Here is a 105,102-nt window from a genome sequence, read left to right as displayed (position 1 = left end):
CGTGTCTACTTTCCGGGGGTCAGGCCCTGCTGTCCGGGCCGGATTCGGCATCACCCGTAAAAAGTGGGGAGCCGTTTGTAACAACAGCAGCCCGCCCGCCCTTCGTGGCTCCATCAGCCGGCGCAAGTTTGTGCGCGATGTGCATCAAAAACAGCATCTGTCCGTCACTGACAGCGGGTAGACCTTCAGCAAAACGGGGATCGCCCTGGTCTTGCAGTTTCTTAACGTCCTTTTGGAACGCCTTCCAGGATGTGCCGTAGGGAGGGTTCGCCATGATGTAGTCGAACGTGTCACCGGCGTATTGATCGTTAGTCAGTGAGTTACCGAACTTGAGCACCTCTGGGTCTTTAAAACCCTGCATGAGCAGGTCGGACTTGCCCATTGCGAAGGAAGCTTCCTTCAACTCCTGTCCGGCAATAACAACCTCAATGCCTGGGTTGATTGCACGAAGCGCGTCACGAGCAGCGATCAACATGCCGCATGTACCGGCAGTTGGGTCATAGACGGAACGGATAATGCCGTCTTCCTCTAACTCGGTGTCATCTGAGGTAAACAAGATGGAAGTCATCAGACGGATCGCATCGCGTGGGGTGTAGAACTCACCGGCATCTTTCGCTTTGCGGGCGAAGGAGCGGTACATCAGGTTCTCAAAGATGTCACCCATCGTCTGGTCCTGGAGCGCTTCATCAGACATGTCGATGGATGCGAAATGGTTAACCACATTCCACAGTTGATTATTGCGGTCGAGGAAATCGATGAGTTTGTCAAACTCGAACGCATCCCAAACCTCAAGAATGTTCGGGGAGAAGGTGTTGAGATATTGCTTCAATCCTGGCTTGAGAGCGTCATCTGACGTTGCCAAGCGCTCTAGTGACAGTTCAGATGTGTTCCAGAAGCGGAGTTTGAACAGGTTCTCGATCTTGAGGGCGACGATTGCGGGGTCTGTCCCCTTCGCGTTCTCACGGTGAACGAGGTCAAGTACGCCCTGTTTGGTGGATTCCAAGCGTCCTTCGAGTCGGCGGAGCACTGTGAACGGGATGATGTAATCACCGTAATTTTCCGCGGGGACGATAAGGCGTAGGTAGTCATCGGCAGTCTGCCAGATTGCAGCATTAAGGCTGTTGACCTTGGAGTTTTGTTTCGGCGTAATAGAATTGAGAATTTCTGAAGTACTAGACATAAAGCATTACCAATTCGTGTGAATTGTTCTATCTACTAATTCTTTGATTGTTTCACAGTTCGTTGTCCTCAGAACGCCATACCTGGTGTTTCCAGCATGCGGGTTAGGGCTTCAGGGCGAATTCGTTGCGAGTACTGATGCGGCGGCCGAGTGTGTCTCCTATGCGCACTAGTGTTAGAGAACGAAGCTTCACTTCGTCTTTGACACCCCAAGGAGAACCACCCATGACGCACCGCGCAGACGCAGGGCTTGAGCCGGCTCGGGAAACGTCGGCGTCGCAGACGTCGTTTGTGCCGCAGCCAGGAAACCAGGAGGCGCGCCGGGCGGACCTGCGCCGCTGGAAGGCGATTGCGCTGTCCTTCCTGATTGCTGCGGCGGTGATCTTTCTGGGGTGCTCGTGGTGGCAGGCGTCGGCAAGCGGGGCTCCCGTCTGGGTGGGCTACGTGCGCGCGGCAGCGGAGGCAGGAATGGTCGGTGGACTGGCGGACTGGTTCGCAGTGACCGCGCTGTTCCGCCGGCCCATGGGGCTGCCCATCCCGCACACCGCGCTCATCCCCAACAACAAGGACCGCGTGGGTGATGCGCTCAAGGACTTCGTTGAGGAGAACTTCCTCACCGCGGATGCACTCAGCGCCAAGGTGCGGGAGGCAGAGATACCGCTGTGGCTGGCGCGCCAGGGCGTGGAGCCTGGTCGGGCGGAGGAGGTCTCCGCGTGGATTGGTGAGCGCGCAGCCAGCGTGGTCGCGGACCTAGACCCGGCGGAGGCGGAGCAGTTCATCCGCACCCAGGTCATGGACCGTCTGGCAGAGCCGGAGTGGGGTCCGCCGCTGGGCCGTCTGCTGGAGGGCTATATCGCCGAAGGCAAGGCGCGGCCGCTGGAGGATGACCTGATTGACTGGGCACACGGCAAGATCCTCGGAATGGAATCCACCGTGGTCACCGCCATCGATGAGCGCATGCCCGGCTGGGCGCCGCGCTTTGCCCGCGAGATGGTGGGGGAGAAGGTCTACGCCGAGCTCGTGGAATTCGCCGATGAGGTCCGCCGCAACGGCAACCACGAAGCCCGCCTGGCCATTCGCCGCAACCTGTCGAAGCTGGCTTCGGACCTGCAGTGGGATGAGGACATGCGCGGGCGAATCGAGGGAATCAAGCAGGAGATGCTGGCCTCCGATCAGGCGCAGAAGGCCCCGGCGGCAATGTGGGCGACGGTCTCCTCCACGCTCATTGAACAGCTCACCGACCCGGAGTCCTTCTTGCGCCAGAAGATCACCGCCAAGGTGAAGGAATTGGCGCACCGTCTGCTAGAGGATTCGGAGTTCCTGACCCAGGCCAACGAGCTGGTGGATAAGGCCGCGCGCTACGCGGTGGAGAAGTTTGCACCGGAGATCATCGCGATTATTCCAGAGACCATTAAGCGCTGGGATGCCCAGGAGGCTTCCGAGAACATCGAGCTCATGGTGGGCAAGGACCTGCAGTTCATTCGCCTGAACGGCACGGTCGTGGGTGCACTGGCTGGGTTGGTTATCTACACTGTTAATCATCTGCTTTTTGGCGTCTAACAAGGAGTGACGACCATGTCCGTATTTGACTCAATCAAGAATGCCGGTTCCTCTGCTTTTGATGTGGCCAAGGATTTTGGTGGCCGTTTCAAGGAAGAGCGCCAGAACCAGGCCCAGAGTGCGCAGGCGGATCGCATTGCCCGCGCCGCCGATGCGGCGGGCATGGGTGATGGCACCGCGAAGGAAGAGTCCTTCTTCGACCGCGTGACCTCCACGGCGAAGAACCTGGGGGAGTCCGTGTCCTCCGCAGCGCGTGAGACCCGCAACTCGGAGTCTTTTGAGAAGGCCCGTGAGGATTTCAACACCGCCTTCACCGAGACCCGTGAGGGTGTGCAGGGCGCTATCAACAACGCCAAGGAGCAGCGCGCGGAGGGCAAGCATGCCCAGCAGCCGCAGAGCCCACGCAACCCTTATGCCCCGAAGCCGAATGATGATGTCATTGACGGCGAAGTAGTTGACGAGAACTAGTTAGTCTTTCTTGATGCACACTTTTTTAAACATTATTGCGTCGATACCGCACTACATCTTTATGGCGGTATCCCTCTTTGCCCTCATCGGTGCTGTCCTAGCGGCGATGACGCGGGAGGATGCTTTCCGCGCCGGTGACCGCCAGAACAAGTGGGTATGGGTGGGGCTGCTCTTTGGTTCCGCCCTGGTGATGAACCTGCCGCTGCCATTTGTTAGCTGGATTGGTGCCATCATCACCGGCGTGTACTGGTTCGATGTGCGCCCGCAGCTCAAGGCCATCATCAACGGCGATTATTCCTACTAATGCTGAATCTGCTTGAGGCCTCCGTGGAAGAGGTGCGAACCCAGTCGGCGGGGCAACAGCGAGTGTTGGTCTCCCCGCATCATGTGCTTGCCGCTGAGGGCGCCGAGCACGTCATTGCCGTTGCCGGTTATCCCACCGGGCGCCACCACTCGTTGGTGAAGGCGGCGGAGGCGCGGCTGGCAGTTCAGTCTGGTGCCGCGGAGGTGTGGGTCGCGGTGGATGCACTGCTAGGGGATGCCACCTCGCTCCTCTCAGAGCTCGTCACCCTCCGCGAGGCCTGCCCGCTGCCCGTGCGCTTGGGGCTCATTCTTCCTGAGCATTCGGCTCTGCCGTTGCCGGAGTATGTGCGTGCTGCCGAGCAGGCGGGCTATCAGTGCCTGGTGGATCCGGGGTCCGTCGTTTCAGACGACGAACCCTTGGATACGCAACTTGCCATAGAGAGCCTCTAACTCTCTGTTTTAGTTTTTCGGTTCTTAGTTGGCCGGTGCCTGTGCTGGTGCGGTGGCGGAATCGAGCTCGCTCATTGGAACGTCGTGGCCAATGAGGGTCAAGGTGAGCTCGCCAGCGCCGACGTCCACGGACTCAAAGGTCAGCTGCTGGCCTGCGAGCTGTTCCTCCATGCCTTCGGCCAAGGCATTCGAAATCGCGGAGGTAGCTTGCTCCGGCAGGTCGAAGCCGAAGAGCGATGCTTCCTTCGCATCGATGGCGAGCTTGCCATCGCGAGCCTCCGGCTTGAGCGAAAGCGTGGCCAGGCCGCCGGCAAACTCAACGTCGAGGTCATCCTCGGCATCGTTGGCGGTAATCGCGGTGACCACGAGGTTGCCCAAAGCGTCATAGCCAGACTGCTCAGCAATGGCCTTTTGGAAGCTGGCGAGCAGGAATTGATCCGGCACCGTCGTCGAGGCCCGCAGAGTGCCCGCGACTGGTTCCTGGGACAGCGTCATGTCTTCGACATGGATATCAGCGGCCGGCTGGCCGGTGATAGTGGTGCCCTCAATCTTCAGCGTGGACGGGGTCTTCATATCCATCTGCGGAATCTTGCCGTTGAGCAAGCCAAAGACCATGGGGCTGGCACCAAAGCTCACCTCCGGTTCCTCGGAGGTCTCCACGCCTTGTTCCTTGGCGGACTGGGTGAATTCGCTCTTCATTTGCGAGCCCAAGAACCAGCGTATGCCGAGCTCAGCTACCAAGATGATGAGCAGGAGCGTCACCAGTACGCCGATGAAAATTTTCCAGGCCGTTGAGGCGGGAGATTTAGAAGAAGCCATGACTACTAGTGTGGCGCACGGGTTTAAAGTTGGCCAACTACGAGGTCCCAATCCACTGTGAGCACGTTATCCCGCAGGCGGCGGTTCACCGGATGGATGGGCACTGATTGCCGGAGTTCTTCGCGCGCCATGCGCCAGCGCACTCGCGGGCCATAAGGAGACCAGCCGGCGGCACGGTCCCAGGCAGCGTCCGCTGCCTGCAAGAGCTCGTGGATCGGCTCGCCCGGCACGTTGCGGTGGATGAGGATCTTGGGCAGGCGCTCCGCGATATCGCTGGGGCGCGCAACGTCGAAGGGATCCCAGGCGAGGGTCAGCGTGCGCGGACCGGCGGCGCTGAGAAGCACCCAGGCCGCCCTGCGCCCCAGCTCGTCGCAGGTTCCCTCCACGAAGAAGCCGCCGGGTGCCAGGCGCGAGGTCACCGTCTCCCAGGCCTTCTCCACCTGGTCGACGTCGTACTGGCGCAGCACGTTGAAGGCCCGCACCAGCTGCGGGCGGTAGCCAGCGAGCTCAAAGCCGCCGAGCTCAAAGGTGACGCCATCGCGCGGCGGCAGCACGCGCTCGGGGGAAATCTCCAGACCCGTCACCCGAGTGTTCGGGTTAACGCTGCGCAGCCAGCCGGCCCACTCCACCGTGGTGGTGTGGGAAGCGCCGTAGCCGACGTCGAGAGCCAGCGGATCATCCGTGGAGCGCAGCAGCGAAGAGATCTCCGGGTGCGCCACCATCCAGCGATCGCAGCGGCGCAGGCGGTTGGGATTGGTGGTGCCGCGGGTAATAACGCCAAAAGGCCGACCAGCGCTTTCCTGAGCTTTCAGGTTATGCGCGTGATCGGCCATGGCAACAACTGTGGTGTAGGGAGTTGTTTAGAGGTTGTTGGAGATCCACTCTTCGGTGAGCTTGCCCTCGTTGGTGTAGAGCTCCTGCAGGGCCTCAGCGACCTTCGGCTCGATGGCAGCGCCCATCATCGGGATGTTGACGGAAACCTCGGTGACGTAATCCAGAACGGTGGTCTCATCCTGGGCCTTGTAGGTGATGTCACCCTTGAAGTCGACCGGGGTGCCCTTGACGTCAGCGGTGAAGGAGACGGAAATCTGATCGTCGACCAACTCGCCGATGGTCACGGTGCGCTTTTCCTTCAGGTCCTGGGAGACCATGGCGCGAACGGCCTCCGGAAGGAGGGAGGTCGGAAGAATTTCGTAGAGCACAGCGGTGTTGCCGGTGAACTCGTGCACGGTACCCGGTTCCGGGGACAGCTTGGCCACGATGAAGTCCCAGTACTCCTGAGTGGTCAGTGCCTTGTGCACCTTATCGATGGGCTGGTTGATGATAACGGTGTTTTCGCTACGGGTTGACATGAGTTACAGACTACCTTGGTAGACGTGCTAGATAAATTCCTGACCCTCGCTGACATTGACGGAGTCACTCTGGATTCCGAGACCACCTTCGCTGATCTCACGACGCTGCGCATCGGTGGCGCCCCGCTGGTGACGGTGCGCTGCGCCAGCGCTGAGGCCGCCATTGCTGCGTTGGCAGCGCTTGACGAGTCCTCGCAGGACTACCTCGTCGTCGGCGGCGGCTCCAACCTTGTGGTGGCGGAAGGCCAGCTGGATGTCGTGGTGGTCATCCTCGATTTTGAGGATATTGACGTCACCGTGGCCAACGGACTCGTGCGCGCTGATGCGGGCGCGGTGTGGGATGACGTGGTGGCCCTGACCGTGGACTGCGGCCTGGGCGGCATCGAGTGCCTTTCCGGGATCCCGGGCAATGCGGGTGCCGTGCCGGTACAGAACGTCGGCGCTTATGGCGCGGAGACCTCCGATGTCCTCACGCAGGTATATCTCTACGAGCGCGCCACCCGGACCGCACAGTGGGTACCGGCGGAAGAATTGGAGCTGGCCTACCGTTATTCCAACCTGAAGTTCACCGGGCGCGGCGTGGTGCTGGCTATTGAGCTCCAGCTGACCACCGACGGCCTGTCCAAGCCCTTGCGCTTTGGCCAGCTCACTCAGAACCCCGGTGAGCGCCGCCCCGTGGCCGACGTCCGCGAGGAAGTACTGAAGCTGCGCCGCGGCAAGGGCATGGTGCTTGACCCAGAAGACCACGACACCTGGTCTGCCGGCTCCTTCTTCACCAACCCCATCGTGGAGCCCGCGCTTGCAGATTCCATCCAGGAAGCAGTCCGCGCCGCCCGCGGCGACGAGGATGCGGACCGCATGCCCCGACATGCGGTGCCATCCACCGCATCTGGAGAAGAAAAGGAAAAGCTCTCCGCCGCGTGGCTCATCGAGCGAGCCGGCTTTGCCAAGGGCTACCCGGGTGAAGAATCGGGTGCGAAGGCAACGCTGTCCACCAAGCACACTCTGGCGCTGACCAACCGCGGTGAGGCCACTGCGGACGATATCGTTGCGCTGGCCCGCGACATCCGCGCCGGGGTTCAGAAGGCCTTCGGCGTGACTCTGGAGCCGGAGCCCATCTGGCTGGGCGTGAGCATTTAAGAAGAAGTGGAGTGGCTGAGCGGCTAGGCCATGACGTTAAGCCACTCATCCTTGGCCGCGAGGAAATCGCGTGCGGCCTCCTGTGCGCCCTCGAGTGAGTGGTGGGCGCCCCAGCCGCACTGCACCTCGTTGGCGGCGGGAACCTCGGTGGCGTTGAGGATGTCATTGAGCGCGCCCTCGACGGCACTGAGCAGCTCATCCTGCTCCATGCCGTTGGTGATGGCGTAGAAGCCGGTACGGCAGCCCATCGGGGCAAAACCAATGAGCTTGTCGGTGTAGTTACGCATGAAGTTGGCCATCATGTGCTCGACCGAGTGCAGGGCTTCGGTACCGAGGTGCTCTTTGTTGGGCTGGCAGAAGCGCAGGTCATACTTGATAATCTCGACCCCGCCGCCCAGGTCGGTGCGGTCGGCGACTCGGATATAGGGGGCGTCGACAAGCCGGTGATCGAGCTCGAAGGACTTTACGTTGATTTTGTTCTCGGTGTTCTTCTCAGTCATGCCTCCCCAGTGTAACCACGGCTTGGCCTGTGGCCTGAGTGTCCTTCCCCTGAATGCGGGCTGTGCCGCATACGCTGGTCAGATATGAGCGAAGAGGAGACCCGAGGCAACGCTATGCCGGCCGAGGAGCCGGAGACCATCGTGCCGTTTAAGGGCCCGACCGTCCTGGAGGTCCAGGGACACGATGATGAGCGCAACCCCCTCGCCAAAGGTAATCGCCTGCGCAAGGAGAGCTGGGGGCTGGTCATCCGCCGCACGTGGAATGACTTCTTCCACGATGCCTTCATGGACCGTGCCGCCGGGATGACCTACTTCACGCTCATGGCTTTTGCGCCCACGGTGCTGGCTGCCTATTCCATCGCCACGCTTATCTTCTCCTCCCGCCAAGCGGAAGTGGAGCAGCTGACTTCTGAGTTCATTGAGCAGTACGTCCCCGGTTCGCTTTCTGAGCAAGCCCATACGGTCGTCGGCACGATTATCGGCTCCAGCGCGCAGGGCACGTTGGCACTGATCATCTCGCTGGCTATTTCGCTGTTTTCAGCGTCGGCATATGTGCGGGCCTTCTCGCGGACAGCCAATACCGTGTACGGCCGGGTGGAGGGTCGTGGCATCATCCGCACGTGGGCGCTGATGTGGGGGCTGACAGCAGTCATTGTGGTCGGCGCGGTGATCGTGCTCTTTGCCAACTTGCTGCGTGATGCAGTTCTTAATGAGGGGCTGATTCCGCTTGCACGCACTGTAGGACTGGAGGATGCTGCCACGTACTTGGTGCGAATCTTCCTCCCGGTGTGGAACTGGCTGCGCTTCCCAGTCACTGTGGTTGTGGTGCTCACGCTCATCGCGGTGCTTTATCACTTCAGCCCCAACGTGCGGCCCGGGCGCTTTAGATGGATTACCTATGGCTCCGTGGTGGCGCTCGTAGGCACGGTCGCGTCGTGGGGCTTGGTAGGCCTCTACCTGAAGTACCTCGCTGCGGCCACTGCCTATGGTGCATTGAGTACCGTCATGGCGGTCTTCGTGGCCACGTGGTTGATGAACACGGTGCTCATCGTCGGCATCAAGATTGATGCCGAGGTGCTGCGCGCTAAGGAGCTGCAGCTGGGATTGCACTCCGAGCGTTTCATCCAAGCTCCGCCGCGTTCCGATAGCTCCTCTCAAGCCCAGGCCCGCGCCCAGGAGAGCTTGGAGCAGAGGGCGCGTGAGATTTCAGATAACGCGCGGCAGGCGCAGGATGAGCTTCCAGAGGAAGCAATGGAAGAACGCGCCTAGTTGACAAAACCTTGCCCTCGCGTTGCATGGATCGGCGCTAAGTTTGGCAGATAGGGCAGTTGTGAAGCTGGGCGGTTACTGCGCAGATTCTTCAGCTACCCGGCGGTGGCTAGAAGCTTTGTCTTGCCTGCTTTTATTGAGGAGTGCTGAGACTAGGAACCCAAACCCCATCACCGTTGTGGCCCTGGTTGACCACTCGTAATCAGCGAAGAGCCAACCGGCAAGGGAAATCACGCTGAGCACGCCGACCGCTGTCATGAGGAATTTTTCAATATCCATGCTTCGTCCTCTGGTTCGTGGAAGTCTCGCAATTAAGTAAACGGTGCCTTATGCGAAAAACTATCACGAGGCGAAGGGTGCAGGCAGAAAAGAAGCCGAGGAGGCCCGCTTCTGAGCGGACGTCCTCGGCTTGTTCTTAGGGCTTGTTGTTAGGGGATCTGCGCCTTAGGCGGAGGGGTAGGTGCCGTCCTCGGTGAGGCGCGCGGAGTCGTCGAGAAGCATGGCAATCTCGGCGGCCTTGGCGTCGCGTGCCGGGAGGCGGCGGCCCTCGATGACCTCGAAGAGCGGGGCGCGGCCCAGCATGCCGGCCTCGAAGTGGGCGCGGCCAGCGCGCAGGCGTTGCTCGGCGCGCTCACGCCATTGCGTGGCGGCGTCCGCCCCGCGCTGCTGGGACACTGCCTGTTCGAACACACCGGGGTGGGCGTAGACGATGAGCGCGCTGACGTGGCCGAAGCCGAGCGAGGTCAGTGCGGCGGCCTTCACGCTGTGGCCCGCCGCAGCGAGGTCCAGCGGGGAGCGCAGCCACACCAGGTTCGGCGCCTTCGGTGCGATGAGCGGGTCGACGCAGTCCAGGGACACGTTCGCCGGGATGCGGTGCGTGCGGAAGACGTCGATGATGCCGCCGGTTTGGAAGAGCGCGGCACCCGCCTTGGAGTGCCCGGTGAGCGTCTTCTGGGAGATGACGAACATCGGCTGATCCTCATCGCGGCCAATCGCCGGCCACAGCAGGGAGTGCAGCTCCGACTCGTTGGGGTCGTTGGCGTTGGTGGAGGTGTCGTGCTTGGACAGGACACTGACGTCGTTGGGTGTGAGGCCCAGACCGCGCAGCGAGCGCGCCAGGCGGGAGTTCTCCCGGCCGCGGCCAGCACCCAGCGCACCCAGGCCAGGGGCCGGGATGGAGGTGTGGGCGCCGTCGCCATAGGAGGCAGCGTGGGCGACCACCGCGAGTACCGGCAATCCTAAGTCGGCTGCTAGTGAGGCGCGAACTAGCAGGACCGTGCCGCCGCCCTCGCCTTCGAGGAAGCCGCCGCGGCGGCGGTCGTTGGCGCGGGAGATGAAGCGATCATCGATTCCCTTGGCGGTCATCTTCGCGGTCTCCGCGGTGGCGTTCATATCGCCGAAGCCCTGGAGGGATTCCACCTGGACATCGTCGATACCGCCGGCCACGACCACATCGGCCTTGCCCAGGGCAATCTTGTCCACGGCCTCCTCAATCGAGACCGCCGCGGTAGCGCAGGCACCGATGGGGTGAATCATGGAACCATAGCCGCCCACGAGGGACTGCATGGTGTGCGCCGCGATGACGTTCGGCAGGGCCTCCTGCAGGATGTCGGACGGGCGCTCCTCACCGAGGAAGCGCGTGACGAAGACCTTGTGCAGGGACTCCATGCCGCCGATACCGGTGCCCTGCGTGGTGGCCACCTGGCCCGGGTGGATGGAGCGCAGCAGCTCCGCCGGGGAGAAGCCGGCCTGGGTGAAGGCATCCACCGCGCTGACCAGGTTCCACACCGCCATGCGATCCAAGGAATCGAGCATGTGCTCCGGGATGCCCCACTTGGCGGCGTCGAAGTCATCCGGCATCTGGGCAGCGACGGTGCGGGTCAGCGTAGCCTTGCGCGGCACCTTGACGGTGGCACCCTGGCGGCGGGTGACCTGCCATTCGCCGTCCACCTCGACGATGCTGACGAACTCCGGATCTGCTTCTTGGATATCGCGGGCGGTGACCTCCGAATCGACGGTGAAGGTGACGTCGCGGTCCAGGAAGACGGTGGTCAGGTCGATGGAGCCGCGGTCGGTGAGGTGATACTTATCCGTCAGCGTGCGCACACCGGAGCGTGCGACGACCTCATCGCGGAAGCGCTCGAAGATGTCCTCCTCAGCGATCTCCTCATCGCTCTCCACGACGAACCAGCCCGGGTGCGGGTCCTCGCGCCATTCCACCAGCCCGGTCATCCACGCCAGCTCCAGCACACCGGCGGCGGTCAGTTCCGCGGAACCATCGCGCTGCAGACCAAACTCGGCCTCGAAGCGCGTGCGGCCAGAGCCCCACGAGGAGACCTCGCCGATGCCGGCGATGACCACCATGTCCTCCAGATCCGTGGTGACCTGGCCAACTTCTTCCTCCAGGCCCGGCTGAACCGCCTGCACCTGGTTGGGCAGCGCGGTGATGGTCGCGGGGGCGTCCTGTTCCTCGTGCGGAACGACGTCAGTCGGCTCCACATCGGCAGCAAGCTCGGTGAGGGAGAAGCCCTCCAAGCCGCCGGTGAGGTCCTTCTCCACCGGTGCGTGGGCTGCCTGCTCGCGCGAGTCGGCGCTGGCCAGGTCCATGAGCTCGGAAGAGATTTCCTCCGGGCTCCACACCTTGATGCCGGCCTTCTCGGCGGCGGGCACCAGCCCGTCGTTGCCGCCCATGAGGTGCGTGCCGGCGACCCAGCCGATCTTGGCCTGCGCCAGGGTGACCTCCTGCGGCCAGCCGGCCTCGACCTTCCACTTGTTGAGGATGGCATCGAGGGCGGCCTTGACCTCGCCGTAGGCGCCGTCGCCACCGAAGGTGCCGCGGTTGGGCGAGCCCGGCAGGACAACGTGGCAGCGCTTGTCCACGTCCTCCTGGCTCAGCCTTGCCAGCCCCGCGATGGTGCGCTCGACGGACCACAGCAGCAGGCGGGCCTGCGTCTCGGTGGTGCCGGAGGCATCCGCCAGCGAGCCGGACACGCTCGGCGCGGCGAAGGGGAAGGCCAGCGTCGGGGTCAGCGCTGGCTTGAGGATCTTGACCTCGTTGCCCACCGACTCGCGCTGCTCGGAGCCGATCCAGTCGATGAGCGCGTCAATATCGCGGAAGCTCGACAGGTTCGCCGGGACCAGCCACAGGGCGGAACCGGCAGCGCCGTGCTCGGCGTAGAGCGTGCGCGCGAATTCCTTGCGGGCCTGGCTGACGCGGGAGGCGGTCATGATGACGGTCGCGCCACCCTCCAGCAGGCGCTCCACCAGCGCGGTGGCGATGGAACCGGGGGCAGCGCCCGTGACCAGGGCGACCTCACCGGCGAACGCGCCGGGCGTGGTGTCCACGGCGGCCTTGGCGATGTCCTCGCGCTTCCACCAGCGGGCCTGACGCGCCAGGTCCTCGCCGGCACCGCGGAAGCTGTCCACCGTGTACTCGGCCTGGCCCAGTGCCAGGCGGGCGAGGCGCTCGCGGGCGATGGCCCAGGAGTCGTCGAAAAGCACGGCCTTGTTGGCATCGAAGGAAGGCGTGACGGACTTGAGCCAGCCGGAGCCGAGCTCTGCCTCGACGGCATCGATGACGGTGGTATCAGGGGCTTCGATGAGCTCCGGCTCGGAGTCCAGGCCGAGCTGGGAGAGAACCTGGCGGGCGGCCGTAGCCAGCACGCCGTTCTCACCGGTGACGGTCTCGGCGAAGGCATTGAGCGCAGCGGAGTCCACCATGGCACCGCCACCTGCACCACCGGCGGCCGCGCCCTTGGATACGGACGCACCGTGGGTAGCGGCGACGGCCTGGACAGCGGCGTCGATCAGCTCGTGCGCCGCGGACTTGGAGGTTGCACTCGCCGGTACGGTGCTCAGCGAGCCGCCGCGCACCGAGTCCTCCTCGCGGGAGCCGAGCAGGATCTCCGCCTCGACGTGGGCAACCCAGGACTCGGGAAGTCCCCAGGTACCGGTGACATAGTCCGCCACGGCGGTGGGCTTGAGGCCCGCAGCGCCGAAGAGCTGGCGCAGGCGCGCGCCGACGGCCTCACCCAGTACCGGGCCGAAAGCGGAGTAGCCCGGGGCGGCGGTGGCGACCTTCTCGCGCAGCGTGGCCACGTCGGCATCGGCGGCGCCATCGATGGCGGGCACGCCGATTTCCGCGGACATGTCCATGAGCAGCTGGTTGCGGCGCGAGGATACGCCGTTGGTCAGCTCCTCCACGGTGTCGGAGTCCGTGATCTGGTCCACGCGGATCTTGTTCTGGAAGGCGAAGAGCACCATGATGGCCTCTGCTGCGTCGAAGCGCAGCTCGGGGGCGTCGCTGGAGGCAGCTGCGGCGGTAGGTGCGGCAGCCGGCGCGGCGGCAGCCGGAGCCTCGGTAGCCTCGGTTGGTGCGTCATTGGCCTGCGGTGCCTCTTCGGCCTCGGATTCCGCAGCGGGTTCGGCGGCGGGGGCTTCGGAGACGTCGGCAAGCATGACCTGCTCCTGGTCGCGCTCCACGTTGAGCACGCGGATGGTGCCTTCCGGGATGCCGGCGACGGCCAGCGAGCGGGAAGCCAGGTTGGTCAGCGTCGGGGAAGAAGCCAAGCCGACCTCGATGATCTGCTCGACCTTTCCGAAGAGGAGCTCCTGGGTCTCAATCCAGCGCACCGGCGAAGCGAACTGCCAGGACAGCAGCTCGATGAGCAGCAGGCGGGCGAGCTCGTGCTCGGAGAGATCCTCCACCTTCAGCCCGTCCAGCTTGCCGGAGGGCGCCAGCGGGGCCACGGCATCGACGAAGTCTTGGGTGAGCTCGAAGGGGCGGGCTACCAGGTTCGGGATATAGCGGCCTACCAGGGCATCCAGGTCCAGCTCCTGAGGCAGCAGCTCATCGAGCTTCTCAGCGAAGGCCGGAACGCCCTCGCGCAGCACGCGGGAGTGGAAAGGAACATCGATGCCCGGGACCATGACGGCCGCGCGCGGGGCGATGGCATTGGCCTTGTCCACCAGGGCCTTGAGCCCCTTCTTGGTGCCCGCGACGGAGTACTGCTGGCCGCGGATGTTGTAGTTAACAATCTCCAGGAACTCGCCGGTGCTTTCTGAGACCTCAGCCACCCAGGCGTCGACGTTGTCGCCGTCGATGCCGGCCATGTTCGGGCGCAGCGCCGCCATGGCGTATTCGGAGTTGCCCTCCGCATCGCGCGGAACCAGGCTGCCCATGGCGGAGCCGCGGGAGTAGACGATGTCGATGACACCCTCGAGGTCAAAGATATTCGCCAACGAGGCCAGTGCCGTGTACTCGCCCAGGGAGTGGCCGGCGAAGTAGGAGGTCGGGGCCAAGGCGTCCTCAGCGCGCAGGCGCTCGGTCTGAGCATAGGCCACCACGGCCAGGGCCACCTGCGTGAACTGGGTCAGGTGCAGCACGCCCTGCGGGTGGCGGAAGGTGGTGCCGCGAACGGTGAGTTCCGTCGGGTTCTCATCGATGATCTTCTGGATACTAAAGCCCAGGTTCTCGCGGGTATGCGCATCGGCATGGCGCCACGCCTCGCGCGCTGCCGGGGAGGCCTGGCGGTCGCCCTTGCCCATACCTTCGGCCTGGATGCCCTGGCCGGGGTAGACATAAGCCGTGGTCGGCGCGGCAAGCAGGGCCTGGCCGCGGGAGACCACCTCGCCGTCGATGCGGCAGGTGACCTCGAGGGCCTGGTGGATGCCCTTGCGGCCGACGCGCTCGACGGTGACCTCGATGTCATCGCCCAGCTGCACCATGCCGTACATGGAGTAGGTCCAGCCCACCACGCGGCCGTGGCGTCCGGCCACCTGCTGTGCAGCGGCCGAGAGCCACATGCCGTGCACCAGCGGTGCCTGCAGGTTGACCAGCTGGGCCGCGTTATAGGAGGTGTGAATCGGGTTATAGTCGCCGGAGACCAGCGCGAAGGGAGTCATGTCCTGCGGGGCGGTGACGGTGGCGCGGTCGACGAAGGAGCGCGGGGTCGGCACCACCTTGGTGGCGGACTTGCCGCCGCCCCACTCCGGTGCCTGGCTCGGCGCGGCGGTGCCGGTGGCGCGGCCGCGGATGGCAAAGCGGTGCATCTGCGTGGCCACGACATCACCGGAAGCGTGGTCCTTGAGCTCGAGCTCCACCGTGACGATGCGCCCGGAGACGGATTCCTCGATGGCGGTGCAGGAGGAGGTGACGTCGATCTGGCGGCCGTCGGCAAGCTGCTCCAGCGGCACGCGCACGTCGATGACGTGGTCCAGGTGCACCGCGTTGAGCAGACCTTCGATGACGGGGTAGCCATCCTCGAGACGTCCGGAGCCGAGCGCGGCGTAGATGGCCGGCCAGCACGGGCCGACCAGAACGTCAGGGGTGCCGGCCTTCTCGGCTGCAGTATCGCCGCAGGTCACCGCGCTGTGTGCGGAGAGCAGCGAAGCAGGGAAGTGGAAGGAGTAGCCGGACTCGACGGTGGGCATCTTCGTGATTTCATCGCCCTGCTCCGCCGTGGAGCCGACACCAGCAAGGCCCTCCAGGAGGGTGAAGACGGAGTTCGGCAGGCGCTCCTCGGAGACCACCGGGGAGCCACCCGTGGCCACATCCTCCGGCAGGTCCACCGGGACGGTGACCTCGCGGACGTAGAAGGGGCGCTGCTCCTCCGGCAGATCATCCCAGTAGGAGTCCGCCGTGATGACGATCTCCCAGTTGCCCTCGGCATCCTGGCGCAGGTCGAAGGCGTTCTCATCCATCTCATAAGCCGGGTTGGCCATGAGGTGGCCGTGCCACAACAGGGTAGGAGAAGTACGCAGGAACGCGGCCTCATCGGCGGCGGAATTCAGGCGGGAGAAGGCCTTCTGTGGGGTCGAGCCCTGTTCCAGCAGCGCATCCGTGGTGGCCTGTTCGAAGCGGGCAAGCAGGTCCGCCACCGGCTCGTTCTTCTTGGTAATGCCGGCCACGGCCACGGGGCCGGGGATGATGCGCACCTGGTCGGCGGTATAGCGCTCATCCTGGGCCTGCCAGAGGGTGTCCTTGCCAAACCAGCTCTTGAGATCACCATCGATGGCGGGCACCCACGGCATGGGCTTGACGTGCTTGTAGTGCAGGGAAATCCACCAGGCAGCATCGCGCGCGGAGACCTCGGTGTTGCGCGCGGCGGGGTACTCAGCCAGCAGCTTAGCCACAGCCCGCGGTGCATCGTGGACGTCCTCAACGCTGGTGAAGAGAGTTTCAATCTGGCCATGATCAGCCGGGTTGAGGCGGGCCTCGACGCGGTGCAGGAGATCCAGGAAGCGGTCATCCCAGCTGGGATCCACGAACGGGTGGGCCAGCTCCACGAAGCGCTCCAGCCACTCCGCGTAGGTCATGGACTCCACATCGCCGAAGTAAGGCTTGCAGGTCTTGGCCAGCGCGTCGATGATCTCCTGGCGGTGGGCCGGGTATTCCTCGATGCTCAGGGAAGTAATCAGGCGAGAAGCCGCGGCGAAGGAATTATCGAGGTCGTGGATATCCGCCAGCAGGTGCGACTGCGAGGATGCTACGCCGTTCGCACCGGTGCCGCGACCTACCCAGCCGTCGTTCTGCTCTGGGCTGATACCGGTGGTGTTGACCAGCAGGTCCTTCACCGAATCGGTGGCCTTGGCTTCCTTGGTGGCCATGGCGACGGTGCCGAGGAAGACGGCGTCGACAGGCATGGCCGGCATAGCGTGCTTCTTCGCCCACTCACCGGTGAGGTAGGAGGTGGCGCGATCCGGGGAGGCGATGCCGCCGCCGACTGCCAGGTAGACGTTGGGGTGCTGGCGGATTTCGGCGTAGGTATCCAGCAGCATGTCATCCAGGTTGACCCAGGAGTGGTGGCCGCCGGCGTGGCCGTCCTCGACCTGCATGATGATGCGGTCCTCCGGGTAGGCCGTGGCGATGGCCAGCACATCCCGGATCTGCTTTGCGGTGCCGGGCTTGAAGGAGATGAAGGGGAAACCGTCGGCGTGGAGGCGGTCCAGCAGCTCGCCGGCCTCCTCTACCTCCGGGATACCGGCGGAGATGCACACGCCGTTGAAAGCCGCACCGGCCGCGCGGGCCTTGGGCACGATGCGCGCCTGGCCGAAGTGCAGGTTCCACAGGAAGCGGTCAAAGAACATGGTGTTGAACTGCGCCGTGCGGCCGGGGCGCAGGTGCTGCTCCATTGTGGCCAGGTGGGCGCGGAAGACCTCATCGGAGTACATGCCGCCGCCGGCCATCTCCGTCCAGTGCCCGGCGTTCGCCGCCGCGGCGACGATCTCACCATCAGCGGAGGTCGGCGTCATGCCGCCCAGCATGATGGGGGATAGACCCGTGAGATCGGAGAAGCGGGTCTGGGTATAGGTGCGGCCATTGGGAAGCTCGATGGTGCGCGGGGCGAAGTCGGCGTAGTTCAGGGCCTTGGGCAGTTCAGTGCCCGGCGTCGCCAGTGCATCGAGCTCCTGCGGGGTGGCGGCCGAGACCACTGTGACTCCCGTGCCTTCCACCACGCGGCGGGTGAGGTTGGTCAGCGCACGGTCGAGAACAATGAGGTGCTCCGAGTTGAGCGCGGCCAGCGTGGCCGGCCAATCATGTTCGTTGACCAGGATGGCTTCGGCCTGCGCGCGGGCCTCATCCACGTCGAGTTCGCATTTCTGAGCCAGCGCCACGGTGCGCTCGGCGGCCGGCGCTAGCACCGGGTTGTGGAAAGGAAGAGCCACGGGCAGCTCGTCAAAGCGCGGGCTGAGCTCATCGCCGCCGACGGTACGCTTCTCCAGCTCGGCGTTGAAGCTCTTGACGGCCTCCTCGATGGCGGTGCGGGTGGCAGCCAGGTCCTCCGGGCTGCCGGACAGCGCAAAGTGACGGCGGCCGTTGACCACAGCGATGGCGGCGGTGCCGTGCAGGTACTCGGTGACGAAGCTGCGCTCCAGGCCGCGAATGGACAGCATCTGGGAGCGCGGATCGGCGCCGTTGACAGCACTCGCGGCGGTGCCCATCAGGATGGCTAGGGCCAGGGCTTCTGCCGGCTTGTCGACGGCCATCGCCCCCAAACTTCCCTGCGAATGCCCAGCGCGCTCGTCGATGTCGACGCTGAGATCGCGCAGCTGCTCGATAGCGGCAATCTGGCCCAGGACGATGCCCGGGATGGATACCGCCGGCAGGGCGTCGAGGGACGTGGACTCGGTGGAACCAGCAATGAGCTGCTCGAGGCGCTCGAGCGCGCCGGGGCACGCGGAGGCGATGGTGCGTGCGGCGGGGCCGGTGAGGCTGCGTGCCTGGGCGAGGGTCTCGCGCAGGGTGTCAGCAGTGGCGGCAGACTGCGCGGCGGTGGTGATGAAACCCTGCCAATCGGAGCCTTGTCCGGCGAAAAGTACGGCCGGGCGGGGCATGGAATGCAGCATAGTAACAGGCATCTTTCCTCTTTTGAGCTGATGGGGAACGGTTTTATGAAGAGCTGCGGGCAGAATTAGTTAGCCCTACAGAACAATCATGATGTGCCACCGTAGTCGAAGCTTTCGCGCAAAGCGGCCTCCCGCGCGGAAAATGTGAGGTTTTTCTCACGTTTGGGCGCGGGTGCACTCTTTAGGGTCCAGCCGCGCGAAATTGCGCAACCTTTTGTATTCTTGGCCTCACTGCAACGGCTCGGGGAGGAGCAGGGGTGGCTCAGCATCGGCTCGCGCAGCAGGAAAAAGAAAAATAAGGGGGGACTATGTCTCAATCAGCAACTAAGAAAACAACCAAGACACCGGCTCGGATTAGCAAAAGCCGAGTTATCAAAACCATGACCAAGCTGGCCGGAAAGCTGGAGGAAGATTCCTCCACCGGCTTGCCCACCATCAAAATCGCCGGCGGATTCTTAAGCGTCGACGTCAACGAGGAGATGGGCGGCCTCTGCGTGCTCGGGTATTGGGGTGGCGCGGTGTGCTTCGACCCAGACCGGCAGCCTTTGCGCATGGAGGTCAACGATCTCAACGGCGGCGGGATCTCCGGCAACCTCGTGGCCGAGTCCTGTGGAAGCTCCGCTATGCATACCCACCTGCGGATCTTCGCACCGCCTTATCTGCCGTCGACGGCCACGAATGCTCAGCTCAAAAGCATTATTGCGGGCTATGCGGCAGAAATGTCGGCGGTCTTCGCGCGCCTGGATGAGCAGTTTCCGGAGCATCCCTCGAAGCCGCGCAAAGGGGCCGGGATCAAGCCGGTCTCTCCCCACTATTTCAGTGAAGCTTATGGTGTTTCAGTAGTGGGGATGTGGCGGGTCCACGAGCGAGCTACGCGCCTGGCGATGATCGGCACGCCCGTTCACGTGGTGGACCACCGGAATGGGGCCGTGAGCATCCTTATCAATGAACACGCGATCACTATTGAAACCGCTCGTGATGGCTCCGGGGACATTGAGCTCAGCCTCGTCACGCCCTCCGGCCGCTGTGCCTGCGACCTTGATGCGCTCGTGCGCTGGGCCGAGTTTATGAATGACAATCAGTATGTTTACTCCGCGCGCATCGAGGCGGTGAACCTCGATGGCGCCGATGAGCAGGACCTGGTCCTGGTGGCCACGGCCCGCATTCCCACGAAGTGGGGCTACACCGATGATCAGCTGGATTGGCAACTCAGCACATTGGTGAGCCAGCTTGTCGGTGCTGGTGAAGCGTTCTACCGAACCTTCAACCCCACGCGCGTGATGCGCTATATCGACCGCGCGGCTTAGGTGGAAGCTTCTTTGCCGAGCAGTTTCAGCAGGTCCTTCTGCACTTCGCGGCGGCGGACCTTGCCCAGCTGGTCAGAGGCTAGGTGCTCGAAGTGGTAGAAGGTGCGCGGCACCTTGTAGCGGGTCAGGCGCTCGCGGCAGTAATCCTTGAGGCCCTCCGGATCGAGCACCGCGCCATCCTCCAGGATGATGCAGGCCACGACATCCTCGGAACCGTCCGCGCGCGGGCGGCCGACGATGGCCACGTTGGTGACATCCGGGTGCTGGCGGATTACGTCTTCCACCTCGGCTGGGTACACATTGAAGCCGCCGGTAATGATCATCTCCTTGATGCGGGAGACGATCTTGATGAAGCCATCGGACTCCATGAGTGCCATGTCACCCGTGCGGTACCAGCCATTGTGGAAGGCATTCTCCGTGGCTTCTGGCATGTTGAAATAGCCCTTGAATACTTGCGGTCCGCGCACGAGGAGCTCGCCCGCGGTGCCATCCGGCTGGGTCTCGCTGAGGTTGTCTGGGTTGCCGATGCGCACCTCGGTATCCGGGAAGGGGATGCCGATATAACCGGGGCGGCGGTTCTTGTTGAGCGGGTTCGCGGCCACGATCGGCGAGGTTTCCGTGAGCCCGTAGCCTTCCACGAGCAGGCCGCCGGTGGCCGTTTCCCATTCCTCAACGATGTCTGCCGGTAGTGCTGCTGCACCTGAGAGGCTGTTCCCGATGCCGTGGAGATCGATGTTCTGTTCCTTGGCTGCCTCCATCACCTTGGAGTAAATCGTGGGCACGCCCGGCATCCAGGTGGGCAGGCGCTTCTTCATGATGTCGAGGAGCAGCGGAATCTTCGGTGCGGGGGTGAGGACCAGCTCGCCGCCAATGTGTACGCCGAGGGCGGCGATGAGGGTGAGTCCATAGACGTGGAAGAGGGGGAGGGCGGCGAGCATACGCTCGGGCTTCTTGCCCAATTCAGGAACCCATGCCTCCGCCATCTTCATGTTGCAATACAGATTGGAGTGGGTCAGCTCCGCGCCCTTGGGCCTGCCGGTGGTTCCGGAGGTGTAAAGGATTAGCGCGGTATCTTCGCGGCTGACCTTGGCATCTTCCAGCTTCTGGCCCTGCCCGCCGATGGCGCGCCCAGTGAGCACGTTCCACGGAACGGTGTTGGGGGCGGGAACTGAAAGCTCGGCCCGCTTGTCCTTGATGATGGGAAGCGGCAAGCGAAGCAGTAGCTGCTTGGGGCGCGGCATGGCCTCAATCATGTTGACCGTGACGATCGTTTCGAGCGGCGTGGAATCACGCAACTCCTCGAAGACCGGGCTCGCCTTATCCCAGACCACGGCAACGCGGGCGGCGTGATCCTGGAAGAGGGGCTCGAGCTCAGCCGCGGTGTAGAGCGGGTTATGCTCCACGACGGTCGCCCCCAACTTTAAGATGGCGTAGAAGACCGCCACGTGCTGGGGGCAGTTGGGCAGCGCCACGGCGACGCGATCGCCGGGACGGATGCCGAAGGCCTTGAGACCCGCCGCGGCGGCGCGCACGTGGGTATCGAGTTCGCGGTAGGTCATCTGGTGGCCGAAGAACCACGTTGCTGGCCTTTCGCCGTACTCCTCCACGGTTTCTCGGTAGGAGTCCAAGAGCGTTTCGGTGCCGTAATCCAGATTGGGTTTAGTCCACTCAGGGTAATACTGGAGCCAGGCTTTCGTCTCAAAGGCGGAGGGGGCCTGGGCAGGGGATCCGGTCATCTTCGCGAACTCCTTAGGTGGTCAAACTTGTTATGTGGGGAACAGTATAACCAATCTGTGACAGAAGTCTCGAAAATCTTAGCAAAGTTGCTTAAAGTAACGAAATCTTTTCGACATAAATCAATAACCCCGGCGATGTGCGTCTATCACGCAGGGATCGCTCCGGGGTTATGGAGTGCTATCTCTCTGCTTACTTCTCCGCGTTCAGGCGCTCGAGCAGATCCGCCTGTACTTCGCGGCGACGAATCTTGCCCAGCTGGTCGGTGGCCAGCTTCTCAAAGTGGTAGAAGGTGCGCGGCACCTTGTAGCGGGTCAGGCGCTCGCGGCAGTAGTCCTTGAGGCCCTCGGGGTCGAGCGCGGCGCCGTCGTTCAGCACGATGCAGGCCACGACGTCCTCGGAGCCGTCCGAACGCGGGCGGCCCACAACGGCGGCCTCCGCGACGTCTGGGTGGTCCAGCAATGTTTCCTCAACCTCGCCCGGGTAGACGTTGAAGCCGCCGGTGATGATGATTTCCTTGATGCGGCTGACCAGACGGATGAAACCGTCCTCTTCCATCACGCCCATATCACCCGTACGGAACCAGCCATTGTGGAAGGCCTTCTTAGTGGCTTCCTCATCGCCGAAGTAACCCTTGAAAACCTGTGGGCCGCGGGCGAGAACTTCGCCCTCCTGGCCATCGGGCATGGTTTCATCCAGGTTATCCGGGTTAGCGATGCGAATCTCCGTGTCCGGGAAAGGGAATCCCACGTAGCCGGGGCGGCGATCATCGTTCATGGGGTTGCCCACGATAATCGGCGAGCACTCCGTAAGGCCATAGCCCTCCACGAGCATGCCGCCGGTGTACTTCTCCCACTTCTCCACGGTATTGACTGGCAGGGTGGACGCGCCGGAGAAAGCCGCGCGCACGCCGTCGAGGGAGACGTCGTTTTCTTCCGCCTTCGCCACGATGCGCTCGTACAGAGTTGGCACGCCCGGCACCCAGGTCGGGGTGTGCTTCTTCATCAGGTCCATGATGAGCGGCATCTGCGGGCTCGGAAGCAGAACCAGCTCGCTGGCGATGAGCGGAGCCAAGAGGGCATTCATGGTCAGGCCGTAGGCGTGGAAGAAGGGGAGTGCGGCGAGCATGCGCTCAGGGGAATCGCCCAGGCCCGGTACCCAGTGCTTGCCCATCAAGATATTGGAGAAGAGGTTGCCGTGGGTCAGCTCCGCGCCCTTGGGGCTGCCGGTGGTGCCGGAGGTGTACAGGATGAGCGCGGTGGTGTCCTTGGTGACTTCCTCCGGGGTGATGACATCGGAACCATCGCCACCGATCGCGTTGCCCACGAGGGATTCCCACGGCACCGTATTCGGAGCTGGGGCGGTGAGCTGATCGCGCTTGGACTTCAACGGCGGAATAGGCAGGCGCAGGGCCAGGCGCTGCGGAGTCGGCATCGCGTTGATCATGTTGATGGAGACGACGGTCTCCAGGGAGGTCGTCGGGCGCAGCTTCTCCAACGTGGAGGCCGTCTTATCCCACGCGATGGCGATTCGCGCGCCGTGGTTCTTAAACAGACCCTCCAGCTCGTGAGCGGTGTAGAGCGGGTTGTGCAGCACCGCGATGGCGCCCAGCTTAAGTACGGCCCAGAAAGCAGAGATGAACTGCGGGCAGTTGGGGGCGACGATGGCAACGCGGTCTCCCGGGCGCACGCCGAAGGCGCGCAGACCGGCGGCTGCGCGGCGGACCTGCTTGTCCAGCTCGGCGTAGGTCTGCGTGCGACCGAAAAAGTAGGTTGCCGGCTTGTCGGGGTGGAGCGCGAGGTTGTTGTCGTAAACGTCGAGAAGCGTGGTGTCCCCGTACTCCAAGCTATGCGGGGTCCACTCCGGGTAGTACTGGAGCCACGCCTTGGACTCGTATGCCGACATCGATTCACCTTTCGGTCGCGTAGGTTGAGGTACGGGCCAGTATAACGCGGCTCGTTTCGGGATACACTGGACAATTATGCGCATCGCGATGATTTCCATGCACACCTCGCCCCTTGAACAGCCCGGTTCCGGGGATGCGGGCGGCATGAACGTCTATGTTCTCAACACTGCCCGTCAGCTCGCGCGCCTCGGCGTGGAGGTCGATATTTTCACCCGCGCCACGCGCCCCAGTCAGGGCGAGGTGGTGGACGTCGAGGAGCGCCTGCGCGTCATCAACATTGTGGCGGGACCCTATGAAGGTTTGAGCAAAGAGGAACTGCCCACGCAGCTGGCCGCGTTCACGGGCGGCATCTTCAACTTCGCGCGCTGTTTTGAGGTGGACTATGACGTCATCCACTCCCACTACTGGCTCTCCGGCCAGGTGGGCTGGCTGTTGCGTGATCTCTGGGATATCCCCCTCGTCCATACCGCGCACACCTTGGCTGCTGTGAAGAATGTGCACCGCACGCTCGATGACACCCCGGAAACCGAAGCCCGCCGCATCTGCGAACAACAACTGGTGGATAACGCCGACATCCTGGTGGTCAACACCGCCCAGGAAACCCGCGATCTGATCGAGCACTACGACGCCTCGCCGGAGAATATCGTCGTGGTCTCTCCGGGCGCGGATACCGAGCTGTATACCCCGGGAACCGACCGCATGACGGAGCGTGCGCGCCGCCAGCTGGGCATCCCGCTACACACCAAAGTCGTGGCCTTTGTGGGCCGCCTGCAAAAGTTCAAGGGTCCTGACGTGCTCATCCGCGCCGCGGCGGAGCTGATGGAGCGCGATCCGGACCGTAGCCTGCGCGTGGTCATCTGTGGCGGTGCCTCCGGGGCGAATTCCTCTCCGGATACCTATCACAATTTGGCCCGTGAGCTGGGGGTGGAGCGCGTCGTGCGTTTCCTCAGCCCGCGCCCGCCGCAGGAGCTCGTGGCCATCTATCAGGCCGCGGATATCGTCGCGGTGCCCAGCTACAACGAGTCTTTTGGGCTGGTGGCCATGGAAGCGCAGGCCTCCGGAACGCCCGTGGTGGCAGCGGCCGTCGGCGGCTTGCCCATCGCCGTCGCGGATGGTGACACGGGCTTGCTCGTCCACTCCCATTCGGCGCAGGATTGGGCTGACGCACTAGAGCAGTTGCTTGACGACGACCCCCGCCGCATCGCCATGGGCGAAGCCGCCGTCGATCACGCCCAGCAATTCAGTTGGGCGGCGGCCGCGGCCCAACTGGAGAATATTTATGCCGACGCGATGAGTATTGAGATTCCGGACTGTCACGCGCGCCGGGCAATCGGATACTAATCCCACACAAGTGGGCATAAACCCACACTTAGGGGTGATGTGCTCGGGTTCACAGGCGAGCCGCCGAAAAACGTGGCATGCTGGTGTTTATGAGTAACGGAAAGCTGATTCTACTTCGACACGGACAGTCCGAATGGAACGAGTCCAACCAGTTCACCGGTTGGGTTGACGTCAACCTCACCGCCAAGGGTGAGGGTGAGGCCAAGCGTGGCGGCGAGCTGCTCAAGGAACAGGGCATCTTGCCGAACGTTGTCTACACCTCCCTCCTGCGCCGCGCCATCCGCACCGCCAACATCGCGCTCAACGCCGCGGACCGCCACTGGATCCCCGTTGTGCGTGACTGGCGTCTGAACGAGCGCCACTACGGCGCCCTGCAGGGCCTCAACAAGGCTGAGACCAAGGACAAGTACGGCGAGGAGCAGTTCATGGCATGGCGCCGTTCCTACGGCACCCCGCCGCCGGAGCTGGAGGACGGTGCCGAGTACTCCCAGGCCGGTGACCCGCGCTACGCCAACCTGGATCAGGTTCCGCGCACCGAGTGCCTGAAGGACGTCGTCGAGCGCTTCGTTCCTTATTTCGAGGAGGAGATCCTCCCGCGCGCCAAGAAGGGTGAAACCGTTCTCATCGCCGCACACGGCAACTCCCTACGTGCGCTGGTCAAGCACCTAGATCAGATCTCCGATGAGGAGATTGCCGGCCTCAACATTCCGACTGGCATCCCGCTGGTCTACGAGATCACCGAGGATGGTTCCGTGGTGAACCCGGGCGGCACCTACCTGGATCCGGAAGCTGCCGCTGCCGGCGCTGCCGCCGTGGCCGCTCAGGGTGGAAAGAACTAACCACCGAGAAAGCTGCGTGCTGCGCACAATCCCCAGGGAGCATATACTCCTTGGGGATTCTTTGTAGGGGCGTGAATGATTGTGGAACTGGTTTTAGCTTTTCTAGCCGGCGTGGTGGCCTGTGGCCTGGCCATTCCGGTGCTGACTCGGTTCCGTGAACGCATGGAACGCCGCCGCGTCCGCGATGCGGACGCCAACCAGGTCACCAGCGTGAGCCAGGTCCTGCACCTCGCCGTGGCGGGATCGCCGGCCGGCATGACGGTGCTCTCGCGCGACAAAGAGGTCATCTTTTCCAACCCAGCGTCCCATGAAATGTCGATGGTGCACGACCGTGCCGTGAACCCCGATATTTGGAAGGTGGCGGAAGAAGTCTTCGACGATAAGGAGACCCGAACGCTGGACCTCGCCATTCCCAAGCGGCGCACCGGTAACCGCGTGATTCAGGTACGCGCGGTGGTTCAGCCGCTGACGCTTAACGACGATCGCTTCGTCATCGTCTATGGCACCGACGAGTCCGAATCGGTGCGCATGGAATCTGCCCGCCGTGACTTCGTGGCCAACGTGTCGCACGAGCTGAAGACCCCGGTGGGCGGCATCGCCCTGCTGGCCGAGGCCCTCCTCGAGGACACGGGGGATCCCGAGCACGTCGAATACTTCGGCAGCAGGGTGCAGAAGGAAGCCGCCCGCATGGCCGAGATGGTCAGCGAACTCATCTCCCTGTCCAAGCTGCAGGGCGCGGAGGCGCTGCCGGAGATGGAGCCGCTCGACCTCGATGATGTCATCGATGAGGCCATTACCCGCAACCAGCTCGCCGCCGATTCCCACCACAACCAGCTCACCCGCGGCGAATCCGCAGGGGTTCACGTGATGGGAGATAAATCCCTCCTGGTTACGGCGATCTCGAACTTGATCTCCAACGCCATCCACTATTCGCCGGATGAACTACCGGTGTCGGTGACGCAGAAGGTCGTTGGTGGGAAGGTCGTGCATATCCGAGTCACCGACCGCGGCATCGGCATCGCCCCCGAAGATCAGAAGCGGGTATTTGAACGCTTCTTCCGCGTCGACAAGGCGCGGTCCCGGCAGACCGGCGGGACTGGCCTCGGCTTGGCCATTGTGAAGCATGTCGTGGCTAATCACGGCGGCAATATCAAGCTGTGGTCGCGCCCCGGAACTGGCTCGACCTTCACTATTGAGCTCCCTATATACGCAGAAGAGAAGCCAGCAGATAATCTTATTAACCGGGATAATATAGAAGACGGAGCCGTCAGTTCCGCCGCCCCTGGTTTGCAGCGCGCCGTGGCGCGTGTAGCAGCTCGTCGAAAGGATAAAGCGCAATGACCACCATCCTCATCGTTGAAGATGAAGAGTCGCTGGCCGATCCCCTCGCCTTCCTCCTCCGAAAGGAGGGATTCGACGTTCTCCTCGCCCCCGACGGGCCCAGCGCGCTCGAACAGTTTGCGGCAAATAACGTAGATATCGTCCTGCTGGACCTCATGCTGCCGGGAATGTCTGGAACGGACGTGTGCAAGCAACTGCGCGCGACGTCCTCCGTGCCGGTGATTATGGTGACCGCGCGCGACTCAGAGATTGACAAGGTCGTGGGCCTGGAGTTGGGCGCGGATGACTATGTGACCAAGCCTTATTCCTCCCGCGAGCTCATCGCCCGCATTCGCGCGGTGCTGCGCCGTGGCCAGGATGTCTCTTCTGAGCACGCTGAGGAGGAGCCCGACGAGCAAATCCTGGAAGGCGGCCGCGTGCGCATGGACGTGGAGCGCCACACGGTTCTCGTGGCCGGCGAGCCGGTATCCATGCCGCTCAAGGAGTTTGATCTCCTCGAGTACCTGCTGCGCAATGCCGGGCGCGTGCTGACCCGCGGCCAACTCATTGACCGCATCTGGGGAGCGGATTATGTGGGTGATACCAAGACCCTCGACGTTCACGTCAAGCGCCTCCGCTCCAAGATTGAGGCCGAGCCTTCCCGCCCACAGCAACTCGTGACGGTGCGCGGCCTGGGCTATAAGTTCGAGGCTTAAGCTCGGGGGTCCGCTGGGTGCCGCGGGAGCTCGACTCCGGAACGTGCTCGGGCCTCGCAGTGCGTGGCCAGAATTTCGTAGCACTCCTCTCCGAGTAGCGCGATCAGCTCGGTTTTCTGCGATTTCCACAGCGGTTCTTCCGCGATGTGGCAGGAGGGATCTGCCGAGCAATACCAATCGAAGTCCTCGCCGCCGTTGCCCCACCCGCGGCGGTCATATTCGCCGATAGTGGTGCGCAGGATTTCCTCCCCATCGGGGCGCTCCTCATAGTCTTCGTGCCGGCGAATCGGCAGCTGCCAGCACACCTCGGGCTTGACCACGGTGAGTTCCTCACCCGCCTCGAGCGCCCATTGGTGGATAGCGCAGCCCGCGCCCGTGGGCCAACCGGCGCGGTTGGCGAAGATGCAGGCGCCGTCGACAAGCGGCGTCTTCAGTGCCGGTTCCGGCTCGCCATCCTCGCCGTCGAGCTCATCCCACTCCAGCCAGGGCTCCAACTCCTCAGGTTCTCCGTGTTTCAGGAACTCATCTACCCCCGCAGGGCGGTGCTGCCAGAAGCGGGCGGGCATGCGCGCGACGGCGTCGCGAAGCTGCTCCCGATCCGTCTCATCAGCCATGTAGGCACCGTGCACGCAGCAGCCGACGTCGGGCTGTTGCTTATCGATGCCGTGGCATCTCTCCGTCCCAAACTGGCAGGCATAGTGCGATTCGAGCCAAGTCAGGTCGATGGAAAAGATGTGGAGTGGATCGTTTGGATCCGTAAATTCAAACCACTCTCTGGGGAAGTCGGGGGCCTTTTCGCGGCCGGCCAAGATGGAAGCCGCCGCTGGGGAGGAGGCGGGAAATCCCAGGTAAACTTCATTTGATTTCGGGCGATTCACACCTACCCACGGTAGACCTACTACTCTAGAGGCGTGCGATTAGGTGTATTAGACGTCGGAAGTAATACCGTCCACCTCGTTGCGGTCGACGCCGCAACCGGTGGGCGGCCTTCGCCGATGAGCGATTGGAAGACCCCGCTGCGTCTGGTGGAACAGCTAGACAAGGACGGCAACATCCACGAGAAGGGCATGAAGAAGCTCATCTCCGCCGTGGGTGAGGCCGCCGAGCTGGGCCAGAAGCTGGGCTGTGACGAGTTCATCGCCTTTGCTACCTCCGCCGTGCGCTCGGCCACGAACTCGGCCAAGGTTCTCGATGAAGTTGAGAAGCAAACCGGCGTGCGCCTAGAGATCCTGTCGGGTGAGGAGGAAGCGCGCTTGACCTTCCTCGCCGCCCGCCGTTGGTATGGCTGGTCCGCTGGCCGCATCACCAACCTCGATATCGGTGGCGGTTCGCTGGAGCTGTCCACTGGTACCGACGAGCATCCGGAAATGGCTTTCTCCCTCGATTTGGGAGCTGGCCGTCTGACCCATAACTGGTTCGATACTGATCCTCCGCAGAAGTCCAAGGTGAATTTGCTGCGGGATTATATTGACGCGGAACTGGTCGGCGTGGCCGATAAGATGCGCACGCTGGGCCCTGCAGGATTGGCCGTGGGCACCTCGAAAACATTCCGCACGCTGGCCCGTTTGACCGGTGCTGCACCGTCTTCGGCGGGTCCCTACGTCAAACGCACCCTCACGGCGCCGGGTTTGCGTCAGCTGATTTCCTTCATCTCCCGTATGACTGCAGCTGACAGGGCGGACCTTGAGGGTGTAAGTTCTACCCGATCGCATCAAATCGTCGCCGGTGCTTTAGTGGCGGAGGCGAGCATGCGTGCCCTGGGAATCGAAAAGCTGGAGATCTGCCCCTGGGCTCTCCGAGAAGGTGTCATTTTGCGCCGTACCGATAAGGGACTGGAATAGGAAAGAAACGTGGCTGACAAGAAACAGTTGACAGTTGCGGAGCTGCTGGCCCGTAACGCGAAGGACCGACCCGGCGAGGAGAAGAGCCCCCGCCGCCGTCGCCGGAGCCTCGATGAAGGCGGCATCTCAGTTGCGGAGCTGACCGGCAATCTCGAAAAGGTGAAGGCAACCCCGGCTGAGGCAAAGCACTCGAACGTCTCCATCGATGAGACGGCCCCGGTGATTCCTGCGCCGAAGAAGGAGAGCAAGGAAGAGGCTCCAAAGAAGGCAGACAAGAAGGCCGACGACAAGGCTCAGGCTGCCGCCGTTCCTGCGGAGAAGCCCTCTGATGATGACACCCGCGTCATCCAAAAGGTCAAGGACGAGCCAAAGAAGAAGACCGAGGACAAGCCTGAGCAGAAGTCTGATGCAAAGGAAGCTGAAAAGCCTGAGGTAAAGACGGCCACCAAGCCTGAAGCAAAGACCGCCGCACCGGTCGATGAGAAGCCACAGGACGCTGCCGAGGACACCTTCACCACGGGTGAGCTCGAGGCAGTCGACCACGACGTTGAAGAATACGACGACTATGACGACGAGGAGGACGAGGACAAGCTCAACCCCTTCGCCGTCGTCCTGCTCGCCCTCGTGGGCATCGTGCTCGGCGCCATCGTGTTCAAGGGCTTCGAGATCCTCTGGGATCGCTTCGACCGCCTCGTTGTCCTGGTGCTTGGTGTGGTTGTCACCGGCGTCATCGTCGGCATCGTCCACGCACTGCGCACCAGCCGCGATGGTCTCTCCATGTTCCTTGCAGCCGTGGCCGGCCTAGTGCTGACCTTCGGCCCGCTCCTCGTGGTGATGTAAGAACCAGCTCCACAGGGCACCTTCTCATAAGGCATCTGTCAAAAGACAGATGCCTTTTGCATGCGCGGGGTCAGTGAGGCAGCAGCTCAGATCGCAGGCAGCGCTCTTGCTTGGTGGCCGCATCCTGGCCTTTCTGGCACCCTGGAAAGCATGACAAAAATTGCAGTACTTGGTGGAGGACAAATCGGTGAAGCCCTAGTTTCCGGGCTGGTGAATGCGGGCTATGACGCCGCGGACATCGTGGTGACCAACCGTCGTTCCGAGCGTAGCGAGGAGTTAAAGAGCACCTATGGCGTGTCGGTCACGAGCGATAATGCCGCGGCTATCGACGGCGCGGAATACATCTTCGCGTGTGTGAAGCCCTATGCCATCGAGGAGCTCCTTGAGGGTCTCGACATCCCCAAGACGGCCGTGGTTGTGTCCATGGCTGCTGGCCTGACCCTCGAGACGTTGGAGAAGGCCGCCGGTGAGGGCGTGCCAGTCGTCCGCGTTATGCCGAACACCCCCATGTTGGTGGGCAAGGGTATGTGCACCTGCGCGGGTGGTTCCCACGTCACCGAGGAGCAGCAGGCTGGCGTGGTCATGCTTCTGGAAGCCGTTGGCGAGGTTGCAGTCATTGAGGAGAAGCACATCGACGCTGCCACTGCACTGGCAGGCTCTGCCCCCGCGTATTACTTTCTTGTCACCGAAGCGCTGATCGACGCCGGCGTACAGCTCGGCCTCACCCGTGACGTCGCCGAGAAGCTAGCCACCCGCACTGCCCAAGGCGCGGGCACCATGCTGGCTGAATCTGGCAAGGATCCCGTGGCTTTGCGCGCAGGGGTAACCTCCCCGGGGGGAACCACTGCTGCCGCCCTTCGTGAACTCGAGGAGTCCGGCCTGCGGGGCGCGTTCTTCCGTGCCGCCGAAGCATGTACCCAGCGTGCGCAGGAACTTGCTTAAAATTTCCCGCCGTTCTGGTAGCCCTGTGGCATATGTTGTCACACGGGCTTGATGGGGAACAGCGGTGCGAAAGAGGAAAAAATTAGCTCTTGGGTCGCATTAGTCACACGTTTCACGCTAAGCTGGCAGGAGCGCGTGCGTGATAGTCCTGTGGGAGGGGAAGCCTACAGCGCGTCACGTGCTGAAGGGTTAAATAAACTATGACGAATGAAGATAAGGGAACTTTCCTGACCATCGCCGAAGTTGCGGAGATCATGCGTGTCTCCAAGATGACGGTGTACAGGTTGGTTCATGCAGGTGACATGCCGGCCGTGCGCGTGGGACGCTCCTTCCGCGTCCACGAATCTGCCGTCAAGGAATACCTTGAGGCCTCCGTATACGGAGCCTAGCGTTCACCTCTTTCTGGCAGCGCCCACCACTGTGGACCACTCGCGGTCCGCGGCGGTGGGCGCTGCCCTTAGTTTTGGTGCTGGGCAGGCCGCTAGGTAAGATAGTGAGCATTCGTTTCGGCACTGGTATGCCTGTGTCTCCCTGTTTCGCAGGGGCCGCCACGAGTGCACCGTGTGTGGTTTCATTCCAGGCGTTGCCGGCCGGTTTACGTACGTACTAATTCCGAAAGTGAGGAAACCTACTATGGGTTCTGTCATCAAGAAGCGCCGCAAGCGCATGTCCAAGAAGAAGCACCGCAAGATGCTGCGCCGTACCCGCGTTCAGCGTCGTAAGCTGGGCAAGTAAAGCTTCGCCTGCAACTCCCCGCATGGTCCTTTTAGGTTCGTGGCGGGGAGTTTCTGCTATCTATTCTCCTTTCCCTCCGTCGTTTCAGACGACCTTTCCGTCGTCTCACATGACGTCGTTTCAGACGACGACGCCGCTTAGAACGGAATGTCTTCCTGTGGAGCGCCCGGGGTGCGGGGTTCCTCAGCAGCGGCCTGCGATTCCTTAGCTGCCTGCTGGGTAGCTTCCTCCTGGGCGCGCTCGCGGGTGGCCGTAATTTTCTGGGCCACCGTCTGCGCCCAACGCTTCGTCTTCTTCGCCAGCGGGCCGGTCGGCTCTGTCATGGCCCATGTCCCGTCCTCGTAGAGCCACACGATGTCCCCGGTGTGCGGGTCCATGATGTAGTGTGCGCGCCCATCAGTCTTCATATTGTGATGGTGCTGGCACAAGCTGGCCAGATTGCGCGGGTGCGTGGCACCGCCGTCGGCATAGTTGATGCGGTGGTCCATCTGGCACAGGTAGGCCGGCCGGTTGCATCCCGGAGCGCGGCAGGTGCCATCCCGGCCTTCCACAAATTTGCGGATGAGTTCCGAAGCCACGTAGCTAGCCGATTCCGGCGGTTCCGAGGAGAGGTCGCGCGTGCGTGTGGCGGGTATGTCCTGCGAGGTCCATCCATACCCTTGGACAAAGGTGGGAGCATTGTCGATATCACTGGCCTGGTAGGTGTGCAGAATGATCGTCGCCGGCGGAGAGATACTGCCGGCGATGAGCTTCTTTAAGGCATCCGCCTGCGAGAGCCCGTTCTCCTTCGCTGCCTGTTTGATATAGCCATCCAGAATCATTCCCGTGGCACTATCAGTGTTGAGCTCAAGAATGCCGCGCTCACTAGTATCGGTAAAGGTATACGAGTCCTTCTTCGGAGAATCGCGGAAGGTGAATGCTTTATTGATGCTCTTGCAAATATCGCGAACCTTGCGCCCAATCTGCGCCGGAGTAGGAAAGACCTGATTCGGGGAGGTGGGGGGGAAGAAGGTGACCAGGGAATCGTCGATAAGCGCGAGCGTTTCCGGTGGCAGTTTACCCAGCTTCGTCAGGGTGCGGTCGATGGTGATGAGTGCCTTCATATCCAGTAGAAACTGACTGTCCTGCAGTTGCTTGACCTGCGGGAGCTCCGTGAGGCGGTGCACGGCCAGGCAGCATTCACTCACGGTGTAGTCACCGACGCCAAGCTTGGCGACGAGCCTCTGGCACGCAACATCAAAATCCTCATCGAGGTCTGGCATGGCAGCTACCCAAGAGCGGTAGTCGGCGCGGCGGGCGGCGCTGCGCTCCACGGCGAGGGCGCAGTCAGGGTTCATGTGGGAAAAGAAGGCGGTTTGAGTGGCGGTATTCACGGTGTCCCCCAAGGTTTATGGTGTCGTTTGTATGTTCTATGCACACTATAAAACATGCCTCGGACATCTATCTTGAACTGGGGGTATGGCAATATTTGGGCCGCTGTAATGGTGTGCATGTTTGCTCTCGTAGGCCGGGTGGAAAGTCTCATACTTTCCGGCCCCACAGGAGTCCGCCACGTACGTAAAATGGCGAACTATGTTGCCTAGACTCCTCACCCTTGACAGCCTGGTTATCTCACAGACCAAGTCCTTCATGCAGGATGAATTCCTGATCGCCGATGAACAAGGTGTGCCCGTCGGGACGATTCTGCAGTCGACGAGCCTGAAGGACATGTTCTTCAACTCTTCCCGCAGCCTCGAGGTTGCTTTTACCGATGAACAAGGTAATCCGCAGCAGCCGCTCATGGTGATTAAGGATCCGCCGAACTTTGTGCGGGATACCTATGAGGTGTATCTTCCGGGCGTCGAGAAGCCTATGGCAGTCGTGACCAAGAAATTCTCCCTCCTGAAGACGCGCCTGACCTTGGAGATGGAAGGCTTCCCAGAGATCGAGATTGAAGGCGATGTGTGGGATTGGAATATCACGATTACCAGCCAGGGGCAGCCCTTAGCGGAAGTGCGTAACGAGTGGTCGGGCGTGGGCCGGTTCCTCGCTGGGAAGAATACCTACCGCCTCAGCATTGCGCCGGGCCTCGACCCGCAACAGCATGCTGGGCTGATTGGTGCGGTCATGTGCATGGACATGCTGCGCACCAAGGCTCAAAATAGCAGCTAGCGGCGCACGAAGCGCCAGCTGCCATAGGAGAAGAGCGCGGTGGCGAGTGCCGGGAGGCCGTAGGTGCGCACGGCCTTGCGCACCGAGCGGTAGTCGCGGATGAGCCAGCCTTTTTCCTCTGCAATATCGCGCAGCTTGGAATCCGGGTTAATGGCCACGGGAGTTCCCACCATGGACAGCATCGGGACATCGTTGGCGCTGTCGGAGTAGGCGGTACAGCGCTCAAGATCGAGATTCTCCAAGGTGGCGAGCGCCGCCACTGCATGCTTTTTACCTGGCCCGTGGAGGATATCGCCCACGAGGTGGCCGGTGAAGCGGCCATCTTTGACCTCCGCCACGGTGCCGAGAGCGCCGGTGAAACCGAAACGCTGCGCCAGAATTTGCGCCAGCTGCACGGGGGTCGCCGTGACTAGCCACACCTGCTGGCCAGCATCGAGGTGCATCTGCGCCAGCTGCTTCGTGCCCGGGTAGGCCTTCCGGGCCATCGATTGGTCCACGATGCTCTCGCACAACACCACCATCTCCTCCACCGAGCGGCCCTTGACGAACTCGAGCGCTTGCACGCGCCCCGCGGCCACGTCGGCGGCATTCTCCGAACCGGAGACGCGGAATTTCAGCTGCTTCCATGCGATGGGAAGGATCTCAGAAAGTTTGAAATAGCGGCGGCGTGCCAGCCCCAGGGCAAAGGACACAAGCGAAGAGCCCTGGACCAAGGTGTTATCCACGTCGAAGAAAGCCGCAGCGCCGACGTCTTGGGGGATGTCCGGGTCTGGCTCGGTGATGGAGCGCGCGCCGGCGGATTCGAAGGAACCCCGAACAGAATCCACGCCAGAAGAGAAAGCTTCCAGGTCGATGCCGAAGAGGTGCTCTACCGCCGCGGCTGCCGACGCCTCACCGGCCGCCCTCTGGTGCTCTTCACCCAGCGGTGCGAAGGCCTGTTGCTCCAGGAAATTGCGCAAGTTTCCCCTGCTTGCGGTCCAATTGGCAAGGAACTCGCGGGGAGAATCGGGCATACCAGGAGGGAGCGGGAGAGGCACGCGTTCAGCTTTCATAGGGTGGGAAGACTAACGTGTCCATAGTAAACCGCGAACCGTTCTACGTCCTATCGAGGAGTTCTTAATGTCTCACGTCGTCGAGCTGATGGTGCGTACCACGTGCGGCTCCTGCGCGCGCGTTCTGGAGCAGATTACCCCGGTGGTCCGGCAGGCTGGGGCAGAGCTTAAAGTGCGCAACGTCGATGAGGATGCGGAGCTGGCCATGGAATATGGTGATCGCGTCCCCGTTGTAGTTATTGATGGTGAGGAGTTCTCCTGCTGGGAAGTGGACAACGAGGAGCTAGCGCAGGCGCTGATGGAGTAGCTTTCCCTGGAGACTTCCGCGAGTTTCGGAAACGAGCTGAAAACTAGTAGTCTTTTGGATGATCTATGTCATCCAAAGGGATGATGCAAAACTGGAGGGTTGTGCATGAGTGTGCTCGTCGTGGGCATGTCGCATCAGTCGGCGCCGGTAGCGCTGCTGGAAAAGCTGAGCATGGACGAGACCGTGCAGAATGACACCTGCCGTGCCATGGTATCGGCAGGCTCGTTGAGCGAGGCGATGATTATCTCCACCTGTAACCGCCTTGAGGTCTATACCGTCACTAACTCTTTCCACTCCGGCGTCCAGGATGTCGTGCACAACCTCGCTGAAGTCTCCGGGGTGGAGGAGGAGAAGCTGCGCTCCTATCTCTATGTGCGCTATGCCGACGCCGCCGCCGAGCACCTCATGATGGTGACCTCCGGCCTCGACTCGATGGTGGTGGGTGAGCAGCAAATCATCGGCCAGGTGCGCACCGCCTACCAGTTTGCTTCGGAGCAAGGAACCGTCGGCCCGCGCATCCACGCGCTGGCACAGTCCGCGCTGCGTACTGGCAAGCGGGTGCATTCCGAAACTGAGATCGATGAGGCGGGCTCCTCCATGGTCTCCTTTGCTTTTGATCAGGCGCTAAGCCGCATGGGCAGGGAAGATCTCGCGGGCAAGCGCGTGCTCATCTTGGGCGCAGGTGCAATGGCCTCGCTGGCGGCAACGCACGCGGGGCGCCTGGGTGCGCACCTGATTATCGCGAACCGCACCATCGCCCGCGCGGAGCGCGTGGCGCAGCACGCTCATGAGGCGGGCGTGTACGCAGACGTTATTGACTTCTCGGAGCGTGCCCAAGCTCTGCGCGATGTGGACGTGGCGATTTCCGCCACGGGAGCCCAGGGCTTCACTATTACGGCTGCCGACGTCGAGCGCTATCACGTGGCCGACCGCGAACTCATGCTCGTGGATCTGTCCCTGCCGCGCGATATTGATGATGCCGTGGCAGAGGCCGAGGGAGTCGACCTGATCAATATCGAGCGTCTCAACAACTCTCTGCAGGCGGCCGATACCGATCTGGCAGCGGGTACCAGCCCACACGCGCAGGCGCGGCGCATCGTCAGTGAAGAACTCGAATCCTATGCTTCCGAGCAGCGCGTCCGCGACGTCGTCCCAGCCGTATCGGCACTGCGCAAGCGGGCGGCAAACCTGGTCCAGTGCGAGGTAGCGCGGATGGGACAGAAGCACCCCGAGCTGGACGAGCGCCAGATGGGAGATATCAATCGCGCACTCAAGCGCGTTGCGGATAAGCTGCTGCACGAGCCCACGGTTCGCGCGAAGCAGCTCGCGGCCAACTCCGGCACGGTTAGCCATGAGACCGCGTTGCAAGAGCTTTTTGGGCTCCAGCTGGAGGGCAGCGGCGTGGCGGTAGACATGGCGGAGCTGCCGGATGCCGCGCAGATGGAAGCCGCGGAAAATACTAAGGAAGAAAAGGACGCATAGATGTTGAAGATCGGTACCCGAGGATCCCTCCTGGCCACTACTCAGTCCGGCCACGTACAGGAGTGGTTGCAGCAGGAAGGCTATGAGGCCGAGCTGCACATCGTTACCACGCAGGGTGACGTCAACATGGCTCCCGTGGAGCGCATCGGTGTGGGTGTGTTTACGCAGGCCCTGCGTGAGGCCGTCGACCGCGGCGAGTGTGAGATCGCAGTGCACTCCTTCAAGGACCTGCCCACGGCTGCCGACGAGCGTTTCGACCTCGTGGTGCCGCAGCGCCAGGACGTCCGTGAGGCGCTCATCGCCCGCGATGGCCTGACCCTCAAGGAGCTGCCGGAGGGCGCGCGCGTGGGCACCTCCGCGCCGCGCCGCATCAGCCAGCTGCGCGCTATGCGCCCGGACCTGGATATTCGTCCGCTGCGCGGCAATATCGATACCCGCATGGGCAAGGTCACCAGCGGCGAGCTCGACGCCGTCCTCCTGGCCTACGCAGGCCTCGTGCGCGCGGGCTATGCCGATCGCGCCACCGAGGTCTTCGATCCGGAGGTCTTCATGCCCGCGCCCGCGCAGGGCGCGTTGGCTATCGAGGCAGTGAAGGGAACTGAGGCAGCGAAGGCCATTGCCTTGCTTGCCGACGGCCCCGCCACCGCCGCCACCCGCGCCGAGCGCACCGTGCTCTCCCAGCTGGAGGCTGGTTGCACTGCGCCGGTCGCCGCTACCTCTCACTGGGAAGGGGAGCAGCTGGTCGTTCGCGGCGGTGTCTTTGCCCTCGACGGTTCCCGTCAGCTCATCGCTCAGGCCCAGGGTGCGGCAAGCGAGGCAGAAGAATTGGGACGTGCGGTCTCCAAGGAGCTCTTCGCTCAGGGAGCTGCGGACGTGCTGGCAGCGGAATAACCGCACGTAATTTTTGCTTTGGGGCCTTTTCCTTTAGTGTGTATCTAGCACACGATCATTGAGAGCAATGATTTAGGCCCCCTTAACTCGCGAGTGAGGGGCTTTCTTGTCTCCACTCCCGCGCCTGCCACGCTTCGGCGCCGGGGCACTCGGAACCCACAAACTAGAAAAGAACCTTATGAGCAATGCCGTGCCGGATACCCAGCCTGAGCTGGGTAAGTCTGATCTGGGCAAAGTCGTTTTCGTCGGCGCTGGCCCAGGCAACCCCGACCTGCTGACCGTTCGCGCCCGCGAGGTTCTGGAGACGACCGCCAACGTCGTCACCGACTCAGGGGTCTCGCAGGGCGTGCGCGACATGGTGGCGCAGCAGGTGCCGGTTCCGCAGGAGCTTCTCGACGCCGCCGAAGAAGAGTACGAGCGCATTTGCGCCGCCGCCAAGGAAGCGGGCGCGCGCCGCAAGCCGCCGCGCCCGGCACCGCCGACGGCAGCGGTCTTTGAGGAGGTCGAGGGGGACGTCGTCAAGCAACTGCGTAACGCGCTCGAGCGCGCCGAGGGGCATGACGTGATCCGTCTGGTGACCGGTAACCCGCTCAACCGTGAGTCCATCAAGGCGGAGATCACCGCCGTGGCCAATGCGGGCATGGAATTCCAGGTGGTCCCGGGTATGTCTCTGCCTTCGACGGTTCCCTCCTTCGCAGGCATTGCTCTCGGTGCGACCTATACTGAGGCCGACATCACGGAAGGCGCGGACTGGGATGCGCTGGCCACCGCGACGCAGCCGCTGGTTTTGCAGGCTACGGCAGATGACCTGCCGGTTATTTCCGCCGAGCTGGTGGAGCGCGGGATGCCCGCGGAGACGGAAGCATACGTCACCGTCCACGGCACCACGCGCCTGCAGCGCACCCACGAAACCACGCTGGGAACACTCGGCAAGCTCGATGCTGAGCTGCCGGGCGAGCTCGTGGTGACGCTGGGGCGCAGCTTTGATGATCGCTCGAAGTACTCCTGGTGGGAGAACCGTTCGCTCTATGGTTGGCGCGTGCTGGTGCCGCGCACGAAGGAGCAGGCCGCAGCGATGAGCGCCCGACTGGCTGGCCACGGCGCCATCCCGCAGTCGGTGCCCACTATCTCCGTGGAGCCGCCGCGCAACCCGGCGCAGATGGATCGCGCCATCAAGGGTATTGTCGAGGGCCGCTACAAGTGGGTCGTGTTCACCTCCGTCAATGCGGTGAGCGCGGTGTGGAAGAAGATCGCGGAACTCGGCCTCGATGCCCGCGACTTCGCCGGCGTGCACCTCGCTGCGGTGGGGCAGAAGACCGCCGATGCTATTCGCGCCAAAGGCATGGTCCCGGAGCTTTTGCCGCCGGCGACGAAGCAGAACGCCGAGGGCCTCGTGGAGGTCTTCCCCAACTACGTTGAGGATATCGACGCCGTGGGGCGTGTACTGCTGCCGCGCGCCGATATCGCCGGCGAGGCGCTGGTGACTGGCCTGCTGGACTTGGGCTGGGAAGTCGATGATGTCGTGGCCTACCGCACCGTCCGTGCGGCCCCGCCGGCCGCGGAGATCCGCGACATGATCAAGACTGGCGGCTTCGACGCCGTTGCCTTTACCTCGCCGTCGACGGTGCGCAACCTCGTCGGCATTGCGGGCAAGCCGCATGCCCGCACCATCATCGCCTGCATTGGCCCCTCCACCAAGGCGGCGGCTGAGGAGGTGGGCCTGCGCGTGGACGTGGTCCCGGAGGTCGCGGATGTGCCGATGCTTGTCGACGCCCTCGCTGACCACGTCGCAGCCCTGCGTGCTGCCGGCAACCTGCCAGCTCCGCGCAAGAAGCGCCGCTCGCGCAAGAAGACGGCGTAGACCGCTTCTGGGCGGGCAGGTAAGGGGCGACTAGAGTCGGGAAGGTAGTTCAATTTTCTCGTAGCTCAAAGGAGAGTTTTTACTCATGAGCATTGCTCGCCGCCCCCGCCGCCTACGTCAGAACCCGGCTTTTCGGGATTTGGTTGCGGAAACGTCGCTGCGCCCCTCCGACCTCATCCTCCCGATGTTCGTGGTCGACGGTCTGAACGAACCCCGTGACATCCCCTCCATGCCGGGCGTGCAGCAGCACAGCCTGGATTCCCTCAAGCGTGCCGCACACGAGGCCCTTGATGCGGGCGTGACCTGCGTTGACCTCTTCGGCGTGCCGCGTGAGGAAGACAAGGACGCGACCGGCTCCGTGGCCTGGGACCCACAGGGCGTCCTCAACGTGGCGATTGCGGAGCTGCGCCAGGAATTCGGCGATGACCTCATTGTCATGGCGGATACCTGCCTCGATGAGTTCACCTCCCACGGCCACTGCGGCGTGGTCGATGACCAGGGCCGCGTGCTCAACGATGAAACCGTGGCGCTTTACCAGGATATGGCCCGCTCCCAGGCCCGCGCTGGTGCGCACATGGTCAGCCCCTCCGGCATGATGGATGGACAGATTGCCGCCATCCGTGAGGCTCTCGATGAGGCCGGCCACGAGGATGTTGCGATCATGGCCTACTCGGCCAAGTATGCCTCGGCCTTCTTCGGCCCCTTCCGCGATGCCGTGGGTTCCTCCCTGGAGGGTGACCGCCGCACCTACCAGCAGGACCCGCGTAACTTCCGCGAGTCCATGCTGGAAGTGGACCTGGACATCGAGGAAGGCGCGGACATCGTCATGGTCAAGCCTGGCTTGCCGTACCTCGACGTGCTGGCCGGTGCCGTCGAGCGCTCCTCCGTGCCGGTGGCTGTTTACCAGGTCTCCGGCGAGTACGCGATGATTCAGGCCGCTTCCCAGAACGGGTGGATCGATGGCGAGGCCGTTATGCTGGAGTCCTTGACCGCGTTCAAGCGCGCGGGAGCGGATCAGATCCTGACCTACTTCGCCACGGACGCCGCCCGCTTGCTCAAGTAAAAGGAGAATCGTGACGTTCAGCCCGAACACGGCTTCGTCGGCGCCGAAGCCGACGGGGCAGAATAAGGAGCCGGATAAGGAGCAGACCAAGCGCACCGAAGCCGTCTCCCTCATGCTCAAAGTGTGGACCGTTGCCTTGGTGCTCGAGGTGGTGCACCTAGTCTTGAGCATCGTGCTGACCCTGCTGAATAGGGAGGAACTCTTTGCCCAGGCCCGCAAGACCGCGGAGTCTGCGGCGGAGAAATCCGGGCAGGACGTGAGCGATGCCCTCGTACAACTCGTGGGCTATGGCTCGGTGGCCTTCAGCTCGCTGATTTCACTCGCCATCGTGGTGCTGCTGGGCATCATGCTGGGCTTTATCCACAAGAACTCCAAGGCAGCCGGTACTGGCCGGCGCCTGTGGTTCGCCTTCTCCCTCTACTTTGCCCTCCGCGTACTCATCGTCTTCATCAGCAGCCCCGCCGGGGCGAGCGCGCCGGATTGGCTCTTCCTGCTCGACGGTGCCGTGCAGATCCTCGTCGGCGTGGCGGCCGTCATGGGCTTGATGTTCTCCACCAAGGAAGAGGTACTCGAGTACACCGGCGAGATGGAGCAGCTGCGCCAGATGCGGAAAGAGATGGAGGAGCAGCGCCGCCAGGAAAACCTGGAGGAGCGCGAGAAGAAGAGCAAGGACCGGGAGAAAGAAGACAACAAGGACGGCAAGCGATGAGCGAGCGCCCCGGCCCCGCGGACTATAACCGCCGCCCACGCCGCCCCAAGAAGCAGGGGGAGCAGGATTCTTCCACCTGGCCTTCCCAGCTGCGCATTGCCTATTGGGTCTGCGTAGTTGCCGCAGTTGTCATGCTCACCGCCGGGATGGTGGGGCTCTTTGGTTCCTATACATCGGTGACGAACACCCAACTCAGCCCGGAACAAGTGGACTATATCCGCTTCAACACACGTTTCGCGGCCATCTCCAACGTGGTGGGCGCCGTCGTCATTGCGGCGTGCTCCGCGCAGTTGGCAAGCGGCTCGATATGGGCGCGCCGCATCATCACCGCGGTGTCTGCCTACATCATGTTCGTCAGCATTGCGGCGCTGATCGCGGGCGTGGGCGGGTTGCTCTTGTTGCTCATTCCCATGGTGCTCATGGTGGCCATCTACTTCCTCTTTCACCCGGTTTCGACGGCTTTCATTAAGGCCCGCCGCGCCCACAACTCCTGATTGGCGCCTACTCCAACTTTTGATTCATAATGGACGGTATGTCTCGACTGTCTGATGCGCCGCTGATTGCTGCCGCTACTGGCCACACGCCCTCCCGCCCGCCCGTCTGGTTCATGCGCCAGGCAGGGCGCTCTTTGCCGGAGTACCGCAAGGTGCGCGAGGGAATTAGCATGCTGGATTCCTGTTTCATGCCGGAGCTCCTCGCGGAGATTACCCTGCAGCCGGTGCGCCGCCACGATGTTGATGGCGCCATCCTGTTCAGCGATATCGTTGTCCCGCTCAAGGCCGCGGGCGTCGGTGTGGAGATCGTCCCCGGCCGCGGTCCCGTCATGGATGCGCCCGTGCGCACCACGGAGGACGTGGCCAACCTGCCTATCCTCGACGTCGATGTGCCCGAGGTACGCCAAGGCATTGAGATTATTCTGAGCGAGCTCACCGACAAGCAGGCCCTCATCGGTTTCGTCGGCGCGCCCTTCACCTTGGCCAGCTACCTCATTGAGGGCGGACCGTCGAAGAACCACGAGCGCACCAAGGCCCTGATGCATTCCGATCCGGAAACCTGGCACAACCTCATGAAGCGCCTCACCCCGACGATTATCTCCTTCCTGGAACTCCAGCTGGATGCCGGCATCGACGCGATGCAGCTCTTCGATTCCTGGGCGGGCTACCTCAACGAGCGCGATTACCGCGAGTTCGTGCTGCCCTATTCGGAGCAAATCCTCAAGGTCGCTGAAGGCCGCGTGCCGCGCATCCACTTCGGTGTGGGGACCGGCGAGCTGCTCGGCGCGATGTCTGAAGCTGGCTCTGAGGTCATGGGCGTGGACTATCGCGTGAGCATGAATGCCGCCGCGGCCCGCGTCAACGCGGACATCCTGCAAGGCAACCTAGACCCGGCTCTGCTGTTTGCCGGCGAGGATGCGGTGCGCAAGGAAGTACGCGCCATCAAGGCAGAAGTAGATGCCGCCCGCGCGGCAGGCAACCTGCATGGACACATCTGGAATCTCGGCCACGGCGTGCTGCCGACCACGGAGGCGGAGGCTGTTACGCGCGCCGTCGCCATCATCCACGAGGAGGGCTAAATGAAGATCGCAATCATCGGTGCGGGCCTGGCAGGCCTCACCGCAGCGTGGGAATTCAAGCAGAACACTGAGGACACCCACGAGGTCTACGTTTTCGAGGCGGCCGATCGCATCGGCGGCAAGCTGCACACCGTGGCTTTCAACGGCGGCCCTACTGACATGGGCGCGGAGGCCTTCATCCGCCGCCGCCAAGACGCCGTGGATTTCTTCACGGAGCTCGGCCTGCAGGATTCCTTTGTGGAACCCAATTCGCAACTGCGCCCGCGCGTGTACACCGGCGGCGCGCTGCACTTCCTGCCGCAGGGCGGGGTCATGGGCATCCCGTCGGAGCCGCAGGACTTCTTCTCCGCGACGACCAACGAGCGCATCACCAACGAACAGCCCTTCGAGTGGGAAATCGGCGGGGACGTCTCCGTGGGCCAGCTCGTGCGCCAGCAATATGGTGATGACGTAGTGGACCACGTGGTCTCCGCGCTGCTCGGCGGTGTCTACTCCTGCTCGGCCGATGACCTGGGCCTGCGTGCCACGGTTCCGCACCTGGCAGCCACGCTGGACTCCCTGGCGAAGGACGGCCCCGTCACGCTGTCGGCCGCAATCAAGCAGATCGAGTCCGGCCGCAGCCCGGCCGAGGGCTCCGTCTTCGGCACCTTTAAGGGCGGCTATGCCGAGCTTTACGAAGCTCTGGCTGAGAAGTCCGGCGCGCAGATCCACCTGGACACCTTCGTCTCTGGCGTGACGCGCAAGGGTGATGCCTTCGAGGTCAAGGGCGCGCCGGGGGATATCGGTCCCTTCGACCGCGTGCTCTTTGCCACCCCGGCACCCACCACCGCGCGCCTGCTCAAGGCCGTGGCCCCGGAGGCCGCCCAGGAGTTATCTTCTGTCCAGCTGGCCTCCTCTGTGGTCGTCGGCTTCAACTTCGCCTCTGCCACGGATCCGGAGGGCAACTCCCTTCCGGAGGCCACCGGCATCCTCGTTGCTTCGGACGAGCCGGACGTGCGCGCCAAGGCCTTCACGCTCTCCTCCAACAAGTGGCCGCACCTGGCAGAGCGCGAGGGCTTCCTCGTGCGCGCCTCCTTCGGCCGCTTCGGCGATGACTCCCTCGTGCGTGCGGAGGAGGATGACCTGGTGGACTATGCCCTCGATGACCTGCAGAAGATCACCGGCTTCGACGGCCGCGCCGCCGGTGTGGAGGAGATCTACACGCAGCGCTGGTTCGGCGGCATCCCCCGCTATGACGACAAGCACCTGGCCACTGTTGCCGCGGTCCGCGCCAAGCTTGCCGACGTCCCCGGTATCGTCACCGCCGGCGCCTGGGCTGATGGAGTCGGTGTGCCCGCCGTTATTGCCGGTGCCCGCGCTGCCGCGCAGGCGCTCGTCAGCTAGCTCGCTGTCGGCGCCTGCTTTTTAGCACCTCACAAAGGGCGCCCCGCAAAAGGCGTCTGATAAAAGGTATCTTTGGGTGTAAAAACGCCATCTGCAATGCGCAAAAGGCGTTTTTGGCCGTGAAAACGCCTTATGACTGATGCCTTTTGTCAGATGCCTTTTTGGGCAGAGGCGATAGGGGAAGTTGACGCTAGTTAGTAGTGGTATCTGCACCCAGCAATCTCGATGGTCGCGCCCTTAATGCGATAGATCAGTCGGTGCTCTTCCGTAATTCGCCGAGACCAGAACCCGGCTAACTCGAACTTGAGTGGTTCGGGTTTTCCTATCCCTTCATTGCCGTTTCGTGCAATGTCTTTAATGAGGCTATTGATTCTCTTGAGGATCTTCTTGTCGTGAGCTTGCCACCAGAGGTAGTCCTCCCATGCTTCCTCTGTCCACGAAAGAATCATGAAGCTTAGTCTTCCTCAATGAGTTCGTGCTCCGTTGCTTCCCCGGCGTTGAGGCTCTCGATGGAGTCAAGCAGGCGCTGGGCATTGCGAGGGGAACGCAGAAGGTATGCGGTTTCGCGAAGAGAGTTGTAGTCATCTAAGGAAACGATGACTGCAGACTCATGACCATTGCGAGTGATGATGACTTCTTCGCGGTCATCAACGACCGACTGTAGGACCTCCGCGTATCTTGCTCGCGATTCCGAGTAGGACATGGTTTTCATAAGCTATCTCCCTTCTTGTACAAGAAACTGTACAACGAAAAGAGGGTGAGTGCTAGAGAGGTTTCAGTTTATGGGGCCACGTGAACGGTGCGCGTCAGATCGAGCTGCTGGCATACATGCTCATCGTGGCTGACCAAGATGAATGCCCCGCGGTAGCTCGTGAGCACCTCAATCAGCCAATCAGTGGTGGGGATATCGAGGTTGCTGGTTGGTTCGTCGAGAAGCAGAAAGCGCGGGGCTGGGTCGCTGAGCAGGACGCGGGCGATTTCGACGCGGAAGCGCTCGCCACCAGAAAGCTGGCCCACGGGCTGATGGATCTTGTCGTTGATAAAGAGCATCTGGGCCAGCTGGTCGCGCAGGAACTGCGGGTCCGCGTTGGGATTGGCCTCCCGCACGATGTCGAGCACCGACTTCTCTGCGGGCAAGACGATGCGTTGGCGGATGTACCCGCAGGGCAGCGCGTACTCGACGTCGCCGCGGGCGATGCGGTTGAGGAAGGTGGTCTTGCCGCTGCCGTTGGGCCCGGCGAGGCGAACCCGTTCGGGGCCAGTAATGCTGAGCAGATCGCTGACCAGCACGCGGGTGCCCGCGGGCAGCTCAGTGCCGGGGAGATCGATGTGGACATGGGCGTCGTCGCGAAGCGCGCGCTGTGCCTTGTCATGCGCCGACTGGGCGGCAGCCACTGCATCGTTGGCCTGTTGAGAACGCCCAGCGGCCGAGCGCTCGGAACGGTTCTTGTCCAAGCCCATGGCCATGCCGGGTTTGCGCTTCGAGGCGGCGAAGTTCTTGCCGCGGCGGGCATCGCGCGCAATGCGGGTCTGCATGGCGGCGCGCTCGCGGATCTGTTTGCGGTGCTCAGCCTTGGTTTCCCTGACCTTGGCCTGCGCGGAATCCTGCTCGGCATCAATCGCTGCGCGGTAGGAGGAGTAGTTTCCCTCGAACTCGCGAAGAGTGCCGTGGTAGAGTTCCGCGATGCTATCCGCGTGCGCGAGGAGCTCGCGGTCGTGTGAGACGACGAGAACCGGCATCGGCGCGGTGCGAATGAGCTCGAGCAAGCGTTGACGTGAATCGGAGTCCAGGTTGTTGGTGGGCTCGTCGAGGATCAGGAAATCCGGCTTGCGGAAGAAGGCGGCGGTCAGCGCCACAGTCACGGCTTCACCACCCGACAATGTGCCGATAGTGCGATCCAGCGGGAAGGGGATACCCGCAGCGTCGAGAGCTGCTTCAATACGCTCTGCTAAATCCCACTGCTCACCAACAGTGGTGGCGAGCTCTTCCGAGTATTCGCCAGCCTCAATGCGGGCAATGGCGCTGAGGATCTCTGTTGCGCCAAAGACATTGGCGATGGTGTCAGACGTGTGGAGGCCTAAATCCTGGTCGACATAGAGGACTGAACCCGCGGATACCGTGCCCGAAGTCGGGGCAATGAGACCAGCAAGGACCTTGGCCAGCGTTGATTTTCCGGAACCATTCGCACCCACCAAGCCCGTGAAGCGGGAAGAAAACGTTCCGGTGAGGTCCGTGAAACATGGGGTGCCGTCGGGCCAGGTGACGGTGAGATGAGAAAAAGAAATAGGCATGAAGAAATCCACCTTCGAGTAAGTCGCGTAAAAAGTGTGACGTCGAATTAGGAAAAAATCTTCATGCCCGAAAGACTAGCCCCGGTTAATACCCCAGCGCAAGGGCCGCCACGCCAAGGCCGAGAGCGCCGCGGGCAATGTAGTGCAGCACCTCGGGGGAGAAGGAGACACCGAAGCCGCCGCTGTCCAGCATGGACATGCTGTCCACCCGTGCCGGGCGGGAGCGCTTAAACGACGCCCAGCTAAGGCCGGCGATGATGAGCGCCACTGCGATGGCAGAGAGCTTCCACACCAAGAGGAGGACACCGGCGCCAAGGAACGCCGTGCCCACAGAAGCGATAAGAGGAAGGCCCCAGTCGGGCCATGCATCGTCGCTGACGCGGCCGAAGGAGGCGGCGCGCCCAACCGCCGCGCCGACGATGCTCCACGCGGACATGAATCCGACGATAGCCAGCGCCCCGAGCTGTGGGGCAAACCCCAACGACAAGCCGAGGACCGCGAGCGCACCGACGCCGATGTACCACCGTCGTCCCAGACGACGGAAGAAGAGACCCATCAACGTGGAGGGCGCATGGGCACGACGAGGAATCCAGGCGGACTGGCTCGCAATGGCATCGGAGGTGACCTCCGAATCAAGCAGGCCAAGACCAGATCCACCGACCAGGCGCGTGCGCCCAGCGCTGAGAAGCGAAGCCAGCGTGAACGAGCGCCACCCCACGACAAAACGCAGGGCTGGGACTGCCAGCGCGAACCACGGGGATAGCCCGGTGGACACGCAGATGCCGAGGCCCAAGGCCCCGAACCCGATCAGCTGCGCCCACGTGATCCAGTCCGTGCCGCGGAGCCGGCCGCGCGGGCGGTCAACGTACACCCAACGCTCCCGGGATAGCGCCCGTAGGGGATAAAGAATCTCGGCGAACACGATGAGAGCGAGCAGTCCCACGATGCCGGCAATAGGAGCGACACCAGTCAGAGTGATACGCGCCGGGATGATAGGCAGGACTGCGTCGACTTCTTGCCAGACTGTATAACCGAAGCCGATGACGATACCGGCGAGGATGAGATACCAGATGCCATCACCTAGCCGGGATAGCGTGCGCATCACAGCTGCACCACCTCGTCGCAGGCCTGGGTGATGGTGTCGGAATGCGCGGCCACGACGATGCAGCGATTCTCCTCGTCGGCTAGGTAGCGCAATTCGCTTGCGAGGAACTCGGTCCAGGTGGCGTCGAGGTGGCGCTCGGGCTCGTCGATAAGCACTGCACGTGCCGGCTGGTACAGCTGTGCTGCCAGAAAGACGCGCTGGCGTTGGCCCGAGGACAGGCGCGAGGCGGGGTGCGGAAGGAGAGGCTCAAGCGCCCAGAGCTCGCAGAGCTTGGCGACGTCCACCCCTGCCGCTTTTCCTATCAAGTCCAAGTGCTCGCCCACAGTAAGGTCGGGAAGGAAAACCGGCTCGGCCACCGTAATCACAGCACCCGGCTGCTCCTTTGTACCGACGGGATAGCCGTCGCACTCCACTGCGCCTTCGAGAGGCGCAAGTTCACCGCCGAGCGTGGCTAGCACCGTGGATTTACCTGAACCGTTGGGCCCGGCGAGCCCATAGATGCGGCCTGGGGTGAAGTCCTTCTCAAGATGTCCAAGGGGAGTGGAATGCCCATAATCGGCGTCGATGGAAAGCATTGCTGGGCGGCGAGCTCCTTACATTGGGCGGCTAGACAATAGTTAAAACTTATTGATGAAGTTTAGCAAAATGCACGCCCTGAACGTTGTTCTCGAGATGGGAAGCGCCCTTGGGATTGGTGTTATGAGCTGCTAAAATGAGAGAAAATGTAGTTGAAAACTCGGGAGGATAACCACATGACAAGCACAGTAAGAACAGGGAAGAGCGTTGAAGATAGCGTGACGTTTGCCAAGGGGGTTTCTTTGTTGGCTGGACACGATATGGATGCGGAGCAGGAAGAGCTTGTCCGTGCCGTCGCTTCAGGAGAGATGACGGTCGACGAAGCTATCGCGAAGGCTAAGTCCCAGCTCAATTAAATTATGGGAGGAATCGGGGGATGAGACAAAAGAATTGGGATGACTACTACATTCCAGGTACGAGGACTCTACGCAACCTCTTTTTAAGTGAGGAACATCCCTTTGGGGAGCCAGACTTAGAACGACTGAATCATCTTGAAACCGTTGCCGTCAACGCTCGGATTGCTCAGCTTTGCATAGTGCCTGTGGAAGGTGCTTTTGACTACGCGCACTTCAAGGCTATACATCGACATCTGTTTCAGGATGTGTATGACTGGGCGGGGGAGGAGCGGACTGCCCCTACAGGTCAGTTCATGATTAAGGCTGGGCATGCCTACTATCCGGCGGGGCCGGAAATGACGAAGGCAGCAGAGAAGCTGTTCGCGGGGCTGGCGAAGGATGACTTTCTGCGTGGCCTAGAGATTGATGAGTTTGTGGCCAAGCTGGCGGAGCTGTGGGGCGAGCTCAATGTGGTGCACAGTTTTAGAGAAGGAAACACCCGCACACAGACGGTGTTCTTTGACGCGCTGGCTACGGCGGCAGGATACCGACTTAATGTGGAGCGGCTAGCGAGTGATAGCCGCGTGCGCGCGGAGTTTATTGCAGTGCGTTTCACAGCCAGGACACGGGGGATAACTCGCAGCTGGAGGAGGTGCTGCGCGGGCTCGTCGTAAAGCGGGGCGTCTAACTCTTGGCCCTAGCCCTTGTTGCGGAAGACGAAGATGGAGGAGAAGTCCTGGTCGCCGTGGCCCATGGCCTGCTGCTCCTCAAAGCGCTCGATGGCGGCGGCCACTGCAGGAAGTGGCTTGTTGGCGGTCATCTCCATGAGCTTGGCGTCCTTGCACAGGGCATCCACGGTGAAGTCACCCGGAGTGGTGTTGCGCTCGCCGGTGATGAACGGCCCCTTCATATTCTTCATAAAGGCCAGGCCAGTGATGTCGAGCATCTCGAGGATGACTTCGGAATCGAGGCCCTCAGACTCGCCGAGATGCAGTGCTTCCAGTACGCCCTCGGCGGTAACGGCGAGGGCTAGGTTGGCAAGGAGCTTTCCAATCGCCGCGGTGGCGGCGGATTCCACGCCGATGAGCTTGTTCTCATCGGCCCAGGACTCGGCGATGGTCATGGCGAGCTCACGGCGGTCGTCGTCAGGCGTGCCTACGTAAACACCGAGCTTGCCCTCGCGCGCTGGGCCCAGCGAGCCGACGACGGGCGCGTGGACATAAGAGTCAACCGCGGCGGCGAATTCGCGGGCGGCGTCGGGGGAGACGGTCGTGGTATCGATCCAGGTCACGCCCTCCGGGATGAGGTTGGTCTCGATGACTCGCTCACGGATGTCATCGGGGCCAAAGAGTGAGGTGATGATGACCTCTGCGCCCTCCACGGCGGCGGTGGGGGAATCGGCGAGGGTAGCGCCGCACTCAACCAGCGGCTGCGCGCGCTCGGCGGTGCGGTTCCAAACGGTGAGCTCATGGTTCTCGAGGAGGTGTCGGGCGAGCTCGGTGCCCATGCGGCCAGTACCCAGGAATGCAATCTTCATGCCGACCAGTGTGCCATTATTGTGGGCAGGCTCGCCGCGATTTATGCGAGCCCCGGACGAGGGAGCCGTACCCGGTGACGCGACAAGACGGCCAGAAAGGGCTGGCCATGTCGTGGTTCGTGTTGATTTTCTCCGGTGCCTTTGAGGCTGTGTGGGCAGCGGCGCTGGATAAGTCGGAGGGCTTTAGCCGCCTGTGGCCCTCGGTGATCTTTTTCGTTGCCTGCGCCATTTCCATGGGTGGGTTGGGCTGGGCCATGAAGTCCATCCCCGTGGGCACGGCCTATGCGGTGTGGGCCGGCGTGGGCGCGGTGGTCACCGTCATTTACTCCTTCGCCGCCGGGCACGAGGCGGCCACGGTGTGGAAGGTGCTATTCCTCGCCATGATCATTGGTGGGATTGTGGGGCTGAAGGTGGTGCACTAGGGGGCGTCGTCGTTTCACACGACGACGCGGGACCTATTCGTAGCGCAGCGCCTCAATCGGGTCCAGCTTCGCGGCCTTGCCCGCAGGGTAGTAGCCGAAGAAAAGGCCAATAGCCAGCGAGAAGAGCAGCGAGAGGATGACCGCCCACAGCGGCGGCGCCACGAGTGAGCCGATGGCGGCCGCGCCCGCCATGCCGGCGGCGGTGCCGATGGCGATGCCGATGACACCACCGATGAGGCAGACCACGATGGCCTCCGTGATGAACTGGATGCGGATATCGCGGCGGCGTGCGCCAAGCGCCTTGCGGATACCAATCTCGCGGGTGCGCTCCGTGACGGTGATGAGCATAATGTTCATCACGCCGATACCGCCGACGAGCAGCGAGATACCGCCGATGGCCGCGAGAACCAGGCTCATCGTGGTGAAGATCTGGTTCAGGGACGCGAGGTCATCGCTGAAGTCAGATACCTTCACCATGTAGTCAGGGTTGTCCTCGTAGTAGCTATCGAAGACGCGCTGCAGGTTGCTGGCTACCGCGGCCTTATCCAAATCCGGGTTGCCGCGAACGGTGACCTCGCTGAACGCGGTGCCAGCACCTGGGGAATCGGAAAGCTCGGCCTCCAGCGGGTAAGGAACGAAGGCGGTTTGGCTGGGGCCACCGCCCACCAGAGGCCCAGTTTGGGGCTCTTCAAAGACACCGATGACAGCGAGCTCAATGGGGGAGGCCTCCTGGCTTTCAAAGCTCACGTATTGGCCAATGGCGTCTTCAGGGGCGCCGAAAAGCTTGGTGGCTGTTTCCTTATCCAGCATGGCCACTGCCCGGCTGGAGTCGATATCGTCTTCGCTGAGGAAGCGCCCGGCCACGATGGAATAGGACGAGCCTGAGACATAGTCCGGGTTGGTCGGGCGGACCAGGAGGTTGGCGGTCTCCTCCCCAGACGTGCCCTCGACTACGAGGGCGCCGGAATAAGAGCTGTACTCGCCGATATTGATGCCGGCGATCTGATCTCCCAAGACCTCCTTGGCGCGGTCCAGCATGTCAGGGGTGAGCATGGAGGATTCGTCTTCGACGAAGCCGCCGCCCATGAAGGGATCATCGGCTTCTTCCTCTTCGCCCTCCTCAGGGCGCTCCTTGACCTGGACGGTGAAGTTATTGGCGCCGACCTTGTCCAAGTCCTTTTGCACGGAAGACTGCAAGGAGTGGCCGAGCGTGACGATGGCGATGACCGCGGCGATGCCAATGATGACGCCCAAGAGTGTTAGCGCCGAGCGCATCTTGTTGGTGCGCAGGCTGGTCAGCGCCATCTTGGTGGATTCAGCGAAATTCATGACAACACCCCGTCCTTCATCGTGACGGTGCGGCTGCATTCATCAGCCAATTCCGGGTTGTGGGTAATGAACAAAATGGTCTTTCCATGCGTGCGGTGCAGTTCGTGGAAGAGGTCCATGACCATGCGGCCGGTCTGCGAATCCAGCGCGCCGGTGGGCTCGTCCGCCAGCAGAATCTCCGGCTGGTTGGCCAAGGCGCGGGCCACCGCCACGCGCTGCTTCTGACCACCGGAGAGCTCATTGGGCAGGTGGTTCATGCGGTCACCCATGCCGACCATCTCCAAAAGCTCTTCCGCGCGCTGGGTGCGCTCGTGAGCCGAAACGCCCGCATAGACCATGGGCATCTCCACGTTCTTCAGCGCGGACATACGGCCGATCAAGTTGAAATTCTGGAAGATGAAACCGATTTTTTGGCCGCGGAAGGAGGCTAGTTTGTCGTCGCCAAGCGCCAGCGCATCCACGCCAGCCAGCTGGTACTCGCCGGCGGTGGGGCGGTCGAGCAAGCCGATGATGTTCATGAGCGTGGATTTGCCGGAGCCGGACTGGCCCACGACGGCCACGAACTCGCCCTCCTCCACACTGAAGTCGAGGCCTGGGATGACGGTCAGCTCGCTGTCGAGGCCCTCGTTGAAGCGTTTGACGATTCCCCGCATCTCAATGAGGCGGCTCATGCGTTCTCTTCCGCATCATCGGAGCCATCGACGGAGGCGGACATGCCGACCATGTCCTTGTGCGTATCCGCCTGGCTGATGACGGTCTCGCCTTCCTTGAGGCCGGAGGCGATGGCTGCGGAGAAATCAGATTCACTTGCGATCTTGACCTCGCGTGCCTGGATCGTGCCGTTGTCGATGACCAGGACGTTCTTCTTGCCACCTTCTTCATAGATGGCGGAGAGCGGCACGGTGATGGCGTTCTTGTCCTTCTCCGTGATGATCTTCACCTTCGTGGTGGAACCGAGGCGCAGGCCCTCGCGGTTGCCGTCGACGCGGATGTGCACGGGGAATTCGGGCTTGGTGGAACCAGATGGTTTGCCGGAGCCTCCCCCTGCGCCGGCTTCGACGTCGGGCTGCTCAGCGGTGGGGGAGATGAACGTGACCTTGCCTTTGTATTCCTTGCCGGGGCTCGACGGCGAGGTGAACGAAACTTCATCGCCGACCTTGATGCGGGCGATATCGCCCTCCTTGACCGTGGACTTCACCAACAGGGATGAATCATCCGCCACGGTGAGGATGGGGCCTTCGGCGGGCATGCCGGCCTCGCCATTGACGGCGGTGACAACGCCCGCCAACGGGGAGCGCAGGTCGGCCTGGGAGAGCCTGTACTCCAGAGGCCCATTTTCCTTGGCGTTGTTCGCGCTTGCCGACGCCGCCGATTCCACCGCATGGTTCACCGCTTGGGACTGGGAGGAAATCTGCTGTTCGATGGCCAGGTTGCTGGCTTGGAGTGCGCGTTCGGCATCGGCAACCGCTTGGTAGGAGGCGGCGGTGGCGCGCTGCTGTTCGCCCAGCTCGCGGTCGATGCCGCGGAGGACGCGGCCATAGGATTCCTCGGACTGCTTGAGCTGACGTTCAGAGTCCTGCACGGCCTCGTCGGAGTCGAGGTAGCTCAAGAAAGCGCTGGCGGTGTTGATTCCGGAGGGGTCCTCGGTGGCGGTGCCGATGGAGGCTAGTGCGGACTGGAAAGACTTGGACTCGGCATCGCGCACCCCGGAGCGCGCTTGTTCGACGGCCGCACGGGCCTCTGCAATTTCGGGGCGGTCGCCCTTGGCGGCGAGGGCATCATCGAGCTTGCGCTGCGCCTCGGCGTACTCGGTCTGCGCCGAGTTCACTGCGGACTGGGCGCTATTGACCTCCGGGTTGAGGCCTTGGTCGAGGGAATCCTGAAGCTGGCGCAGCTGGAGCTGAGCGTCCTCGATCTGGTGGACTGCCTCGAGCTTGCCTGCCTCCTGGGAGGTGCGCTGGGCTTCGAGCTCGCGCTCGGTCTCGGTGGTGTCCATGCGGCCGAGCAGCTGTTGGGCCTCGACGCGGTCACCCACCTTCGCGTCCAAGGACTGGATGGGGCCGGTCAGCGAGGTTGTCAGCGAGAGCTCGCGCTCGGCAGAAACCGTGCCGGTGGCGGAGACGGAGCTGATGAGGTCTTCTTTGGCAGTTTTCGTGACATCGGTTGCGGTGAGCTGAATATCGGAAGACCCACTGGTTAGTGCGTACATTCCACCACCGCCTGCGAGGAGAACCGCAGCGATAGCGCCAGCAGTGATGCCGAGAGCTTTCTTATTCATGAATCCCTTACTGTCAGGTTAACGCCGTCATTGAAAATCGGGTTCAGATTAACTCTCGGGCATGCTTCCTGTCATGCGCAGTGGGGGAATATAGGAGGTAGATCAGGGTCTACCCTTAGTTGGTGTGAGGCCATGAGGACTGGTGACGTTTCGATCAAATAAGGGCTCCAAAACGGGCGGTTTCCTGCCACTATTTGATCGAAACGTACGTGGCATCCGCCTTTTAGAGGGGCACATCGATGCGGATATCCTCCGCGCGCGGCAGCGGGGGAAGCGTAGGTATGTGGTTGAGGCCGTCCTGGACTTCCGGTGGGAGGGGGATCTGCGGAGGCTGGGGCAGTTCCAGCTTGGGTTTGGGTCGCTGCGGCGGGGCTGGGCGTGGCGCAGGAGCGGGCGCGGGCGCTGGCGCGCGGACGGTGACGGTTTCTACTTCGACGCGCGGCGTGGGTGTTTCGGCTACTGCGGGTGCGGGAGCTGGTGCTTCGGCTTCAGGTTCCGGTTCGGCTGGGGCGGGAGCAATAGAGGTGGTGCCGCCAAGGCGGTTGACCGGCTGGGGCACCGCATCAGGCTCCCAGGAAGGCAGCTGGGTCGAGGTGGTGGGACTGGGGTCGGTTTGCGGAGCGGGCTCCGCCTGCGTGGCAGCGCAGGCGGAAAGCGGAAGGCAAGCAAGAATGACAAGAATACGGCGCGATGCCATGGGAATCCCCCTTAAGTAGTGCCTCTCCACAGCGCACCCCAGCGCTTAATGAAGGAAAGGCAGAATCAACAGTGTGCTGCCAGCATAGCGTTCCCGTGGCGGGTGCGCAGCGCGAGCGCACTGAGGGTGCTCGCGAGGCGGTGGAGAGGCGGCTGCAGGACACGAGGGGAGTCCAACTTTTGTATAGGGCTAAAACCGATACAATGTGGGCTATGCCTAACTCCAGCCAGCTAAACCAGCAGAATACGTCCCAGTCCGCCGAGTGGTTCGAGCGCGCCACCAAGGTCACCCCGGGTGGCGTGAATTCCCCGGTTCGCGCCTTCGGTTCCGTGGGCGGCCAAGCCCGCGTTATCGCGCGCGGTGAGGGCTCCCGCCTCTGGGATATCGACGGCAATGAGTACGTTGACCTGGTCAGCTCCTATGGCCCGATGATCCACGGCAATGCCCACCCGGCCATCGTGGAGGCAGTGCAGAAGGCGGCTGCCGACGGCCTCTCCTTCGGCGCCCCCACCGAGGGCGAGACGCTGCTGGCGGAGCACATCGTCAAGCGCACCGCCGTGGAGCAGGTGCGCCTGGTCAACTCCGGTACCGAGGCCACCATGTCCGCCGTGCGGCTGGCCCGTGGTTTCACCGGCCGCGCCAAGGTCCTGAAGTTTGAGGGCTGCTACCACGGCCACGTGGACGCGCTGTTGGCGTCGGCTGGCTCCGGCGTGGCCACCTTCGCGCTCCCGGATTCCCCGGGCGTGACCGGCGCCTCGGCCGCGGATACCATCGTTGTTCCTTATAACGATCTCGACGCCGTCCGCGAGGCCTTTGCCGCGCACCCGGGAGAGATCGCCTGCATCATCGCCGAAGCCGCGGCGGGCAACATGGGCACCGTGGCCCCAGAGGAGGGCTTCAACGCGGCACTCAAGGAGATCGCGCATGCCGACGGCGCCCTGCTCATCCTCGACGAGGTCATGACCGGTTTCCGCACCTCCTACAAGGGCTGGTTCGGCGTCGATGGGGTAGCGGGTGACCTGGTGACCTTCGGCAAGGTGGTCTCCGGTGGCCTGCCCGCAGCTGCCTTCGGTGGCCGCGCCGACGTCATGGCATCGCTGGCCCCGGCTGGCCCCGTCTACCAGGCGGGCACGCTGTCCGGTAACCCGGTGGCGATGGCCTCCGGTCTGGCTTCGCTGGAACTGGCCAACGAAGAGCTGTACCCGCGCCTGCACTCCAATGCGGATCGCCTGACCGGCCTTATCACCGAGGCACTGAGCGCCGCCGGCGTGGAACACCACATCCAGCGCGCGGAGACGATGTTCTCCATCCGCTTTGCTGAGGGGCAGGGCCGCAACTTCGCCGATATGCAGACCGCCGATACCTGGCGCTTCGCCCCCTTCTTCCACGCACTGCTGGAGGGCGGCGTCTACGTCCCGCCGTCAGCCTTCGAGACCTGGTTTGTGTCTGATGCGCTCACGGACAATGATTTTGAGGTAATCGAGGCAGCTCTCAAGCCTGCCGCCCAGGCCGCCGCCAGCGCGCAGCGCCCGCAGTAAACCAACCATTTGAGGGGATAGACACAGGTATATGTCCACCACCATCGTCCACTTCGTCCGCCACGGCGAGGTTTATAACCCGGATAAGATCCTTTACGGGCGCATCCCGGGCTATCACTTGTCCTCACGTGGGCACTCGATGGCTGCGCGCACGGCGAAAGCCTTCGAAGGCCATGACGTGACCTACCTGGCGGCCTCGCCGCTGCAGCGCGCGCAGGAGACCGCGATGCCGATTGCACAGGTGACGGGCTTGGAGGTGGACGTCGACAAGGGCGTCATCGAGTCCGGCAACCGCTTCGAGGGCCTGCGCACCAAGGGCTGGAACTCGCAGCTGTGGAACCCGCAGCGCTGGCCGCTCATGGTCAACCCGCTTGAGCCCTCGTGGGGCGAGCCTTTCGAGGAGATCGCCGCGCGCATGATGGATGCCGCCGAGCGCGCTCGTGCCAAGGCAGAAGGCCATGAGGCCATCGTGGTTTCCCACCAGCTGCCCATTGTCATGGTGCAGCGCACTGTGCTGGGCAAGCGCCTGGCCCACGCGCCGTGGGACCGCACGTGTGCGCTGGCCTCGGTGACCTCGTTGGTCTACCGCGACCGCGAGATCATCGATATCTTCTACTCCGAACCTGCACAGGACATCTAATGGGACGCAGAACTATTCTCGCTGCGGTGGCCAGCGCTGTCGCTGTGTTGGCATTGGCTGGCTGTACACAGAGCGAGGAGAATGCACAGAACGCCGTTGCTTCCGGTGGCACCTTCGAGTTCATTTCACCTGGCGGGCAGACCACCATCCGTTATAGGGAGGAAGACCGCAAGCCGCTCAAGGATTTCTCCGGCGAGGACCTGCGGGATGAGTCCACGACGATCAAGCTCTCGGATTTTCAGGACCAGATCGTCGTCCTCAACTCCTGGGGTCAATGGTGCGCGCCGTGCCGCTCCGAATCAGATGACCTCCAGGCCATCCACTCGGAGCTGCAAAAGCGCAAGGTCGGCACCGTGCTAGGCATCAACGTCAAGGACTTCAACCCGGAGATCTCCCGGGACTTTATGGCCGATAACGGCCTGGAGTACCCCTCCATCTACGACCCGCCGTTTAAGACGGCCGCAGCGCTCGGCGGCGTGCCCACCTCCGTGGTGCCCACCACCATCGTGTTGGACAAGCAGCACCGCCCGGCCGCGGTCTTCCTCACGGAGATCACGGAGCAGGACGTCCTCGACGTCGTGGACGAGCTGGAGAAAGAACAGTGATCCTAGCCGCTGACGGCGTGGGACAAAGCTTTGCTGATGCCGCAGTGTCCGGCCCGCTCCTTATCGGAGTGCTCGCCGCCGCTGTGGCCGGGTTGGTCTCCTTCGCCTCGCCATGTGTGGTTCCACTGGTTCCGGGTTATATCTCCTACCTCGCCTCCGTGGTGGGCGGAGAGGTGAGTTATGACGAGGAGCTGGGGGTGGGCGTCGGCAAGCGCCGGCGTTGGGCCGTGGTCGGTGCCGCAGCACTCTTCGTGCTGGGCTTTACCATCGTGTTTGTCCTCGCTACGGTGTCGGTTTTCGGTGCCATTTCGGCGCTGACCCTCAACGCGGACACCCTCATGCGCGCCGGTGGCATCATCACCATCCTCATGGGCGTGGTGTTCATGGGCGTGGTGCCGGTGTTGCAGAAGGACACGCGCATGGCGCCGAAGCGCTGGACCACGTGGCTGGGTGCGCCCCTGCTCGGCGGGGTTTTCGCCCTGGGCTGGACCCCGTGCCTGGGCCCCACGCTGGCCGCCATCCTGTCCGTTTCTGTCGGCACCGAAGGGACCACCGCGCTGCGCGGCACGATCCTGATCATCGGCTACTGCCTGGGCCTCGGCCTGCCCTTCCTGCTCGTGGCACTGGGCTCCGCCAAAGCGATGCGCACCGTGACCTGGATGCGCAAACACTCCCGCGCCATCCAGATTGTTGGCGGCATCGCCATGATCCTCGTCGGTCTGGCGCTGCTGACCGGGCTCTGGGGAGATTTCATCAACGCCATCCGCCAGTGGACCGTGTCCTATGGCGCGACGCTGATTTAAAGGAGAATTTTCGTGAGATATATCCGCAAGGCCTGGCATTGGCTGACCAGCATGCGCACCGCGCTGGCGCTGCTCTTCCTGCTAGCCATTGCTGCCATTCCGGGCTCGCTCCTGCCGCAGCGCTCGCTCAATGAGTCCAATGTCAATGACTTCATTGAGACCAACGGTAAAGTCGCGGAGATCTACGATAAGCTGCAGCTTTTCGACGTCTTCTCCTCCGTCTGGTTCCAGGCCATCTATGTGCTGCTCATGATTTCTTTGGTGGGCTGCATCATCCCGCGATCGTGGGATCACTACAAGGCCTACCGCACACCGCCGACGCGCGCGCCGAAGTTCCTTGAGAAGATGCCGCTGAACGCCACGGGGCATTCGGAGAAATCCCCGGAGGAGATCGCGGCTGCCACGAAGGCCATGCTGAAGAAGTGGCGCGTCAATGAGGTTTCCCCGGAGAAGGACCGCGCGGGCGCGCAGTCTTTCTCCGCCGAGCGCGGCTATGCCCGCGAGCTGTGCAACCTCATCTTCCACATCGCGCTCGTGGCCATCCTGCTCACTATGGCAGCCGGGCGCTTGGTGCACTACGAGGGCCAGGTCATCGTGGTGACGGAGAAGAACTCCCAGGGCCAGACCCAGGAGCAGCCGCAGTCCACGGAGTTCTGCAATACCTCAACCTCCGTCTATGACTCTTTCCGCGCGGGCCCGCTTTTCGACGGCACCGGCCTGCACCCCTTCTGCTTCCTGGCTCACGACTTCACCGCGGACTACCTGCCCAATGGCCAGGCGGAGATGTTCACCTCGAACGTGTCCTATGCCGCAGGCGACGATATCTTTTCGGATCCGGAGACCTGGGAGGACTACCAGCTGCAGGTCAACCACCCGCTGCGCATTGACAACAACCGGGTCTACCTGCAGGGACACGGCTTTGCGCCGACCATGACGGTGGAGTGGCCCAACGGCGAAAAGCGCACGCAGACCATCCAGTTCCAGCCCAACGACACCACGTTCTTCCTCTCTTCGGGTGTTATGCGCTTCGACCCGCCGGCGGGCATGTACCCGGACCTGTTTGAGCGCCGCCAGAACCAGATCGCTATCCAGGGCCTGTTCGCCCCGACCGCCGAGTGGTCCGGTGAGAACGGCAAGCTCTTGCAATCCTCCTATCCGGCGATGCTGGCCCCAGCCGTGGCCATCGATATCTACCGTGGTGATGCCGGTCTGGACACGGGTACCCCGCAGTCCTTCTTCTCCCTCGATTCCAACCTGGTCCACACGGGGCAGTTGCAGAAGATCGACCGCGTGAACCTGAACCAGGGCGAATCGGTCACGCTGGACGACGGCACGAAGATCACCTTCGACGGTGCCTCCGAGTTTGCGAACTACCAGGTTTCCTATGACCCCTTCCAGAGTTGGGTCTTGGTGTCCTCGCTGGTCATGCTGGTCTCGCTTGTTGGCTCGCTGGTGATTAAGCGCCGCCGCGTGTGGGTACGCATCCGGCCGGGCGCCAACGGCGGCACCGACATCGAGATGGGTGGGCTTGCCCGTACCGACCGCGCCGGCTGGTCCGAGGAGTTCCACAAGCTGCACCGCGAGCTCTTGGAGTTGCCGGATCCTGATGAGGTGGAGGAAGACGAACTCTACTCCGCCGACTAAAGGCGCGGAATACATCCTTCAAAAGTTGGATACTGCAACGGTTGAGGGGTAGCCTTATGAGCACCATAAATCTCTCCGCTCATGCAGCCTCGTGCGCGAAGCACGGTGTAGGCACGATTGTGAAGGCAAGGTTTCCCACTCATGCAGGTTGATCAAAATCTGTCCAACTTTTCAGACATCGCGGTGCAAACCGCGTTCGTCATTTATGCTCTCGCCTTGGTGCTGTCCCTGGTCTACTACGGCCGGATGCACAGCATCATCGAGGCCATGCGCGCCCGCACGACTGCCGCGGCGCAGCAGCGCGAGCTCGCCACCGTGGGGGCTTCGGCAGATGGCGCCGTGCTTGGCGACGTCCCCCCGGCAACCAGCGCTGGCCCCGATGCTGACCTAGATGCGGATCTGGCGAAGAAGCGGGAGAACGCCGACAAGCTCGGTGGCATGACGCAGATGCTGCTGTGGCTGGGCATCGCCTTGCACTTGGCGGCCATCGTGCTGCGTGGTTTGGCTACCGGCCGCTTCCCGTTTGGCAACCTCTACGAGTACGTGCTCATGGTGACCGCCGGTGCCATGGTGGTGGCGACCATCGCCATGCAGCGCAAGGAGTGGCGCACCCTGTGGCCGTGGCTGCTCACGCCGATCCTGGCGCTGATGTTCTACGGCTCCACCAAGCTCTATGCGGAATCCGCTCCGGTGGTTCCGGCACTCCAGTCTCACTGGCTGCCCATTCACGTCACTGTGGTCTCGTTGGGTGCGTCCATCGGCGTGGTTTCCGGTATTGCTTCTCTGCTCAGCGTGCTGCGTGAATTCCAGCCGAAGGGCAATGAGTCTGGTTTCTTCGGTGCGCTTGCCCGCCCGCTTCCTTCGGCTAAGAAGCTGGACCGCTTGGCTTATCGCTTGGGCGTGGTGGCGCTGCCGACCCTGGGCCTGGGTATTGTGTTGGGCGCTATTTGGGCCGAGTCCGCATGGGGACGCTACTGGGGCTGGGACCCGAAGGAGACCGTATCCTTTGCCACCTGGATCCTCTACGCCGCCTACCTGCACGCCCGCGCGACGCCGGCCTTCCGCAAGGCCGCGCCGTATATCAACATCGCGGCGATGCTGCTCATGATCTTCAACCTGTTCTTCATCAACATGGTTGTCTCTGGCCTGCACTCCTATGCGGGGCTGAACTAAATGGCGGAGACCCCTAAGCCGCGGCACAAGCAGGGCAAGCCGGCGGGCGATAACCCGCAGCTCATCGCTCTCGGTGAGGGCTTTGCGCAGCGCCGCCGAGAACTCGGTATCTTGCAGCAGGCGCTGGCTGAGAAGGCCGGGATTTCGCGCTCCACGCTGCACACTATTGAGCACGGCGGCTCTGGCGTGCGCTGGGAAAAGGTGATTGCGGTGGCTGAGGCCCTCGGCCTTGAGATGACCTTCGAGCCGAAGGCTTAGGCTTCGTCGGCTTCTTCGCCTTTACCGTCTTTGTCCTCGGGGGCCTTGGGTTTCTGGGAACCTTGTGAACCCTGTGAGCGACGGCGGCGCTCTTCTTCTTGGCGCTCTGCCTCCCGCTCCCTGGCGCGGCGCTCTTTGAAGCGCTGCTTCTCTAGGTTCCACAGGAACTCTTCGTCATCGTCTGGGCCCTTGATTGCGGGGCGCTGCGGCTGCTGTGTCTGCTGCACCTTCTTATTCCAACTCGACGGACCAAAGGCCTTCCATACGAGGACCGCCGCGAGGACAAACAAGAGTAGTAGTATCAATCGACCCATGCGTTGTATTCTACGGAATGCCCGCAAAGCAAAAGTGAGAATTATGAGTCAGACAGAAAACACCACCAACGCCTCCCAGAACTCCGAACCGCCCCAGCCGGACCCGGCGCTCAAGCGCCGCTCCCGCGTCGCTTTGTGGAAGTACGGGGCTGCCCGCGTGGTGCTGTTCATTGTGCTCACCGCGGTGATTCAGCTGCTGGCCATGGCGGTTCTCGGGACCTTTCCGCTGCTGGTCTCCGCCCTGTTGGCGTTGTTTGTGGCGCTGCCGCTGTCCATGCTGATCTTCTCCACGTGGCGCATGGAAGCCACTCAGACGCTGGCGGAGTACTCCGCGCAGCGCAAGGCCCACAAGAAGTGGGTCCAAGAGGAGCTGGCTGGCCGCTAAATCGGTGGTTAAACCAGAGCCAGCGCTACAGCGTTGATAACCGCCCACACCAGCATCGCGCGGCCGGCCATGCCAAGTACTGGGATGAGTTTCGGGCCGCGTGCGCCGCGGTTGACGGTGCGGATAGCACCCAGCGCGAGGGGGAAGTAGAGCAGCGAAGCGAGCGCGGCCCAGGAATCGAAGGCTAGGCCGATGGTGAGTAGTACCGGCAGCAGCAAGAGTGTCATGAATAGCGTGCGGGACTTTTTATCACCCAGGCGCACCGCCAAAGTGATCTTGCCGGTGGCCTTATCGGAGGGGATGTCCCGGATGTTATTGGCCAGGTTTACCGCCGCACTCATACCGCCGATACCCACGGCTAAGGCAAGGCCTGTCCACGTGATGCGGCCGGCCTGTGTGTACTCGGTACCTAGGACCGCGACGAGTCCGAAGAACACGAAAACGGCGATTTCCCCGAACCCGCGGTAGCCGTAGGGGTTCTTGCCACCGGTGTAGAACCAGGCACCGGCGATACACACGGCGCCGACGAGGATGAACGAGGCGGCGTTGGCAGCTAGGGAGAGTGAGATGCCCGCGATAGCCGCCACGCCGAAGGAGGCGAAGGCGGCGAACTTGACGTGTTGCGGTTTGGCCAGCCCGCCGCCGGTAAGCCGCTGGGGGCCGGTGCGGTCATCATCGGTGCCGCGGATGCCATCGGAGTAGTCGTTGGCGTAGTTCACGCCGATGATAAGAGCCCAGGCCACGATGAGTGCCAGCAATGCGCGTCCCCAGTGCAGACCGTGGGCCGCGGCGGCGGCACCGGTACCAGCGATAACAGGAGCAAAAGCATTGGCCCAGGTGTGCGGGCGAGCACCCTGGAGCCAATCGGCAGGAGTGGCGGAATAGGCAGACATGCTCACTATTGTGCCACTGGTGTGGTGTGCTGCGGCAATGAGCTGGTGCGTTGGCGAAAGCGGTAGATGATGAGCACTGCAACGAAAATAACGGCATTGGTGACTGTCATTGCGGCAGAGGTAGCCGCGTCAAGGACATAGGCAACCCAAAATCCCACGACCGCGCTGATAGCGGCAACGCCACAGGCGGTCAACACCAGCGTGGGCACGCGCTGAGTAAGCAGCCGCGCGGTCATCGTCGGGAATACCATGAGAGCGATGACCAGCATGGCACCGGCAGCGTGAAAGGCGGCGGTGGCGGTGCAGGCAACCACGGTCATAAATATGATGTGAAGAACGCGCGTGGGCACCCCGCGTGCGGCACAAAAATCGGCGTCAAAAGTCGTGGCGGATAAACGCGGCAGTGTAAGGGCGAGGAAGAGAGCATTGATACCCAGCACTGCGGCCATGATGTAGCAATAGTTGGGATTGGAGAAGGCCGCGAGGTTGAGATCACCGACGAGAACGGCGTGGACATCAAGGTGCACGTGGCTCATGTGCGTAGAAATCAGGATGACTCCGGCGGCAAACAGGGCGGGAAAGACCAATCCGAGGGCGGAATCAGCAGTCACCAGCGGGCTGCGCTGTAGTGCGTCAGTTCCCAACGCCACCACCAAGGCGCCAGCGGCCGCGGTAACGAGCAAGATGGGTGAATCTAGATCTGCGGTAAAGAGGTAGCCGACGGCAATTCCGGGAAGGACGGCATGGCCGATGCCGTCGATCAGCATGGCCTGGCCTTTGAGGACAACAAAGGTGCCGGGGATAGCACAGGCCAAGGCGGTCAGGACGGCAAGGAGACAAGCGGTGGCGGCGAGGGTCATGAGGCGAGCTTTCTGCTGAGGAGGCTGATGGTGACGAGCGCCGCCTGAACCAAGACGATGACCGGACCGGTGGGCAGCGGGCCGTGTGCAATGGAGACATAGCAGCCGAGAGCAGCGGTGGCCGCGCCGAAGAACCCGGAGAGCGCGATGAAAGGTAGCAAGCGCGTGGTCCAGGGGCGGGCAGCGGCGGCAGGGCTGATGACCACGGCGACCATGAGCACTACGCCGACGACTTTGACGCCGAGCACCGTGATGGCGGTGAGGGCGAAGAAACTAGCCGCGTTGAGGAACGAGGTGCGGATGCCGGCTACCTGGGCAAAACTTGAATCAAAAGTGACTGCGGCCTGCCGGGTGTGAATGAGGAAAAGAAAAAGCAGCACGCAGCCACCGATGATGAGTGTGGACCGTACATCCGCGCGAGTGAGCGTGGAGGCATTTCCCAGCAAATAATCCTGGATTCCGGCCTTGCCAGGCAATGGTCGGCGGGAAATATACTGCATGAGCAGCATGCCCACCGAGAAAAATGTGGTTAGCGTGGCCGCCATCGCAGTGGTTTGCCCCAGGGGAGTTAACCGCGGGATGAGGTGAATGCACCCCACCGCGAGGGTTCCGGTGAGCAGGGCGCCGCAAGAAAGAAGCCAGACATTTCGCCCGTCCCAGCCAATGGCGGTGGCCACGAGGAAGGCGGTGAGCAGTCCAGGCAGGGAAGAATGCGAGATGGCATCGGCCAGCAGGCTGGTGCGGCGAACATATACCAGTGGGCCTAGCGCGCCAGCGCAGCCACCGATGAGCACGGTGCCCAGGAGTGCCTGGGTATAGGTGTAGTTCTGAAGAAGCTCGAGTGGGTTCATGATGGCAGGGAAAACATGTCGGCAATGGCGGACTCGGTAAGTACCTGCTCGGTGGGGCCAGCAGCAATGAGCCGGCCGTGGCCGACCATGAGGACCTCATCGCAAAAGTCGGCGACCTCCGCCAGGTTGTGATGCACCAGCAGGATGGTCACGCCGTTCTCGCGCAGTTCCTTGAGTACATCCATGATGGCGCGCTGACTCGCGGCATCGACACCAGCGAAGGGCTCGTCGAGGATGATGAATTCCGGCTCGCTAACGAGCGTGCGCGCCAACAACACGCGCTGGCGCTGACCACCAGACAGGGCGGAAATCGGCAGCTGCGCGTGTGCCTGCATTCCGGTGCGCGCAAGTGCTGCGTGGGCGGCGTCTTTGTCAGCGCGGCTGGGCCACTGCCACCAGCGCAGCCCGGCGGTGCGGCCCATCAGGGCGATGTCGAAGGCGGTGGCAGGGTAATTCCAGTCGATATCCGCATGTTGTGGCATATATCCGAGCCGCTGCCGAAAATGTGCCAGATCGACGCCATCGAAGGTCATCGACCCGCAGGCTAGAGGCGGAAGGAGCCCTACCAGCGTGCGGACCAGAGTAGACTTTCCCGACCCGTTCGCACCCACCAGCCCGGTGATAGTCGCGGGGGTGAGGGTGAAGGAGGCGTCGTGAAGCACCGGCGTGCGGGGATAGCCGGCGGTGAGGTTTCCTACGCTGAGCATTAGCTTAGTGCTTTCGCCACGGCGCTAGCGTTATGTTCGAAGGCTCCGAGGTAGGTATCGGTTGGGGCTTCCGGGCCGAGGGTATCGGCAAAGAGCTCTTCATCCGAGATGGTGACGGTCCAGTTGCGGGTTTCTACGGCTTCCTTGAGAGAAGTGATGGCCTGTGGGTTCGCCTGGTTATCTTGGAAGATAACGGGGACCTTCTTCTCCGCGATCGTATCCGCGAGCTCGGAGATCTCAGTGGCGGACTTGGTGGCTTCGGTGGTCACGAAGTCGGTGGCTTGGACTTCAAAGTCGAAGGTCTTGCCGAAGTAGTTGAAGGCGTCATGGCCGGTGATAAGAACGCGCGGGGAGGCGCTTTCGAGTTCCTTAGCGGCCTTGTCGTGCGCGGCTGCAATCTTGTCTTCATAAGCATCGGCGGCCGCGGCGTACTCTTCGGCATTGTCAGAGTCGATTTCGCCGAGTTTGGTGCCGATGTGATCGACGACCTGGCTCCACAGCTCGGGGCTATTCCAGATGTGCGGGTCGTAGAGTTTTTCGCCCTTGTCACCTTGCTCGGGCCACGGCAGGAGGTCAGCAGTATCGAGCTGTTCGCCGACAGCTAGCTGCTTTTCACCGAGGGAGGAGAGCTGGTCCACCATTTGCGCCTCGAGGTGAAGGCCGTTCCAGAGGACGAGGTCGGCGTCCTGCATCTTTTCAATATCGCGCGTGGTGGGCTGGTAGGTGTGTGGATCGCCGCCGGGGCCGACCATGGTGGTGATGTCGGCGTCCGGGGCGATGTTGGCGGCCGCATCAGCCAAGTAACCGGTCGTGGCGAAGATCGTCAGATTGTCGTCCTGGGCTTCGGCGGAGTCGCTGCTGGTGCAGGCAGTCAGCGCGGTGGCAGCCACGAGGGAAGCGAGGGGAAGCGCAATAAGTTTCTTCACGGGAAACCCCTCTTATTAAAAGTGAATGTCGATGTTCAATAGATTGAACTTGAAAGAGCATAAGTCCTGAAACCTTTGGAAGCAATAGGCTGAACTACGATGGGGGTATGCACATCAGTGAGCTGCCCGAACGCACCCAGGATTACCTCAAGATCCTCTGGACCTATGAGGAGAAAGAGGGCGCTAATACCGCGATGCCGCTGGGGGACCTAGCTAAAGCGGCGGGGCAGAAGCTGCCCACCACGTCGGAGGCGGTCAAGCGCCTGGCCGCGAAGGGGCTGGTGGAACACGAACGCTACTTCGGTGTTCGGCTTGTTGAGGAAGGCCGGCGGCTGGCTGTGGCAATGGTGCGCCGGCATCGGCTCCTGGAAACCTTCCTCGTGCGCACTCTGGGCTATACCTGGGATGAGGTGCACGATGAGGCAGAAATGCTAGAGCACGCGACGTCCGACAGGCTCGTTGAACGTCTTGATTCTTTCCTGGGCAACCCCGCCCGCGATCCGCATGGTGATCCCATACCTGCCCCGGATGGCACTGCCGAGCCGGTCTCGCGCATTACGCTTATCGACGTCCCCGCGCAGACCCCCGTCACCGTGGAGCAGGTCACTGACGCTGATGGCGAATTTTTGCGCTACCTGGATAAATATGGAGTGCGGCCGGGAGTAGAATTGACCGTCGTTGCCCCTTCGGTTGCGGGTGTGCTCGAGGTTGCCGTCGATGAAGGTTCACACTTCCCCCTCGGGGAATCCGCTGCGCGCGGCATTGCCGTACGCAGCTTTGGCGAAGCGGAGGCTTAGCTGTCCCACATGCGGGCGACGGCGAGGCGGTCAACCTTGCCGGGACCGGTGGTGGGGAGCTGGGCCAGGCGCTTGAAGTCCTTGGGGATTTGCCACCGGGGAAGGCCACTATCGTCGAGAGCCACAAGGATATCGCCGACATCCGCCCATCCGGTATAGGCAGCGACGATCATCTGTCCTAAGCGTGGGTGGGGGATGCCGGCCACGCACACGCTCTCCACTCCCGGCACGCGCAGGATGTGCTGCTCGAGCTGTTCTGGATGGAGCTTGAGCCCGCCGGTGTTCAGGATGTTGTCGAGGCGCCCGGTGACGGTGAGGTGGCCGTCGTGAAGCGCGCCGGTGTCGGAGGTGGCGAACCAGGAAGTGCCGGATTCATCGACCATGAAAGCATCCGAGTCCACGTTGCGGTAGCCCTGCGCAATCATGGGCCCGCCGAGGAAAACGCGGTTCTCCTCGCCGATGCGCACGCGCGCACTATCCAGGGGTTCACCGTTATAGACGCAGCCCCCGGCGGTTTCCGAGGATCCATACGTAGTGACGATGCTGATGCGCAGCTTCTTTGCCGAATTCAGCAACTGCGGGTGGGTGGCAGCGCCCCCGACGAGGATGGCATCAAAGGTGCGCAGGGCCTCGATTCCCTCTAGTGAATCCATGGCCTTGGCCAGCTGCATCGGGGTCAGTCCCGTGTATGAGCGATCCCCGGTGGCGGCCAGCTCGTGCGCGGCGCGGGCGAAATGAGGGACGGAGAACCCTTCTGAGAGATCAAGGCACAGCGGCTCCACTCCCGCGACGAGGGAGCGCACCAATACTTGGATGCCCGCGATATGGGAGGCGGGCATGGCTAGTAGCCACTGACCGGTGCCGCCTAAAGTCCGGTGCGTGGCATCGGCACTAGACACCAAGTTGGCGGCCGTGAGTTGCGCGCCCTTCGGTGTGCCCGTGGACCCAGAGGTGGCCACGACGAGTGCGATGGAGGAGTCAATAGGTTCTCCTGCGCGCATGTGGTTGCGCAGCAGCTGCGCGCGGGTGCGGTCCTCCGCCGGAATGGGCAGGAAGGTGGCTTGTCCTGCGATGGCCGCTTCCAGATCAGGGAGGATGGCGGCAGGGTCACGCGGATCGACGGGCAGAGGAGAGAGGAAAGTCACGGTTAGTTAGGTTACCGCCCGCGGTGTTCGTAAGGGTTGATGAGCTCATCCTCCTGATCGAAGGGGCGCTCACCGTCCCTTTGGGCCTGTTGGATGTGGCGCAGCATCCACACACGGGAACCGATGACGGCAACCAGCGCGATGGCCGCGAGGGCAATGGCAAAGTACAGCACTTCGGCTTCTCCTTGGGACTAGTAGTAGTACGGGAAGTCATCCCAGTTGGGCTCGCGCTTTTCCAGGAAGGACTCCTTGCCCTCGACGGCTTCATCGGTCATATAAGCCAAACGGGTGGCTTCGCCGGCGAAGACCTGCTGGCCCATGAGTCCGTCGTCAGTGAGGTTGAAGGCGAACTTGAGCATGCGCTGGGCGGTGGGGGACTTCATGTTGATCTCGCGCCCCATCTGGATAGCAGCGTCCTCCAGCTCGGCGTGGTCAACTACCTCGTTGACGGCACCCATCTCGTACATGCGCTGCGCGTCGTAGGTGCGTCCCAAGAAGAAGATCTCGCGGGCGTACTTCTGGCCCACCATCTTGGCCAGGTAGGCCGAGCCATAGCCGGCGTCGAAAGAGCCGACGTCGGCGTCGGTCTGCTTGAAGCGGGCCTCCTGGCGGGAGGCAATGGTCATATCGCACACTACGTGCAGGGAGTGTCCGCCGCCGGCGGCCCAGCCGTTGACCACGGCGATGACCACCTTGGGCATAGTGCGGATGAGGCGCTGGACCTCCAGGATGTGCAGGCGACCGCCTTCAACTTTTTCGCGGGCGGTGTCGACAGTGGACTCGTCGGCAGTCGCGTCATCGTGTGCGTGCTCCGTGGCATAGCGGTACCCGGAGCGGCCGCGGATGCGCTGGTCACCGCCGGAGCAAAACGCCCAGCCGCCGTCCTTCTGGGAAGGCCCGTTGCCGGTCAGCAACACCGTGCCAACATCTGGCGTGCGGCGTGCGTGGTCCAGCGCGCGGTAAAGCTCATCCACCGTGTGCGGGCGAAACGCATTGCGCACCTCGGGGCGGTCGAAGGCGATGCGGACGATGCCGTCCTTGCGCTGGGGCTTCGGACCATCACTGATGAGCCGGTGATAGGTGATATCCGTCAGGTCCTCAAAGCCCTCGACGGGGCGCCAGAGCTCCGGCTTGAAAGGATTATCGGTGCTGTAGTTCTTCTGCTCGCTCATGGCACACCAGCTTAATTGGAAAGCGGTGCGCCGGAAGTATAGTCCCCATTCCCAAACCCTCACCCACACTCTCCGCCCAGCGCGGCGGTGATAAACAATAAACAATACTGCGGGGTATGCCCCGTCAATGTGCACGTGTACTCCGTACCAGCGCGGTACACCATACAGTGGGACGGAATCGAACCTCCCTGCCTTCTTGCGCTACGAAGGCGCCTGAGAAGCACTGGACTTTCCCTGCCCAGTAAAGGGTTGCGCTCGCTGCGAAGAGTGTGGGCTACCGTCGTGTGCGGCAAGGCGCACACGACATGACTAAATGTCGAACGACATGACGTGCCGCAAGGATGCGGCACAACTAGCGGCAGTCGCTATTTAGTTATCAGTTCCGTATTCCAGTTCAACTGCTGGATGCGGGTATCCAGTTCGCGGTACTGGCGGGCCAGATCGTCGGCACGCTCGCGCAGCTTCGGCACGGGCACGGTGGCCACGAACTTGATCTCCGAGCGGGAGTAGCGGTCCTGGCGCGCACCCGCGCGCTCGGCCAACCCCTGGTAGATACGGCGCTTGCGCAGCAGGCCATCACGCAGAGCCAGCGCTTCCATCAGCGTGATCTCATCGTCGAATGCGGTGGCCGTGTTCGTAGCGTTGATCGCGATGACGAGCTCATCGATGCGCTTAGTCACGCCCTCGAGCTCACGGAGCAGATCCGTCGGGTTCTCATCCGGTTCATCGCCTTCCTGAATGCGGACCGTCGCCGCGAGTCGGTCACTCAGCGAGTTGAGGCGCTCCTGCGCCTGGGCGCGCTCGGCCAAGGCTTCAGCAAGTAGCATGGTTCCTCCTTTAACCCTTAATGGGATTGATTGTCTGTGCAATTGTACGGCAGGCAGGAGGCTTCGCATTGGCGGCGTGACACTTCTAACAAATAGCGGCCGAAAACTTCGATGATCTGGGGCCTTATTTGATCGTTGTGTACGTCATGTTTGGTTGCTCGCTACGGCTGGCCTTCGGTAGACAGCCGGTTAGTCCACGTCTGGCGATTGGCCTCTTCAAAGCTGGCGTAGACAGAATTGTCGCCGTCGATGCCGCAGTAGAAAGTTCGAGTGTCAGAGCCCATGGCGCAATACAGGTCGTAGGTTTGTTTGGTCGCCGGGCTCATGGCTGTAATGCGGGTGTTGTAGGAGCCATTCACGGTAGAACTGCGCTGCGACCAGGTGAAGGTGTGCTTGATGGCCTCATCAAACATAGCGGCGGCGAACTCACAGGAGGTGTTTTCTCCTGCGTGGATCTTGTCTCCTTGATTGGTATAGCCGCATGCACCGCCGACTTGCCCGACGTTGATGTTGTGGCCGCCCGGGTTGGGGTTGGCGTTGTCGTCCGCGGCGGGAGTGCCGCTCGGGGCATCGTTAAGAGTCGGCGCGGGGCCGCTGTCCTCGGGGGCCTCGGAAGTGGAGGCAGTCACTGGGGCCACAACGGAGGTTAATTGGCTGTCGGCAGAAGCCTCACTAGCAGGTGTAGAGGAGTCAGAAGTATCGCCGCAGGCGTTCAATGCAATTCCGGCGGCAACGAGTAAAGAGAGAGTAGAGAGTTTTCGCATGAGTTGTAGCCTAGCGCCCCGCATGGTGGTTTAAAGGGGCGCTAAGGCCACAGCCGGGGAGTGTTACCCAATAAACATGAACGCAAACAGCGTGTTGAGCACCGTCGCCACAATCATGGGCACGGAGGTGCGCTTGACCAGCTGGATGGGGTTGACCTTGATGGCACCGGCAACAATGAGCACCGCGGCGTTGACCGGGGAGACCTGGCGCATGAGGTTGGAGGTTCCCCAAATGGCGGTGAGCATCTGTGGGGCGTGGATGGAGGTCTGCGAGGCCAGGTTGGGTACTACCTCAGAGAAGGCGAAATAAGGCGCGGTGCCGGAGCCGGTGAGCGCGGCCATCGCGGCGGTGGCGGCGACGAAGATGAGAACGATGATGACGGCGGCTCCGGAGGAGCCTTCGGCGGCGTCGATAAGCATGTCGATGACACCCATCTGCGTGATGCCCTCCACGAGGACGGCGGCGGCGACCAACAGGGCCACGACGCCCGCAGCACCTTCGCCCATGCCCTTGAAGAAGCTGGAGATTGAATCCACCGCACCCGTGACGGTGCGCTTGCGGATGGACTCGATGATCATCGCGATGAACAGGGAGACCACAGTCACTGGGAGGATGCCGCCCTCAAAGGGGATAACGCCCATGCGGTTGAGGATGGCGGAGATGATGATGAGCAGCAGCGGCATGAGCGGGAGCACGGCGTAGTAACCCGGCAGGGAGGCGGCGCGGGCGATAGCTTCTTCAGTGGCTTTGTCATTCATCGAGTCAGCGGTGACTTCACCGGAGGCCAAAGCCTTGCGGGCATCCGCCTTATCGCAGCGGTGCTGCCACCACATGTGGACGAAGGCCGTGATGAGCAGCGTGGGAACCGTGGCGTAGGCAACGGCGCCGTAGACGAATTCCGTCGGAGTCATGTTGGTGAGGTCGGCGCCCTGAATGAGGCCTGCCTCCAGCGGGGTGGGAACGATGGTGGAGGAGGTCACCACGATGGCGCCCACGGTTAGGGGTGTCAGGCCCGCAGCGATGAGGGCCGGTAGAAGCGTGGCCACGAGCAGTAGGGACAGTGCCGCGGCAGATGGAATCACCAAGGACAGGAGCGTACCCAAAATGAAGCCCACCGGAACCAGCCAGTAGGAACCTTTGAAGCGCTTGAGCGGTGAGGAGAGCACCACGACCGTCTTGGCGTCGGCGCCGATGTGCCGCATGTAGGACACGAAGCCGAAGAGCACCATGATTGCCATGCCGATACCGGAGAAGCGTGCCTTGAACAGTGCGTCCACAACCAACAGCTGGTCGTAGAAGGCATTGCCGGTGGCTTCGATTTCGGTGGTGCGGAAGTCGGCGCGCCCGGTGAGCGCGGCGAGCATGAGCAGGACTACGCCAACGGCAAAAATGGAGGCCGCGGCGTGGACTTTCTTATAGATGAGGTAGACAACTGCGGCGATGGCCAGTAGCGCGATGAGAAGGTAGAGCATGTAAAGATCCTTCTTCTGGTTATATCCACTTACTGTTTAAAGGTAACACCGGCTATGACAGGTGTCGCGCTCAACCCCCCACACGTACGATGAACGTCATGCACATTGATGACGTCCTTGACCGCGCCCACGTGGTCTCCCTTCCACTCGCCGTGAAGTTCCGTGGCATTACGACCCGGGAAGCATTGCTTATCGATGGCCCCGCGGGCTGGGGTGAGTTCGCCCCCTTCCTGGAGTACGGGGCGGAGGAATCCGCCCGCTGGCTCGCCGCCGGGCTGGAAGCGGCCTACGAAGGCTTTCCGGAACCCGTGCGCGAGTGGGTAGAAGTCAACGGCACCGTCCCTGCGGTTCCTGCCGAGCAGGTGCCGGAGGTCATGGAGCGCTATCCCGGCTGCCGCACCTTCAAAATCAAGGTGGCGGAGAAGGGGCAGACCCTAGAGGACGATATCGCGCGCGTTCACGCTGTCCGCGCCTACATCGAGGCACAGGGTCGCGTGCCGGTTTTGCGCGTCGACGCCAACTGCGGCTGGAGCGTTGAGGAAGCCGTCACCGCGGCCAAGGAGCTCATGCCGCTGGATTACATGGAGCAGCCGTGCAAGACCGTTGAGGAACTCAAGGAGGTGCGCACCCAGCTCATGCGCGCCGGGATTTTCGTGCGGGTGGCGGCGGATGAATCTATCCGCAAGGCCAGCGACCCTTATCGGGTGGCGGAATTGCAAGCGGCTGATGTCGCCGTGGTTAAGCCCGCGCCGCTGGGCGGGGTGCGCAAAGTACTCGAGGTAGCCTCCCACCTGCGCGAGCGCCACATGGACATCACGGTGGCCTCTGCCCTGGATACCTCGGTGGGAATCTCCATGGGACTTGCCGCAGTGGCCGCCTTGCCGCAAATCTATGACGACGAAGACATCGACGTCACCCCGGCCGCTGCGGGCCTGGCCACCGGGTCGCTGTTCCTGGAGGATGTGACAGCACCACGCGAGCTTGTCGACGGTCACCTGCGCGCCGAAGCCCTCACCCCCGACCCGGATCGCCTGAGCACACTCGCCGCGCCGGGCGAGCGCCGCGAGTGGTGGTTCGAGCGCGTGCGCGAGTGCTGGCCGCACCTTTAAAAACACAGCTCACGGTACATGTCCGGAGGGCAGCGTAGGCTGGCGGGCATGACCATTTCCGTGAAAGACGCGCACCTGCACAACCTTCGCAACGTGGACGTGGATTTGCCGCGCGGCCAGCTCGTGGCCGTAACCGGGGTGTCCGGCTCCGGAAAGTCCTCGCTGGCTTTCGGCACCATCCACGGTGAAGGTCAGCGCCGCTATTTGGAATCCGTCGCGCCTTTCGCCCGCCGGCTCATTGCCTCGGCGGTGGACCCGCAGGTAGGCCGCATCGAAGGCCTGCCGCCGACGGTGGCGCTGCAGCAGTCGGCGTCGGCAAGCAGCGCGCGCTCCACGGTGGGGACCATCTCCGCCATGTCTAACTCCGTGCGCTTGCTGTACTCGCGCTGCGGTGACAATCCGGAGGGCTTGTACTCCGATTCCTTTTCCCCAAATACCCCGGAGGGCATGTGCCCGGAGTGCCAGGGCACCGGCGTGGTCCACGAACCCACGGAGGCCTCCATGGTGCCGGATCCCTCCTTAAGCATCGAGGAAGGCGCGATTGCTGCGTGGCCAGGGGCCTGGGCGGGCAAGAATTTCCACGACATCCTGCAAGAACTGGGCTATGACCTGGATTCGCCGTGGGAGCAGCTTTCTAAAAAAGACCGCGAGTGGATCCTCTTCACCGAGGAACGCCCGGTGGTGACCGTCAAGCCGCGCCGCGGAGCGGATCAGATTCAGCGCAATTACGAGGGCACGTGGCGTTCCGTGGCCAGCTACCTGACCAAGACCTATGCGGAGACGAAGTCGGACACACTCCGCGCCCGCGTCTTGAGCTTCATGGAAACCCGCCAGTGCGATACCTGTCAGGGGCGCCGGCTGACGGCGAAGGCCCTCAAGGTTACTTACGCCGGGCTGCCTATCGACGAATTCAATGCCCTCCCGCTGAGCGAAGTCTTCGAGCTCCTCAAAGCCCAGAAACCGCAACCGAATGACGCGGAAGACCTGCTCCTCAAGGCCCTCCTTCCGGCTTTCGAATCGGCCTTAGAACTCGGACTTGGGCACCTCAGCCTGGATAGGCCGACGGAAACGCTCTCAGGAGGTGAGGTGCAGCGCCTGCGCCTGGCTGCGCAGCTGCGCTCCGGGCTCTATGGCGTGACCTATGTTCTGGATGAGCCCTCTGCGGGCCTGCACCCGGTGGAACGAGGTGCGGTGCTGGATATGTGCCGTCGCTTCATTGCGGAGGGGAACTCGGTGCTGCTGGTGGAGCACGACATGGAACTGGTCAAGCAGGCCGATTGGATCGTGGATGTCGGCCCGCTCGCCGGTGAGCGCGGCGGCCAGGTGGTGTACTCGGGTCCCGTCGCCGATTACATAGAGGCGGCGGACTCTGCAGATACTCCCACCGCGCGTGCCTTGGCGCGCCCGCGCCCCACGCCCAAGGTCGAAGCGCGATCGGCGCACGGTGATATCGCGCTGCGCCGGGTGCACTCGCACACCATCGATGGCCTCAACGTGGACTTCGGACTCGGCCAGTTTACGGCCATTACTGGGCTTTCGGGTTCCGGCAAATCCACGTTGCTGGCCGCACTCCATGACATGCTCACGGGGCCGGACTGTCCGAAGCAGGTCAAGCGCGTGGTCTCCATTACCCAAAAGCCAATCGGCCGAACCCCGCGCTCCACGGTGGCGACGTACACCAACCTCTTCGACAACGTGCGCAAGCTCTTCGCGGCCACCCCGGAGGCCAAGAAGAAGAAATGGACGGTCTCGCGCTTTTCCTACAACGTTAAGCAAGGCCAGTGCCCCACCTGCGGTGGCGCCGGCCAGATCGAGGTCGAGCTGGTCTTCCTTCCAGGCTCCTATACCCAGTGCCCGGATTGCCAGGGACAGCGCTATAACGATGACACCTTGTCCATCCGCTGGAAGGACAGGACCATCGCGGACATCCTCGACCTTACGGTGGAAGAGGCCCTGGAGGTCTTTGCAGATGAAGCGCCGATCCTCCACGCGCTGCAAACCTTGGAAGCGGTGGGGCTAGGTTACCTGCGCTTGGGCCAGGGCGCTCCGGAGCTTTCCGGCGGTGAAGCGCAGCGCATCAAGCTTGCCACGGAGCTGCAGCGCTCCCGAAACTCGCGCCGGGGCCATACCGTCTACCTGCTGGATGAGCCCACCGTCGGGTTGCACCCGGCCGATATCGACCTGCTCATCGCTGAGCTGCACTCGCTGGTGGAGGCCTCCCATACTGTCGTGGTGGCAGATCATGACCGTCACCTCATTGCCGGCGCTGACCGGGTTATTGAGATGGGCCCGGGGTCTGGTTCGGATGGCGGAAAGATTGTGGCGGATGGCACGCCGGGTCAGGTTTCCACGGGACTAACGCCCACCGGGCGGGTGCTAAGTGGCGCGGGTGCACGATAAGGTAAATCCCATGACCAACAACAACGGCGACAACGAGACGCGGCAGTTCGGCCGCGTCACCGGTGAGAACGAAACCCGCCAGTTCGGCGCGCCCCAACAGCAGCCGCCACAGCGTCCCCAACAACACTTCCCGGAGCCCGGATCCCAAAACACGCAGGCCTATGGTCAGCCCTATCAGCAGGGCTATGACCAGAACTATCAGCAGCCGCAATATGACCCGGTCCCGTCCAGCTACCAGGTGGAGCAGCCGAAGAAGGGCGGGGGAGCCCTGTCCTATGTCTTCGCGGCCATCGCTGCTATCGCCGTCGTTTTCGCCGGCGTGCTGTTCTTCCTGTGGCGCGGTGCGGCAGCGGATGCTGACAAACCCGCCCCGGAGCCGGTTACCGAGACCGTGACCACCGAGGTTCCCACCACGGTGACCACCACCAAGAGCTCGCCGCGGGATAACCTCCCCACCGATATTCCGACGGAGCTGCCGACGGAGCTGCCGCCGGACGTCCAGGACCGTGTGGACCAGGGTGGAGCCGAATTGGAAGGGTTGATCAATGACCTCTTCGAGCAATTCGATTCGGGCATGGAAGAGCTCGATACGGGTGGTGCAGGCAATGCCTAATACTGAATCTCACACCGAGCCCACTGCCTCCGCGCAGCCGGAGTCGATGCAGCTGGCCGAAGCACTGGCGGCCCAGCTTTCGCGGCACCTCACCGACGTGGTTATCTGCCCGGGTTCGCGCAACGCACCGCTGTCTTTGGCGCTTCTCGCGCGCAGCGATATTCGCGTGCATACCCGCCTGGATGAGCGCTCCGCCGCCTTCGCTGCTTTAGGTTTGGCACGCGTCCAACGCCGGCACGTCGGCATCGTGATGACCTCCGGCACCGCGGTGGCTAATGCCCTGCCCGCGATGGTGGAGGCGCATTACTCGCATACCCCGCTGGCCGTCATCAGCGCGGACCGGCCGGCCCGCTTGGTGGGCACGGGGGCCTCCCAGACTATTGAGCAGCCCGGCATCTTCGGCGTGTATGCGGAGACCACCCAGGTGGAGAGCACGAGTGATATCCCGCTTATCGCGGAGCGCTTTTTGAATGACCGCCAGGTGCACATCAACGTGGCTCTCGATGCCCCGCTGGTAGGCGAAGAGCTGCCCGGTAGCCCGACGGATTACACGCAGCACCGCGCTCGTACCCCGCGGTGGGCGAATCACGGAGAGGTGGCCGTCGATCTCAGCCGCAACACGCTCGTCATCGCCGGCGATGAGGCCTGGGAAGTCGAAGGCCTGGAGGATGTCCCCACCATCGCCGAGCCCACGGCACCTGCGCCCTATCACCCGGTGCACCCGGCCGCAGCACACCTCTTCCGCCGCGCCCAAGTCTCCGCCAACGACTACGTGGTCAACACCAAGGTGGAGCAGGTCATCGTCGTGGGCCATCCCACCCTGCACCGCGGTGTCCTGGCACTGCTGAGTGATCCCGATATCGACCTCATCTGTCTGTCGCGCACGGAAGATTTCACCAACCCCCGTGGCGAGTCCGCGCAGCTGGGTACCACCGCCAAAACCAGCGGCGAGCCCACGCGAGAGTGGATGAAGATCTGCGAAGGCGCGGCCCAGATGGCGGCCGACGGTGTTCGTGAGGTTCTGGCGGAGACCACCGGTGAGGATGCCACCAAGCCCGAGATCGGCTTTACCGGCCTCCACGTCGCCGCCGCGGTGGGGGACACCCTCGCCGTCGGAGATACCCTCGTCCTGGGCGCCTCCAACGCGGTGCGGGATGCGTCCTTCATCGGCCTGCCCTTCGACGGTGTGGAGACCTACTCGCCGCGCGGGGCCGCCGGCATCGACGGCACCATCGCGCAGGCTATCGGCATCGCGCTGGCCACCCAGTCCCGCGAGGCCGACGCGCCCCGCGCACCGCGCACCGTGGCGCTCATGGGGGATGTCACCTTCCTCCACGACGCCACTTCGCTCATCCTCCCCGAGGATAACCCGCGCCCGGAGAACCTCACCATCGTCGTCTCAAATGACGACGGCGGCGGCATCTTCGAGGTGCTCGAACAGGGCCGCGAGCCCCTGCGCGACTCCTTCGAGAAGGCGTTTGGAACGCCGCATGGGGTGGGCGTCGCCAAGCTGGCAGAAGCCTGCGGCGCTGAGCACCGAGAGGTGAGCTCGGCGCAGGAGCTGCTTGATGTTCTCGCAGAGCTCAAGGAATACTCCACCGGCATCACTGTCGTGGAGGCGCATACCACGAGGTCCTCGCGCCGCGCGCTGCAGGAAGCACTGAACGCCAAGGTGGGTCAGTAAATGGTGCGGCGCCGGGTGCGCCAGCTGCTCCTGGTGCTGTATGTCGCAGCACTGGTGGGCATAGCGGGAATGGTCATCGGTCCTCTTCTCAATGACCGCACCATCGGCGCCAACCCCGGGCGCGCCCTGGCCACGGTGACGGATGTCGGCACCTTGCGTACCTTCGTGGATTTCCAGGACTCCGAGGGGATCTATCACACCCCGCCCACCGGCCTGCTCTATCCCACCGGGCTGGGGGAAGGACAGCAGGTCTGGGTGCTCTATGCCAAGAACAACCCGGACCTGGTCAAGGTAGAAGGCCGAGAATGGACGCTATCGATCATCCCGGCGCTGTCCTCTGCGGCCGTGGCTACCCTAATCGCCGGTGCGTTGTGGTGGGGAAGCGGGAAAATTAACCGGAATTTAGCGCGTGCTTTACCAGCAGAGCACCCGGGAAAGGAATGATGAGGCACATGCGTGTAGCCATCGTCGCGGAATCCTTCTTGCCTAATGTCAACGGAGTGACCAACTCCGTGCTGCGTGTCCTCGAACACCTCCACGAGCACGGCCACGAGGCCATCGTCATCGCCCCCGGTGCCCGGGATGGGCAGGAGGAGATCCCCGATTACCTCGGCTTCACCATCGTGCGCGTGCCCACCGTGCGGGTGCCGCTGGTGGATTCGCTTCCGGTCGGAGTGCCCACCTCCGCTGTGGACGAGGCGCTGCGCGAGTTTAAGCCGGACATCATCCACCTGGCCAGCCCCTTCGTCCTGGGAGCTGCGGGAGCATTCTCTGCACGTCAGCTGCGCATTCCGGCAGTGGCGCTGTACCAGACGGACGTTGCGGGCTTTGCCACCAAGTACCACGCTTCCGCGCTGGCCTATGGGGTGTGGGAGTGGCTGCGCACCATCCATAACGCTTGCCAGATGACTCTCGCGCCGTCCTCGCTCACCATCTCCGATTTGGAGAAACACCACATCAAGAACGTGCGCCACTGGGGCCGCGGCGTGGACTCGGAGCGCTTCCACCCCTCGAAGCGCTCGGCGGCGCTGCGCCGCGAGTGGGAGCCCACGGGGAAGAAGAAGATCGTCGGCTTCGTCGGCCGCCTGGCCGCAGAGAAGGGAGTGCACCGCCTGTCCGCGCTTAACGGTCGCGAGGACATTCAGCTCGTCATCGTCGGTGATGGCCCCGAGCGCCCGCTGCTGGAGGCACAGCTGCCGGATGCTGTCTTTACCGGGGCATTGGGAGGCGAGGAGCTGGCCGCGGCCTATGCCTCCCTGGACATCTTCGTCCACGCCGGCGAGTTCGAGACCTTCTGCCAGGCCATCCAGGAAGCACAGGCCTCGGGCGTGCCCACCATTGGCCCGCGCGCGGGCGGCCCGGTGGATCTCATTGAGGAAGGTTACAACGGGCTGCTTCTCGACGTCCCCACGTTCGTCGAGGACCTCCCCAACGCAGTGGACGCTCTGCTCAACCCGGAGATCCACGAGGAGTTGCGGGAGAACGCCCGGAAGTCGATTGCCTCCAAGACTTGGCCGGCTCTCTGCGAGCAGCTGCTGGGTTACTACGAGGAAGTTCTGGAGGGTGTTCGCGAGGTGCCGCTGACCATTCTGGGCCAGCGCCCGGAGCTGCCGCGCTGGGCCGCTCGCGCTCTGGGAGCGCGGGTCGCCTAAACTAGGCGCTTGTGTCTAAGGCAGATCTGGAGAAAAAGCCCTTCGATGTCGCGCGCATGTTTGACGCGGTGGGCAAGAAGTACGACATCACCAACACGGTGCTGTCCTTTGGTCAGGACGCGCGCTGGCGCCGTCTGACGCGTGAGCGGCTCAACCTGAAGCCGGGGGAGAAGGTCCTCGACCTGGCTGCCGGAACGGCTGTTTCCACGGAGGAGCTGTCCAAGTCCGGCGCGTGGTGCGTGGCCTGTGATTTTTCACTCGGCATGCTCGCGGCTGGCGCGGAGCGCGATGTTCCCAAGGTAGCCGGCGATGGAATGCGCCTGCCTTTTGCGGATAACACCTTCGATGCGGTGACCATCTCCTATGGTTTGCGCAATATCCACGACTTCGAGCTGGGCCTGCGGGAGATGGCGCGCGTGACCAAGCCCGGCGGGCGTCTGGCGGTGGCGGAGTTTTCTAAGCCGGTCATCCCGGTCTTTGGCACCGTCTACAAGGAGTACCTGACCCGCCTGCTGCCGCCGATTGCCAAGGTGGTCTCCTCCAACCCGGAGGCCTATATCTACCTCGCAGAATCCATCCGCGCGTGGCCGGAGCAGCACGAGCTAGCCGCTGCCATCAACCGCAACGGCTGGGAGCAAGCAGGCTGGCGCAACCTGACCTTCGGGATCGTGGCGCTGCACTCCGCGGTGAAGCCTGCCTAGGGGCCTAAGCCCAATGGGCTTAGGCCCAGAGCGGGGTATCGCGCCGCAGCGCGGAGACCGTCCCGCCGGCCAGCCGCCAGGCGCGGGCGAGGAGGTCCTTGTCTTCTTCCGTAATGAGGTTGCCCATGAGGCGTGCAGCGGCCGGCATGAGCATGCGGCCGATGGGTCCGCGCATGGCCACAGGTCCGGCCAGCGGCAGGAATTGCGGGTAAGTCAGCAGGCGTGCCGCGGTGCGGGCGAGCAGGAAGGCCTCGCCATATTCGGCGCGCAAACGGTCTGGCCACGCCAAGGTCAGGTCCTTGGTGCCGAGCATCTCCACGGCGAGTGCTGCCGTTTCCAGGCCATAGTCGATGCCCTCGCCGTTGAGCGGGTTAACGCAGGCCGCCGCGTCACCGATGAGCATCCAATTGGCGCCGGCAACTCCAGACATCGCACCGCCCATCGGCAGCATCGCCGAGGTAACGTTGCGCAGCTCGCCCAAGCCCCACTCCGAACGCTGCTGTTCAGCGTAGAAATCCAGCGCCTTCTTCGTGTTGAGGCGGGCCGGGCGGGCGGCCGTAGAGAGCGCGCCCAAGCCGATGTTGACGCCGTTTCCCAACGGGAAGATCCAGCCATAGCCCGGCTGCACTACACCCTCGGGATCCTTGAGCTCGACGTGGGAGTGCATCCACTCCTCGCCGTCGTGGGGCGAATCGGCGTAGGCGCGCGCGGCGATGCCATAGACCTCCTCGCGGTGCCAGGTGCGGCCCAGCTGCTTACCAAACGTCGAACGCACGCCGTCGGCCACGATGATCCATCGCGCGCGCACGCGGCGCTTGCCGACGGAGAACTCCACCAGCCGGTTGCCGTCGAGCTGCGGGGCCGTTGCCGTGCCGGTGAGAAGCTGCGCGCCGGCTGCCTGCGCGGCCCCAACCAACAGTGCATCGAATTCATAGCGCGGCAGCGCCGTGCCTTCGTGCGAGGGGTAGGTCTCAGGCCACGGGGCGGTTACGGTGCCGCCGAAGCCGTGCAGCTTGAGCCCGCGGTTGCGGTAGGAAGCATTGACCTCGATGCCGAGGAGCTCCAACTGGTGCATGGCGCGCGGGGTCAGCCCATCGCCGCAGGTCTTGTCGCGGGGGAAGGGGGAGGCGTCGACAAGCAGCGTCTCATGGCCGGCGCGTGCGGCGTGGATAGCGGCGGCAGCGCCGGCGGGTCCGGCACCTACGATGGCGACGTCAACAAGGGTGGAATCGATCTGCTCCGACATGGGGACTATCATTGCACGGGATAGTGGCCACAAGTGTGTTGAGGGCCGTGCCATGGGCTACGGTAAGTAAACACTAGGATTTTTGAGCTTAAAGGAACACGTTTAATGTCACACGGCCAAACTCACGCCAAGCACGTGGACTTGGGGGATGCGCAGCTCACCGAGCGTATCAACGCCGGGATGGCTGCTGTAGAGGACCTGCTGAATACGGAGCTCGACCGCGGGCAGGACTTCATCAAGGACAAGGTGCGCCACCTCTCCCTGGCTGGTGGCAAGCGTTTCCGTCCAATGATGGCGTTGTTGGCCTCCGAGTTCGGTGAACGCTCACAGTCCCCCGAGGTAGTGAAAGCAGCGACCGCGGTGGAAATGGTCCACGTGGCCACGCTCTATCACGACGATGTCATGGATGAGGCGGAGCGCCGCCGCGGTGTGGATTCCGCGAACTTCCGGTGGACCAACTCGGTGGCCATTCTGGCGGGCGATGCACTGCTCGCGCACGCCTCGCGGCTGATGAGCCAGCTGGACACCCACACGGTGGCGCATTTCGCGGAGACCTTCGAGGAGCTCGTCACCGGACAGATGCGGGAAACCATCGGTGCTGGCGAAGCCAATGCTGTGGAGCATTACACGGCGGTGATCCGGGAAAAAACCGCGGTGCTCATTGCCTCCGCCGGCTACCTGGGTGCCTACCACGCGGGTGCGGGCCCGGAGCAGTGTGAGGCCCTGCGCCAAATCGGTGCGGCCGTGGGCATGATCTTCCAGATCGTCGATGATGTCATCGACATCTTCTCTGATTCCGAAGAATCCGGGAAGACCCCGGGCACGGACCTGCGCGAGGGCGTGTTCACCCTGCCGGTGCTTTATGCCCTGGAGGAGGAAGGCGAGGTCGGCGATGAGCTACGTGCGCTGCTGACGGGCCCGCTTGAAGACGACGCCTCCGTACAGCGCGCCATCGAGCTGCTGTGGCAGTCGGGCGGCCGCGATAAGGCGCTGGCCGACGTTAATGCGTACCTCCGCGTCGTGGAAGACCAGCTCTCGCTGCTGCCGGAATGCACGGCTAGTGAAGCGCTGCGCCAGCTGGCGGACTACACGGTTCAGCGCGTGGGCTAATAGGTGCTCCTGCCAGGCGATTTGCATGTTGGGCAGGAGTTCGTAGTAAAGTACATAACCGCACTCAAGAGTGCTTGCCAGGTTGCCCGAGCGGCCAAAGGGAGCGGACTGTAAATCCGCCGGCATTGCCTTCAGAAGTTCGAATCTTCTACCTGGCACAAAATAAATCCCGCAGACACAGAAAATGGGTCTGCGGGATTTTTTGATCACCGGGCGGCCCAGCTCTGCGTAGGGCGGGGTTAAGCGCGGCTAATCTAGGCGGAACAGCTCTCGCTGGAAGGCCGTAGCATTTTTCAGCCGCTCAGCCTCGGGCAACGGCCCCGGCAGGGTGGTGCCTTCAGCGAAGGGAGCACCCGGCAAGTGATCGCGGCCATGGGGCTGTGCCAAGCCACTAAGGTCGGGACCAGCCGGTACCACTTGGGTGGGATTAATCTCGCGGTGGACGATGTAGTAGTGCTGCTTGATCTCGGTGAAGTCGGTGGTATCGCCGAAGCCGGGGAGCTGGAATAGCTCGCGCACGTAGCCATAAACGTTGGGCATCTCGCTGATTTTGTTCCGGTTGCTCTTGAAATGGCCGTGGTAGACAGCGTCAAAGCGGATCAAGGTGGTGTATGCCCGGATATCGGTTTCCGTGATGTGCTCGCCCATGATGAAGCGGCGGTGGGCTAGCCGCTCCTCCAGCCAGTCGAAGGCCTCGAAGACATCCGTATAGGCCTCTTCATACGCCTCCTGGGATGCGGAGAATCCAGCGCGGTACACGCCGTTGTTGAGCTTCCTGAAGATGAAGTCGTTGATTTCCTCCATCTCCTCCTGCTGCTCGGATGGCGGCAGCAGGTTGGGTGCGCCTTCTCGCTGGAACTCGGTCCACTCTGTCTGAAAGTCCCGCACCATGGAGTTGAAGTCGTTGGTCACGACCTTGCCGCTGGATTCTTCCACAATGGCTGGCACCGTGATGCCCCGCGGGTACTCAGGGAAGCGCGCGAAAAACGCATCCTGCAGGCGGGGGATGCGCAGGACGGGATCGAGTCCGTCGGGGTCGAGATCGAAAGTCCAGGAGCGTTTGTCATGGGTCGGGCCTGCCAAGCCTAAGGAGATGACATCCTCCAGTCCCAACAAACGCCGAACGATGACCGCGCGGTGCGCCCACGGGCAAGCGCGCGCGGCGATGAGACGGTAGCGGTGGGGTTGCACCGGCCAGTGCAGGGCTTCTCCACCCTCGTTATTGGCGGGCTGTGGCTCATCGCTGGTGATGGAGGCGAGAATGCGATCGCCGATGTAGTTGGTATCCCGCTTGAATTCGCCCTCCGTCGAGGCATTCTGGGCGTCCCCGGCCCAGTCCTTCGATGGTTCTTTGTGGATGTCAGTAGTCATTTTTCCTCCCTGTAGCCGGCAAAGTATTTGATACGTCAACAATAGCTGGATTTGGCATACAGGTGGCAAGAGGTGGATTGCCGCGAGTGTGACGAAGGGGTTGTTAGGGATGGATTTACGTGTTTAAAAGGCCCCTAAAAACCAATGGTGTACTGGCGATTTGTGTTGTTTAAGCGTTTCGGGTTAATCTTTTCAAGGCTTCAACGAGAGCACAGCGGAGAAAATCCGTGACTCTAAGAGGCTGTGCCCCCTTAGCTCAGTCGGCAGAGCGTTTCCATGGTAAGGAAAAGGTCGACAGTTCGATTCTGTCAGGGGGCTCCATTCATGTTTCTGGAAGCTTTCAGAAAGTGAATATGGCGGTGTAGCTCAGTGGTAGAGCAAGCGACTCATAATCGCTGTGTCGCGAGTTCAATTCTCGCCATCGCTACCGGGAAAGAAAAGCGTCCGCGCACGGGCGCTTTTTCACTACCGACTCCCAGCCTTATACGGCACGTGGTTTCCATGGGGAATCACCGTTCTGGTAGGGTTGTGCGTTGTCCCAAAAGGGCACGCAGAGGGGCGTGGCGCAATTGGTAGCGCAACGGTCTCCAAAACCGTAGGTTGCAGGTTCGAGTCCTGTCGCCCCTGCCACATCACTTCCAAGGAGGGAATCGCCGTGAGCGATGAAAAGCAGCCGAGCACCGGGGCTCCGCGCCCAACCGGCAAGCGTCAGCTCTCTGGCGCAGCGACCACCTCTACTGATTCCTACACCGACAAGCGCGTCGTGCGCGTCGAGGATAAGAAGGAAGATTCTTTCGGCGGATCCGTCGGCTCCTTCCCGGGTGAAGTCGTCTCTGAGATGAAGAAGGTCGTGTGGCCTACCGGCAAGGAAATGCTTCAGTACGTTCTGGTGACCTTCGCCTTCCTTATCGTCCTCACCGCTCTGGTGTGGGGCGTGGACACGCTGACCGGCCTTGGAGTTGAAGCAATCCTCGCGCCTTAGTAAACTAATCTCATACTTTCATCCCGCCGCCTTCCCGCTAGCTCGACTAGGGGAAACGGCGGGATACTTTTTGCCCTAGTCCCGCCGAGTACCCTGGTGGGGGACTAGAAGAATGAACACCAATTTGGAGTAGCAGACAATGAGCGAAGAAAACACTGGCACCTCCCTCGAGCAGGCCATGATCGATAACGTCCAGGAACAGGCCGCCGAGGCGGTCGAGGCTACTGAGGAAGCCCAGCAGCCGCAGGAGGAACTGTCCGCCGAGGAGAAGGAAGCCGCTGAGAAGGAAGCTGCTACCAAGGCCGCTGAGGCCGCTCTCGGTGGCGTCTCGGATGAGGCTGAAGGCGAGGGTGCGGGGGAGACGTCGGCAAGCGCTGAGGCAGACGCCGCCGCTGCCGCAGACGCCGAGTACAAGTCCCGCCTGCGCGCCTTTACCCGCGAGCTGAAGAAGCAGCCGGGCCAGTGGTACATCATCCAGTGCTACTCCGGTTATGAGAACAAGGTAAAGACCAACCTCGACATGCGCGCCCAGACCCTTGAGGTGGAGGATTCCATCTTTGAGGTCGTCGTGCCGGTCGAGCAGGCCATTGAAAAGAAGGACGGCAAGAAGAAGGTAGTTAAGCGCAAGCTGCTGCCGGGCTACGTGCTGGTGCGCATGGAGCTTAACGACGCCGCCTGGTCCGTCGTCCGCGATACCCCAGGCGTGACCTCCTTTGTGGGCAACGAGGGCAACGCTACCCCGGTGAAGATCCGCGACGTGGCTAAGTTCCTCATGCCGAACGATCCAACGGTCTCTCCGGAGACCTCCGCTGCCGACTCCGAGGGCGAGCAGGTTGTGGCCATGCCGGAGAAGGAGGCCGCCAAGGCCTACGCGCACGACTTCGAGGTGGGCGAGGCCGTCACCATCCTGTCCGGCCCGCTGGCTTCCGTGTCTGCCACCATCTCCGAAATCGACCCGGAGACCGGCAAGATGCAGGGCCTGGTGTCCATCTTCGGCCGCGAGACCCCGGTGGAGCTGTCCCCGACGGAGATCGAGCGCATCTCCTAAAAAGCGATTTTGAGCTGGGCGCACGGTGTTCTAAACTTGAACGCCGTGCGCTTTCGCGCATCTTGAAACGTTCATCCTCCGGTGGCCCACATGCGTGAGCATCCGGACGGGGTGCTGTTATTCATCGTGGCGGCACTCTGGTACCACAGGAAAGAGGTAATTCGATGGCTCCCAAGAAGAAGGTCACTGGCCTGATCAAGCTCCAGATCGAGGCAGGCGCTGCTAACCCGGCTCCGCCGGTCGGCCCGGCACTCGGTGCCCACGGCGTCAACATCATGGAGTTCTGCAAGGCTTACAACGCTGCGACCGAGTCCCAGCGCGGCAACGTCGTGCCGGTGGAGATCACCGTGTACGAGGACCGCTCCTTCGACTTCAAGCTGAAGACCCCGCCGGCAGCTAAGCTCCTGCTCAAGGCCGCTGGCATCAAGAAGGGCTCCGGCGTTCCGCACACCGACAAGGTTGGCTCCGTGACCTGGGATCAGTGCAAGGAGATTGCACAGACCAAGTTTGAGGACCTCAACGCTCGTGACATCGAGAACGGCGCCCGCATCATCGCTGGTACCGCTCGCTCCATGGGCATCACCGTTGACGGCGTCCCGGCTAAGTAATAATTCGATTTAATGCGCGGCACGCCGAGTGCCGCGCGTGGCAGGGCCAGCTTCGGCCCGCTAACACCACATCAATCCAAGAAAAGGAATTGCACTTATGAGCACCAAGTCCAAGGCATACAAGGCTGCCGCTGAGCTGGTAGACCGCTCCCGCCTGTACCGTCCGATCGAGGCCGCCAAGCTGGCCAAGGAGACCTCCTCCAAGAACTTCGACGCCACCGTTGACGTTGTCTTCCGCCTGGGCGTTGACCCGCGTAAGGCTGACCAGCTGGTTCGCGGTACCGTTTCCCTGCCGCACGGCACCGGTAAGGACGTCCGCGTGGCCGTCTTCGCTGAGGGCGACAACGCTGAGGCCGCTAAGGCTGCTGGCGCCGACATCGTGGGCACCGAAGAGCTGATCGCTGCCATCAACGAGGGCAACATCGACTTCGACGTTGCTATCGCTACCCCGGATCAGATGGCCAAGGTTGGCCGCGTTGCCCGCGTGCTGGGCCCGCGTGGTCTCATGCCGAACCCGAAGACCGGCACCGTGACCGCTGACGTGACCAAGGCTGTTGCTGACGTCAAGGGCGGTAAGATTTCCTTCCGCGTGGACAAGGCTTCCAACCTGCACGCCATCATCGGCAAGGCTTCCTTCGATGCTGAGAAGCTGGCTGAGAACTACGGCGCGCTGTACGACGAGATCATTCGCCTGAAGCCGTCCTCCGCTAAGGGCGTCTACGCCAAGAAGATCACCATCTCCACTACCTCCGGCCCGGGCATCCCGGTCGATGCTTCCGTGGAGAAGAACTACACCGACTAATTGATGTCTGTGTTAACGGCGTAAAGGCCTCGGCTCATTCGTGAGCCGGGGCCTTTTCCTATGCTTCACCTGCGCTTGGCTGCAGAGCACTACGCGGATCTTCGCGAAACGGATTACATTCTTTGTTCCTCTTGTAACTCGCAACGTCTGCGTGCCTCCATCGACGTGCTAGAGCCATCGGACAAATGGCGTCTGATAAAAGGCATCAGTCATAAGGCGTTTTCACGGCGGAAAACGCCTTTTACTCATGGCAGATGGCGTTTTTAGACCCAAAGACGCCTTTTACCAGATGCCTGTAGTCAGATGCCTTTTGTGGGACGCCCTCCTGACGTAAACCAATGTAGTGCGGAAGAATCCCATCCCACCGCCGAATAACACTAGGTAGCAGCGGTAGGAGTGGCGTTGTTCATCCGCCCATGGCCTCAATCGGAAAGCCTTCGTTTATGCAGGTTAAGCGACTGGGTTTCACTGACAGGTAATTGGCAGTAAAGTGCGATGGCCTTATAAGGAAAGTGCTGCATACTAATTCTTGTGCGTTTGAGAGAGGCGCATGAGAGATAGAGAGAACACCCTGAGTCTTGCAGGGCGGGCGGCGTGAGAAACCGCCTGATAGACAAGACCCCTTACAACGCGGGTTCCGGATTTCACTGGGACCCGCGTTGTGCTGTGTGTCCCAAGTCAGGTGCTCCACGTCGTGGACTTAAGCGGAGATACATCAGGCCTAGGGCAAGCGCGGACGCTGGATGTAGATGGTTCTAGTCAAAAGGTTTTCTTGGGGGCAAACAAACCATATGGAGGAGCGAAGAAGGTTCATTTGGGGGGCAGGTGAACCTTCTGACTGAAACCTCTTGACTGCAACCTTCTGATGGAAACCATGTGGCAGCGCACCGAGTTATTCACCGGCTATCCACTGCCGGTTAAAAGGATTAGATGCGTGCGAAGTCCGCTTTAAGGCCGCGGCTTGCCTTTCATCCAGTACACGGACCAGATGACGTCCTCGCGCGGTACACCCCAGTCATGCACGGCTATCGAGCGCACTGCTTTCGCCAGGTCCCCTTCGCCGGACACCCACACCGAATCCGGCGCTGTATCCGCGGAGAAACGGGAACTAAGAAGCTGAACGGCGCGTGCGCTGTGTTCGTCGTGTGGAGCGACAATCATGGTGAGCGAGCGAACCTTTCCGCGCCACGTCTTTTCAAAGCCGTCTTCAATTTCATCGTCGTCCGCAATCATGGCAACGACGTCGACGCTGTCCAAGGTTTCCGGTGAAGAGGCTTCGTAGTGCTCCAGGATGTGCCACAGTGCTGGAAGAGCGGAGGCGTCCGCGAGTAGCAACTGTGACTTCTTAGGGGCCTGCCACCGTGCTTGCCCGGTATAAAGTCCAGCGGTATCCCCGGGTTGGGCCTTAAGGATCCACCGCGAGCCCGGGCCATTATCGCCATGGGTCACCACATCGACATCGATGGTGCAGGTTTTATGGTTGAGCCTGCGAATTGTGTACCACCGCAATGCCGGGCGGACGTCGTCGGGCAATCCAGTGGCGGCGGCGCGCACATTGGCATCCTCTACTGGGAAGGGGAAAAACTCCTGCCCGTCCTGGGGCATGAGGAGGCCAAAATACTCATCAGGCCCGGCTAGGGGGTAGGAGCCGAAGGCGGGCGAGTGAAAAGTAAGGCGGTGCAGCCGCGGCTTGAGGCGGGTGTTCCCCGTGAGGGTGACGGGTAATAAGCGGTGATTCGTCAAAGGAATTGTTCCTAGGTATAAGGGAAATTTGAATCCATGATAAAGCAGAGGTTAGGCTAGCCTCAAATAGGTTAGGGGTGCGAACGCTTGTCCGCTCGTTCCCATTGAAGGAAAGGTTTATTCCATGGTTGCTATCCATCGGCGCGCGAAAGCCGTGCTCGCGATTGTCTCGGCGGCAGCGATTGCTCTGACGGGGTGCTCGCGCGGAAGCGGCGAGGACAACGGCGCTGCAGGCAGTGCTGAGGAGGTGCGGGTTGCCAGCCTGGGGCTGGGTGACGCCGATACCGTACTCGCACTCGGAATCACTCCCGTTGCTGTGGCGCCGTGGGGTTCGCAAGGCGACGGCGATGGCTCCGGAGTTGGCCCGTGGGCGAAGGAGCTTTTGGGAGATGCACAGCCCGAGGTCATCTATAACACCGCTTCCGGTTTCACGGCCGAGGTTCTTGAACAGGTCACTGCCTCGGATCCCACGCAGATCATCGCCGTGAACCAGGCAGTGGACCAGGAGGCAAAGAAATCCCTCGAGGATATCGCCCCGCTGACCGTGAAGCCAGAAGGTTTCGAGGACTGGCAGATCCCCTGGGAGGAGCAGGTCAAGACCATCGCCGCTGCTGTGGATAAGGAAGAGGAGGGCGAGAAGCTCATTGACCAAGCGGAGGACGCCTTTGAGCAGTTCAGGGACTCCCACCCGGAGCTGGAGGGCAGGCGAGCAGCCATCGTCATGCCCTATGACGGGAAGCTGGGTCTCTACACGGCAGAAGACGGCCGCGGCCAGTTCATTGAGAACCTGGGCTTTGAGATCCCACAGGAACTGCAGGGCGATGGTTCCAGCTTCTTCGTGGACTACGCACCAGAAAACTACTCCCAGCTCAACGACGTGGACTACCTGTTCGTCTTGGACTACAACGGCGCGGCCGATGAGCTGAAGAAGGATTCCACGTTCCAAGGCCTAGACGTTGTTAAGGATGGTCGCGTTCGCTACCTGGACACGGACACCGGTAATGCGATGAGCATGCCGAACCCGCTGACTATTCCGTGGGCCGTCGACAAGTTCGAAGAGAAGCTCTAAGTGCTCGCGCTACCGAGGAAGGCTGACGCTATCCACGGTGCTGCGGGTGCGCGCCACGGTGGCACGGCAGTCGCGCTGGATTCGAGGGGGAGAAGCCGTGCACTGCTCACCATGGCCCTAGTGGTGTCGACCCTCCTCCTTCTACTGTGCTCATTGGCGGTGGGCTCGAGGGCTATCCCGTTGCCTGATCTGTTTTCTGCCCTCCTCCGCGGAGGCGAAGCAGATATCGAGAACATCCTGTGGGATTTGCGTATCCCCCGCACCTTCGTGGCCTACTTCGCGGGCGCAGCAATCGCGGTATCGGGTGCTATCGCTCAGTCCTGGACTAGAAACCCCCTGGCCGATCCGGGCTTCATTGGTATCACTGCGGGAGCCTCGTTCCTGGTTGCCCTCGGCACGGCGCTAGGTATCGCCACCTCAACCGGGATGCGGACCGCGCTCGCCCTCGTAGGCGCCGGCCTGGCCACAGCATTAGTGCTGGGTGTATCCCGGCGGTTTCAGGATCCCCTGACGCTGGTCCTAGTGGGCGCAGGAGTTGCTGCTGCCTTGAGTTCTGGCGCCATGCTGATCGGCCTGTACTCCACGGATGTCCTCGACAGCATGCGCCGGTGGACCATCGGCTCTACGTTTGGGCGGGGACCAGAGGATGTCGCCATCGCAGGTGCCGGATTGCTCATCGGGTTTATCATCGCCGCACGCGTGGCGCGACCGCTCGATCTTCTGGCAATGGGGGAGGAATCCTCGGTTGCTCTAGGCGGTTCTCCCACGCTGGCGCGGCGCGGCGCTGCCTTGAGCATCGTTGTTCTAGCAGGATGCGCAACTGCGGCAACAGGTCCCATTGCCTTCGTCGGGTTTGCCATCCCCCATCTGCTGCGACGGTTCACAGGGCCAGAAGTTACCGCGATGATTGCTCCTGCCGCGTTGCTCGGTGGTTGCTCCGTACTCGCTGCAGATATTCTGGGCCGCCTCATCGCGGGCCCCTCTGAGCTGGAGATGTCCATCGTCTTGGCCTTTGTTGGCGCACCATTCCTCATCTGGGCCGTACACCGTGGGGAGCACAAGCTATGAGCGGGCGGGTGAAGGGGGACGTCGCCAAGCAACTGCGTTCCCAAGAGCGGCAGCGCCGGACGTGGATATGGGCGGCGACCTGCTTCTTTGTTCTGGTCGCGGCAAGCTCCTATGTCCTCCTGCTGGGGCAGGGCCCTGTGGCCTTGAGCCCGGGGCGGGTCCTGGAGATTCTCAACGGCGGGGGAAGCCGCAGCGAAATCCGCGTTGTCTGGGACCTGCGCATGCCGGTAGCTCTAGCGACCCTCATCGTGGGTGCCGCGCTCGGACTGGCGGGGTCGTGGACGCAATCAATGTCGCGTAATCCGCTGGCCTCGCCCGACATTCTTGGCGTGACTGGTGGCGCGTCCGTCATGGTGGTCCTCGGAACGGTGTTCTCTCGGCCGCTGCTTGCCGACGGGCTCTCCATGTTCTGGTGGCGGGCCGGGCTCGCGCTGTTGGGCGCCGTGCTGGCGGCCATCCTGCTGGTGGCGCTTGGGGGAATCGGCACGAGCAACCGCATCGTCATCGTTGGAATCGCGCTCTCCCTGCTGTTCCAAGCACTGGTGGCGTATCTCTTGCGCGCAGCCGAGCTCCTCCGCGCGGCGCAATCGCAGCTGTGGCTGGCGGGAACCACGGGTTTTGTGCGGATGGAGGTCATTGTTCCACTGCTCGTAGGGTTGACTCCTTTCGTGGTGCTTGGCCTGTGGTGTGCTCGGGAGCTACCACTCCTTGCGCACGATGATTTCTCGGCCCTATCCCTCGGGGTCAACATCACGCGAACACGCGCGCTGCTGCTGGTGGCAGCAACGGGCATCTGCGCGGTGACCGTATCCGTGGCCGGCCCCATTGGCTTCATCGCGCTTCTCGCCCCGCATGTGGGGCGCATTGTTGCCCGGACGCCCACGCCTGTGCCGCTGGTTTCGTGTGCTGCTGGCGCCGCCTTGTTGAGCGCGTGCGCTGTCATTGCTGGAGCGCTGCCGATGGACGCTCCAGTGGGTGCGGTTTCCTCCATCATTGGAGGGTGCGCCCTGGTCATTTTGGTGTGGAATGCCGCGCGGCGGAGAGGATAAAAGCTTGTGAAAGACAGAGAAATTACGGCCACCGGTATTCATGCCGGCTATAAGGACGGGGAAGACATCCTGTCGGGCGTTGACTTGCTGGCCCGCCCGGGTGAAATCACCACGCTCATTGGGCCGAATGGTTGCGGCAAGTCCACGTTGCTGAAGACCTTGTCTAAAATTCTTCGCCCGCGGCAGGGGAGAGTACACATCGGCGAGCTAGACGTGCACGCCATGAGCCCGAAGGAAGCTGCTGCCCACGTGGCGCTCCTTCCACAACAGCCGACGGCGCCGGATGGGCTGCGGGTAGGCGAGCTCGTGGCACGCGGCCGCTACCCGCACCTGGGCCGCGGTCGGGGCCTGTCCGCAAAGGACCGCGATATCATCGCGCAGGCCTGCGTGGAGACTGGCATTACTGACTTCATCGACCGTGACATCGCGGCGCTCTCGGGCGGCCAGCGCCAGCGGGTCTGGCTCGCGCTGGCCTTGGCGCAGGACACGCCGGTGCTGCTTCTCGACGAACCCACGACCTTCCTCGATCCTGCCCATGCCATCAGCGTTTTGCAGCTCGTGCGCAAGCAAGCCGACGCGGGGAAGACAGTCGTCGTCGTGTTGCACGATCTCATGCTGGCCGGGCAGTACTCCGACACCATGGTGGTCATGAACAACGGCGAGGTTATCGCGCAGGGAACACCCCGCCAGGCGTTGCGGAAAGACGTGCTGGCAGCCGCCTATGGCATTGACGTCGAGATCTGGGACGACCCGCGCAGCGACGCCCCCGTCATCGTTCCGCGTGGGGTGCTCAGTGACTAGACATGCTCATGCACGAGCCCGAGTCGACAGCTCCAACAGGAGCGATTTGGAGTTGTGGTAGGTCGGGTTGTAACGTACCTAGCGAAGTTTGAACGGCCCGCTGAGGCCGAGTCAAAGTTCACCGAAGACCGTCGGTCATCCGGACATCCGGATCGAAGGTTCCTCATCCTAGAGGGCGGCCCACGCAGGAGACACTTTGCGAATGAGCGCGGATTTCCGCGCGCGCCCTGTGCTCTTGCACGGGGCTTTTGTTATTTCGGTTGTCCATCGGGCAAGCGGAGTAGGGAAGGCCCCGGCGGAAAACACAAGAGATGTTTCGAAAGGAGGCGAAGTAGAAAATGGCAAACCCGAAGAACACCGCAGACCTGGCGGCACTGAAGGAGAAGCTCGAGGGTGCAAACTCCATCGTGCTTACCGAGTACCGTGGCCTGACCGTGGGTCAGCTCCAGGAGCTGCGTAACAATCTCGGCTTTGACGTTGAGTACTCCGTCGCCAAGAACACCCTTTTCAAGATCGCTGCCAACGAAGCTGGCATCGAGGGTCTTGACGAGCACCTGACTGGCCCGACCGCTATTGCGTTCATCAAGGGCGAGGCAGTGGACGCTGCGAAGGTCATCACCAAGTTCGCTGATGACAACAAGGCACTCGTTATCAAGGGTGGCTACATGGACGGCAACGCTCTGTCTGCCGACCAGGTTGAGGCCATCGCCAAGCTGGACAACCGCGAGACCACCCTCGCAAAGCTGGCTGGCGCCATGAAGGGTTCTATGGCAAAGGCTGCCGCCGTATTCAACGCTCCTGCAACCAAGATGGTCCGCACCGCTGCGGCCCTGCAGGACAAGAAGGCTGCGGAAGCTTAAGACGCCAACTACAGGCGCACAACTTAAACACACACACTTATCTGGCTGCCTAGCGCGGCCAGGAACAATGAGAAAGGATGCCAATCATGGCTAAGCTCACCAAGGACGAGCTCATTGAAGCTTTCAAGGAAATGACCCTCATCGAGCTCTCCGAGTTCGTTAAGGAATTCGAGGAGGTCTTCGACGTTGAGGCCGCCGCTCCGGTTGCTGCCGTTGCTGCTGGTGCCCCGGCTGCCGGCGGTGCCGCTGAGGAAGAGAAGACCGAGTTCGACGTCGTTCTGACCGACGCTGGCGCTAAGAAGATCGGCGTTATTAAGGCTGTCCGCGAGATCGTCTCCGGCCTGGGCCTGAAGGAAGCTAAGGAGCTCGTTGAGGGTGCTCCGAAGGCTATCCTCGAGGGTGCTTCCAAGGATGACGCTGAGGCTGCTAAGGCTAAGCTCGAAGAGGCTGGCGCTTCCGTCGAGCTCAAGTAATTCACCTGAATTACTCAGCTTTCCCGCGCAGCACACTCGCTGCGCACCAACAACCCCGTTCCGCTTGTGGCGGTGCGGGGTTGTTCCCGTTTTGATGGGGATGGGCTGTAGAATGAGCCACCATGCTGCCCAAGTCCCGCATCTTCTCCGTCCTCCTGCTTGGCCTCGGCGTTGCGCTGCTCGCTGCCGGCTTGGCGGCGTCGAGCTTCTTGAGCTTTAGTCCGCGCCTGCCGCTGGATATCAAGGACACCACGTGGACGATGCAGGATGAGAACGCCACCGCGCAAGCGCTGTCCGCGGAGGGTGCTTCGCAGTACGAGGGGCCGATGACCTATCAGCTCAACATGGACATCCAGGATCCGGCGGACAAGGAGACCGCAACGCTGCGAGTGGGGGAGTCCGCCATCCGCGGCGGCACGGGCAACGTGGAGGACTTGAGCTTTGCGCGTGTGTGGAATTATCCCGTCGATCGCCTCAGCGGTGAGGCCACGGGCCCGGCGGCGCTCTCCCACACCATGGGCTCGCCCACGGCGGAGGTTCCCGTCGAAGGCTACTGGCTGAAGCTGCCTGCCGATGCCGAGCAGACCACCTACCCGGTCTTTGACCCTGTGCTGCGTAAGGCAGCAGACGCCGTCTTCGAGGAATCTCTCGACATCGATGGCCGCACGGTCTACCGCTACCGCCAGGAGATTGAGCCCACCAACGTGGCTACCCTCTACGCAGGTAACACGACCACCACCCTGAGCAACGAGGATGGCTCCACTGAACAGGGCTACCTCTTCCACGCCGCAACGCGGGATCTTTACGTGGACCAGGCCACCGGACTGGTCGTGGGCATGGGCATTGATGTGCGGGACTACTGGGCTGACCGTGAAGGCAACGAGCGTGAGGTGCAGTTCGCGTTTCAAGGCGCTACCGATGAGGAAGCCCGCGCGGAGTTGCTCCAGCAAGCAGAGCGCTTCCCGCGGAGTGCTGTGGGGCAGTGGCTGCGCTGGGGTGGCGTCGGAGTCGGCGCGCTTCTGGTGCTGCTCGGAGCGCTGGGAGCTTTCCGTCGTCCCACGAGCCGTCACGCCCGCTAGCCGCGCGTGCTAGAGGCCCGCGCGAGCGGATCTGTGTAGCGACACGCCAATAGCGCGTTTCGCCTTTACAAGGCCGCCATTATGCTATAGGCTATTTCGTTGCGCTGGAATCTGGATCTTTAGTGCACATTTAGCCTTTCGAGCGGTGATGGTAAAACCGACTTGACAAGGTGATTTTGTGCATTCTAAACCCAGTCATTCCACAGCAGACCGAATGCTAAATCTACCAGCGGTTTTGCACCTCACCGGCCAGGGTGGGGCCGCAATCCGCCAGAGGTACTGGAAGGACCCATCTTGGCAGTCTCCCGCCAGACCAAGTCAGTGGCCAACATCCCTGGAGCCCCGAAGCGATACTCCTTCGCTAAAATCAGCGAGCCTATCGCTGTCCCGGGTCTCCTCGATCTACAACTCGATTCTTACGCGTGGCTCATCGGCACCCCCGAGTGGCGCGAGCGCGAGCAGGCAGAGCGCGGCGAAGACGCACGCGTGACGAGCGGCCTTGAGGATATCCTCGAGGAGCTTTCTCCGATCCAGGATTACTCGGGCAACATGTCCCTGTCCCTGTCGGAGCCTCGCTTCGAGCCGGTGAAGAACACCGTGGACGAGTGCAAAGAGAAGGACATCAACTACTCGGCGCCACTGTACGTCACCGCAGAATTCATCAATAACGACACCCAGGAAATTAAGTCCCAGACCGTCTTCATCGGCGATTTCCCGATGATGACCGAGAAGGGCACCTTCATCGTCAACGGCACCGAGCGCGTTATCGTCTCGCAGCTCGTGCGTTCCCCGGGTGTCTACTTCGACCAGACCATCGACAAGTCCACCGAGCGCCCGCTGCACTCCGTGAAGGTCATTCCTTCCCGCGGTGCATGGTTGGAGTTTGACGTCGACAAGCGCGACACCGTTGGCGTTCGTATCGACCGCAAGCGCCGCCAGCCGGTGACCGTGCTGCTCAAGGCCCTGGGTTGGTCCGAGGAGCAGATCAAGGAGCGCTTCGGCTTCTCCGAGCTCATGATGTCCACGCTCGAGTCCGATGGCGTGGCCAACACCGATGAGGCTCTGCTGGAGATCTACCGCAAGCAGCGCCCGGGCGAGCAGCCCACGCGCGACCTCGCGCAGGCACTGCTGGATAACTCCTTCTTCCGCGCCAAGCGCTATGACCTGGCCAAGGTGGGCCGCTACAAGGTCAACCGCAAGCTCGGCCTAGGCGGAGACCACGATGGTCTGATGACCCTGACCGAGGAAGACATTGCCGTCACCCTCGAGTACCTCGTGCGCCTGCACGCCGGCGAGCGTGAGATGAAGGCCCCGAACGGTGAGATGATCTCCATCCACACCGACGACATCGACCACTTTGGTAACCGTCGTCTGCGCACCGTCGGCGAGCTCATCCAGAACCAGGTCCGCGTGGGCCTGTCCCGCATGGAGCGCGTCGTCCGCGAGCGCATGACCACCCAGGACGCGGAGTCGATTACCCCGACCTCCCTGATCAACGTTCGCCCGGTTTCTGCTGCCATCCGCGAGTTCTTCGGTACCTCCCAGCTCTCGCAGTTCATGGACCAGAACAACTCCCTGTCCGGCCTGACCCACAAGCGCCGCCTGTCTGCGCTGGGCCCGGGCGGTCTGTCCCGTGAGCGCGCCGGCATTGAGGTGCGAGACGTTCACGCTTCGCACTACGGCCGCATGTGCCCGATTGAAACGCCGGAAGGCCCGAACATTGGCCTGATCGGCTCGCTGGCTTCCTACGCTCGCGTGAACGCTTTCGGCTTCATCGAGACCCCGTACCGCAAGGTTGTGGACGGCAAGGTGACCGACCAGGTGGAGTACCTCACCGCCGATGAAGAGGATCGCTACGCCATCGCGCAGGCCGAGGTGGAGAAGGATGCCGACGGCACCCTGACCGGCGACCGCATCGAGGTCCGCCTCAAGGACGGCGATATCGGCGTGACCGACGCTGCCGGCGTTGACTACGTCGACGTTTCCCCGCGCCAGATGGTCTCCGTGGCAACCGCCATGATTCCGTTCCTCGAGCACGACGATGCTAACCGTGCCCTCATGGGTGCGAACATGCAGCGCCAGGCCGTGCCGCTGGTGCGCTCCGAGGCCCCGTACGTGGGCACCGGTATGGAGCAGCGTGCTGCCTACGATGCTGGTGACCTCATCATCACCCCGAAGGCGGGCGTGGTGGAGAACGTCACCGCGGACCTCATCACCATCATGGATGACGAGGGCCAGCGCGATACCTACATGCTGCGCAAGTTCGAGCGCACCAACCAGAACACCAACTACAACCAGACCCCGTTGGTCTCCCTGGGTGACCGTGTGGAGGCAGGCCAGGTGCTTGCCGACGGCCCCGGTACCCACAACGGTGAGATGTCCCTCGGCCGCAACCTGCTGGTTGCCTTCATGCCGTGGGAAGGTCACAACTACGAGGACGCCATCATCCTCAACCAGCGCATCGTGGAGGAAGACATCCTCACCTCGATCCACATCGAGGAGCACGAGATCGATGCTCGCGATACCAAGCTGGGCCCAGAGGAGATCACCCGTGAGATCCCGAACGTCTCCGATGACGTTCTGCGTGACCTCGACGAGCGCGGCATCGTCCGCATTGGTGCCGACGTCCGCGCGGGCGACATCCTCGTCGGTAAGGTCACCCCGAAGGGTGAGACCGAGCTGACCCCGGAGGAGCGCCTGCTGCGCGCCATCTTCGGTGAGAAGGCCCGCGAGGTCCGCGATACCTCCATGAAGGTGCCGCACGGTGAGACCGGTAAGGTCATCGGCGTCTCCCGCTTCTCCCGCGAGGATGATGACGACCTGGCCCCGGGCGTCAACGAGATGATCCGCGTCTACGTGGCTCAGAAGCGCAAGATCCAGGATGGCGATAAGCTCGCCGGCCGCCACGGTAACAAGGGCGTTGTGGGCAAGATTCTCCCGCCGGAGGATATGCCCTTCATGGAGGATGGCACCCCGGTGGACATCATCCTTAACACCCACGGTGTGCCGCGTCGTATGAACATCGGCCAGGTTCTCGAGGTTCACCTCGGCTGGCTGGCACACGCTGGTTGGAAGATCGACACCGAGGATCCGGCCAACGCCGAGCTGCTCAAGACCCTGCCGGAAGAGCTTTACGACGTCCCGCCGGAGTCCCTCACCGCAACCCCGGTCTTCGACGGTGCTACCAACGAGGAGATTTCTCGCCTGCTGGCTTCCTCCAAGCCGAACCGCGATGGCGACGTCATGGTGGATGAGCACGGTAAGGCCCGCCTCTTCGACGGCCGCTCCGGTGAGCCGTACATGTACCCGGTTTCCGTCGGTTACATGTACATGCTCAAGCTGCACCACCTCGTCGACGAGAAGATCCACGCCCGCTCCACCGGTCCGTACTCCATGATTACCCAGCAGCCGCTGGGTGGTAAGGCACAGTTCGGTGGCCAGCGCTTCGGTGAGATGGAGGTGTGGGCAATGCAGGCATACGGCGCTGCCTACACCCTGCAGGAGCTGTTGACCATCAAGTCCGATGACGTGGTCGGCCGCGTCAAGGTCTACGAGGCCATTGTCAAGGGTGACAACATCCCGGATCCGGGCATCCCGGAGTCCTTCAAGGTCCTCCTCAAGGAGCTGCAGTCCCTCTGCCTGAACGTGGAGGTTCTCTCCACTGACGGCACCCCGATGGAACTGTCTGGCTCCGACGATGATGACATGGACGGCGCTCCGTCCTTGGGCATTAACCTGTCCCGCGACGAGCGCTCCGACGCAGACATCGCCTAGCTTCTTGGTCCGCCGCTTATCAAGGCGGCGGGCATAACGAAACACCACCTACATACAAAGCCATCAACTTCCCCCCTGACGGGGGATGAAAGGGAGACATTACGTGTTTGACGTAAATCTCTTCGACGAGCTCCGCATCGGGCTGGCCACCGCAGAGGACATCCGTCGCTGGTCCAAGGGCGAGGTCAAGAAACCCGAAACCATTAACTACCGCACCCTTAAGCCGGAGAAGGACGGCCTCTTCTGTGAGCGCATCTTCGGCCCGACCCGTGACTGGGAGTGCGCCTGCGGTAAGTACAAGCGCGTGCGCTACAAGGGCATCATCTGTGAGCGCTGTGGCGTCGAGGTGACCAAGTCCAAGGTGCGCCGTGAGCGCATGGGCCACATCGAGCTGGCCGCGCCGGTTACCCACATCTGGTACTTCAAGGGCGTTCCTTCCCGCCTGGGCTACCTGCTGGACCTGGCTCCGAAGGATCTTGAGCGCATCATTTACTTCGCCGCCAACATCATCACCTCCGTTGACGAGGAAGCTCGCCACAATGACCAGTCCACTCTGGAAGCAGAAATGCTGCTGGAGAAGAAGGACGTGGAGGATGACGTCGAGGCAGAGATCGCTGAGCGCGCTGCCAAGCTCGAGCAGGATCTGGCCGAGCTGGAGGCTGCCGGCGCTAAGGCCGACGCCCGCCGCAAGGTCCAGAACGCTGCCGATAAGGAGATGCAGCACATCCGCGAGCGCGGTGAGCGCGAGGTCGCTCGCCTCGACGAAATCTGGAACACCTTCATCAAGCTGGCTCCGAAGCAGATGATCATCGATGAGACCATCTACGAAGAGTTGGTTGACCGCTACGAGGATTACTTCACCGGCGGCATGGGTGCAGAGGCTATTCAGACCCTCATCCGCAACTTCGACCTCGAGGCTGAGGCCGAGGAGCTCAAGGAGATCATCAACAACGGCAAGGGCCAGAAGAAGATGCGTGCCCTCAAGCGCCTGAAGGTTGTTGCAGCCTTCCTGCGCTCGGGCAACGACCCGGCCGGCATGGTCCTGGATGCTATCCCGGTGATCCCGCCGGAGCTGCGCCCGATGGTGCAGCTGGACGGTGGCCGCTTCGCCACCTCCGACCTCAACGACCTCTACCGTCGCGTGATCAACCGCAACAACCGCCTCAAGCGCATGATCGACCTCGGTGCTCCCGAGATCATCGTGAACAACGAGAAGCGCATGCTGCAGGAATCCGTCGACGCCCTCTTCGACAACGGCCGCCGCGGCCGTCCGGTCACCGGCCCGGGCAACCGCCCGCTGAAGTCCCTGTCTGACCTGCTCAAGGGTAAGCAGGGCCGCTTCCGCCAGAACCTGCTGGGTAAGCGCGTGGACTACTCCGGCCGTTCCGTGATTATCGTCGGCCCGCAGCTCAAGCTGCACGAGTGTGGTCTGCCGAAGCTCATGGCTCTGGAGCTGTTCAAGCCCTTCGTCATGAAGCGCCTGGTAGAAAACGACTACGCGCAGAACATCAAGTCCGCTAAGCGCATGGTGGAGCGCCAGCGCCCTGAGGTGTGGGACGTCCTCGAAGAGGCCATTTCCGAGCACCCGGTGATGCTGAACCGTGCACCTACCCTGCACCGCCTGGGTATCCAGGCCTTCGAGCCGAAGCTGGTCGAAGGTAAGGCCATCCAGCTGCACCCGCTGGCCTGTGAGGCTTTCAACGCTGACTTCGACGGTGACCAGATGGCAGTCCACCTGCCGCTGTCCGCCGAGGCACAGGCTGAGGCCCGCGTGCTGATGCTGGCTTCCAACAACATTCTGTCTCCGGCCTCCGGTAAGCCGTTGGCTATGCCGCGTCTGGATATGGTTACCGGCCTGTACTACCTCACCATGGACAAGGGCGAGGACGAGATCGGCGGCGCGGGAGCTTACGCTCCCGCAGACGAAAACGGACCGGCGCAGGGCGTGTACTCCTCCTACGCGGAGGCCATCATGGCCCGTGACCGCGGCGTTCTGGGCCTGCAGGCCCCGATCAAGGTGCGCATCTCCCACCTGCGTCCGCCATCAGACATCGAGGCAGAGCAGTTCCCGGATGGTTGGCAGAAGGGCCAGGCATGGCTCGCTGAGACCACCCTGGGCCGCATCATGTTCAACGACCTGCTGCCGTGGAACTACCCGTACCTCGAGGGCGTCATGGTCCGTAAGGGCGGCTCCGCTAACAAGATGCTGCTCGGTGATGTCATTAATGACCTCGCCGCGAAGTACCCGATGATCACCGTTGCCCAGGTTCTGGACAAGATGAAGGACGCTGGCTTCTACTGGGCTACCCGTTCCGGCGTGACCATCACCATGGATGACGTGCTGGTCCTCCCGAACAAGCACGAGGTGCTCGAGTCCTACGAGAAGGAAGCCGAGCGCATCGAGCGTAAGTACTGGGAGCAGGGTGCTCTTACTGAGCGCGAGCGTTACGACCGCCTGGTTGAGCTGTGGAAGGACGCCACGGACACCGTGGGTAACGCCGTCGAGGAGCTGTACCCCGACGACAACCCGATTCCGATGATCGTGAAGTCCGGTGCTGCCGGTAACATGCGTCAGATCTGGACCCTGGCCGGCATGAAGGGCATGGTTGTGAACTCCAAGGGTGACTACATCACCCGTCCGATTAAGACCTCCTTCCGTGAAGGCCTGTCGGTTCTGGAGTACTTCAACAACTCGCACGGTTCCCGTAAGGGCCTGGCGGATACCGCTCTGCGTACCGCTGACTCCGGCTACCTCACCCGTCGTCTGGTGGACGTGGCGCAGGACGTCATCGTCCGCGAGGAGGACTGTGGCACCCGTCAGGGCGTGCGCGTCCCGCTCGGCGTCGAGGTTGCCCCTGGCTCCTACGACCTGCACGAGCTGTGGGAAACCTCCGCATCCGGCCGCGTCGTGGCTAACGACGTCAAGGATGAAAACGGTGAGGTTATCGCCGAGGCCGGCGCCGACCTGACTGAGGAGCTCAGCCGCAAGATCGTCAATGCTGGCGTTCTGGAGATCAAGGTCCGCTCCGTGCTGACCTGCCAGACCCCGGCTGGTGTCTGTGCCAAGTGCTACGGCAAGTCCATGGCCTCCGGCAAGCTCGTCGATATCGGCGAGGCAGTCGGCATCGTGGCCGCACAGTCCATTGGTGAGCCGGGTACCCAGCTGACCATGCGTACCTTCCACCAGGGTGGTGTCGGTGGCGATATTACCGGCGGTCTGCCGCGTGTTCAGGAGCTCTTCGAGGCCCGTAACCCGAAGAACCGCGCTCCTATCGCTTCCGTCGACGGCACCGTGTCCCTGTCCGATGAGGGCAACTTCTGGACGCTGACCATCACTCCCGATGACGGTTCCGACAATGTTGTCTACGAGAAGCTGTCGAAGCGCCAGGGCCTGGCTCAGGTCCGCCGCCCGATGGAGTCCAACCCGGACGCCATGATCGAGCGCTCGCTTCGCGACGGTGACCACGTCACCACCGGTGACCGCCTCATGCGCGGTGCGGCTGACCCGCACGACGTGCTGGAGGTCCTCGGCCGCCGCGGTGTGGAGAAGCACCTCATCGACGAGGTTCAGGCCGTCTACCGTGCACAGGGTGTGGCCATCCACGACAAGCACATCGAGATCATCATCCGTCAGATGCTGCGTCGCGGTACCGTCATTGACGCTGGTACCACCGACCTGCTGCCGGGCAACCTCATTGACCTCTCTGAGGCCAAGCAGGTCAACGCCGCTCAGGTTGCTGAGGGCGGCCAGCCGGCACAGCTGCGCAGTGAGATCATGGGTATCACCAAGGCCTCGCTGGCTACGGAGTCCTGGCTGTCTGCGGCCTCCTTCCAGGAGACCACGCGTGTGCTTACCGACGCCGCCATCAACAAGCGCTCCGATCAGCTCATTGGTCTGAAGGAGAACGTCATCATCGGTAAGCTGATCCCGGCCGGTACGGGTATTTCCCGCTACCGCAACATCAGCGTGAAGCCGACTGAGGCCGCACGCAATGCTGCGTACTCCATCCCGACCTACGGTGATTCCATCTACGGCGACGATGGCTTCGGTGAGTTCACCGGCGCTTCCGTCCCGCTGGAAGAGGACTACACCTTCTAGGACCTAGTCCTTAGCCCCTTAACGGCAAAGGGAAACCAAGACCCGCACTTCACCCACCACACTGGTGGGGAAGAGGTGCGGGTCTTTGTTTGCGTGCAACTCTATTTGGCTTTGCTTAGAATAGTGCCTACGACGCAGTAGACCCCCGCACTCCTGTCAAGAAGGGCCTAACCTATGACCCACGCCAACAAGAGCCTCAAGGATACGAATTCATCCACGACTGTGATTGCAGAAAAGACAAAGGCGTGGACTGGTATTGACGCCCTCGTGGTCTTGGGTTTCGCCCTCATGGGTGCATTGTTGCTGTGGGGCAAAGCCGCTGTCTTTCACCGAGCGGCGACGGGGGAGGGCATTCCCCTCGGTTGGAACAACCTTATGGCTCTGCTCTCTGCGTTATGGGTGCTGCAGTTCATGGGAGCCCTGTGCGCGGCCTTGACCACCCGCAAGCCGGGTGCGGCGTTCGTGGGGTATGTCATGACCGTCATTTTGTGCCGTGCGCTGGTTGGGAGCTTTGAGCAGCTGAGCTGGCCAACAATCCTCCTCACCGCCCTGGCGATGGAGGCAGCCTTTCTCGCCTTCAAATACAAGCGCTTCACCATTCTTACCGGCGCACTGTCCGGCGCTGCCGCGGTGGTCGTTACCGGAATCGCAACCTTCACCACCCACGACCTCGCTCCAGGGACTGCCGCGCTCCAATTCCGCGCCGAAGTCATTCAGCTACTCGTCACCGTTGTGACCGTGGCGCCGGTGTCCTACCTTCTTGCCATGGCGGTGCGGTCGGCGTTCTATAAAATTTCTTAGATTCAACCTCAGGTTGATACCCCCGTCAAGCCCTCTCCATGGGGACCTTGATGGGGGTAACTTTTGTGCGGCCCAAATTACGAACCTAAATAAACCTGTGAACGTTATGAACATGGGAACCGACTGTGGCCTGCAGCTTTACAGAGTTCTACCTACGGAAACTCCGTGACATGCATGGACACCGTTAACCGCCGACGAAATTAGCCCTTGCGGAGAGTGGCGGGGGGGGGGGG

Annotated in this window: 97 protein-coding genes, 4 tRNA genes and 1 riboswitch; of the genes, 64 read left to right on the top strand and 37 right to left on the bottom strand. The window is 62.5% G+C overall.

Translation table 11 applies throughout. The features are described 5' to 3' along the window. Positions 1-19 precede the first annotated feature (19 nt). A complete protein-coding gene (locus HMPREF2537_RS05370) occupies positions 20-1,180 on the bottom strand; it encodes a type I restriction-modification system subunit M (protein WP_246820253.1) in 1,161 nt (386 codons plus the stop codon). A gap of 224 nt (positions 1,181-1,404) precedes the next feature. Between HMPREF2537_RS05370 and HMPREF2537_RS05365 the strand changes: the two genes are divergently transcribed. From HMPREF2537_RS05365 to HMPREF2537_RS05350, 4 genes are read left to right on the top strand one after another with little or no spacing between them, the layout of a single operon-like run. Next, positions 1,405-2,739 (top strand): DUF445 domain-containing protein, encoded by a 1,335-nt coding sequence (locus tag HMPREF2537_RS05365; protein ID WP_070526159.1) that lies wholly within the window; start codon positions 1,405-1,407, stop codon positions 2,737-2,739. 15 nt (positions 2,740-2,754) lie between these two features. Further along, the gene (locus HMPREF2537_RS05360) at positions 2,755-3,207 is read left to right on the top strand and encodes a CGLAU_01105 family protein (RefSeq protein WP_070526157.1); all 453 of its coding nucleotides are present in this window, start codon (positions 2,755-2,757) and stop codon (positions 3,205-3,207) included. Between the two features lie 13 nt (positions 3,208-3,220). Then, positions 3,221-3,511, top strand: a complete 291-nt coding sequence (locus tag HMPREF2537_RS05355) for a DUF2516 family protein (RefSeq protein ID WP_070526155.1) — start codon at positions 3,221-3,223, stop codon at positions 3,509-3,511. Beyond that, positions 3,511-3,960 (top strand): deoxyribose-phosphate aldolase, encoded by a 450-nt coding sequence (locus tag HMPREF2537_RS05350; RefSeq protein WP_070526153.1) that lies wholly within the window; start codon positions 3,511-3,513, stop codon positions 3,958-3,960. The genes HMPREF2537_RS05355 and HMPREF2537_RS05350 overlap by 1 nt, the downstream gene beginning before the upstream one ends. Before the next feature lie 24 nt (positions 3,961-3,984). Here the strand turns inward: HMPREF2537_RS05350 and HMPREF2537_RS05345 are convergent, their stop codons facing one another. Genes HMPREF2537_RS05345 through HMPREF2537_RS05335 form a run of 3 tightly spaced genes read right to left on the bottom strand, consistent with a single transcriptional unit; the run spans position 3,985 to position 6,131 of the window. Then, positions 3,985-4,779, bottom strand: a complete 795-nt coding sequence (locus tag HMPREF2537_RS05345) for an LmeA family phospholipid-binding protein (protein WP_070526151.1) — start codon at positions 4,777-4,779, stop codon at positions 3,985-3,987. A gap of 23 nt (positions 4,780-4,802) precedes the next feature. Then, entirely contained in the window at positions 4,803-5,612 is an 810-nt protein-coding gene (locus tag HMPREF2537_RS05340; RefSeq protein WP_070526149.1) for a class I SAM-dependent methyltransferase, read from the bottom strand. A 27-nt stretch (positions 5,613-5,639) separates the two neighbouring features. Then, complete coding sequence (locus HMPREF2537_RS05335; protein WP_070526146.1) at positions 5,640-6,131, bottom strand: DUF2505 domain-containing protein; 492 nt, start codon at positions 6,129-6,131, stop codon at positions 5,640-5,642. A gap of 24 nt (positions 6,132-6,155) precedes the next feature. Between HMPREF2537_RS05335 and HMPREF2537_RS05330 the strand changes: the two genes are divergently transcribed. Further along, the gene (locus tag HMPREF2537_RS05330) at positions 6,156-7,271 is read left to right on the top strand and encodes a UDP-N-acetylmuramate dehydrogenase (RefSeq protein ID WP_070526144.1); all 1,116 of its coding nucleotides are present in this window, start codon (positions 6,156-6,158) and stop codon (positions 7,269-7,271) included. 23 nt (positions 7,272-7,294) lie between these two features. Here HMPREF2537_RS05330 and HMPREF2537_RS05325 read toward each other — a convergent pair whose 3' ends face one another. Continuing rightward, positions 7,295-7,771, bottom strand: a complete 477-nt coding sequence (locus HMPREF2537_RS05325; RefSeq protein ID WP_070526142.1) for an S-ribosylhomocysteine lyase — start codon at positions 7,769-7,771, stop codon at positions 7,295-7,297. Between the two features lie 114 nt (positions 7,772-7,885). Here HMPREF2537_RS05325 and HMPREF2537_RS05320 point away from each other — a divergent pair, with 114 nt between their 5' ends. After that, positions 7,886-9,040, top strand: a complete 1,155-nt coding sequence (locus tag HMPREF2537_RS05320) for a YihY/virulence factor BrkB family protein (RefSeq protein ID WP_070526140.1) — start codon at positions 7,886-7,888, stop codon at positions 9,038-9,040. Between the two features lie 75 nt (positions 9,041-9,115). Here HMPREF2537_RS05320 and HMPREF2537_RS05315 read toward each other — a convergent pair whose 3' ends face one another. Next, a complete protein-coding gene (locus tag HMPREF2537_RS05315) occupies positions 9,116-9,319 on the bottom strand; it encodes a hypothetical protein (RefSeq protein WP_070526139.1) in 204 nt (67 codons plus the stop codon). Between the two features lie 165 nt (positions 9,320-9,484). After that, positions 9,485-18,400, bottom strand: a complete 8,916-nt coding sequence (locus tag HMPREF2537_RS05310; RefSeq protein WP_070526137.1) for a type I polyketide synthase — start codon at positions 18,398-18,400, stop codon at positions 9,485-9,487. A 368-nt stretch (positions 18,401-18,768) separates the two neighbouring features. On the opposite strand from HMPREF2537_RS05310, the gene HMPREF2537_RS05305 reads away from it, so the two are divergent. Continuing rightward, entirely contained in the window at positions 18,769-19,695 is a 927-nt protein-coding gene (locus tag HMPREF2537_RS05305; RefSeq protein WP_070526136.1) for a hypothetical protein, read from the top strand. Here HMPREF2537_RS05305 and HMPREF2537_RS05300 read toward each other — a convergent pair. Together HMPREF2537_RS05300 and HMPREF2537_RS05295 are read right to left on the bottom strand one after the other, a co-directional pair. Beyond that, positions 19,692-21,431 carry a long-chain-fatty-acid--CoA ligase gene (locus tag HMPREF2537_RS05300; RefSeq protein WP_070526134.1) on the bottom strand — a complete coding sequence of 580 codons (1,740 nt, stop codon included), beginning with the start codon at positions 21,429-21,431 and terminating at the stop codon, positions 19,692-19,694. The genes HMPREF2537_RS05305 and HMPREF2537_RS05300 overlap by 4 nt on opposite strands. 190 nt (positions 21,432-21,621) lie before the next feature. Next, positions 21,622-23,334, bottom strand: coding sequence for a long-chain-fatty-acid--CoA ligase (locus HMPREF2537_RS05295; RefSeq protein ID WP_070526132.1), 1,713 nt, complete (start codon positions 23,332-23,334; stop codon positions 21,622-21,624). A 76-nt stretch (positions 23,335-23,410) separates the two neighbouring features. Between HMPREF2537_RS05295 and mshA the strand changes: the two genes are divergently transcribed. The 4 genes from mshA (at position 23,411) to HMPREF2537_RS05275 (ending at position 27,551) form a co-directional block, all read left to right on the top strand. Then, the gene (gene mshA / locus HMPREF2537_RS05290; protein ID WP_070526131.1) at positions 23,411-24,676 is read left to right on the top strand and encodes a D-inositol-3-phosphate glycosyltransferase; all 1,266 of its coding nucleotides are present in this window, start codon (positions 23,411-23,413) and stop codon (positions 24,674-24,676) included. 89 nt (positions 24,677-24,765) lie between these two features. After that, entirely contained in the window at positions 24,766-25,515 is a 750-nt protein-coding gene (locus HMPREF2537_RS05285; protein WP_029158966.1) for a phosphoglyceromutase, read from the top strand. A 75-nt stretch (positions 25,516-25,590) separates the two neighbouring features. Then, positions 25,591-26,856 carry a sensor histidine kinase gene (locus HMPREF2537_RS05280; RefSeq protein WP_070526130.1) on the top strand — a complete coding sequence of 422 codons (1,266 nt, stop codon included), beginning with the start codon at positions 25,591-25,593 and terminating at the stop codon, positions 26,854-26,856. Next, entirely contained in the window at positions 26,853-27,551 is a 699-nt protein-coding gene (locus HMPREF2537_RS05275) for a response regulator transcription factor (protein WP_070526129.1), read from the top strand. Before HMPREF2537_RS05280 ends, HMPREF2537_RS05275 begins: the two co-directional genes overlap by 4 nt. Here HMPREF2537_RS05275 and HMPREF2537_RS05270 read toward each other — a convergent pair. After that, the gene (locus HMPREF2537_RS05270; RefSeq protein WP_070526127.1) at positions 27,548-28,429 is read right to left on the bottom strand and encodes a DUF3109 family protein; all 882 of its coding nucleotides are present in this window, start codon (positions 28,427-28,429) and stop codon (positions 27,548-27,550) included. The two genes, HMPREF2537_RS05275 and HMPREF2537_RS05270, sit on opposite strands and share 4 nt — an antisense overlap. A 33-nt stretch (positions 28,430-28,462) precedes the next feature. Between HMPREF2537_RS05270 and HMPREF2537_RS05265 the strand changes: the two genes are divergently transcribed. The 5 genes from HMPREF2537_RS05265 (at position 28,463) to HMPREF2537_RS12430 (ending at position 31,909) form a co-directional block, all read left to right on the top strand. Continuing rightward, the gene (locus HMPREF2537_RS05265; RefSeq protein ID WP_083298973.1) at positions 28,463-29,392 is read left to right on the top strand and encodes a Ppx/GppA family phosphatase; all 930 of its coding nucleotides are present in this window, start codon (positions 28,463-28,465) and stop codon (positions 29,390-29,392) included. A 9-nt stretch (positions 29,393-29,401) separates the two neighbouring features. Next, positions 29,402-30,232, top strand: coding sequence for a hypothetical protein (locus tag HMPREF2537_RS05260; protein WP_070526122.1), 831 nt, complete (start codon positions 29,402-29,404; stop codon positions 30,230-30,232). A gap of 150 nt (positions 30,233-30,382) precedes the next feature. Then, entirely contained in the window at positions 30,383-31,174 is a 792-nt protein-coding gene (proC, locus tag HMPREF2537_RS05255; protein ID WP_070526164.1) for a pyrroline-5-carboxylate reductase, read from the top strand. Positions 31,175-31,374: 200 nt separating this feature from the next. After that, complete coding sequence (locus HMPREF2537_RS05250; RefSeq protein WP_010189818.1) at positions 31,375-31,563, top strand: helix-turn-helix domain-containing protein; 189 nt, start codon at positions 31,375-31,377, stop codon at positions 31,561-31,563. Between the two features lie 244 nt (positions 31,564-31,807). Then, on the top strand, positions 31,808-31,909 hold the full coding sequence (locus HMPREF2537_RS12430) for a 30S ribosomal protein bS22 (protein ID WP_003855542.1): 102 nt from the start codon (positions 31,808-31,810) through the stop codon (positions 31,907-31,909). A gap of 137 nt (positions 31,910-32,046) precedes the next feature. Here the strand turns inward: HMPREF2537_RS12430 and HMPREF2537_RS05245 are convergent, their stop codons facing one another. Beyond that, on the bottom strand, positions 32,047-33,282 hold the full coding sequence (locus tag HMPREF2537_RS05245; RefSeq protein ID WP_083298972.1) for an HNH endonuclease signature motif containing protein: 1,236 nt from the start codon (positions 33,280-33,282) through the stop codon (positions 32,047-32,049). A 199-nt stretch (positions 33,283-33,481) separates the two neighbouring features. Between HMPREF2537_RS05245 and HMPREF2537_RS05240 the strand changes: the two genes are divergently transcribed. Then, positions 33,482-34,060 carry an LURP-one-related/scramblase family protein gene (locus tag HMPREF2537_RS05240; protein WP_070526120.1) on the top strand — a complete coding sequence of 193 codons (579 nt, stop codon included), beginning with the start codon at positions 33,482-33,484 and terminating at the stop codon, positions 34,058-34,060. Here HMPREF2537_RS05240 and HMPREF2537_RS05235 read toward each other — a convergent pair. Next, positions 34,057-35,073: an HAD-IB family hydrolase gene (locus tag HMPREF2537_RS05235; RefSeq protein WP_070526117.1), complete on the bottom strand. Its 1,017-nt coding sequence runs from the start codon at positions 35,071-35,073 to the stop codon at positions 34,057-34,059. The genes HMPREF2537_RS05240 and HMPREF2537_RS05235 overlap by 4 nt on opposite strands. 106 nt (positions 35,074-35,179) lie before the next feature. Here HMPREF2537_RS05235 and HMPREF2537_RS05230 point away from each other — a divergent pair, with 106 nt between their 5' ends. The 9 genes from HMPREF2537_RS05230 to HMPREF2537_RS05190 all read left to right on the top strand — a co-directional run bounded on the left by HMPREF2537_RS05230 (position 35,180) and on the right by HMPREF2537_RS05190 (position 44,381). Then, a complete protein-coding gene (locus HMPREF2537_RS05230; protein WP_070526115.1) occupies positions 35,180-35,419 on the top strand; it encodes a glutaredoxin family protein in 240 nt (79 codons plus the stop codon). 105 nt (positions 35,420-35,524) lie between these two features. Beyond that, on the top strand, positions 35,525-36,901 hold the full coding sequence (locus HMPREF2537_RS05225; RefSeq protein WP_070526112.1) for a glutamyl-tRNA reductase: 1,377 nt from the start codon (positions 35,525-35,527) through the stop codon (positions 36,899-36,901). Continuing rightward, on the top strand, positions 36,902-37,792 hold the full coding sequence (gene hemC / locus HMPREF2537_RS05220) for a hydroxymethylbilane synthase (protein WP_070526110.1): 891 nt from the start codon (positions 36,902-36,904) through the stop codon (positions 37,790-37,792). It begins immediately after the preceding gene. Positions 37,793-37,970: 178 nt separating this feature from the next. Further along, positions 37,971-39,653 carry a bifunctional uroporphyrinogen-III C-methyltransferase/uroporphyrinogen-III synthase gene (locus HMPREF2537_RS05215; RefSeq protein WP_070526107.1) on the top strand — a complete coding sequence of 561 codons (1,683 nt, stop codon included), beginning with the start codon at positions 37,971-37,973 and terminating at the stop codon, positions 39,651-39,653. A gap of 85 nt (positions 39,654-39,738) precedes the next feature. Beyond that, positions 39,739-40,716 (top strand): porphobilinogen synthase, encoded by a 978-nt coding sequence (hemB, locus tag HMPREF2537_RS05210; RefSeq protein WP_070526104.1) that lies wholly within the window; start codon positions 39,739-39,741, stop codon positions 40,714-40,716. 10 nt (positions 40,717-40,726) lie between these two features. Next, the gene (locus HMPREF2537_RS05205) at positions 40,727-41,425 is read left to right on the top strand and encodes an MFS transporter (protein ID WP_070526102.1); all 699 of its coding nucleotides are present in this window, start codon (positions 40,727-40,729) and stop codon (positions 41,423-41,425) included. Next, on the top strand, positions 41,422-41,919 hold the full coding sequence (locus HMPREF2537_RS05200) for a tellurium resistance protein TerC (RefSeq protein ID WP_070526100.1): 498 nt from the start codon (positions 41,422-41,424) through the stop codon (positions 41,917-41,919). Before HMPREF2537_RS05205 ends, HMPREF2537_RS05200 begins: the two co-directional genes overlap by 4 nt. Positions 41,920-41,957: 38 nt before the next feature. After that, positions 41,958-42,998 (top strand): uroporphyrinogen decarboxylase, encoded by a 1,041-nt coding sequence (hemE, locus tag HMPREF2537_RS05195; RefSeq protein ID WP_070526097.1) that lies wholly within the window; start codon positions 41,958-41,960, stop codon positions 42,996-42,998. Further along, positions 42,999-44,381, top strand: coding sequence for a protoporphyrinogen oxidase (locus HMPREF2537_RS05190; protein ID WP_070526095.1), 1,383 nt, complete (start codon positions 42,999-43,001; stop codon positions 44,379-44,381). It abuts the gene before it with no gap. A 194-nt stretch (positions 44,382-44,575) separates the two neighbouring features. On the opposite strand, the gene HMPREF2537_RS05185 is transcribed toward HMPREF2537_RS05190, so the two are convergent. From HMPREF2537_RS05185 to HMPREF2537_RS05165, 5 genes are all read right to left on the bottom strand, one after another. Next, on the bottom strand, positions 44,576-44,830 hold the full coding sequence (locus tag HMPREF2537_RS05185; protein WP_070526092.1) for a Txe/YoeB family addiction module toxin: 255 nt from the start codon (positions 44,828-44,830) through the stop codon (positions 44,576-44,578). 5 nt (positions 44,831-44,835) lie between these two features. Further along, positions 44,836-45,093 (bottom strand): type II toxin-antitoxin system Phd/YefM family antitoxin, encoded by a 258-nt coding sequence (locus HMPREF2537_RS05180; protein ID WP_070526090.1) that lies wholly within the window; start codon positions 45,091-45,093, stop codon positions 44,836-44,838. Positions 45,094-45,161: 68 nt separating this feature from the next. Then, entirely contained in the window at positions 45,162-46,673 is a 1,512-nt protein-coding gene (locus HMPREF2537_RS05175; RefSeq protein ID WP_070526088.1) for an ATP-binding cassette domain-containing protein, read from the bottom strand. Between the two features lie 85 nt (positions 46,674-46,758). Further along, positions 46,759-47,775, bottom strand: a complete 1,017-nt coding sequence (locus HMPREF2537_RS05170) for an ABC transporter permease (protein ID WP_070526085.1) — start codon at positions 47,773-47,775, stop codon at positions 46,759-46,761. After that, positions 47,775-48,353: an ABC transporter ATP-binding protein gene (locus HMPREF2537_RS05165; protein ID WP_070526083.1), complete on the bottom strand. Its 579-nt coding sequence runs from the start codon at positions 48,351-48,353 to the stop codon at positions 47,775-47,777. Before HMPREF2537_RS05165 ends, HMPREF2537_RS05170 begins: the two co-directional genes overlap by 1 nt. A gap of 219 nt (positions 48,354-48,572) precedes the next feature. Between HMPREF2537_RS05165 and HMPREF2537_RS05160 the strand changes: the two genes are divergently transcribed. Together HMPREF2537_RS05160 and HMPREF2537_RS05155 are read left to right on the top strand one after the other, a co-directional pair. After that, complete coding sequence (locus HMPREF2537_RS05160; RefSeq protein WP_246820249.1) at positions 48,573-48,710, top strand: antitoxin VbhA family protein; 138 nt, start codon at positions 48,573-48,575, stop codon at positions 48,708-48,710. Positions 48,711-48,730: 20 nt separating this feature from the next. Next, positions 48,731-49,363: a Fic/DOC family protein gene (locus HMPREF2537_RS05155; RefSeq protein ID WP_210383622.1), complete on the top strand. Its 633-nt coding sequence runs from the start codon at positions 48,731-48,733 to the stop codon at positions 49,361-49,363. Between the two features lie 23 nt (positions 49,364-49,386). Here HMPREF2537_RS05155 and HMPREF2537_RS05150 read toward each other — a convergent pair whose 3' ends face one another. Continuing rightward, on the bottom strand, positions 49,387-50,226 hold the full coding sequence (locus HMPREF2537_RS05150) for an NAD(P)-dependent oxidoreductase (RefSeq protein WP_070526078.1): 840 nt from the start codon (positions 50,224-50,226) through the stop codon (positions 49,387-49,389). A gap of 25 nt (positions 50,227-50,251) precedes the next feature. Next, positions 50,252-50,322: riboswitch (guanidine-III (ykkC-III) riboswitch) on the top strand. A gap of 11 nt (positions 50,323-50,333) precedes the next feature. Here HMPREF2537_RS05150 and HMPREF2537_RS05145 point away from each other — a divergent pair. Beyond that, a complete protein-coding gene (locus HMPREF2537_RS05145; RefSeq protein ID WP_070447941.1) occupies positions 50,334-50,648 on the top strand; it encodes a DMT family transporter in 315 nt (104 codons plus the stop codon). Positions 50,649-50,681: 33 nt separating this feature from the next. Here the strand turns inward: HMPREF2537_RS05145 and HMPREF2537_RS05140 are convergent, their stop codons facing one another. The 4 genes from HMPREF2537_RS05140 to HMPREF2537_RS05125 all read right to left on the bottom strand — a co-directional run bounded on the left by HMPREF2537_RS05140 (position 50,682) and on the right by HMPREF2537_RS05125 (position 54,952). Then, a complete protein-coding gene (locus tag HMPREF2537_RS05140; RefSeq protein WP_070526076.1) occupies positions 50,682-51,977 on the bottom strand; it encodes an ABC transporter permease in 1,296 nt (431 codons plus the stop codon). Continuing rightward, a complete protein-coding gene (locus HMPREF2537_RS05135; protein WP_070526074.1) occupies positions 51,974-52,648 on the bottom strand; it encodes an ABC transporter ATP-binding protein in 675 nt (224 codons plus the stop codon). The genes HMPREF2537_RS05140 and HMPREF2537_RS05135 overlap by 4 nt, the downstream gene beginning before the upstream one ends. Beyond that, positions 52,645-54,255 carry a permuted SH3 domain-containing protein gene (locus HMPREF2537_RS05130; protein ID WP_070526072.1) on the bottom strand — a complete coding sequence of 537 codons (1,611 nt, stop codon included), beginning with the start codon at positions 54,253-54,255 and terminating at the stop codon, positions 52,645-52,647. The genes HMPREF2537_RS05135 and HMPREF2537_RS05130 overlap by 4 nt, the downstream gene beginning before the upstream one ends. Before the next feature lie 223 nt (positions 54,256-54,478). After that, a complete protein-coding gene (locus HMPREF2537_RS05125; RefSeq protein WP_070526070.1) occupies positions 54,479-54,952 on the bottom strand; it encodes a hypothetical protein in 474 nt (157 codons plus the stop codon). A 203-nt stretch (positions 54,953-55,155) separates the two neighbouring features. On the opposite strand from HMPREF2537_RS05125, the gene hemL reads away from it, so the two are divergent. The 7 genes from hemL (at position 55,156) to HMPREF2537_RS05090 (ending at position 61,613) form a co-directional block, all read left to right on the top strand. After that, the gene (hemL, locus tag HMPREF2537_RS05120; RefSeq protein ID WP_070526068.1) at positions 55,156-56,490 is read left to right on the top strand and encodes a glutamate-1-semialdehyde 2,1-aminomutase; all 1,335 of its coding nucleotides are present in this window, start codon (positions 55,156-55,158) and stop codon (positions 56,488-56,490) included. Positions 56,491-56,521: 31 nt separating this feature from the next. Continuing rightward, the gene (locus tag HMPREF2537_RS05115) at positions 56,522-57,130 is read left to right on the top strand and encodes a histidine phosphatase family protein (RefSeq protein ID WP_070526066.1); all 609 of its coding nucleotides are present in this window, start codon (positions 56,522-56,524) and stop codon (positions 57,128-57,130) included. Further along, positions 57,130-57,735 carry a TlpA disulfide reductase family protein gene (locus tag HMPREF2537_RS05110; RefSeq protein WP_070526063.1) on the top strand — a complete coding sequence of 202 codons (606 nt, stop codon included), beginning with the start codon at positions 57,130-57,132 and terminating at the stop codon, positions 57,733-57,735. Before HMPREF2537_RS05115 ends, HMPREF2537_RS05110 begins: the two co-directional genes overlap by 1 nt. Next, positions 57,732-58,538: a cytochrome c biogenesis CcdA family protein gene (locus HMPREF2537_RS05105; RefSeq protein ID WP_070526061.1), complete on the top strand. Its 807-nt coding sequence runs from the start codon at positions 57,732-57,734 to the stop codon at positions 58,536-58,538. Before HMPREF2537_RS05110 ends, HMPREF2537_RS05105 begins: the two co-directional genes overlap by 4 nt. Positions 58,539-58,550: 12 nt before the next feature. Beyond that, positions 58,551-60,182: a cytochrome c biogenesis protein ResB gene (locus HMPREF2537_RS05100; RefSeq protein ID WP_070526059.1), complete on the top strand. Its 1,632-nt coding sequence runs from the start codon at positions 58,551-58,553 to the stop codon at positions 60,180-60,182. 141 nt (positions 60,183-60,323) lie between these two features. Continuing rightward, positions 60,324-61,355: a c-type cytochrome biogenesis protein CcsB gene (gene ccsB, locus HMPREF2537_RS05095; protein WP_070526057.1), complete on the top strand. Its 1,032-nt coding sequence runs from the start codon at positions 60,324-60,326 to the stop codon at positions 61,353-61,355. Further along, positions 61,356-61,613, top strand: coding sequence for a helix-turn-helix domain-containing protein (locus HMPREF2537_RS05090; protein ID WP_070447960.1), 258 nt, complete (start codon positions 61,356-61,358; stop codon positions 61,611-61,613). On the opposite strand, the gene HMPREF2537_RS05085 is transcribed toward HMPREF2537_RS05090, so the two are convergent. Further along, positions 61,610-61,927 carry a hypothetical protein gene (locus HMPREF2537_RS05085; RefSeq protein WP_070526055.1) on the bottom strand — a complete coding sequence of 106 codons (318 nt, stop codon included), beginning with the start codon at positions 61,925-61,927 and terminating at the stop codon, positions 61,610-61,612. The genes HMPREF2537_RS05090 and HMPREF2537_RS05085 overlap by 4 nt on opposite strands. A 43-nt stretch (positions 61,928-61,970) precedes the next feature. Between HMPREF2537_RS05085 and HMPREF2537_RS05080 the strand changes: the two genes are divergently transcribed. Continuing rightward, the gene (locus HMPREF2537_RS05080; RefSeq protein WP_046647785.1) at positions 61,971-62,312 is read left to right on the top strand and encodes a DUF4229 domain-containing protein; all 342 of its coding nucleotides are present in this window, start codon (positions 61,971-61,973) and stop codon (positions 62,310-62,312) included. Positions 62,313-62,320: 8 nt separating this feature from the next. On the opposite strand, the gene HMPREF2537_RS05075 is transcribed toward HMPREF2537_RS05080, so the two are convergent. From HMPREF2537_RS05075 to HMPREF2537_RS05055, 5 genes are read right to left on the bottom strand one after another with little or no spacing between them, the layout of a single operon-like run. Beyond that, positions 62,321-63,205: a 1,4-dihydroxy-2-naphthoate polyprenyltransferase gene (locus tag HMPREF2537_RS05075; RefSeq protein WP_046647783.1), complete on the bottom strand. Its 885-nt coding sequence runs from the start codon at positions 63,203-63,205 to the stop codon at positions 62,321-62,323. Positions 63,206-63,210: 5 nt separating this feature from the next. Then, positions 63,211-64,065, bottom strand: coding sequence for a metal ABC transporter permease (locus HMPREF2537_RS05070; protein ID WP_010189755.1), 855 nt, complete (start codon positions 64,063-64,065; stop codon positions 63,211-63,213). Then, positions 64,062-64,916 carry a metal ABC transporter permease gene (locus HMPREF2537_RS05065; RefSeq protein ID WP_070526052.1) on the bottom strand — a complete coding sequence of 285 codons (855 nt, stop codon included), beginning with the start codon at positions 64,914-64,916 and terminating at the stop codon, positions 64,062-64,064. Before HMPREF2537_RS05065 ends, HMPREF2537_RS05070 begins: the two co-directional genes overlap by 4 nt. Continuing rightward, positions 64,913-65,623: a metal ABC transporter ATP-binding protein gene (locus tag HMPREF2537_RS05060; protein ID WP_046647782.1), complete on the bottom strand. Its 711-nt coding sequence runs from the start codon at positions 65,621-65,623 to the stop codon at positions 64,913-64,915. The genes HMPREF2537_RS05065 and HMPREF2537_RS05060 overlap by 4 nt, the downstream gene beginning before the upstream one ends. After that, positions 65,623-66,549 (bottom strand): metal ABC transporter substrate-binding protein, encoded by a 927-nt coding sequence (locus HMPREF2537_RS05055; protein WP_070526050.1) that lies wholly within the window; start codon positions 66,547-66,549, stop codon positions 65,623-65,625. The genes HMPREF2537_RS05060 and HMPREF2537_RS05055 overlap by 1 nt, the downstream gene beginning before the upstream one ends. 107 nt (positions 66,550-66,656) lie before the next feature. Here HMPREF2537_RS05055 and HMPREF2537_RS05050 point away from each other — a divergent pair, with 107 nt between their 5' ends. Continuing rightward, positions 66,657-67,346, top strand: coding sequence for a metal-dependent transcriptional regulator (locus HMPREF2537_RS05050; protein WP_046647781.1), 690 nt, complete (start codon positions 66,657-66,659; stop codon positions 67,344-67,346). On the opposite strand, the gene menE is transcribed toward HMPREF2537_RS05050, so the two are convergent. From menE to dcuC, 6 genes are all read right to left on the bottom strand, one after another. Next, the gene (menE, locus tag HMPREF2537_RS05045) at positions 67,343-68,491 is read right to left on the bottom strand and encodes an o-succinylbenzoate--CoA ligase (protein ID WP_070526047.1); all 1,149 of its coding nucleotides are present in this window, start codon (positions 68,489-68,491) and stop codon (positions 67,343-67,345) included. The two genes, HMPREF2537_RS05050 and menE, sit on opposite strands and share 4 nt — an antisense overlap. Positions 68,492-68,502: 11 nt before the next feature. Next, positions 68,503-68,664 carry a hypothetical protein gene (locus tag HMPREF2537_RS12795; protein ID WP_168162401.1) on the bottom strand — a complete coding sequence of 54 codons (162 nt, stop codon included), beginning with the start codon at positions 68,662-68,664 and terminating at the stop codon, positions 68,503-68,505. A gap of 18 nt (positions 68,665-68,682) precedes the next feature. Continuing rightward, entirely contained in the window at positions 68,683-69,663 is a 981-nt protein-coding gene (locus HMPREF2537_RS05040; protein ID WP_070526045.1) for a 1,4-dihydroxy-2-naphthoyl-CoA synthase, read from the bottom strand. 365 nt (positions 69,664-70,028) lie between these two features. Continuing rightward, entirely contained in the window at positions 70,029-70,490 is a 462-nt protein-coding gene (locus HMPREF2537_RS05035; protein WP_049154842.1) for a DIP1984 family protein, read from the bottom strand. 161 nt (positions 70,491-70,651) lie between these two features. Next, complete coding sequence (locus HMPREF2537_RS05030) at positions 70,652-71,254, bottom strand: hypothetical protein (RefSeq protein WP_070526043.1); 603 nt, start codon at positions 71,252-71,254, stop codon at positions 70,652-70,654. Between the two features lie 63 nt (positions 71,255-71,317). Then, positions 71,318-72,727: a C4-dicarboxylate transporter DcuC gene (gene dcuC / locus HMPREF2537_RS05025; RefSeq protein ID WP_070526041.1), complete on the bottom strand. Its 1,410-nt coding sequence runs from the start codon at positions 72,725-72,727 to the stop codon at positions 71,318-71,320. Positions 72,728-72,816: 89 nt separating this feature from the next. On the opposite strand from dcuC, the gene HMPREF2537_RS05020 reads away from it, so the two are divergent. Genes HMPREF2537_RS05020 through HMPREF2537_RS04990 form a run of 7 tightly spaced genes read left to right on the top strand, consistent with a single transcriptional unit; the run spans position 72,817 to position 80,886 of the window. Next, on the top strand, positions 72,817-73,836 hold the full coding sequence (locus HMPREF2537_RS05020) for an o-succinylbenzoate synthase (RefSeq protein ID WP_185963243.1): 1,020 nt from the start codon (positions 72,817-72,819) through the stop codon (positions 73,834-73,836). Between the two features lie 48 nt (positions 73,837-73,884). Then, positions 73,885-76,236: an ATP-binding cassette domain-containing protein gene (locus tag HMPREF2537_RS05015; protein ID WP_070526033.1), complete on the top strand. Its 2,352-nt coding sequence runs from the start codon at positions 73,885-73,887 to the stop codon at positions 76,234-76,236. A gap of 10 nt (positions 76,237-76,246) precedes the next feature. Then, on the top strand, positions 76,247-76,849 hold the full coding sequence (locus HMPREF2537_RS05010) for a hypothetical protein (protein ID WP_070447990.1): 603 nt from the start codon (positions 76,247-76,249) through the stop codon (positions 76,847-76,849). After that, entirely contained in the window at positions 76,842-78,533 is a 1,692-nt protein-coding gene (menD, locus tag HMPREF2537_RS05005; RefSeq protein WP_070526031.1) for a 2-succinyl-5-enolpyruvyl-6-hydroxy-3-cyclohexene-1-carboxylic-acid synthase, read from the top strand. The genes HMPREF2537_RS05010 and menD overlap by 8 nt, the downstream gene beginning before the upstream one ends. Further along, positions 78,534-78,977, top strand: coding sequence for a DUF3592 domain-containing protein (locus HMPREF2537_RS05000; RefSeq protein ID WP_070526029.1), 444 nt, complete (start codon positions 78,534-78,536; stop codon positions 78,975-78,977). A gap of 8 nt (positions 78,978-78,985) precedes the next feature. Further along, positions 78,986-80,185 (top strand): glycosyltransferase family 4 protein, encoded by a 1,200-nt coding sequence (locus tag HMPREF2537_RS04995; RefSeq protein WP_070526027.1) that lies wholly within the window; start codon positions 78,986-78,988, stop codon positions 80,183-80,185. Between the two features lie 11 nt (positions 80,186-80,196). Next, positions 80,197-80,886 (top strand): demethylmenaquinone methyltransferase, encoded by a 690-nt coding sequence (locus HMPREF2537_RS04990; protein WP_046647771.1) that lies wholly within the window; start codon positions 80,197-80,199, stop codon positions 80,884-80,886. Between the two features lie 19 nt (positions 80,887-80,905). Here the strand turns inward: HMPREF2537_RS04990 and HMPREF2537_RS04985 are convergent, their stop codons facing one another. Then, a complete protein-coding gene (locus HMPREF2537_RS04985) occupies positions 80,906-82,144 on the bottom strand; it encodes a geranylgeranyl reductase family protein (RefSeq protein WP_070526024.1) in 1,239 nt (412 codons plus the stop codon). 93 nt (positions 82,145-82,237) lie between these two features. On the opposite strand from HMPREF2537_RS04985, the gene HMPREF2537_RS04980 reads away from it, so the two are divergent. Together HMPREF2537_RS04980 and HMPREF2537_RS04975 are read left to right on the top strand one after the other, a co-directional pair. Then, entirely contained in the window at positions 82,238-83,242 is a 1,005-nt protein-coding gene (locus HMPREF2537_RS04980; RefSeq protein WP_070526022.1) for a polyprenyl synthetase family protein, read from the top strand. Positions 83,243-83,318: 76 nt separating this feature from the next. Next, positions 83,319-83,400 (top strand) — tRNA-Tyr (locus HMPREF2537_RS04975). A 91-nt stretch (positions 83,401-83,491) separates the two neighbouring features. Here the strand turns inward: HMPREF2537_RS04975 and HMPREF2537_RS04970 are convergent. Next, on the bottom strand, positions 83,492-84,613 hold the full coding sequence (locus tag HMPREF2537_RS04970; RefSeq protein WP_070526019.1) for a glutathione S-transferase C-terminal domain-containing protein: 1,122 nt from the start codon (positions 84,611-84,613) through the stop codon (positions 83,492-83,494). Between the two features lie 245 nt (positions 84,614-84,858). Between HMPREF2537_RS04970 and HMPREF2537_RS04965 the strand changes: the two genes are divergently transcribed. From HMPREF2537_RS04965 to rplA, 7 genes are all read left to right on the top strand, one after another. Beyond that, a tRNA-Thr gene (locus HMPREF2537_RS04965) sits at positions 84,859-84,934 on the top strand. 34 nt (positions 84,935-84,968) lie between these two features. Next, positions 84,969-85,040, top strand: a tRNA-Met gene (locus tag HMPREF2537_RS04960). Between the two features lie 127 nt (positions 85,041-85,167). Then, positions 85,168-85,243: transfer RNA gene (locus tag HMPREF2537_RS04955), tRNA-Trp, on the top strand. Between the two features lie 25 nt (positions 85,244-85,268). Further along, the gene (secE, locus tag HMPREF2537_RS04950; RefSeq protein WP_070520982.1) at positions 85,269-85,595 is read left to right on the top strand and encodes a preprotein translocase subunit SecE; all 327 of its coding nucleotides are present in this window, start codon (positions 85,269-85,271) and stop codon (positions 85,593-85,595) included. A gap of 139 nt (positions 85,596-85,734) precedes the next feature. Beyond that, the gene (nusG, locus tag HMPREF2537_RS04945; protein WP_070526017.1) at positions 85,735-86,643 is read left to right on the top strand and encodes a transcription termination/antitermination protein NusG; all 909 of its coding nucleotides are present in this window, start codon (positions 85,735-85,737) and stop codon (positions 86,641-86,643) included. A 164-nt stretch (positions 86,644-86,807) separates the two neighbouring features. Then, complete coding sequence (gene rplK / locus HMPREF2537_RS04940; protein WP_010189723.1) at positions 86,808-87,251, top strand: 50S ribosomal protein L11; 444 nt, start codon at positions 86,808-86,810, stop codon at positions 87,249-87,251. Between the two features lie 97 nt (positions 87,252-87,348). Further along, on the top strand, positions 87,349-88,053 hold the full coding sequence (rplA, locus tag HMPREF2537_RS04935) for a 50S ribosomal protein L1 (protein ID WP_070526014.1): 705 nt from the start codon (positions 87,349-87,351) through the stop codon (positions 88,051-88,053). A 948-nt stretch (positions 88,054-89,001) separates the two neighbouring features. Here the strand turns inward: rplA and HMPREF2537_RS04930 are convergent. Continuing rightward, positions 89,002-89,796, bottom strand: a complete 795-nt coding sequence (locus HMPREF2537_RS04930) for a siderophore-interacting protein (protein ID WP_070526012.1) — start codon at positions 89,794-89,796, stop codon at positions 89,002-89,004. A gap of 124 nt (positions 89,797-89,920) precedes the next feature. Here HMPREF2537_RS04930 and HMPREF2537_RS04925 point away from each other — a divergent pair, with 124 nt between their 5' ends. From HMPREF2537_RS04925 to HMPREF2537_RS04880, 10 genes are all read left to right on the top strand, one after another. Continuing rightward, complete coding sequence (locus tag HMPREF2537_RS04925) at positions 89,921-90,865, top strand: ABC transporter substrate-binding protein (protein ID WP_070526009.1); 945 nt, start codon at positions 89,921-89,923, stop codon at positions 90,863-90,865. Then, positions 90,866-91,933, top strand: coding sequence for a FecCD family ABC transporter permease (locus HMPREF2537_RS04920; protein ID WP_070526007.1), 1,068 nt, complete (start codon positions 90,866-90,868; stop codon positions 91,931-91,933). Further along, a complete protein-coding gene (locus HMPREF2537_RS04915) occupies positions 91,930-92,982 on the top strand; it encodes a FecCD family ABC transporter permease (protein ID WP_070526005.1) in 1,053 nt (350 codons plus the stop codon). The genes HMPREF2537_RS04920 and HMPREF2537_RS04915 overlap by 4 nt, the downstream gene beginning before the upstream one ends. A 6-nt stretch (positions 92,983-92,988) precedes the next feature. Then, positions 92,989-93,783 carry an ABC transporter ATP-binding protein gene (locus tag HMPREF2537_RS04910; protein WP_070526003.1) on the top strand — a complete coding sequence of 265 codons (795 nt, stop codon included), beginning with the start codon at positions 92,989-92,991 and terminating at the stop codon, positions 93,781-93,783. Between the two features lie 338 nt (positions 93,784-94,121). Further along, positions 94,122-94,643 (top strand): 50S ribosomal protein L10, encoded by a 522-nt coding sequence (gene rplJ / locus HMPREF2537_RS04905; protein ID WP_010189711.1) that lies wholly within the window; start codon positions 94,122-94,124, stop codon positions 94,641-94,643. A gap of 86 nt (positions 94,644-94,729) precedes the next feature. Next, complete coding sequence (gene rplL / locus HMPREF2537_RS04900) at positions 94,730-95,116, top strand: 50S ribosomal protein L7/L12 (protein WP_010189710.1); 387 nt, start codon at positions 94,730-94,732, stop codon at positions 95,114-95,116. Positions 95,117-95,238: 122 nt separating this feature from the next. After that, positions 95,239-96,195: a cell envelope lipid trafficking protein PgfA gene (locus tag HMPREF2537_RS04895; protein ID WP_070526000.1), complete on the top strand. Its 957-nt coding sequence runs from the start codon at positions 95,239-95,241 to the stop codon at positions 96,193-96,195. Positions 96,196-96,489: 294 nt separating this feature from the next. Further along, positions 96,490-99,969, top strand: coding sequence for a DNA-directed RNA polymerase subunit beta (locus tag HMPREF2537_RS04890; RefSeq protein WP_070525998.1), 3,480 nt, complete (start codon positions 96,490-96,492; stop codon positions 99,967-99,969). Positions 99,970-100,072: 103 nt separating this feature from the next. Next, a complete protein-coding gene (locus tag HMPREF2537_RS04885; RefSeq protein WP_070525996.1) occupies positions 100,073-104,068 on the top strand; it encodes a DNA-directed RNA polymerase subunit beta' in 3,996 nt (1,331 codons plus the stop codon). Positions 104,069-104,242: 174 nt separating this feature from the next. Beyond that, on the top strand, positions 104,243-104,869 hold the full coding sequence (locus HMPREF2537_RS04880; protein WP_070525994.1) for an ECF transporter S component: 627 nt from the start codon (positions 104,243-104,245) through the stop codon (positions 104,867-104,869). Positions 104,870-105,102: the final 233 nt, after the last annotated feature.

The organism is Corynebacterium sp. HMSC074E01 (genome assembly GCF_001808885.1).
Classification (GTDB): Bacteria; Actinomycetota; Actinomycetes; order Mycobacteriales; family Mycobacteriaceae; genus Corynebacterium.
The sequence above is the reverse complement of the archived record's forward strand: the minus strand, read 5'-3'. Positions and strand labels throughout refer to the sequence as shown.

Coding starts and splice junctions, on each gene's coding strand:
- HMPREF2537_RS05370 (WP_246820253.1), bottom strand. CDS start 1,180: ATGTCTAGTACTTCAGAAATTCTCAATTCTATTACGCCGAAACAAAAC.
- HMPREF2537_RS05365 (WP_070526159.1), top strand. CDS start 1,405: ATGACGCACCGCGCAGACGCAGGGCTTGAGCCGGCTCGGGAAACGTCG.
- HMPREF2537_RS05360 (WP_070526157.1), top strand. CDS start 2,755: ATGTCCGTATTTGACTCAATCAAGAATGCCGGTTCCTCTGCTTTTGAT.
- HMPREF2537_RS05355 (WP_070526155.1), top strand. CDS start 3,221: ATGCACACTTTTTTAAACATTATTGCGTCGATACCGCACTACATCTTT.
- HMPREF2537_RS05350 (WP_070526153.1), top strand. CDS start 3,511: ATGCTGAATCTGCTTGAGGCCTCCGTGGAAGAGGTGCGAACCCAGTCG.
- HMPREF2537_RS05345 (WP_070526151.1), bottom strand. CDS start 4,779: ATGGCTTCTTCTAAATCTCCCGCCTCAACGGCCTGGAAAATTTTCATC.
- HMPREF2537_RS05340 (WP_070526149.1), bottom strand. CDS start 5,612: ATGGCCGATCACGCGCATAACCTGAAAGCTCAGGAAAGCGCTGGTCGG.
- HMPREF2537_RS05335 (WP_070526146.1), bottom strand. CDS start 6,131: ATGTCAACCCGTAGCGAAAACACCGTTATCATCAACCAGCCCATCGAT.
- HMPREF2537_RS05325 (WP_070526142.1), bottom strand. CDS start 7,771: ATGACTGAGAAGAACACCGAGAACAAAATCAACGTAAAGTCCTTCGAG.
- HMPREF2537_RS05320 (WP_070526140.1), top strand. CDS start 7,886: ATGCCGGCCGAGGAGCCGGAGACCATCGTGCCGTTTAAGGGCCCGACC.
- HMPREF2537_RS05315 (WP_070526139.1), bottom strand. CDS start 9,319: ATGGATATTGAAAAATTCCTCATGACAGCGGTCGGCGTGCTCAGCGTG.
- HMPREF2537_RS05310 (WP_070526137.1), bottom strand. CDS start 18,400: ATGCCTGTTACTATGCTGCATTCCATGCCCCGCCCGGCCGTACTTTTC.
- HMPREF2537_RS05305 (WP_070526136.1), top strand. CDS start 18,769: ATGACCAAGCTGGCCGGAAAGCTGGAGGAAGATTCCTCCACCGGCTTG.
- HMPREF2537_RS05300 (WP_070526134.1), bottom strand. CDS start 21,431: ATGACCGGATCCCCTGCCCAGGCCCCCTCCGCCTTTGAGACGAAAGCC.
- HMPREF2537_RS05295 (WP_070526132.1), bottom strand. CDS start 23,334: ATGTCGGCATACGAGTCCAAGGCGTGGCTCCAGTACTACCCGGAGTGG.
- mshA (WP_070526131.1), top strand. CDS start 23,411: ATGCGCATCGCGATGATTTCCATGCACACCTCGCCCCTTGAACAGCCC.
- HMPREF2537_RS05285 (WP_029158966.1), top strand. CDS start 24,766: ATGAGTAACGGAAAGCTGATTCTACTTCGACACGGACAGTCCGAATGG.
- HMPREF2537_RS05280 (WP_070526130.1), top strand. CDS start 25,591: ATGATTGTGGAACTGGTTTTAGCTTTTCTAGCCGGCGTGGTGGCCTGT.
- HMPREF2537_RS05275 (WP_070526129.1), top strand. CDS start 26,853: ATGACCACCATCCTCATCGTTGAAGATGAAGAGTCGCTGGCCGATCCC.
- proC (WP_070526164.1), top strand. CDS start 30,383: ATGACAAAAATTGCAGTACTTGGTGGAGGACAAATCGGTGAAGCCCTA.
- HMPREF2537_RS05250 (WP_010189818.1), top strand. CDS start 31,375: ATGACGAATGAAGATAAGGGAACTTTCCTGACCATCGCCGAAGTTGCG.
- HMPREF2537_RS12430 (WP_003855542.1), top strand. CDS start 31,808: ATGGGTTCTGTCATCAAGAAGCGCCGCAAGCGCATGTCCAAGAAGAAG.
- HMPREF2537_RS05240 (WP_070526120.1), top strand. CDS start 33,482: ATGTTGCCTAGACTCCTCACCCTTGACAGCCTGGTTATCTCACAGACC.
- HMPREF2537_RS05235 (WP_070526117.1), bottom strand. CDS start 35,073: ATGCCCGATTCTCCCCGCGAGTTCCTTGCCAATTGGACCGCAAGCAGG.
- HMPREF2537_RS05230 (WP_070526115.1), top strand. CDS start 35,180: ATGTCTCACGTCGTCGAGCTGATGGTGCGTACCACGTGCGGCTCCTGC.
- HMPREF2537_RS05225 (WP_070526112.1), top strand. CDS start 35,525: ATGAGTGTGCTCGTCGTGGGCATGTCGCATCAGTCGGCGCCGGTAGCG.
- hemC (WP_070526110.1), top strand. CDS start 36,902: ATGTTGAAGATCGGTACCCGAGGATCCCTCCTGGCCACTACTCAGTCC.
- HMPREF2537_RS05215 (WP_070526107.1), top strand. CDS start 37,971: ATGAGCAATGCCGTGCCGGATACCCAGCCTGAGCTGGGTAAGTCTGAT.
- hemB (WP_070526104.1), top strand. CDS start 39,739: ATGAGCATTGCTCGCCGCCCCCGCCGCCTACGTCAGAACCCGGCTTTT.
- HMPREF2537_RS05200 (WP_070526100.1), top strand. CDS start 41,422: ATGAGCGAGCGCCCCGGCCCCGCGGACTATAACCGCCGCCCACGCCGC.
- hemE (WP_070526097.1), top strand. CDS start 41,958: ATGTCTCGACTGTCTGATGCGCCGCTGATTGCTGCCGCTACTGGCCAC.
- HMPREF2537_RS05190 (WP_070526095.1), top strand. CDS start 42,999: ATGAAGATCGCAATCATCGGTGCGGGCCTGGCAGGCCTCACCGCAGCG.
- HMPREF2537_RS05185 (WP_070526092.1), bottom strand. CDS start 44,830: ATGATTCTTTCGTGGACAGAGGAAGCATGGGAGGACTACCTCTGGTGG.
- HMPREF2537_RS05180 (WP_070526090.1), bottom strand. CDS start 45,093: ATGAAAACCATGTCCTACTCGGAATCGCGAGCAAGATACGCGGAGGTC.
- HMPREF2537_RS05175 (WP_070526088.1), bottom strand. CDS start 46,673: ATGCCTATTTCTTTTTCTCATCTCACCGTCACCTGGCCCGACGGCACC.
- HMPREF2537_RS05170 (WP_070526085.1), bottom strand. CDS start 47,775: ATGCGCACGCTATCCCGGCTAGGTGATGGCATCTGGTATCTCATCCTC.
- HMPREF2537_RS05165 (WP_070526083.1), bottom strand. CDS start 48,353: ATGCTTTCCATCGACGCCGATTATGGGCATTCCACTCCCCTTGGACAT.
- HMPREF2537_RS05155 (WP_210383622.1), top strand. CDS start 48,731: ATGAGACAAAAGAATTGGGATGACTACTACATTCCAGGTACGAGGACT.
- HMPREF2537_RS05150 (WP_070526078.1), bottom strand. CDS start 50,226: ATGAAGATTGCATTCCTGGGTACTGGCCGCATGGGCACCGAGCTCGCC.
- HMPREF2537_RS05145 (WP_070447941.1), top strand. CDS start 50,334: ATGTCGTGGTTCGTGTTGATTTTCTCCGGTGCCTTTGAGGCTGTGTGG.
- HMPREF2537_RS05140 (WP_070526076.1), bottom strand. CDS start 51,977: ATGAATTTCGCTGAATCCACCAAGATGGCGCTGACCAGCCTGCGCACC.
- HMPREF2537_RS05135 (WP_070526074.1), bottom strand. CDS start 52,648: ATGAGCCGCCTCATTGAGATGCGGGGAATCGTCAAACGCTTCAACGAG.
- HMPREF2537_RS05130 (WP_070526072.1), bottom strand. CDS start 54,255: ATGAATAAGAAAGCTCTCGGCATCACTGCTGGCGCTATCGCTGCGGTT.
- HMPREF2537_RS05125 (WP_070526070.1), bottom strand. CDS start 54,952: ATGGCATCGCGCCGTATTCTTGTCATTCTTGCTTGCCTTCCGCTTTCC.
- hemL (WP_070526068.1), top strand. CDS start 55,156: ATGTGGGCTATGCCTAACTCCAGCCAGCTAAACCAGCAGAATACGTCC.
- HMPREF2537_RS05115 (WP_070526066.1), top strand. CDS start 56,522: ATGTCCACCACCATCGTCCACTTCGTCCGCCACGGCGAGGTTTATAAC.
- HMPREF2537_RS05110 (WP_070526063.1), top strand. CDS start 57,130: ATGGGACGCAGAACTATTCTCGCTGCGGTGGCCAGCGCTGTCGCTGTG.
- ccsB (WP_070526057.1), top strand. CDS start 60,324: ATGCAGGTTGATCAAAATCTGTCCAACTTTTCAGACATCGCGGTGCAA.
- HMPREF2537_RS05090 (WP_070447960.1), top strand. CDS start 61,356: ATGGCGGAGACCCCTAAGCCGCGGCACAAGCAGGGCAAGCCGGCGGGC.
- HMPREF2537_RS05085 (WP_070526055.1), bottom strand. CDS start 61,927: ATGGGTCGATTGATACTACTACTCTTGTTTGTCCTCGCGGCGGTCCTC.
- HMPREF2537_RS05080 (WP_046647785.1), top strand. CDS start 61,971: ATGAGTCAGACAGAAAACACCACCAACGCCTCCCAGAACTCCGAACCG.
- HMPREF2537_RS05075 (WP_046647783.1), bottom strand. CDS start 63,205: ATGTCTGCCTATTCCGCCACTCCTGCCGATTGGCTCCAGGGTGCTCGC.
- HMPREF2537_RS05070 (WP_010189755.1), bottom strand. CDS start 64,065: ATGACCCTCGCCGCCACCGCTTGTCTCCTTGCCGTCCTGACCGCCTTG.
- HMPREF2537_RS05065 (WP_070526052.1), bottom strand. CDS start 64,916: ATGAACCCACTCGAGCTTCTTCAGAACTACACCTATACCCAGGCACTC.
- HMPREF2537_RS05060 (WP_046647782.1), bottom strand. CDS start 65,623: ATGCTCAGCGTAGGAAACCTCACCGCCGGCTATCCCCGCACGCCGGTG.
- HMPREF2537_RS05050 (WP_046647781.1), top strand. CDS start 66,657: ATGCACATCAGTGAGCTGCCCGAACGCACCCAGGATTACCTCAAGATC.
- HMPREF2537_RS05040 (WP_070526045.1), bottom strand. CDS start 69,663: ATGAGCGAGCAGAAGAACTACAGCACCGATAATCCTTTCAAGCCGGAG.
- HMPREF2537_RS05035 (WP_049154842.1), bottom strand. CDS start 70,490: ATGCTACTTGCTGAAGCCTTGGCCGAGCGCGCCCAGGCGCAGGAGCGC.
- HMPREF2537_RS05030 (WP_070526043.1), bottom strand. CDS start 71,254: ATGCGAAAACTCTCTACTCTCTCTTTACTCGTTGCCGCCGGAATTGCA.
- dcuC (WP_070526041.1), bottom strand. CDS start 72,727: ATGCTCTACCTTCTCATCGCGCTACTGGCCATCGCCGCAGTTGTCTAC.
- HMPREF2537_RS05020 (WP_185963243.1), top strand. CDS start 72,817: ATGAACGTCATGCACATTGATGACGTCCTTGACCGCGCCCACGTGGTC.
- HMPREF2537_RS05015 (WP_070526033.1), top strand. CDS start 73,885: ATGACCATTTCCGTGAAAGACGCGCACCTGCACAACCTTCGCAACGTG.
- HMPREF2537_RS05010 (WP_070447990.1), top strand. CDS start 76,247: ATGACCAACAACAACGGCGACAACGAGACGCGGCAGTTCGGCCGCGTC.
- menD (WP_070526031.1), top strand. CDS start 76,842: ATGCCTAATACTGAATCTCACACCGAGCCCACTGCCTCCGCGCAGCCG.
- HMPREF2537_RS05000 (WP_070526029.1), top strand. CDS start 78,534: ATGGTGCGGCGCCGGGTGCGCCAGCTGCTCCTGGTGCTGTATGTCGCA.
- HMPREF2537_RS04995 (WP_070526027.1), top strand. CDS start 78,986: ATGCGTGTAGCCATCGTCGCGGAATCCTTCTTGCCTAATGTCAACGGA.
- HMPREF2537_RS04985 (WP_070526024.1), bottom strand. CDS start 82,144: ATGATAGTCCCCATGTCGGAGCAGATCGATTCCACCCTTGTTGACGTC.
- HMPREF2537_RS04980 (WP_070526022.1), top strand. CDS start 82,238: ATGTCACACGGCCAAACTCACGCCAAGCACGTGGACTTGGGGGATGCG.
- HMPREF2537_RS04970 (WP_070526019.1), bottom strand. CDS start 84,613: ATGACTACTGACATCCACAAAGAACCATCGAAGGACTGGGCCGGGGAC.
- nusG (WP_070526017.1), top strand. CDS start 85,735: ATGAGCGAAGAAAACACTGGCACCTCCCTCGAGCAGGCCATGATCGAT.
- rplK (WP_010189723.1), top strand. CDS start 86,808: ATGGCTCCCAAGAAGAAGGTCACTGGCCTGATCAAGCTCCAGATCGAG.
- rplA (WP_070526014.1), top strand. CDS start 87,349: ATGAGCACCAAGTCCAAGGCATACAAGGCTGCCGCTGAGCTGGTAGAC.
- HMPREF2537_RS04925 (WP_070526009.1), top strand. CDS start 89,921: ATGGTTGCTATCCATCGGCGCGCGAAAGCCGTGCTCGCGATTGTCTCG.
- HMPREF2537_RS04915 (WP_070526005.1), top strand. CDS start 91,930: ATGAGCGGGCGGGTGAAGGGGGACGTCGCCAAGCAACTGCGTTCCCAA.
- rplJ (WP_010189711.1), top strand. CDS start 94,122: ATGGCAAACCCGAAGAACACCGCAGACCTGGCGGCACTGAAGGAGAAG.
- rplL (WP_010189710.1), top strand. CDS start 94,730: ATGGCTAAGCTCACCAAGGACGAGCTCATTGAAGCTTTCAAGGAAATG.
- HMPREF2537_RS04895 (WP_070526000.1), top strand. CDS start 95,239: ATGCTGCCCAAGTCCCGCATCTTCTCCGTCCTCCTGCTTGGCCTCGGC.
- HMPREF2537_RS04880 (WP_070525994.1), top strand. CDS start 104,243: ATGACCCACGCCAACAAGAGCCTCAAGGATACGAATTCATCCACGACT.